The following is a 115,343-nucleotide window of genomic DNA, read 5'->3' as shown; positions in this document are numbered from 1 at the left end:
CTCAGAAAGCGTATCCAAATCATCTAATTGTTTATGATAACGCTCAATAAACTCCGGTGATGCAACGGCGACCAAGGGTTCAGTGCGCAAAGGAATGACTTCAACCGCTTTGTTCATCATTAAATTTTCGCTAATCACTAAATCAGCTTGGTTTCTCAATAAACGTTCGCAAGCACCACCCAATGATTCGGAAAGAAAGTGAAATTGCGTCCCTGGAAAGCGACCGATCCAGTCTTGTAAAAGTTTTTTAAGACTAGCCAAGGGGAAAAATACATCAATCGCAATGGTAATATCACTTTCTTGTTGTGCCTGCAATTGCTCGGCAAATTGACTGACATTATGCCAATGGCCAATCAGTGAGTTCGCACGCTGATGTAATTTAACCCCTTCCACCGTCAACACCGGGCGGTATTGCGTGCGATCGAAAAGCAGCATCCCCAACTGCTCTTCCAATCTTTTAACCGCCGCCGTAATGGCCGGCTGGCTTTTGAATAAGGCTTGGGCTGCGGCATTAAACCCCCCACGTTCAACCACCGTGACAAAAACACGCAAGGCATCAAAATCAATATCCATCAGATTTATTTATTAAGTTTATCAAAACTTAATATTATCAAATTATAAAGAAGTTCTCTAATCTGATAAGTAACTCACTCAGGGAGAAAATTATGTTCGCTATTGAAGAAACGACGGGGCAGCTGCTCCGTTTAATCATGAACCAACGACGGATTAGTGAAGATGCTGAAAAAACATGTCTCGGAGCGGGATGTGCTCTATGCAGTCAACATCCACGAGTGAAAATTCAACAGGCAATTCGCGATGAGCGCATGCTAACCTTGATTCTTCCAGGATTTCCCGCAAAGTCGGCAAACAGACAAAAAACCTTATCGGCTAAGCCTGATCGAGGCGAAATAATGGGTTTAACACAACTGAATCAGTTATGCCAAAACATGCAAAAAATTCATCAGCCAGGCGTGAAGTTAATTATTTGTTCTGATGGACGGGTATTTAATGATTTGGTATTGGTCCATGATACGGATGTGGATTTATATCAGCAGGGTATTCAAGACATTATCCACACACATCAACTGCATCATTTAACAACCTTTAACTTGGATGAGGTTTATCTCGGTCATCATTATCAAAGCATGCGTGAATTGCTCATGCTGGAGTTTGGCCAAACTTTAGCATGCCTAAAAAAACAAATCCTCGAAGAACCACATTGGCGCTATCAGTTTAATGGGATTCATCGCTTTATTATTGAAGACCAGTTTGTACTCAACCCCCAACACAGCAAGAATAAAGTGCGACAACAAGCTAAAGAAACTGCCTATGAAGTAATGCGTCGTTCCAATGCCTGGTCTGCCTTACTGGCCCAATATTTTTCCCAATCCATACGTCTATCCATTCACCCACAACCCTGTGGTTCTGAAAAAGTGGGGATTCAGTTTATCCCCTCCGGTAATCGCTGGAGCACTCCCTGGCATAATGTTTTGCTCAAAGATACTCAGGGTTGGCAATTAATCAAGCGCCATGAAGCTGAGCGTTTAGGTGCCACCTTAGATGAAGATCACTACGTTTTGGAGGCAAGCTAATGCAACCCTACATCATTCAAACGAAAGAACCACGTTGTCTCACCAGGCTTTCTTTAGAAGCCATTCTCGAGCAAGTAACAGAGCATCAAATTGTACTGTTGCGAGGTTTTCAGTCCTTAGAGCGTGATGCCTTGGTACACTATTGTCAAAGCCAAACACGTTTGCTTTCTTGGGATTTTGGCCCGGTAATGGAAATGAAGGTAGACCCTGCTCCTAAAAACTACCTATTTACTGAAGGAGATGTGCCCCTGCATTGGGATGGTGCCTTTCATCAAGAACCACGTTTCTTATTTTTTAACTGCCTGCAGGCCCCCGAGATGGGTTGTGGAGGCGAAACTGTATTTATTAATACCGAAGCCGCCTGGCAAGCTGCCAGTGCTGCCCAACAAGCAGAATGGTGCCATTACGCCCTAAACTTTCACACCGAAAAACTGGCACATTATGGAGGCTCCATTACGCGCGATCTAATCAATTATCATCCAGACACGCAACGTATTATTTTACGCTTTGCCGAACCCGTGGGTGAAGATTATTTAAACCCAGTAACAGTATGCGTCAACGGTAAAAGTGAAAGCGAATCGCTACACATTCTAAACACTTTAAGTAAGCACCTGCGCCAACCCCAATTTATGTATCAACACCAATGGCAAGCAGGTGATTTTTTAATTGCCGATAATTTTTCTTTATTACATGGACGCAATGCTTTTCAGCATCATAGTCCACGACATTTACGGAGGATTCAAATATTATGACCGCCTATACCCTCATGCAATTAAAACAGAACTCGACTCCAGAACAATTTAGTAATCATATACGCGAAATGGGAAACCTTTTTTGGTGGGCTCCTGGAAATTTCTGGGTTATTAGCTCCTATCAATTGGCAAAACAGGTGTTAATTAGTGAGGACTTTAGCTGTGATCGCAGCCCCTTCTTTATTTCCCGTATGCCGGAAATGAAGCTGTCCTTGATTACTGATTTTTTCAAGGTAGTCAGTAAAATGATGGTCATGAGTGATGCACCCGAACATACCGATAGAAGACGGATTTGCTATCATGGGTTTAGCACCAATTTTCTCCAGCAACTACAACCCTTAATTCAAGCGACTATTGAGCGCTCCCTCACTGAATTTAACGGGGAAAAAACGTTTGATTTTGTCAGCCAACTGGCACAGCAGATCCCATCGGTTACCTTGGCGGAGCTTTTCGCCATCCCAGATGCGAAACGCATGGATTTTTACCATTGGTCGAATAACATGACCCAATTTTTTGGTGGCTCCACCAGTTATCGAAATGCCGATGGCATTAAAGTGAATCAGAGTGCCCAATGCTTACATGATTATTTCGCCCAATTAATTAGCGACAGACGGCACAAGCCGGGGAATGATTTTTTGAGTATCCTGTTAGAGCATCAAGCTCATTTTGGTTTAAATGATGAAGAAATTATTTCCCAAGCCATTATGATGTTAGTTGCCGGGCAAGTCACCACCACCGACCAACTATGCAATAATCTGTTTCTCTTATTAAGTACCCCAGGCTTATGGCGTGAGATACAGCAAAATATGCATGCTCTTGATGCTTATATTGAAGAGTGTAATCGCCTTGATCCAGCAGTAACCTTTATTTTCCGGGTGGCCAAAAACGATACCATGCTTGATGGACAATTGATTGAAAAAGGCAAGGTTATTTTTATTTCCACCCATGCGATTAATCGCGATCCATACTATTTTCATCAGCCTGATACTCTTAGTCTTACGGAGAAAAAAGCGCAGCATTTTAGTTATGGCTATGGTAGCCACTTTTGTTTAGGAGCCAAGTTGGCAAGAATGGAAATGCACCATATTTTTAAAACCCTACTGGAACGTTATCCTAATTTGAGTTTAGATACGGGAAAGTCCGTGTTGAGGAAGCATCATAGTTTATCATTTTCCGGGTTTGAACAGCTTTATTTGCGAGCCTAAAAGTGCCAAAAGAAATGTCTGCAATTTATCTCTGCCTATCCGGTTACACACAGCGGCTAGTGCCAAGGGACCAGGGATTTAGCGCAAATCTCCTGGAGCCCCGGGACATACTAAACGGAGGATACCCGCAATCAGGCTACAGAGGTATAGCTATTTATTTTGGCCTGACTTGATTATCCTCTTCTTGTTCTACGTCTTCCTCGGGGCCATCATCCGGAGTAGGCCCTGGGTTGGAAGTAGGAGTGGGCATTTTAAAGTTTTTTAAGTCATCGCCAGCGATGAAATCCTTTTGCCCTGCCTTAAACTCAGAGCCATCCCCGTTATATAATTTTCCATCGCCATTTGAATAGGCCATTACTTTATTGGTGTCTTTATCCACCATAGTAAAAGGTACCCCTGCCTCTGCCTGCTCTGTACTAAAAGCTGCAACATCGTCAAAGGATTTAAAGTGCAGGGTAAGACTGCCATCCTCTTCGACTTCGGGGGGATGTTTCTTATACCAGTCGTCGTCACCAAATCGATCTTTATAAGCCTTCAATAGTGTATCAATCTGTTCGCTTTGCACCGACATCTGTTTTTTCTTCGCATTTTCTTCGGCATCTAGTTCGACGCCCAGCGTGTGCGCAATGTCAGTCCCTTCCGTTGCTAAAGGAGGAGATAAAAAAACCTCATCCTCCTGTTCAGTCGTTTTTGTCGTATTTTTATTCGAGGTCTCTTTGGGTTCTGGCATAACAGTGCTTCCTTTAAATTACATAGATTAAGATTAATTATAATCCAATTTTTTGCACTGATTGCGAGACTAATAAATTGTTTTACGCGAAGCGTTCAACAGGTTGATGGCAATAAGGGATCTTATGATGCTTGGCATAATAGTCTTGATGATACTCTTCGGCAGGCCAGAATATGTGGACCGGCAATAAACGCGTTGCTACTGGATAGCCACGCTTTTGCAGCATTTGCATTAACAGTTCCGCTTCATCTAATTGCTCTTGATTATAATAAAACACAGCACTCTGGTACTGTTGTCCAATATCAGGACCTTGCCCCGATTTCTGAGTGGGGTCATGAATTTCAAAAAAACGCTTTAATACCTGGTGATAATCCGTTTTCGCCTGATCATAAACAACCCGTACCGCTTCATAATGTCCGGTATTGCCATGACAGATTTGCTCATAACTAGGATCTAGGGTTACCCCTCCAGTATAACCAGACTCAACTTTCAATACCCCGGGAATCAGCTTTAAAAAATGCTCTACGCCCCAGAAGCATCCCCCCGCAACAATCGCTTCTTCACTATCTAAAACGCCGCTGTCGGCAACAAAATCAATTGAAGCAGAATTAACACAATGGCGTACATTGTTGTGGGTAAAGTACTCACCCGTAAATACATGCCCTAAATGTGCATCACAACGCTCACAAAGGATTTCCATGCGCCTGCCATCGCTATCAGGAACTTCCTTCACCGCTTGCACAATATTGGCATCAAAACTAGGCCAACCACAACCGGAGCTGAATTGACTTGAGCCGCGAAAAAGGGCTAAGCCACAGCGTCGGCACAAATAGGTACCTTGAGTAACGACTTGATTGTAAGCTCCAGTGTGCGGATATTCTGTGGCTTTATCACAGATTACCCGCTTCGCTAAAGGAGTTAAACTGGCAGTCTTATCAAGATAGTCACTCATCGTATTTATCGTGGTTGTGCTTGGCAGATTTTATCTGCTAAGTAACCTACGGCTCCGGCATAATATATAGAATTATTATAGTGCAAAATCATCTTATAATTAGGAAAAGCCATAAACGTAGGACCGCCATAAGGCTCAACAATGCTGGCATTTAGGTTTTGATGAGGCAATGGTTTGCCATCTTCAGTAAGCACTCCTAAAGAAGCCCATTCACTTACGGGTTTAATCGTAGTTTTACCTTCCAAAGCGCGATCAAAATTCTTCGGTAACTTCACTTGAATTGCCCACGGCTCCCCGGTTTGCCAGCCATTTTGTTTCATGTAATTTGCAATGGAAGCAAAGACATCCGGTTTACTTTTCCAGATATCACGATGACCATCACCATCATAGTCCACTGCATATCTAACCCAACTGGAAGGTAAAAATTGCGGTTGTCCGGAAGCACCAGCCCACTCCCCTTTAAAGTCAGCTAAACTAACATGGCCTTCGCTGAGAATACGTAGAGCAATGAATAATTCTTTACGGAAAAAGTCTTTACGTTTTGAATCATAGGCTAAGGTCGCCAGGGCTTTAATCACCGGGAAATTACCCATGTAGGTGCCATAACTAGTTTCCATTCCCCAGAAGGAAACAATGAAACAAGGATTAACACCATATTTTTTTGCAATGTCTTCAAGTAAAGCCTGGTTCTTTTTAAATTCTTTGCGTCCGATCACAATGCGGTAATTATCCACGCGGGTGTTGCGATACTTCATAAAAGTCAGACGATGTTCGGGCTGTGACTTTAAAAGCCCTTTAATGGCATGACTGGGTTCATGAATTCCAGCAAAAGCACTGTCAAAAACCTCCGGAGGGATGCCCTGAGCTAAGGCTTCAGTACGTACCTCTGCAACCCATTGATTCCAATTTTGCTGTTGCGCAAAGGCCATTTGTTGCATCAAAATACTTACTATTGCGACTAGCCACCACTTTCTCATAGCCCTTCCCCTTTGATTTTTCTTTTACTAAAAATGTATTCTATAAGATGACGTGATGTATGTACAAGCACACGGATGAGAATAGGGCTGTAGGGGGACCATGGCCGCAACCTACACACCCTCCGCAATTCAATCCTTATAATGCTTCCATAAAGGTAGTTAAATCTGCTTTTTCCTCTTGGGTCAGCTTTAATTGCAACACCAAGTTAAAGAACTCGACGGTATCCGCTAAAGTCAGCAAACGCCCATCATGCAGATAAGGAGGAGAATCTTTTATGCCTCGGAGTGGAAAGGTTTTAATCGGTCCATCACCAACAACCTTCATTCCGTTAACCATTTGGGGCTCATAGAAATTTTCAGTCTGTAAGTTATGCATGGTATTGTCGGTATAATAAGGTGCTGCATGACACGTAGAACATTTCGCTTTACCAAAAAAGAGCTCTTGTCCACGCATCTCCGCCGGTGTTGCTTTAGCCGGATCTAATTTTCCTTCCCAGTTTAATTTAGGTGCCGGAGGAAAATCGAGGATTGACTGGAACTCCGACATAAAATGAACTTGGCTACCGCGCTCTAAAATATTAACTCCTTTCTTAGTTGCAATAACTGGGTCCCCATCGAAATAGGCCGCTCTTTGTTCAAACTCCGTAAAATCTTCCACTGTTTTTAAGGCGCGTTGCGAACCAAATAAACGTTGTATATTTACCCCGCGTAAAGTCGGTGTATCCACGCGATGGCGCACTTCTTGTGGTCGAGCCTCGCCAGTTAAATGTGTGGCTTTATTTGTATGACCATTGGCATGGCAGTCAAAACAAGTAACCCCACGACTTGGTTTTAGCGAGCGGCGGTCTTCGGTTTGGTTAAATTGTTGTTGGGGAAAAGGAGTAACCAAGAGGCGCAAACCTTCGATTTGTTTCGGGTTCAAAATGCCATTAAATAGCTCATAATAGTTTTCGATGGTGACTAATTTCCCCTTCGATACATCCCCTAGCTCTGGATGTGTAGTTAAAAAAATCGGAGCGGGGAATGGGGGTAAAAAGTGATCGGGTATATCAAAATCTAAATCAAAGCGAGTTAAATCGCGATTCTCCTGCTTATTAATTTCATCAATAGCAAATTTAGGAAAAACCATTCCCCCTTCGGCATGGTTCGGATGGGGTAGAGGTAAGAATCCTGCAGGAAATAAGCCTTGTTTTTTAATTTCCTCAGGGCTCATTTGGGCTAATTTTTCCCAGGTCATGCCAGCGGGTAATTTAACGCGCACGCCCTCTTGTACTGCCTTACCATTAGACATTTTTGCCGTTGGCGAGGGTTTATTGCTTAAGTCATAGCGTTGTTTTAATAATTCCTGTTGCTTGTCGTTAATCGCTTGTTTTGCCGCACTCATGCGTTGCAAAATACTTTGAAAGGATTCATGAATAGCGACGGGGGCATAGCTGCTGGGAACATTATTATCAGCGTTAGGAGCCAGTGCATCTGCAGCCGGTTTATCTGCGTAGGAAACGGAAAAAATACTGCATGTTAATAGCGTCAATCCTAAAGATTTTTTTAACATAGCTAAAGTCCATTTTTATGATAAAAAGAGTTTTTTTATCATAGAATAGTTAGTTTAGAAATTCAATGTTGTCAAAAAAATACGGTGTTTGAATTTAGCGTCATTCTCGTCTTCCGTGACTAATTCCCCCAATCTACGTTTCGACACGTTTAGATTAAAGTCCTCATCAGAGCAAACAACCAGACTATTATTCACTACGTAAGGAGACGACAGGCTCTAGCTTTGAAGCGCGGCGTGCGGGGTAGAACCCAAAGAAAATGCCCGTAGCGGCTGAAACCATAAAGCCCGCCAGGGGAGGTAAAATATAAATAGTGAAATTCCAGCGGCTGAAATAAGCGACAATCCAAGTGAAAATTAATCCTAAAATCACCCCCAGAATACCTCCCACTAAAGAAAGCATCACGGACTCGGTTAAAAATAATGCTTGGATGTCGCTATTTCGTGCGCCCACCGCTTTGCGAATACCAATTTCTTTTTTTCGCTCACTTACAGAAACCAACATGACATTCATTACCCCAATGCCTCCCACTAAAAGGGAAATTCCGCCAATCACGCCAAGCAATAAGGTAAAGATATGGCCTTGGCTCTCCATACTGGCAATAATTTGTTTGGCACTGCGTGGAAATACACTCAGCTTCGGGGAAAAAGAACTAATGTATTGCTTGATATCAACAATAATTTGATCAATAGGGCTATCTGCTTTTAACTCCAATACCGCATTATTTATTTTGCTCTCCTTGCTCACCAAGCTCATTCCTGCCAATGGGATAATCACCGCTTGATTGACGTCTTCATTAAAGAAACCATTTTCCTTCCAGCGTTCGGCAATCCCAATGATGGTATAAAGAGAGTGACCTATGCGTATCTGCTTACCAATGGGATCATCAAAACTAATTTGTTTGATTTGCTGGGCTAAGCCGTCACCAATCACACAATAATGCTCAAACGTCTCCACAAAAGACACAAAATGCCCCTGCGCTAGTTTAATTTTTATAATTTTGGCCAAATGCTCATCGGCACCAATCAATGCCCCTTGCATGGTTTTTCCCTGAAAACTGAGGGGCTGAAAAGCCGTACTGTAGGGAGCAATGTCTTTAATATAAGGAATAAGCTCACCAATTCTTTGCCATTGCTCAATAGATAAGGTATCTGCATGGCCCGGCGATTTGCTTGGCTCTTTTTGATAAACAGCAACTGCCAACAGATCCGTTCCCAACGCTTTAAATTGCTCTAACGCTTTTTCGGTCGCTAGTTGGCCACAGCTAATTAAGGCAACCACGGCAGCAGTTCCCACTAAAATACCTAAAACAGCGAGAAAGGAACGTAGCTTTGCCGCCGTTAAATTAACCAAAGCCTGCTGGAAAAGACGCTTTAAGTTCATCGCGAACTCTCCGCGACTACCATTCCATCCGCCAGGGTAATTTGCCGTTGGCATAAGGAGGCAATATGTTCATCATGAGTAATCATAATGATGGTGCGACCTTGGGCGTGTAGGTTTAAAAACAAATTCATCACCTCGGTCCCAGTACGCGAGTCCAGCGCTCCTGTCGGCTCATCAGCTAAAATAACCTGGGGTTCAGTCACTAAGGCACGCGCAATGGCTACCCGCTGTTGCTGCCCCCCAGACAATTGGGTTGGACGATGATGGGCATAGCGTGCCATGCCCACATGCTCTAACGCAGCCAAAACCTTGTCGTTAATTTCTGCATTAGGAGTACCGCGATAAATTAAGGGTAGGGCAACATTTTGCAGGGCATTAAAACGAGGTAATAAATTAAATTGCTGAAAGACAAAACCAATGTGCTGATTACGGACACGTGCCAGTTCATCATCATCTAAGGCCGAAACATTACGCTCATTAAGCAAATAAGTTCCCGCATCTGCCTTATCCAATAAGCCGATGATATTCATTAAGGTTGATTTGCCGGAACCCGATGCACCGACAATGGCTAAAAGATCCCCCTCGTAAACAGTGAGAGAGACTTCTTTTAATACGGTTGAGCTGATGCCTTCAAGATGATAAGTCTTTACAATATTGCTCAGACTCATTAAAGGTTTAGCCGATACAGACTGGCTACTCATAAACCACCATATCCCCTGCCTTTAAGCCCGTTTCGACCACCACCGAATCAACTTGCGCCGCCCCCGTAGTAATCACGCGTTTTTCTAGGGCTCCTGCAGCATTTTGCACCATCACCGTACTTTGCCCTTTTTCTCGTTTAATGGCTGCAATCGGAATAATTAATTGGTTACCGCCATCCACACTCAGATCAATGGCGGCACTCATACCGACTTTAATCCAGCGTTGCTGTTCTTCGCTTAGTGATTTAACTTCTACGACTGCCGTAAAAAAGGGCAACCCATTGCTCGTATTTGAAGCTTGCGCATTGACAGCGACCAACTCCCCCTGGAGTGGATGTTTACCAAAAGCAATACCACTGATGCTGGCTTTCATTCCCGTATGAATCTGGGAAATATCAATTTCTGGCACCTCAATTTCAATACTAATCCCCGTTAAATCACCAATCAGGGCAATTACTTGGCCAGATTTAACCGAAGCGCCTACACTAATGCGCGCCGTTTTATCCTCCCCGGCTTTGGGCGGATAAAGCAACACACCACCTCGTGGGGCTTTCAAGCGGATTATATTATGCTGCGATGCCAAAATAGCTCGCACTTTCTCAAAATCTGCCAGCTTTAAAGTCGACATTTTTTTGGCATTACGCTCATCTACCTTTTCCAGCATTTCGGTAAGCTTACGTCTTGACTGCATCAGCGTAACCCGTACGGTATCCATATTGGACTTTTCACTAAGGTAATTATTTTTAGCCAATAAGCCCGAATCCCATAAATCCTGAGTCCCGACAAATTTCGCTTTAGCAATAGTATAATTGTCTTTGGCTTTCAAATAATCGGTGAGGGTCTCATTAAACTGTTTTTGTAAATCCGTAGAGTTCAAAGTTAAAATAACCTCTCCTTCTTTGACTAATTGTCCATAATGAAAATTCATGCTCTCCACGACCGCCTCCATGGGGCTAGTAACCGTACTTTCATGCAAGGGCTGAATGGTACCGGTAAAATGCAAATTTTTATGCACAGTTTGCGTTTTGACCTCAAAGCGATGGGCACTATCTGTTTTTTGCTGTTCATGGCCACCGCAAGCAGAGAGAAGAATGCTAATCAGGATTAAGGCAGCAAGGTGCCCGCGGTTTAAATAGTTTTTCATCCACCATACCTAAGTTTAATTTTCCAGTGATCCAATGTGGTTCCCAGAATGCGTTGCAATGTCGAAATTTGATTCAGGTAAGCAACTTTGGCCGTAATTAACCCTGTCTGCGCCTGAATCAATTGATTCTGCGTATTGTTTACCTCTAAGGCCGTAGCAATTCCTGCTTGTTGTTTTTTCTTTTCCAAAGCATAAGATTGTTCCGCTAACTTCACTTGCTTTTGCGCTAACTGGTAGCGTTTGGCTAAACTTCGAATGTTATTGATGATATTGGTAATGTTAGTAATCAACGCTCTTCTGGAGGCAAGCAAATTGAGCCGGTCTTTTTCCAGGCGTATTTTGGCATTAATCAACTGGCTACGCCGACTCACATCATTCAGAGGTACGGTTACCGTCAAACGGGCGGCTTCGGTGATATTGTGGCCATTATAAATCCCACGAATGCCATTACTCCTCCCTGTCACATCATTGACCGTACCACTTTGTACATTTGCGCCAAGGTCCACCTGCCAAAGCTGCTGGTTTTTGGCAATTTTATAAGCCCGCTCATCCGCACGTAAGGCCATTTTTTGTGCCAAGTAGAGCGTATTGTGCTGTAAAGCCAGTTCAATAGTTTTCTTCACATCGGGAACTACTATTTCCTCAATAACCACATCGCTGGGTACGGATAAATGAGTTTCCGGATCCAGACCGATGGCCTGCAATAATTCCTGCGTTGCATTTTGAAAATCATTTTCACCCTGCTCAACCATCAAGCTCAAGGACTCAATTTGATAAGACTGTTGGATGTTGGCCGTAGGCTCCAATTGGCCCGCGGCGATTTTCTTTTCATTAATGTCATGCGACTTTTGTGCTTCTTTCAATTGCAAGCGTTGGTTTTCTAAGGTATTACCACTCAAAATTAAAGAGCGGTACGCCATAATCACTTGGGTAATTTGATCGGAAACAGATTGGCGTAGGCTAAGCTTGTTTAACCATTCGGTATCGAGTGCATTTAATAGTGCTACTTCATTCACACTTTTACCAAAACCACGCAGTAAGGGTTGAGTAAGGGAGAAATTTAATACTGGGCTAAAATTATTATCCCCATAGACATTATTATCGATATTAAGGCTGGCTTTAGTACCTAATTTAGTACGTAAACCCAATTCTGGGCTGGCAAGAAAACTCCGTGTGGTATCCGAGCCCACCCCATTAAAACGGCTTTTTTGGATTACTCCCGAAGCACCTAAAGCATATTGCAATTCAAATTCATTATTAGCTAAACGCAATTGATAGCGCTGTACCACTCGATCCAGCTCCGCATTGCGGATGTTGGGGTTATAACGTAACGCCAGCAAAATGGCTTCGCGTAAGCTTAACTTACGCACCGCTTTTTTACGAGCAGCAGGAGAGGTCGGTAGCTCAATCCAATTTTTAAGCATAAATTCAGGCCTGGCAATGGCCTGCTCTAAGCGTTCCTCGGCTTGCTTTAGCTGTTGTTTATCCTCTGTTATGGTTAAGGCACAAACCGGTAGGCTAAGCAATGCACTCAACAAAAATAACAAGAATCGGCTCATTAACTCACTCATTCATTCTTGTTCCAAACTGCAAATCGTTGCTTATCCTGCAAACGTAGGGCAGTTAATTGTCCTCCCCAAAGACATCCAGTGTCTATGGCATAAATTTTAGGATCAGGGCATTGCCCCATGAGTGCCGCCCAATGTCCAAAAACGATATCGACATCCAGCTCTTTACGATGCGGTACTGCATACCAAGGATAAACGTCTGCGGGAGCGGCGGCAAGCGTTCCCTTATAACTCAAATTAAGCCCACCCTGGGCATCACAAAAACGCATGCGGGTAAAATAATTGGTAATCATGCGCCAACGCTCGAAACCAACGAGATCCTCAGACCAAATATCGGGTTTATTGCCATACATATGCGACAGAAAATCTTGATAATGCTGCCCCGCAAGCACCTCTTCCAGCTCTCGCGCCAATTGCCTAGCCTGGGACAAATCCCACACTGGGGCGATGCCTGCATGAACCATCACCAAATTAAACTCGGCTGCATAATATAAAATCGACTGTTTTCTTAGCCAATGCCCTAATTCTTCCCTATCCGCTGCCTGCAAAATGTCCTGAATGGTATCATCATGCCCTTTCCAGGGTTTATCACCAAAGATAGAGCCGAGTAAATGCAAGTCATGATTCCCTAAGGTAATTCGAGGCGCCAAGGGTAAGGATTTTATAAAGCGGAGTACCGCCAATGATTGTGGGCCACGATTGACCAAATCGCCAACAAACCATAAACGATCGACTTTTTCATCAAAATCAATATGTTCTAAGAGTCGTTGTAATGGGTCATAACATCCTTGGATGTCGCCAATGGCATAATCAGGCACCGTTCTTTGCTCCTGGGCTTAATGCATTACCTGTATTTTCAACGACCTGCCATTGACCTGCGGTATTTAGTTTTTGCAAATTAGAAGCTACTGACGTATTTTGCTGCTGAGTCAGTTGGGTATGATATTGCGCCTTGTTCACTAACTCCATCGCAGACATGGTTTCTACTTTACCGGATAAATGCTGCACTTTTACCGAACCGGGTAAGGCAATAGCGTACTTAGAGAATACGATACCACTTTGCATTTGCTGATTTTGCATCTGTTCAAAGCGACTCTGTACACTACCGTCAGCATTAAGACTATGTAAACCTAAAGAAAGAAAGCCGTTTTGTATGGCTTGCCAATTCTTATATTCCGGATGTTCGCGCACAAAGAGTTGGAACATTTCCTGACACATCAGCATGCCACCTGGAACCATAAATAAAGGGGCTTTATTAATCATAATGCGGCCTTCATCTAAAGATTTAATAAACCATTCTAAAAACTCCAGTCCCGCTGCCTGCTCTTTGTCTAATAGCGTCTCTGGCACACCCCCACTAAAAGTTCCAGCGCGTCCATATCGGCCAGCAGGATTGTGCATATTGCTGCGCAGCATAAACTCGGTAAAATAGCGCTGAATAGCAATCGCATCCGCGCGAATCAAAATAGCTCCTAAAGTTCCGGCAGACCGCTCATCTTCATTGAGCAAAGCAAGCCAAACAGCTAAGACTTCGCCATTTGAGGCAATCCAGGAAAACCCGCTAGCCGGCATCAACGCTCGAGCAAGCAATAAATTAATACGGCGACGCAGGTCAACCTCAGATTCTTTTTGAAACTCATAAGAATAAAACTGACCAACGGAGCCCATGCTATCTAAAAGCGGATTCCATTCGCGGAGCAACTGGCCGTTGCTATCAAATAGATTAATGCGATAATCAATAAAGAGTTTACCAATTCCTTGTAAAATCGCGGCAGAATACAAGGCATACTGCCACAACATCTGTTCTTCAGATGCCGTGCCTAATGGCTCTTGCACCATAAATTCTTGAAATAGGCTTAACGCCGCTTCAGTGCGATTTAAAGCATGATCAACCAGGCCGCCTGGTTGAGAGTAATAACTGTTCGTCGTTTCAGGTAAACTTTGGCAATAATGAACTAAATTCTCAATGAGTCGGACACATAAACTCTCATAGCGCGACATTTCAAGATGAGAAAATACCCGTATTTTCTTAAGTAATACTTGTCGTCGTTCCTCAGCCAAAAACTGACTGGCAGCTACAATGCGGGTTAAATCTTTTATAGATTTTCTTTGCATAGACAAAGAATTTTTACGCTCTCGATGAAACAAAGCCATCTCCATAATGATTAATAACTCCATACTTTAAGTTAGGTAACTACCCAGCTAAGCGAGTATTAATCTCCAATATCGTGGTGAATAATTACAAATCTTTTATTCCTTTATTGATTTTACACTAATTGGAAATAAATTTCGCTAGTTGGACATATTCAGCAACAGAAATTTGTTCTGGTCTTTTACTACCATCTATGCCCAAATCACTTAGCTGCTCCGCAGATATGATTCCTTTTAAATTATTATTCAAGGTCTTACGACGCATAGCAAAGGCACTTGCCACCAAACGTTCCAATTGCTCTACCGCAACAGCATCAAATGGAGATTCTTGATGGGGTACTAAACGAACCACCGCTGAGTCAACTTTTGGCTGGGGTTCAAAGGCTTCAGGAGGTACATCAAATAAATACTCTACATCACAATGATACTGTAGCATTACCGATAGACGTCCATAATTTTTAGTACCTGGAATAGCTGCCATACGCTCCACGACCTCTTTTTGCAGCATAAAATGCATGTCTTCAATCGATGCAGCAAAACCTAATAAACGGATTAATAATGGCGTAGAAATGTTATATGGTAAATTCCCGATAACCCGTAATCGCGAACCAAATTGAGAATAATCAACAGTTAAGGCATCGGCGGCAATTAAATGTAAGCGGCCCCCTGCTCCGGAATAATCCAACCAGTGTTTTTGTAAATCCGTATCAATTTCAACAACCGTTAATTCCTTTATCCGACGCAGCAGAGGGATGGTTAAAGCGCCCAAGCCAGGACCAATTTCCAATATATTATCTTCAGGTTGTGGATTGATAGAACCAAGGATGTCTTCAATAACGTGCAGGCTTTGTAGAAAATTTTGGCCAAAACGTTTACGTGGAATGTGCTTCACTGTAGGCACTCAAAAGAAATAAAAAGGGATTATATCCTGCTTATGGGATAGGCGCAAAATTGCGGGGAGCCAGTACAAAGTGATATTCATAATTTAATTAGCTTAGCTCTAGCATAAATCTCAATATGGGGTAAAATTCGGGCACAATGAATAAGGTTAGGATGAGTTATGGCCTATAGAAAAATGTTAAAATCAAAAATTCATCGCGCAACAGTAACTGAAGCGGATTTGGATTATGAAGGCAGTATCACTATTTCTCCAGAATTGCTGGCAGCAGCAAATATACTTCCTTATGAAGCTGTTAGTGTGTGGAATGTTACGGCAGGTACACGCTTTGAAACTTATGCAATTACCGGCGAATCTGGTTCCACGAATATTTGCGTTAATGGTGCGGCGGCACATTTGGTAACTCCTGGGGATTTAATTATTATTGCTACCTTCTCCCAGGTTTTGGAAGAAGATTGTGCGCAGGTGAACCCCACCGTAGTGTTTGTCGATCAATTTAACCGTATTCGCGAAACACGTCCCGAGCAAGCTGGGGTAAAAGCCAAAGCGTTTGCCGAAGTTTAATAATACGTGTAGCCTTGATGCCGTATCGTGTAAACAAGGCTGTGAATGCTTATGTCAACCAACATCCTGCCACATTTACTGGAACTGCGACGCCGCAGCATTTTGATTTTGCTGTGGTTTGCCCTTCTATTTACCGCATTTTTTTTCCTCGCGAATGAATTATTTCAAGTACTAGTAAGTCCTCTCTCGCATACCTTGTCAGCAACAGATGACTTAATTGCAACCCAAATTGCCTCTCCAGTATTTACCCCCTTAAAGCTTGCAGCCGATGCCGCACTGCTGTTGACCGCGCCTTATGCCCTGTTTCATCTCTGGCGTTTTGTTAGTCCAGGTCTATATCAAAAAGAACAGCGTACTCTACGTAGCGCCATGATTTTAAGCCTGCTGCTGTTTCTTGCTGGGGTGGCTTTTTGCTATTACTTAGTGCTACCATTCATGTTTCAATTTTTTATCCATGCCTTGCCTAAAGGAGTACGTTACATGCCCGATATGGCTTATGCTTTGGACTTTATTACCCGCATGCTGTTGCTCTTTGGGCTTTGCTTTCAAGTCCCCTTAGTTTGCCTGACTTTAGTACGTTTGAGCCTTATTGACGTTGATACCTTAAAAAAAATCCGCCCTTACGTCATCGTAGCGGCTTTTATTATTGGCATGTTGCTTACTCCTCCCGATGTTTTTTCGCAAATTATGCTTGCAGTGCCCCTATGCTTCCTCTATGAAGCAGGAATTGTCCTGGCAATTTATTTTGTATAAAGCTCAATGCCCTTACTCTTAGTTATACCCATCCGGTGATTTTGGCCTATAATTTGATCATGAATTGGACAAATTATTGGTGATAAAAATGAGTGATGGAAAACTTAATGAGAAAATTTCACGACTAGCACAGCAGGTTCGTAGTGCCCTTGATTATTATCAGGAGCTCGCCGAAGAGCACCGCCTGCTAAAAATCGTAATGGATAAAGCACCAAAAAAAATCAGCGCCATGAAACGACTCATTGGGATATACGATCAAAAAATAGAGGAAGCCCAAAACAATGACAAACAACTCGAAGAAGTGATTCTCGAGCAAAATAGGCTAAGTATGATCAATCAAACCAATGACTTGGCACGTCATCAAGCTGCCTGTGAAAGACTCTTGCCTGAAGTGGGCAAGAAGCTTATTGACACCAGAAGCAAACACAGTACTTTATCGCAAGAGTTAGCCACGGCAAAAAATATTTTGCAACAAAAACAGGGAGCACCCTCTACTTTATTTGCCATAGACAGAAATCAAGAACATTCATTAAATGAGGATCAAGAATTAGACCAACCTAATCGTCCAACCTAGCCGTTTCAACAGCGAAAGCTGCTTGCTAAAGCCTCACCCCCACCCCACCTATATCACGCGGCTTAGCCGCGTGCTCGAAAAGCTGATGCACCAACTCAGCTCTCTGGATTCCCCAAACCAGTTGTGGACGTCTTGCTGATGAACCCTTGAATAATTCCTTGTGGTGCCCACAAGATAAGTTGCGCTCAAGATAAATTCACTTTGACCGATATCTAATGTAGGGCGCCCAAAAAAAGGACATCAAATGAATAAAACAGCTCGCTTTAATATTGGGGATTTAGTCATTCACAAACACAGTCGTTATCGAGCAATTATTGTTGATGTGGATCCGCTGTTTCAAGCTTCAGGACGTTATAACCCTCAAGCTCCCCAACGCGAATTTACCACGCGTAATCCTTGGTATCGCTTGTTAGTCGATGACAGCAGTCAAATGACTTATGTAGAGGAATGTATGCTCGTGGAAGATACGAGTGAATTACCGATTAATAATCCGAATCTGGCAGCGTATCTGAAAGAACGAGGCGGGCAATATCATAATCTTAATGCCAAGCATTAGGGCTATAAGCTTGATTCCGCACCGAGAAATCCGCCTCGGTGCGAAGTCACCGCCTATTCAACGTAAGGTAAAAATCAGGACTGCGATGAAGCCAATAAGTGCCAAGGCTAAAATGCCCATGGTAAAAAAGCTGTTATTTAAATTTTCTCTACTGAACTGCTCGGGATTACCTTTAATAGAACGGTAAAGAATGAATAAAATCAATCCCCCTCCGATTAGCCCTAAAATTTCATAAAATGTTTGCATGAAACCACTCCTTATTTCGTTTCAAAACTAAATGCATCGGAAAATAAATACTCTGGGGATGCCCCGCGCTCCACCAAAGTATCCCGAATGCTATACACCATATCAAAAGGCCCACTGATGACAATTTGCCAATCCGCTAAATCGTGCGCGTGCCGCGATAGAACCAATGAAACTAATGGATCAGAATTCTCTTCCGAAAGCGCGGAAAAATAGCTAAAGCGATCTACATGAGCTTGCCAACTGCTGATTTTTTCATCCAGATACAAATCATTTTGCATGCGTGCTCCCCAATAAAGCTCAAAGGGCCGTTTATCTCCATTAGATAATAAGTGCTCAATCATCGCCTTTATCGGAGCAAAACCCGTTCCCCCAGCGATAAATAATATGGGGCGCTGTGCATCCAATGCCTCAATACAACAGTCCCCAAACGGTAAATTAATAGTAACACTACCGTGCTCTTTTATATGTGCAAACAGCCGTTGATTGTATGGATTATCTTGGCTGTGGCGAATATGCAATTCATAACGATGCGAGCCTAAAGGCGCATTAGCAATGGAGTAACTAAACGCTTCTGTGCCAAAAATAATTTGTAAATACTGCCCGGCATTATAATCTACGTATTTTTCAGGGGCTAACAGCAACTGCATAATGCTATCTGTCAGCGGCGTAATTTGCTCAACCCGGGCCTTGATGTTGTTTGTACTCATTCACCTAACCCCAGTAACGACCAGTAACCATTAACTTTGTCTAGTATATCTTCATCCATAACAATGGGAACACCCCACTCGCGCTGGGTTTCTCCAGGCCATTTATTGGTCGCATCCATTCCCATTTTAGAACCTAAACCCGAAACCGGTGAGGCAAAATCAAGATAGTCGATGGGAGTATTATCCACCATTACCGTATCCCGTGCGGGATCCATACGCGTAGTCATTGCCCAAATCACATCCTGCCAGCTACGTGCATCCACGTCATCATCACAGACAATAACAAATTTAGTGTACATAAATTGGCGTAGGAAAGACCATACCGCCATCATAATTCGTTTTGCATGCCCAGGATATTGCTTCTTGATGGTCACCACTGCCAAGCGATAAGAGCAGCCTTCGGGCGGTAAATAAAAATCAACAATTTCTGGAAATTGCTTTTGTAATAAAGGAATGAACACCTCATTAAGTGCCACCCCTAAAATTGCCGGCTCATCCGGTGGACGTCCGGTATAAGTACTGTGATAAATAGGCTGCTCACGATGAGTAATGCGTTCGACCGTAAAGACTGGGAAGGATTGTACTTCATTATAATAACCGGTGTGGTCACCATAAGGTCCTTCCGGGGCCTCAACTCCAGCTTCTAAATAACCTTCCAAAACAATCTCAGCACTAGCTGGAACATGTAAATCATTACCAATACAACGGGTCAAACGGGTGCGCTGCCCCCGTAATAATCCTGCAAAGGCATATTCGGATAAAGTATCGGGGATAGGCGTCACCGCGGCTAAAATCGTGGCAGGATCTGCGCCTAAGGTCACCGCTATCGGAAAACGCTCTCCAGGATAAGCTTGCTGCCATGCTTGATAATCTAAGGCACCCCCACGATGCGATAACCAACGCATAATCAATTGGTTTTTATTTAACAATTGCTGCCGATAAATACCCATATTTTCACGGGTTTGATGCGGACCTTTAGTGGTGACTAAACCCCAGGTAATAAGCGGCGCCGCATCACCAGGCCAGCAGGTTTGGATAGGTAGGCGAGTCAAATCCACCTCATCTTTTTCCCATACATGCGTTTGGCATTCAGCACCACTAACTATTTTCGGCGCCATGCTCAGTGCCTGCTTGAGTAAGGGCAATTTATTAAAGGCGTCTTTAAATCCTTTTGGCGGTTCGGGCTCTTTTAAAGCGGCTAATAATTGTCCCACTTCCCTTAAAGCACTAATACTTTCTTCACCCATACCTAAGGCAACTCGTTCTACCGTACCAAAGAGATTGGTTAAAACAGGCATCTGATGATTGGAGGTATTGGTGAAGAGTAAGGCGGGGCCGCCTGCACGTAAAACCCGATCGCTTACCGCGGTCATTTCAAGATAAGGAGAAACTGGATAGTCGATACGTTTTAATAAGTTACGTGATTCAAGTTGGCTAATAAAGTCTCTGAGGTCAGAGTATTTCATGGAAAATCCCTTGAAGCATTAAGAGGCTTTGGAAAAGGCGAATATCGTAATGGTCCACTCGCCCCGCCTTCGTCAGCCGCGAAAGAAATGAGAAGCATGATTTGCTGATGAACGCAGGAGCAAGCAGGGAAAGGGGGAGAGGGTTTGACTACATAAACCCTCAACCAAAGCCCAGCCTACATAAAATGAATTACTCTTGACGTTTCATTGCATCAAAGAATTCAGCATTGGTTTTGTGATTCTTCATGCGCTCAATCAAGAACTCAATTGCATCACATTCATCCATAGACTGGAGAATCTTGCGGAGAATCCAGGTACGTTGTAAGTCTTCTGGGCTTAACAAGAGATCTTCACGCCGAGTACCCGAACGGTTAATGTTGATCGCAGGGAATACACGACGCTCTGAAATATTACGACTCAAGTGGATTTCCATGTTACCGGTACCCTTGAATTCTTCGTAAATTACTTCGTCCATCTTCGAACCAGTATCCACCAGAGCCGTAGCAATAATAGTCAAGCTACCGCCTTCTTCGATGTTACGTGCAGCACCGTATAAACGCTTAGGTCTTTGTAATGCGTTTGCATCCACACCACCCGTTAATACTTTTCCTGAAGAAGGAATCACGGTGTTATAAGCACGAGCCAAACGAGTAATCGAGTCTAATAAAATAACTACGTCACGCTTATGCTCAACCAGGCGCTTGGCTTTCTCAATAACCATTTCCGCAACTTGGACATGGCGATTAGCGGGTTCATCAAAAGTACTGGCAACTACTTCGCCTTTTACCGAGCGTTGCATTTCAGTAACTTCCTCGGGGCGCTCATCAATTAATAAAACGATGAGGTAACATTCGGGATAATTTTTTTCTATCGAACGAGCAATATTTTGTAACATTAAGGTTTTACCGGCTTTCGGCGGAGAAACAATCAATCCACGTTGGCCACGGCCAAAAGGAGCACATAAGTCCACCACACGTGCGGTCAGATCTTCGGTACTACCATTGCCCTGCTCCATCACTAGGCGCTCGGAAGCAAATAAAGGAGTAAGGTTTTCGAAAAGAATTTTTCGCTTAGCGCTGTCAGGTGAATCGTAGTTGATTTCATCAACTTTCAGTAAAGCAAAATAACGTTCGCTGTCTTTAGGTGGACGAATTTTTCCTGAAATTGTATCACCAGAACGCAGACCAAAACGTCTGATTTGGCTGGGCGATACATAAATGTCGTCTGGACCGGCCAAATAAGAACCATCTGCAGAACGCAAGAAACCAAAACCATCAGTCAGGACTTCTAAAACACCATCACCATGGATGTCAGCTCCCTTTAAGGCGTGGGCCTTAAGAATAGCAAAAATAATTTCTTGTTTGCGCATACGGGAAGGATTTTCGACACCTATCTCTTGTGCGATATTAAAGAGATCGGCAATAGGCAATTGCTTAAGTTCGCTAAGATTCATACTTCTCACTTGATTTGTTGTTTAAGATTGGTTTTATCCGAGAAAATTTATAAGTTTATAAGTTTAAGAATGCAGCTAAGGATTCTGCTGCTTATGTAACATGACTCTATTCCAGCATGTCACATAAACAAACAGTATCACAGCTTTAAATTAAGATCCAACATTATTTTATAAAGAATAATGATTATTTAAACGTGACTTTCAACAAAAGCACTTAATTGAGACTTAGATAAATAGCCCATCTTAACCGCTTCCACTTGGCCATTTTTAAATATAATCAGTGTAGGAATGCTCATTACACCGAATTTTGCTGGAGCTTGTGGATTTTCATCAATATTGATTTTTGCAAAAGAAATATCTGCGCCATGAGTTGCAGCCACTTCTTCTAATACAGGTGTTAATGCACGGCATGGACCACACCATTCAGCCCAGAAATCAACTAATACTGGCTTATTTGCATTAATCACATCTTGATCAAAGCTTGCGTCAGTTACCGTTTTAATATGTTCACTCATGTGTAAACCTCAGTTATTTGGAATTCTTTAGGATCAAAACAAACCCTAATTCAACATATTATAGATCACCGCCCACAGCTTGCAACACACTTAATACAGTAATCGCCGCAGTTTCCGTACGCAATATCCTAGGACCTAAAGATAAAGGTTGGAATCCTTGAATACAGGCAGTACTAATTTCATCCTCGCTTAAGCCACCTTCTGGGCCAATCAATAAGCTAATGCTCGTTTGGCTAAGCGTATAATCGCGCCAGGTTTTATCAGTGCCAGGATGTAAAATTAATTTTAATTCGCCTTGCACCTCGTGCAAATACTGCCTAAGACTCAAGGGTTGATGTACGTGCGGCACCGTATTGCGGCCGGATTGTTCACAGGCGGCAATGACTATAGACTGCCACTGGTGTAACTTTTTCGCCATCCGTTCTTTATCTAATTTAACGACACAACGCTCAGTAATAATGGGGGTGATGCTGCTGACGCCGAGCTCTACCGCCTTTTGCATGACCAACTCCATCCGCTCCCCTTTAGAAATAGCTTGCGCTAAATGAATGGGCAACGGTGACTCTTTACTCACTTCGCTTATAGCATCAATTGTAACGAGCACCTGCTTTTTCTTCACTGAATGAATGGTTGCCGCAAACTCGCGATTATCACCGCAAAAAAGGCTTAAAGACTCCCCCGCTTGCATCCGCAAAACCACGCCAACGTGTTGGCTTGCTTCGGGTGATAATTCTAAAAGCTGGCCACATTGATAATCGCCAGGTTGATAAATACGAACTGTTCTCACGCTGATTCACTTCCTCAATACTTGATAATCCCCCTAAGTTAATTTATTTCCGATTTTTTACAAGAGCCACATACGGAATAATTAGACCCTGTGTTAAAATTTTCCTTTTTAATGCGAGGAATCTGAATACTATGAGCACAATACGTATCGAATCAGACAGTATGGGTGAAATTGAAGTCCCAGCGGATAAATATTGGGGTGCACAAACCGAGCGTTCGCTACACCACTTTAATATTGGTAAAGACATCATGCCACGTGAAGTGACTCATGCTTTTGGTATTTTGAAAAAAGCCGCAGCGCTTACCAATTTGGATTTAGGCAAATTAGCTCAAGATAAGGCTGATTTAATTGTAAAAGCCGCAGAGGAAGTGAGCAAAGGCTTATTGGATGCACATTTCCCCCTACATGTTTGGCAGACGGGAAGCGGTACGCAATCGAATATGAATGCCAATGAAGTTATTTCTAACCGTGCGATTGAAATGGCCGGTGGGGTAATGGGCAGCAAAGCGCCTGTTCATCCTAATGATCATGTGAACATGTCTCAGTCGTCTAATGACACATTTCCAACGGCTATGCATATTGCCGCCGCGCTGGCATTGAGCGAAAAATTAATTCCTACGGTTAAAAATCTACGTAATGCATTTGCCGCCAAAATGGATGCCTTTAAAGACATCGTGAAAATAGGCCGAACCCATTTACAAGATGCAGTACCCATCACTTTAGGCCAAGAATTCTCGGGCTATGTGGCACAACTTGATGCCTGCATCAAACGCTTAGAAGAAGTACTTCCGGAATTATATGAACTGGCAGCAGGTGGTACCGCCGTTGGTACTGGTTTGAATACCCATCCGCAGTTTGCCACTAAAGTAGCTGCGCATATCGCACAAATCACCAAACTCCCTTTTGTCAGCGCGGAAAATAAATTCGCCGCTCTAGCCTCACATGAGCCTTTAGTATTTGCCCATGGCGCGATGAAAACTTTAGCTTGTGCATTGATGAAAATAGCGAATGATATTCGTTGGTTAGCTTCTGGGCCTCGTTGCGGAATTGGCGAGCTGATTATTCCTGAAAATGAGCCAGGTTCATCGATTATGCCTGGTAAAGTAAATCCCACGCAATCGGAAGCGATGACGATGGTCTGTGCGCAAGTGTTGGGGAATGACACTGCTATTGGAATTGCCGACAGCCAAGGAAACTTTGAGCTGAACGTGTTTAAGCCGGTGATGATTTTCAACTTCCTGCACTCACTTAATTTATTAAATGATACCTGCCATTCCTTCCAGGAGTTCTGTGCTGAAGGGATTGAGCCCAATCGCCCCATGATTGATTACTACTTACATCATTCTTTGATGCTAGTTACCGCATTGAATCAGCATATTGGCTATGATAAAGCGGCTAAAATTGCAAAAACGGCGCATCAGGATAATTCTTCATTACAAGAAGCCGCGGTGAAATTGGGTTATTTGACCGCGGAGCGTTTTGCTGAGTTGGTGCGACCTGAAAAAATGATTGCTCCTGAGTAATTATTTATGTAGTTCATGGGGAACTCGCGCCCCAAACCCCTCCGTAGCCCGTATTACGATCGCGTCAAGACGGGCTACTTATTTTATCTTCATCTTTTTACAGTAAAAACCCCTTGGAATTGCTTGTCGTTCTATTGCATAGTTTCGACTTAGCAGCATACTGCTAGACCAAGGATACTAATATTAATTTAAATAGGATTTATTGATTATGGGAAAAAGCTTTACCCCTGCGGCAAAAAAGGATGATAAAAACGCGAGAAGCGCTCACAATGAGATTTATCGTGACGAAGGCAAAAAAGCAACTTTTTTTGGCAAGCACACCACTCGTTCTCAGGTGAATAAAGAATTAATTGAAGATTCTTTATTGCGGGAACCATTTGCGGATAATATGTCCTGCAAAAGTTAATTTCGCCCAAGCAAGATGTAACCCGTATGAGTACCCATAATACGAGTTACATCTATGCGGGATGATTTAATCACCACGCCACAAATTAGTCTTCATCAAATCCAAAATACTATCCCCTTGGCCGTTCATAATGGCTTTTAACATATACAAGCTAAAGCCTTTAACTTGGGCCGCCTCAATACTAGGAGGCACGATTAGTTCATTACGATGCACCACCACATCCATTACAACCGGGCCATCATAAGCAAAGGCCGTATGTAAATCATTACTTAAAGTCTGCGCACTTTCCACGCGAATCCCCTTAATGCCTACCGCCTCTGCCATCGCAGCAAAATCAGGATTTACTAAGGACGTGCCATAATCTAACATGCCACCAACATGCATCTCCATTTCAACAAACCCTAAGGCACCATTGTTAAAAATAATGACTTTAATCGGAAGTTTATGTTGGACCAAGGTTAAAATATCCCCCATTAACATGGAGAACCCACCATCACCGCACAGTGCAATCACTTGGCGATTGGGGTAACTGGCTTGCGCACCGATGGCTTGAGAAAGAGCATTCGCCATCGAGCCATGGTTAAATGAGCCAAGTAAACGTCGTTGCCCATTCATCGTTAAATAGCGTGCCGCCCATACCGTTGGCGTGCCAACATCAGCGGTAAAAACTGCATCGTCTTCCGCAATCATACTCACACAATGCGCTAAATATTGGGGATGTAAGGGGGAATCATCCGGCGTAGGTGTGGCCAGCGCATCTAAGCCTTGGCGTGCCTTAAGGTAATGGGCGCGTGCTTTATCTAAATGGCTGCTGTCCTCTTTAATCTCCAGTAAAGGGACTAAAGCTTTTAGCGTGCAGGCAACATCACCAACCGCCCCGACGGCAATATCCACGCGTTTGCCTAATTGCTCACCGTGTAAATCAATTTGAATCACCTGGGCTTTAGTTGGATAAAATTGACGGTAGGGAAAGCTAGTACCTAACAGAAGTAAGGTATCGCATGCCTCCATCGCATGGTAGCCTGAAGAAAAGCCGATAAACCCGGTCATTCCTACATCATAGGGATTATTCGGTTCAATAAACGGTTTGCCGCGCACGGTATGAATTACCGGCGCTTTGAGGGTATGGCATAGAAGCATTAATTCATCATGCGCATCTGCTGCACCAATACCACAAAAAATGCTAATATTTTTAGCCGCATTAAGGCGTTCGGCAATATCTTTTAATATCGGATCAGGAGGAATAACCTTCGGACGCAGATTAGCCATACGCGTTTTACTGGCCTCAAAACGAGCCGGTTGCAAGGCGACGTCACCCGAGATAACTAACACCGCAACATCAGATTTGGCTTTAGCCGCCTGAATGGCCATATTCAGTAAACGAGGCATTTGCTCGGCGGAATTGACAACTTCACAGAAACAACTGCACTCTTTAAATAAAATATTAGGGTGGGTTTCTTGGAAATAATCACCCCCTATCTCCGCACTCGGAATGTGTGCAGCAATTGCTAAGACCGGTACTTTGCTACGATGACAATCATAAAGTCCATTAATTAAATGCAAATTGCCTGGACCACAGCTGCCCGCGCAAACCGTCAATTCACCAGTTAATTGGGCCTCAGCTCCAGCAGCAAAAGCGCCAGCCTCTTCATGACGAACATGCACCCAGTGCATGTCTTGGTATTTTTGCAAAGCATTGGTAATCCCGTTTAACGAGTCACCGACAATTCCATAAATACGTTTGACGCCTTCATTATTTAGGGTGTCCACCAATACTTCAGCTACAGTCGTCATTGCACGCTCCTTGATACAATTTAATTGTTAGTTTAGTACAGAGGAGATATATAAGAAAATGTTAAAATTATTCGTCCGGAGTGTTTTTTGGCAAGATTGCTGACATCCCAAGGACAAACATAGGATGTCAGCGCTTAGAATAGAGCTTATTGAATTACTGGAATTTGTGGTGCTGCTTTACGTACGGGTCCAGGAGTTGCTTTTTGCGTAGGATCTTTAGAAGCATAAGATTTTTGTACTGGTTTTGCTTTAGCGGCATGATGTTGAACCGCTTTTTTATTTTGTTCCATAGGTACATAACGAGTATCTACATGATCATGACGTTGCATATCCCAGCTGCATGCGGTTAAACCGAATGTTAAAGCAGCCCCCAAGAAACCACATTTAATTAAGTTATAGTTTATCATTATTTGCTCCCTGCTTTTTTTATTAACCTATTAAATATAAGTGATAAAAATCAAAAGCACCACCCTAAATTAAGAAGATTTTGTTTTTTCCCATAACCACCCTATAATCGAAACAGATTTATCACTTACCAAAGGACTACCCTCATGATTTATCCAAACATACTCGATACCATTGGCAAAACCCCCACCGTAAAAATCAATCGCCTAGGCCACGAATTAGATTGTGAGCTTTATGCTAAGTGTGAATTCTTTAACCCCGGTGGCTCGGTCAAAGATCGAATTGGTTATGAAATGGTAGTTAATGCGGAAAAAGATGGTTTGATTAAACCAGGTGATACCTTAATTGAACCTACCTCAGGGAATACCGGTATTGGTATTGCCCTGGCGGGTGCGGTTCTAGGATATAAAGTACTCATTACCATGCCTGAGAAAATGAGCCAAGAAAAACAATCCGTACTGGAGCGTTTAGGAGCTACAATCTACCGGACGCCAACTGAAGCTGCTTATAATTCGCCAGAAAGTCACATTTCTCTGGCTAAAAAATTACAGGCACAAATTCCTAATTCCCATATTTTAGATCAATACGCTAACCCCAATAACCCTAATGCTCATTATCGTGGTACCGCTCAAGAAATCATTGATGATTTCGGTATGGACTTGCATATGGTGGTTGCCGGCGTAGGTACTGGCGGTACAATTACTGGCATCGCCAAACGTTTAAAAGAATACAATCCTGCTATTAAAATTATCGGGATTGATCCTGAAGGTTCTATTTTAGGTGGTGGTACTGAAATTAAATCCTACCACGTAGAGGGGATTGGTTATGATTTCTTCCCTGATGTATTAGATAATAAGTTAATTGATCAATACATCAAAACCAATGATGAAAACTCATTTCATACGGCCAGGCAACTTATGCGCGATGAAGGTTTATTAGTGGGCGGCTCTTCTGGTGCGGCAATGTGGGGCGCATTACAAGCAGCCAAAACCTTAAAGAAAGGACAAAAATGCTTGGTGATTTTACCAGACTCTATTCGTAACTACATGTCTAAATTTGCCAATGATGAATGGATGAAAGCGCACGGGTACCTGTAACTTGTATTAACGCAGCTCATAGAGGTGCTCCCCTGTATAAGCTGCGTTAACCCGTAATTTAATGCGCTCTAACGGCAGCCTTGGCAGGGGCATTTTCCAGATGTTCAAATAGCTGATCTTTATCCACTGCACCGGCAATCATCCAACTTGCTAAGGCATTAGTTAACAATTGTACCATGCGTTTTTCTGCGCTTACGGGAGTTGCAGTAATAACAGGATGGGTTTCTTGCTCTAAGCGCGTAATAAAACTTGCGTTATATTCTTGCATGGGAAGGAAACGAATATATAACTCTCTTAACTGCGTTGCAGTAAGTTCGCCGGCAGCCACCATGCTTAAAAAAGCATTACGTTGTTGCTCATAAGCGTGTAATAGTTCACGGTTCTCCGCAGAAATTGCCGTCATAATGTCATTCATTTTCCCTTCTTGCTCATTAGGCATTCCCGTAGGTTTCGTGCTAATCGCTAACTGGCCTACAAAGGTAAAATCAGCTTTGCGTTTTACTTCAGGATAATATTTATTGCCTTGTACTTGCAAACCAAGTGCGGGCTGTTCTTGATCGACAATAGCATCACGTCTTCTTAGTTCATGATCAGGCTCTTGAAAAGAGAGGTTAATCGCAATATTTAAACTATCTTCTAAAGCTTTTAATGCCACCGGAGGTAAGATGGTTTTAATATCCCGTAAATGACTTTTAGCCGTATCTATAGGCAAATTAGCAAAAACATCTCGATAAATCAGATTTAAATGATCTTCATATAATTTATCAATCGTTAATTGGCGTAACACATAAGCCATGCATTCAACTAATTCTGATTTGCGCGAATTACTAAGCAAGCGGGTCATACGCTCTTTGGGCGTAGTCAGATAGGCGTCATTACTCGCATGTTGAGGGAAATGCTGGTAAAAACGACCTAATATTTTTTTCAAAACAGCATCATTAATGGGCGAGTTATTTTGTAAATAATCGATTAATGCCACGGCTACCGCATGAAATTGTTCGCCCCCGACATTAATGTATTCGTATTCTTTGCCCTGGATTTGTGCATTTTCCACAGGAGCCTTAAAGAATCCACTCGTACTGCGTGCTACCATAACGCGCCCCTTAATTATCAATTTAAGTCCATTCTAATGAATCAAAATTAAGGAAATATTAACTGTACATATATCGGCCATTATTTTCAAAATAAACGATTCACTATAAAATAAACCTCAGCACCATAATTCTAGACCATTTGCTCACACTTTACCCAGTTTGACTTTGTTTAATAATAATAACCGAATTCTAAAGAGGAAAATATGGAACAATATCAGGATGATAATTGGATTCGTACCCAAGAACTGTTACAGCACTCTCGGGAATTTATCGCCTATTTTGAATTGGCGGAAGCGAAAATGGATGAATGGCGACAAGAAATTGAACGTCAGGCATTGCGTCTACAGCAACAGCAAGAATCCATAAGCCGATTAACGGACAAATCCTTAGCGCAAATTAATCAGCATCGCGATCAGCTAATCCAGCATCTTAACAAGCAATTAACTCCCTACGCCCCGGAACAATTTCAACGCATTGCGCACGAAAGTTGCGAGCTGGTAAAACAAAGCGCCAATGATGCTGTAGATAAAAGCAATAAGCTGTTGCGTAGTTTTCAACTCCGCTTTAATTTTTTTGCCGTGCTTATTACTATTTTAACGGCATTTATTGTCGTACTTTATCTCAATGGTGAACTTCCGTGGGAAATGCATCATGTAGCCAAAAATGAGCGTCAAGCCGGACGCATGTTATTACAGATATGGCCGAACTTAAGCCAAGAGGAAAAAAATAAAATGCTAACTTATATTAATCACTCCTAACTTAGGCAGCATATTCAAAGGATCTCAGATTGTTCTCCTCCACCGCAATTGCTATTTATTTAACCCTGGCCTTGGCTTTGAGCGGCCGCTATCTGCCTCGCCGCGTCAAGCAAAGACGCATCGCTCAATGGAAAAAATCATTACATATCGATGAGCATGAGCAAATTTTTCAACAATTATACCAGGATGCTCATGGTTTTTTATTATCCCAACAAGCGCGACAAAAAAATGATTCGCTTGATTATGTGTATGGAGAAATTAAATTTCTTCCCTTTCTTGCCCTTTTTTCATTAACTGAACCGGATGAGCACAGCGTATTTTATGACCTCGGCTGTGGAGTAGGCAAAGCAGTGCTCGCCTGCGCGATGGTTTATCCTATATATAAGAGTGTAGGAGTCGAAATTCTGCCGCAACTCTATTTTAATGCCTGCAAGCAAGTAGAACACTTAGCTCAATTGCCAGACTATGCGGAACACGTAAAAAAAATTGAATTTATTTTAGGTGATTTTCTTGAGGTAAATTTGGATGAAGCGACCATTATTTTTATTAATTCAACTTCATTTTTCGGTCCCACCTGGGAAAAAATTTGCGCGCGGCTGGCGCAATTGCCGCAACTAAAAACCGTTATCACAACGAGCAAAACCTTACCAGGAGAGCACTTTAAGCTCGTCCTGCAAACGCAAATTGAAATGAGCTGGGGGGTGGTTTTCGCCTATATACATGCGCGAAAAAAGAGTAAATACTAACTGTCTTGAAAACATTGAATAATTTTTTACCCGATCTATACTTATAGAACAAGGGCATTGTCCGCACCTAAATCTGTAATGGTGACAGACTTTGGAACAAGCGACAATCACGAGGTGGGTATGATTAAATCGGAGCTCATAGAACACATTGCTGCTCGAATGACGCATCTTACAGAGAAACAAGTAGCTGATGGTATTAATAAGATATTAGAATTAATGAGTGATGCACTCGTTAAAAATCAACGGATTGAAATTCGTGGCTTTGGTAGCTTTTCGCTACATTACCGTCCGCCACGTAATGCCCATAATCCGAAAACGGGGGAAAAAGTAGTGACTAAGGCGAAGTACAGCCCCCATTTTAAACCGGGTAAAGAATTACGTGAGCGGGTTGATATGTCGCGTTCACAATATGAATTACCGACCGAGGAAGAATAGGCCACAAAACACGTCATCCCGGATGAAGCGAGGGCTCCTGAATGAAGCATCCGTGCTTGCCCTATGTAGGAGCTCCTTGGACTCAGGATGACGCGCTTTTTCGACTTAGGTGCGCGGTAGTGTTACGCCCGTTTGTCCTTGGTATTTACCACCACGGTCACGGTAGGAAACAGCACAAACTTCGCTCGCCTCCAGAAACAGCATTTGGGCAACGCCTTCATGAGCATAAATTTTTGCCGGCAGGGGCGTGGTATTCGAAAACTCGAGGGTAACATGTCCTTCCCATTCAGGCTCTAGCGGAGTAACGTTCACAATAATGCCGCAACGTGCATAAGTGGATTTACCCAGGCAAATAGTCAGTACATTACGGGGAATACGGAAATACTCGACAGTACGCGCCAAAGCAAAAGAGTTTGGTGGAATAATGCATACATCAGATTCCACATCAACAAAACTATTCTCATCAAATGCTTTTGGGTCGACTATAGACGAGTTGATGTTAGTAAAAATCTTAAACTCTCTTGAACAACGTACATCATATCCATAACTGGATACGCCATAAGAAATAATTCGTCCACCAGCATTTTCACGTACTTGGTTCGACTCGAACGGAGAAATCATTCCCTGTTCAAGCGCCATTTTCTCAATCCATCTATCTGATTTTATCGACACGATGAAACCTCTTAATTTTCTCAAAAAAAGAGTTCTATCATAAAAAACCAAGAAACGAAAGGGGGAGCGACAAACCAAAGAACCGCTGGTGGAACTAATCACTATAAAAAACCATGAAACATCAAAAAACTGCAACAGTAGCATCTTTGCAGTGTGCTTATTATTTTTTCGCCATATTCGCTAAAATATCCCCCAGCTCCATCGGCATGGGAAATACAATCGTGGAATTATTGGTTCCCGCAATCGCTGCTAAAGTTTGTAAATAACGTAGCTGCATTGCCTCTGGTTGTTGAGCTAATACTTGCGATGCTTGCAATAATTTTGCTGAAGCCTGTAACTCCCCTTCTGCATGAATCACTTTAGCACGACGTTCGCGTTCCGCTTCAGCCTGTTTGGCAATTGCCCGAATCATACTTTCATCCAAATCGACATGCTTAATCTCAACATTGGACACCTTGATGCCCCAATTATCCGTTTGCGCATCGAGTATTTTTTGCACGTCACTGTTCAATCGCTCTCGCTCAGAAAGCATCTCATCCAGTTCATGTTGCCCCAAAACCGACCGCAAAGTAGTTTGTGCCAACTGGCTAGTCGCCTCATAATAATTTTCCACCTGAATAATCGCATTTTCAGGAGTGACCACCCGGAAATACAGTACTGCATTGACCCGAACGGACACATTATCCTTGGAAATCACATCCTGGCTTGGCACATCCATCACAATAGTCCGTAAATCCACCCACACCACTTGCTGAATCACGGGAATAATTAGTACCAACCCCGGGCCTTTAACCCGCCAAAAGCGCCCAAGCATAAACACCACACCACGTTCATATTCCCGGAACACCTTAACTGCGGATATGAATAGCAGTACAATGGCGGCTAATAGTACGCCTAAAAAAACGCTCATCTCATTCTCCTTGTATGCCAGTATCTTCCTCAACGTGCAACACTAATCCTGAAGAGCCCACAACAATAACCGGCCTATTTGCCGCAATAAAATGATGTGATGAAGCACTCCAAATTTCGCCACGAATAATCACCTGCCCTTTTCGATTAAGATCCCCTAACGTTTGTCCTTGACAACCAATTAAGACCTCCACACCATGACGTTGCTTTTGTTGGCGAGCTTTAATTACGCTGCCTAACACAATGATGAAAATAACAATATTCACCACAGCCATGCCCCAGATTACCGCCGAAGCAACATGGAAAGTATCCCCGGGGCTATCAATAAGCATGGCTGAACCAATAAGAAAAGCAATGGTTCCGCCAACGCCCAAAGAGCCAAAAGCCGGCAAGAAGGCCTCGGCAATAATAAAACCAATACCCACAATAATCAGTAAAAAGCCAGCATAATTCACCGGCAAAAGCTGCAAGGCATAAAAGGCAATAAGGAGAGCAATCGCTCCAATTACCCCAGGTAGAACAAACCCCGGATTAACTAACTCAAAGAAAATACCGTAGATACCCAACAGCAGCACCAAGTAAGCTACGGTGGGATTGGTAATTAAGGAGAGAAAATAGGTACGCCAATCCGGATTTATTCGTTGAATCTGGGGATTGCTCGTATCAAGCGTTATTTTTTGATTATTTTGGCTGACCACAGTCCCATTAAGCTGAATTAATAAATCCTGTTCGTCTTTGGCAATAAAGTTAATCACCTTTTGTTTTAAGGCTTCTGTTGCGGTGAGGGTTTCTGCATTTAATACCGCTTTTTGCGCAAAAACCGGATCTCGACCACGTAATTGTGCTAAGGCGCGTATAGTTGCTACTGCATCATTCGTTACTTTCTTATCCATAGTGTCCGGATGTTGTGGGCTTCCGGAAAATTCAGCACTAATATTAAGGGGACTGGCGGCACCTAATTGTGTTCCTGGTGTCATGGCAGCTACAGTTGCCGCATAGAGAATATAAGTTCCAGCGCTTGCGGCACGAGCACCTGTAGGACTTACATAAACCACAATGGGAACCTTAGAAGCTAAAAAAGCGTGTACGATGGTCCGCATCGACTCACTAAGACCTCCTGGAGTATCAAGCAGTACCAGAATTAAATCTGCATGCTGTGCCTGGTTTACATCACGCACGATGTAATCGGCCGTGGCCGGACCAACGGGGCCTTTAATGCTTAGTTCTACTATTTTTGTGGCATAAAGCGACGAAGAGTGAATAAAAATGAGGAGAAGTGTGATGATTATTTTTTTAGCTAAACTCAGATAACGCATAGCCATCCTTTATGCGAAGCATTATGTTTAAAGATAGCACAAAGAGGGAGGTGTGATTGTTTTTTAGACACTTTAGCTTGCTAGAGGACTGATATCCTCACATCACCGCGATCCCGCGGTAAGCCGCGGGAGGCAGAGAGACATCGATTAGAAATAAACGCCTATTTGTGCGGAAACAGTGTCTGCAGAGCGTCCTGTTCCTACAGTTGGCGCATTAATAACACCCGCTGGAGCATTACCATTAGCAAAATTATTTTTACCGTAATCCATATCATGTCGGTACTCAAGACTTTCAACAGTATCTTTCCAAATAGAAATGTTGTACACCCCAATGAGACGTTGGTGTGGTAAGTTCAGAGCTAAGGCATCTTTAGTCCATTGATAACCGAGACCAATCGATGAAGGACGATTAAAGCTCTTAAAGGTCACGCCAAACTCGGTTTGCAAGGCTTGCGGTCTCGCTCCACGTGCGTTAAAGCTTAAATCTTCCGCTCTAAAGGGTTGAGTAACTCCTACCCACTCGGCAGTCAAGTTAAAACGGTCAAAACCTAGGTTCCCATAAACATCCACCGCTTGGGTTTTACGAACAATTTCACTTCCATGCAATAAGGAGCCAAATCCCGCAAAGGTTCCAGGATTTGCGGCAGTATTTTGCATACCCGATGAGTCAGCGATTGAACTAATATAGCTCGCACCAATTTCCCCGGTCAGGTCACTAAAAGCAAAAGAATAACCTAGGTTAGCACCACCAACCCCTGATTTCCCTGATTGGGTGTCGCTGCGATAAATATACATTGAAGCAAAAGGTCCGCGATCCGTTTGTGATTTATATCCTAGAATAAAGGGGCGAGTCTTGGTACGTGCTAAATTCATTGTGAGCGGAGCACTAACCATCGCACTCGAGTAACGTCCAAATGGAGCATATAATTGCCCAGCAGTAAAATACAAGGGCGTTTTATCCAAGTTACCAATATTCACGAATCCCAGATTCAAGCTAAATGCCGAATTATTGATACGCGGACCGATTTCCGGAGGACTCTCATCATAAGCAATCGACATGTAGGCTTCGACGTTCTGGTTCAATGCAGCGGCTACCGCTAATTCACTGGAACCTAAAGTTAAATCGGTATTTGTTTCTCCCATGTAGGATGAGTTAACCATACCTATAGGTTCGGCTTTACCACTGATGGCAATAATTGGTCGTTCAGGAATGGGATAACCAATCTTTTTATAAGCATCATATAAACGACGACGTTGCTGCATTAAACGAATATCACGGTTAATACTGGAAATATTTACAATGTAATCCGAACCATCGAATGCAGGTCGCGATCCCAAATAGGGGGAAGTGACTACCGGGGTACCAGCAATGTAGGTCACTACACGATCATCCGCTACCAAAGCAGTAGGGTAAAAGCCGATCGATGCAGGTTTCGCTTCCGGAGCGTGAACCGTAATTGGTGAGGAATGATATTTAATTAGCTTCGCTTTTTTACGTCCTGCATGTTGATGTTTTTCACCTTGCGGAGCAGCAACCGTGGTAGAGCTCGGCGTTGCAGCAGCTCTTTGAGGACGAGCGGGTGCAACAGAGGATTTTGTTTTATGGGTTACCAGTTTTTTTTGTAAAGCAATTAATTGTGATTGCAGTTGTTGTGTTTGCTCTTGTAAACGTTCTATTTCACGTTGCAACTGTTGATCATTTTCCGCATAGAGTGGCGATGAAAAACAGACTAAAGCCAATACAAGTTTTTTAATCTTCATGCGGCTACTCCTGTTTATTATTTTTTACATCCACACAGGGTGGGGGCAGAAAGTATATCTTGTGAATTTAATGATGACTAGAGCTAAATTAAAACTTAATTGAAAAAATAATAGACAGGATAATTTTTAGAAGAGAGAGAAGGTGTATCCCGTATTAGATGAAGCCGTAATACGGGAACAATCAAGCATAGAATCCCGTATTAAATCGAGCTAATACGGGCAAAATGCCGTTGATGACTTATGCATTACCTACATACTTCAGACCAAAGTATGGACCAAAGAGTCCATAGTTCACAGTGCGAACTGGAGCAGTGGGTGATTGGAATTCTTGAGCAGCCAATGCATTGAAGTAGTTAAGTGCTTGATAACCTGCATCAATGTTTAGAGTACCTTCCCAGAAAGCATGTGCATAGTTCAAGCCAAGTTTTGCTTCTAAGCTTGGAACAATCGCTTTATTACGAGCATAAACATCCAAGAGAATAGCGTGAGCATTATCAACTACAAAACCTTCATGATAACGTGAGGTTCCAACCAGGATTGAACCCGTACCATTCGCCGTTACACTTAAGCCATTAAATAAAGCGTAAGAGTAATCAATTCCAGCAACCGGACCAATACCTTTAAAATCAGTATTATTAAATACGGAAACGGTTGACCCAAACAGAACTGGAATCAGTGGAGCGTTTAGGTAGTTAGTCGCGTTAGACTGAATGTTGGCGTATTGCATACCACCAAAGAAACGCATTTGCTTTCTGGCGCTTACATCTACATGCTGACCCAAAACGATATTGGCTTGATCGAAGTGATCGCGACTTTCATAATTTGCAGGAACTTGTACAAACCCGACAGACGGAATCGCTAAAGGAGCAAAAATATTATTGAAATCCGCTTTAGAATCCAGGTGCGTCCAATTGACGGTTATGTCATTACCTGTATTGAAGTAGAAAGAGCCCATTACACGGAAACCCCAACTCCAATCATCCCGTACATCAGCAACTTCGGAACTAACAGTAGCAGTTGTCCCGTTTGGAACGAGCTGCAGACTTTTGTGAGCGCTGTAGATAGGTTGCATGTACAGTGCATCAGCCCCTAATTCCCATTTTCTTGCCTCACAAGGAACAGTAACATTTCCAGGTGTACATACAGGCCCCATAGTACCAGCAGCAGCATAGCCACTTGCAAGCAATCCCAATACAGCAATAGTTGTCTTTTTTAGCATAAAAACTCCGTTTGAAAAAAAACCCATCAACTAATGATGGGCTTCACTAGGCTTATTTACACATTATTTGCTTGTCATTACGTCCAAGAAAATAATCATGCAAATAAACCCTAAGATCTTAATCAATTAAGAAATTAAACATTACCAACATACTTCAAGCCAAAGTACGGGCCTGAAGCACCAAAATCTGATCTTTTAGCAATTAATGCGGGGCTAACCTGTCGGTTTGGGCTAAAATAATTAAACCACATATAACCAGCATCCAAGTTAATATCACCTTGCGCCATTGCGTATGTATAGTTAGCTCCCAATTTCGCTTCTATCTCTGGAACAATCACCGTTGTAGAAAAACGAATGGGACTAACCGTAACTCCGGGAAGAATAGTTCCTGATACAGAATGGAAACCATCATCGTTAAACTTAGCAGTACCAACTAAAACAGCGGCTGCCCCCTTGGCATAAACGCCAAAGCCATTGCCAAACTCATAGGTCATATCAAGACCTGTGCGTGGGCCAAAACCATTAAACACGGAAACAACTTGGAAATTTTCGCTATCAGCAGGAGCCAAAACACCTAATCGGGTAACATCTACATCAGACGTTGGCTTGATGCGTGCAAATTGAAAACCGCCATGGAAACGCATTTTTTTATTCGCGCTAAAGTCAACAAACTGGCCTAGCTCTCCGTTCACTGCGTCCCATTTCACTTTGTCTTTGGCATAAACGTCGGTGGCAAAAAATGGCAGTGGCTCCATGAAGATAGGACGATTGGTTGAATCTAAATGGTACCAGGTTAAGGTGAAATCATTAGCGGTATTAAAGTGGTATGAACCTTCGAGCTGAAAGCCCCAGCTCCATTGCCCAGCTTGATCAAAAAATTCGTTCGAATTGCCGATGCTACGATAATAAGCAAAATCATGGTTTGACGTTGTTTGCAGGTATAGAGCTTGTCCACCGATACCCCAGGCGGTTTTAGTGCAAGGAACTGTAACATTACCCGGGGTACAAACAGGCCCCATGGTGCCAGCGAATACGGCACTGCTGCCAAAGGCAAGCACAGCCATCGCTGTTTGTTTCAAGTTTAACATGCATATCTCCACTTTCTTATTAGGGCCTGTAGCGCAAAGGCCTATTAATTTCCGTTTATTAGCTCATTCTAACTAGAAACTAGATTTCTTAGCAAGGGCATGCTATCGCTCTATAAAAGCACTGCGCCTCGCAAAATTATCCTCGATCAACTTTAGCAAAGTCAACATAATCCCCGAAATATCTTAGCGGATAATCTTTAAATATATGCTCTATATTTTAACCCAAAATAAAGACCTGAAATACTTAAATCAGTTGATCTATTTTCTGAAGTAACTGTTTGATTATTTGCTAGGTTATCCATAATATTTTGATTCCGGAATGGGTTAAAATAATTCACCCACAAATAGCCTAAATCAAAAAGAAAATCCCCTCTTTTTGTCGGATAACTGTAGTTAAGCCCGACACTGGCTTCAAGCTCGGGCACGATCGCTGAATAAGAACCACGCAGCGATGGTAAGGGTTCTGCCAAACCGGTAACACTTGATTTAATGGTCCCGACCAGCAAGGTGGTAGCCGCTTTAGCATACATAGTAAATCCATTACCTAAAATGTAATCCATATCAAAACCGGTACGTGGACCAAAGCCGTTAAATGAAGTATTGTAATGAAGACGTCTTGGGGGCGGTATGCTGTCGGCATCAAATAAATCTAGCAAATCTGCAGGGACAATAAATGCAACCCGTGCATTCATCGTATTTTTCAGCCGCGCAAATTGGAAGCCACCATGAATGCGATAATTAATATCTCGGCCAAGTTTAGCCAATTGCCCTAGCTCACCATTAACGGCATCCCATTGCGTTTTCAATGCTAAGCGCACATTCAGTGGATCAAATTCCCCTAAGGGGTTGAATTTTAAATTGCCACTGGCGCCATCCAAATGATACCAGCTTACGCTCAACTCATTACCGGTGTTAAACAAATAGGATGCCTGTAATTGATAGCCCCATCCCCATTGCCCGCCAAGGCCATTATAAATGTCATTATCTCCACGAGGATAATAGGAAAATTTTTGGTTAAAATTAGTTTGTAAATACAATGCATTAGCCGTTAGACTCCAGCCCATTTGCTGGCAGGGTACGGTTAGCGTTCCGGGAGTACATACAGGTCCCATGTTACCGGCAAAAAGCACTCCACTAGCCAAAGCGAGTACGATAAGGATCAGTCTTTTTAATACAAACACCCTGGTCTCCACGTTTATAATATATATGTATTCTCATTACTGCTTTTTTATAAACAACAAGCAGATAACTATGCATACCTTTTAAGGTCAACAGTATCCCTCATGCCAGAGAAATAAGTCAAGAAAATCAAATTGATAGTCATTTTTACAATGCACTCTTAGAGAGATTAGGATAAAGCGAATAGCACGAAAGAAAGGTGATAAAAGACAGAATAAGTCTACAAATAGGAAGAAGATAATAGTGGGATATCAGGGAGAACCCACCCCGTCAATTGAACGGGGTGGATAATGAAACTAGGCTAGTAATTAAACATTACCAACATATTTCAAACCAACATATGGGCCAGAAGCACCAAAGTCAGAAACATGGCTAGTCAAATCAACAGCAGAAACACGGTTGAACGCGTTGAAGTAGTTGAACCACATGTAACCAGCGTCTAAAGTAACATCACCTTGAGCCATAGAGTAAGTGTAGTTAGCACCTAATTTAGCTTCTAGTTCTGGGATGATTGCAGTTTTTGAACCATGGAATACAACAGCTGCATCAGGAAAATCCTGGAAGCCAGAAGTAAACTTAGTATTACCAACTAATACAGCAGCGGCTGCTTTAGCGTAAATACCAAATCCATTACCAAATACATAGTTCATGTCTAAACCAGTACGTGGACCGAATCCATTGAATTGCGTGCGGAAACCTTCAGCAGCATCAACAGTTAATGGAGCTACAACTGATGCATAAGCTGCGTTGTGCTTACCACGAGCCCATTGGAAACCACCATGGAAACGCATTTTTTTGTTCGCGCTGAAATCAACGAATTGACCTAATTCACCGTTAACAGCATCCCACTGGTGCTTAGTTGCAGCAGCAACAGTGAATGCATCACCGTCTACAGCACCGTTATAAGCAAAGCGATGAGTTCCAGTATCTAAATGATACCAAGTTAAAGTTACATCGTTACCAGTATTGAAGTGGTAAGAACCTTCTAATTGAAAACCCCAGTTCCAACGACTGTGATCGCGGAAGTTGCCGTTTACATCAGGAAGGCCAACGAATTGGTTGTTGTTAGCGATTTGCAAATCAATAGCTTGGCCACTGATGTCCCATGCAGTGCGCTCACAAGGAACAGTTACATTTCCTGGTGTGCAAACTGGGCCCATAGTACCTGCAAATGCTGCTGCACTGCTACCTAAAGCGAGTACCGCTAATGCTGTTTTTTTCAAACTAAACATGCGTAGTCTCCATATAAGTTATTATTAAGTTCCAAATTTTGTTATTAACTTACACAAAGAAGCTATTAACAAAACATGCACGCCGTTTTTTTGGCGTATGCATGAAAAGGAGAGCAGTATCTATATCGAGAGAAAATAAGTCAAGACAATTAGTTAAAAAACTAGAGTTTATAGTTATTTTTTTTAGGCTGCTGTATTTATTCGACCCAAAATGCGGATTAATAATTCATTGTGCGCGGATAATTAATTTGTGATTTTCTAAAAATCACCCCATTCCTTTAATGAGAAATGGGGTGAAAAAGTGGGAGATTAAGCAAAATGTAACATGTACAAATTAAACATTACCTACGTACTTCAAACCAACATAAGGACCAGAAGCTCCGAAGTCCAGAGTTCTTGCAGTAGTAGTAACAGAACTCACATTGCTTAATGCATTGAAGTAGTTGAACCACATGTAACCTGCATCTAATGTAATATCGCCTTGAGCCATTGAGTAAGTGTAGTTAGCACCTAATTTAGCTTCTAACTCAGGAACGATAGAAGTTTTAGAGCCGTGTAATGGATTTACCACTGTACCAAACTCAGAAGCGTATGAGTTAAACTTAGAGCTACCCACTAAGATTGCAGCTGCTGCTTTAGCATAAATACCGAAGCCATAACCTGTGAACACATAGTTCATGTCAAGACCAGTACGTGGGCCAAAACCGTTGTATTGAGTCTCACCATAAGAAGCGGTGTCAATTAAAGTACCTGGAGCACCAAAACCTACTGCGTGATCAGTTTTAACACGAGCCCATTGGAAACCACCATGGAAACGCATTTTTTTGTTCGCGCTGAAATCAACGAATTGACCTAATTCGCCATTAACAGCATCCCACTTACGACCTATGTTGGCGAAACCAGCTACATCAGCTATACCGGCAAAATCAGTAACGAATGCAAAACGGTTTCTGCTGCCATCTAAATGGTACCAAGTTAAAGTAACATCGTTACCTGTGTTAAAATGGTAAGATCCTTCTAATTGGAAGCCCCAATTCCAGCGACTGTGATCGCGGTACTGACCAGTAGCATCACCAATGAAGTAATCATTGTTATTAACGACTTGTAAATCAATGGCTTGGCCACCGATATCCCATGCAGTGCGCTCACATGGTACAGTCACATTTCCTGGAGTGCAGACAGGTCCCATTGTTCCTGCGAATACTGCACTGCTACCTAAAGCGAGTACTGCTGCTGTTGTCTTTTTCAAACTTAACATGCTAAGTCTCCGTTATATTTTTATTTTTATTAATTCTGAGTGTTTACTTGATAACTTACAATTTAAAAGTTACCAGCAGCATGCTTTCGTCGCTTTGGTTCGAAGCATGCAACACCATGAGTATGGCTTCGAAAATTAATAAAGCAAGCAAATTTGCAAAAAAAAATATAATATTTTTCATAAAGATACTTTTTTTAGGCACGGCCGCTATTTTTTAATCAGACTGACAACAACTCTCCTATTCTCAGCACGACCTGCATCTGTATCATTTCTAGCCACCGGCTTTAATGCGCCTAACCAAGTGACCGATAATTGCTCTTCCGGAACCCCTAAAGTAATTAAATAGTTTTGTACAGCCTGCGCACGGTATTGCGAGATTGCATTGTTATAGCCTTTACGACCACTTTCATCGGCATAACCAATAATACGAATCACTTTAATCTGACGATCCGCCGCGGTATAACGGGCAATTCGACGTAACTGATCCTTGTCTTGATCCGACAATTCGCGACTATCCGGAGCAAAATGAAAGACGCTTTCTCTCACCCGATCAAAACCAAAGGGTAATAGATTACTAATACATTGCTGATAGTGTGAATAAGGTGTTTGAAAGCCGCGAGGCGTCAATGCTACCGAAACATCAAAGCCTATATCCGAGCGATATTTAAATGTGGGCTCATAGCCTTGAGATAGATAGGTTAATAATTTTAAAGTTGAATCACGCTTTAGAAAGATTCCATAAGCTCCTGGGTTAATCATTAATGAGCCTACCGCATAGGTGACACCATCTGGCTTCCACATCGGAGCCCGGGCAATAAGCCGCGCTGGCAGTGGGCGAGTCACGGCATCCCATTTGCGTAACACGAAATGTGGCGGCTGAGCGGCGAATTGTTCGAAATACCCGATTCCATAATTTGGTATCGTTAGTGATAAACCACAACGGATTGGATTTCCAGTTACCTTCCAACTTTTTTCTCCTCCCATTGGCAAGGCATAATTGATTGGAGCCATTGCGAACGTTGTACTTACAGCTAGTGTGTAGCTAACTGCAACGCGTTTTACAAACGCATATCTCTTCTTACTGAATTCCATTATTAATAATCCCCATGATTGAATTCATGTTATCCTTAGATATCGACACTGTTTTAAGAATCTTTAATTATGAAATCACTAATTATCAGCCAGCCGGATGACTGGCATGTGCATTTTAGGGATAATGAGGTACTAGAACATACGGTAGCCGCCAGTGCCGCGCATTTCGCCCGTGTTTTAGTCATGCCAAACCTCAAGCCAGCCTTAACGACGTTGCCCGCAATTAGTGCTTATCGAAAGAGGATTCTCGGGGCCTTGCCCAGTGGACATGCCTTCAATCCCTACATGACCTTCTATTTAAACGAGTCGGTTAGCGCTGTGGAGTTAGAACAAGCCGCAAACACTTCCTATGTGTTGGGCGCCAAACTTTATCCTGCCGGGGCTACGACTAACTCAGAAGCAGGAGCCAAATCGCTGCGCGCGCTTTATCCTTTGCTTGAAGTAATGCAAGAGCAAAATTTAGTACTACAAATCCATGGTGAGGTAACCCATAGCGATATTTTTGAGCGTGAAGCCTTGTTCATCGAGGAGTATTTAAAACCTTTAGTCCTTAATTTCCCTAAGTTACGCATCATTTTAGAACATATTTCCACCGAAGCAGCGGTCAATTTTGTCAGCGAAGGCCCAGAAACGATTGCTGCGACCATTACCCCACATCATTTAATGTATAATCGTAACCAACTACTTGCCGGTGGTATTAGACCTCACTACTACTGCCTCCCTATTTTAAAGCATGAACGTGATCAAAAAGCCCTGCAACAGGCAGCCTGTAGCGATAATCCTAAGTTTTTTGCGGGCACGGACAGTGCCCCGCACAGTATTAACCATAAGGAAAATGCCTGTGGCTGCGCCGGAATTTATTCGGCCCCCTTTGCTCTGGCACTTTATGCCCAAGTATTTGATGAGTTAAACCAATTAACGAAACTTAATCATTTTATGAGTCATTATGGCGCTGAATTTTATCAATTACCCATCAATCAGCAGCAGGTTGAATTGATTAAATCACCGCAAGTCTTACCGAAAACAATGCCATTGGGTACAGAACAGGTTGTACCGATTGCTGCAGGTGAAACAATCCAATGGAGTATTCATGTCCCCTCTTGATAATGTATTAAGCAGTACAATGAAAGGCCGCTTTCGCGGCTTCTTACCCGTGGTGGTCGATGTGGAAACGGCGGGGATAAACCCGCAGAAAAATGCCTTGCTGGAAATGTGTGTCGTCTTGCTGACCATGGATAAACAGGGTAATTTACAACGTAGCACCAGTCACTTTGAACATATCCTACCCTTTTCTGGGGCCGAGCTGGATCAGAAATCGCTAGAATTCAACCAAATCGATCCCTTCCAGCCGCTGCGTTTTGCCTTAGATGAAAAAATCGCTTTGGAGCAGCTATTTAAACCTATTTTTAGTGCGATTAAGCAGCAACACTGCCAACGAGCGGTTTTAGTCGGTCATAACGCCTGGTTTGACTTGTTATTCGTTAAAGAGGCAGTCAAACGAACAGGACTCCAATCCCCCTTTCATGCGTTTACGTGCTTTGATACCGCCACTTTAGGTGGATTAATTTATGGACAGACCGTTTTAGCAAAAGCAGCGCAAGCAGCAGGGGTTCCATTTGACCCTAATGAAGCGCATTCGGCAATTTATGATGCAGAAAAAACCGCGGATTTGTTTTGTGAGATGACGAATACCTGGCGCAAGTTGCAACTAAATCATAAAGATAATGGTGAATAGAGAGGGAGCCCGTATTGCGCAAGGTCGTAATATGGGCATCAGTGCCACAAAACCCGTATTACGACTGCGTCAATACGGGCTGCGGCAGGCACCAATTATAGTGAGCCAGAGTGCTCAGCAAGATATTCAGCAACACCTTGTGGAGAAGCAGTCATACCTGCCTGGCCTTTTCTCCAGCCTGCAGGACAAACTTCGCCTTTTTCTTCGAAGAATTGTACCGCATCAATAGTTCTTAAGAGCTCGTCAACATTACGACCGATAGGTAAGTCATTCACCACTTGCGAACGAACCATACCTTTAGTATCGATAATAAACGCTCCACGGAACGCCACACCAGCACCTGGATGCTCAACACCATAAGCTTGGCAAATGCTATGAGTCATATCGGCAGCCATAGTGTAACGAACTGGGCCAATGCCGCCTTTTTCTACCGGAGTACTTCTATAGGCATTATGGGTAAAATGAGAATCGATAGACACGGCAACCACTTCAACATTACGGCTTTTGAATTCATCCATACGGTGGTCTAAAGCAATCAATTCAGAAGGACATACAAAAGTGAAATCTAAAGGATAGAAAAACACTAATCCATATTTGCCTTTGATGTGCTCATGCAAATTAAATTTATCGACAATCTCACCATTGCCCATCACCGCAGCTACGGTAAAATCAGGAGCTTTACGTCCGACTAGTACACTCATTCTATGATCTCCATTTGTGCGCAAGAAGGACCCTTGCGCAGATTATTATTATCGATACACTTCACCAGCTTGAACAAAAGCAAAAATCAGACCGCTTTGGCCAAGATAGTCGAAATATAATAGACGTTATACGGCAATTGCATCGCGTAGCATGGTTTCTAGCTCCCCTTGCTGGAACAATTCAGCAATAATATCAGAGCCACCAATCAATTCACCCTTCACATATAACTGAGGGAACGTTGGCCAATCAGAAACTTGAGGCAACATTTGACGAATGTCAGGATTAGCAAGAATATCTACGTAAGCAAAATCAACACCACAAGCCTCGATGCATTGAACTGCACGCGCAGAAAAACCACATTGAGGCATCTTTGGCGATCCTTTCATGTACAGCAGAATCGTATTTTCTGCGATTTGTTTTTTAATTTTTTCGATTGTATCCACCGCTCGTGTACCTTTAAATAATAAAAACGCTCATTATGGCGAAAAGCTAGCACGGCCGCAACTTATTTCATTATCCCTACCTGGACACTCTAAGTGAAAAGCAAGTACCGTCTTCAACCAATTTACTAGTAATTCATTAATAATAGGCCTGGAATCTTAAGGAAATATTAATTGAATATCATATTTGTCCTGCTACACTTAGGACACTCACAAACAAGGAGAACTTAATGACCTTTACATTACCCAAACTGCCCTATGAAATGGATGCTTTAGCACCCCATATTTCCAAAGAAACTCTTGAATATCATTATGGTAAACACCATCAGGCTTATGTGAATAACTTAAACAAGTTAATTCCTGGAACTGAATTTGAATCCATGTCTCTCGAAGAGATTATTATGAAATCCAAAGGTGGCGTATTCAATAATGCCGCACAAATTTGGAACCATACCTTCTACTGGCATTGTTTAAGTCCCAATGGCGGCGGTGAGCCCACAGGTAAACTTGCTGATGCGATCAACAAGCATTTCGGTTCCTTCAGTGCATTTAAAGAACAATTCACTCAAGCAGCAGCAACTACTTTTGGTTCGGGGTGGGCATGGCTTGCACAAGATAAAGCGGGTGATTTAAAAATTATGAGTACTAGCAATGCCGGTACACCAATGACCGAAGGCTTAACTGCACTATTAACCTGTGATGTATGGGAACATGCGTACTATATTGATTATCGCAATGCACGCCCTGATTACATCAGTGCATTTTGGTCATTAGTGAATTGGGAATTCGCCTCTGATAATATGAAGTAAGTGATGAGATAATTGCCGAGTCACTACCATTTAGATTAGGCGCTCGCAATTGTAGATTGGCTGCGAGCCCAGCATAGAATACGGCACAGGTTGTGTTTGCTGGGCCCTGCGGCAGTCCCGCCTACGATTTTAATGGACTTTAAAACGGCAAAGAGATTATAAAAAGGAAGATAGATAATGGCTTTAATTACTAGTTACAATCCCATGCCCATTACCTTTACTCACGGTGAAGGCGTTTGGCTTTATGACGATCAGGGAAAAACATATCTTGATGGCTTAAGTGGGATAGCCGTTTGTGGGCTAGGGCATGCTCATCCTGATGTGACCAAAACCATACAAGAACAAGCAACAAAACTCTTGCACACCTCGAATACCTTTCATATAAAACAACAAGAATTACTTGCAGAAAAACTAACCTCAATGGCCGGCATGGAACAAGTATTTTTTGCCAACTCAGGGGCTGAAGCCAATGAGGCTGCCATTAAATTAACGCGACTTTACGGCCATAAAAAAGGCATTGAAACCCCTTCAATCATTGTGATGGAACGTGCGTTTCATGGGCGCACAATGGCGACCTTAACCGCCTCAGGCAGTCGTAAAGTACAAGCAGGTTTTGAACCCTTAGTCCCTGGATTTATCCGCGCTCCCTTTAATGATATCGAAGCCATACACACCATTGCGGCGAATCGTGAGGATGTGGTCGCCGTGATGTTAGAACCGATTCAAGGCGAAGGCGGAATCTATGCCGCCGAAGAAAGTTATTTGCGCGCTGTAGCCAAATTATGTGAGCAGCATGATTGGATGCTTATTTTAGATGAAATCCAAACAGGAAATGGACGCACCGGGAAACTGTTTGCCTGCATGCACCATCACATTCAACCCGATATACTTACTACGGCTAAAGGCCTAGGTAATGGCGTGCCAATTGGTGCTTGCCTGATGAGTAAAAAGGCTACGGATTTATTCAAGCCAGGAAATCATGGCTCGACTTTTGGTGGTAATCCATTAGCCTGTGCTACCGCTTTAACCGTATTAGAAGTCATTGAGCGTGATAAAATTTGCGATCTAGTTACCCGCAATAGTGCCCTATTGATGGATAAGCTCATTCAAAACTTAGGTGAGCATCCACATGTTAAGGCAATTCGAGGTAAAGGCTATATGATTGGGGTAGAACTGGATAGACCAGCGATGGACATGCGGACTCTAGGTTTAGCCAATGGCATCATCTTTAATGTCACCGCAGATACGGTCGTACGCTTGTTACCGCCCCTCACCATCACCGAAGAAGAAATTGATGAATTAGTGAAACGATTAACACTGACGATCAATCAATTCACCCAGTAATTCGTTACCTGCTGGGCTGCCACAGAGCTCAGCAAAAGGCTATTTCTGCCAGTCCCCAAGGCGGGCTTTACAATCCACCCCACGGATCAAAAACACTTGAAAACGAAACAAAAACAAACAATATGTTGATTTAAAGACCACAACCATCGTAAAATACGCGTAACCTGAATCAAACACAAGCAAGGGCCTTAATGAGCAACCTATCTCCCGAAAACATAATAACAATATCAGCGTTCATTAGTAGTTATAAATACTTGAATGAAACAGAAAAAAAACTGTTCCCCCCCAAAATTAAAGAGCTGTTTGATGCCAAGATTCAATTTAAATCAACAAAAACGTTGGCTATGATTGCATCAGAAGTTATTCAAGAGTTTCTCCAGACCCCCCCCTCGTTAAAATTTCCCTGCATTAGTAAATTCATCGAAAGCGACCTTTTTCAATGCTGCAAGCTACTCAAAACAAACGAGCTATTTTCTGATGCAAATACAGTGGCCGTTTTAAGCTATCCTAAACCCCAAAAACCTTTTCCTAATGCCGATTATCAGCCCCTTTTAAATTTGCCCAAACTTAAAGAGCTTTTTAGCGCACTCTATACGCTACAACAGCACCAACTGCTCGCAGATGCAGAATGCCTTACTGCCGTAATGCGGCACGAAATGTTCCCCCTGCAAGTCGCTAAGGCATTAACCATTTTAAATAAGGCGGATTTATTAAATGCAAAAACCATGGCGATAACCACACATCCAACCAACCCGGCTGCCGCAGCGAAAATCTTAACCTTGCTCTCTCCGTTAGGTTTATTATCGGGTGAGCATGCGGAAAATAATTTTGAAAAAGTAATGAAACATCCAAGGCCTGCGAGTTTACTCCTGGATATAGAACTACTTGCTGCTGAAGATGCAAACCCACAACAGAAATTTGAAAAAATTATGTGTCCACGTGCCTATACAGCTCCCCTGCTACTTACAGGAGTACTCCAAGGTGATTTAATGTCCATTGAAATAGAAAGCCCTTTCCACACCAAAAAATCCGGGGGAGTGGTTGCCTCGATGATCCCTGGCGCACTCTAATTTGGCGTTATGTGCATCCAGGCTAGATTAGATTTGGCTTGGATTCACCTTAGTTCAGATGAAACACATTCCTTAAACTGGTGACCGAAAATAAAACTAAAAAGATAAAAAATAGTACTAATAAATGCCAGTAATAAGAAAAACAAGGACATCAAATTCGCCTGCTGAATATGGAAAATATCCCGCAGAAAATGGCTTAATGAACTACTGACCAAACACCATAAAAGAATAAATAACAGTAAGGAAATGAGGGTATTAATAAAATTTCTAATGCCATAAAAATGAGATAAGGACTCAGAGTCTACAATACTTAAAGAAAAATATTGTGCCAAGGCATAACAAACCGAACTAAAAAAACTACCCAGCCCAATGAAAAAACAACTCCAAAAATAATGATTCCCCAAAAAGGCAACCATACCCAAGTTAAAGAGCAAACCTAATGCCGCCACGTGAAAAAGAACACGGTAATTAAAACGGCTAAACAGGGAAATGGAAAATAAATTGCCCACCAGCATGCCCACTCCAGCAAAGGAAAGAATCACTCCTATTTGGGAGACGGAAAAATACAAAGAATAAAAAGGAATGATCATAATAGCTACTAAATTAAGCCACATGAAATTTAAGCTATATAAATACAAAATCGATTGCCTGCTTACATTAAGCTGAATTCCTTCGGATTGAAATTGCGACTGCAATGAAACGTTTTTCTGTAAATTCCAATGCACCGAGGACAAGAAAATACGATAAATCAAAAGAACCACAATGGAAGTAATTAATAAACTGGTAAACGATAATTGATGGAAAAAGAAACTACCAATAAGCGGCCCCACAATATATCCCAAAGTATTGGCAAGCCGGGTAGTAGCAATAACAAAGGGTAAGTCAGTATAAGCACAATAAGTGGCGGTTACTTTATCAAAAAATATAGACTCCATTGAGGCTAAAAAAGCAACACAGGCGAGAATAATGAGTAAATGATTCAGTGGCACCTTCCCTGTCAAAATAATAAGCCAAAAAGCGAGGAATAAGAGTACAATAAAATCCAAACATCCTTTTAATGCCGAAAACACATTGGTTTTTTCCAGCAACTTTGGAACGATAAAGAGCAGTACAACAGTAGGTAAATAAATTAAGGCGCCATAGAGCGGAAACTCTTCCAGCGTAATGTATTGCTGTAATAAGGTATTTAAAATAAAAAAATTAAATACCTTAAATAAAACCGTCAATAATCCATGGTTTGCCCAAATTTGGAGAAACTGCTTTTTATTCATTCGCAAATATCCCTAAGATAACTTAAGTAGGGCCTGATGATTATTATCCAACAGCGCCAGCATGGATAGGCCCTCGCGAAGCGGTGCCTCGTTCTCCAGGGAATAACAAGTTAAAACCCAAAAAATCCATTTTGCTGCAGAAATATATATATCTACATCATTAATCGCTAATGGCAATGCATAAGCCTCTCTAAAGCGTTTTGCCTCCTCCATATCTAAATACTGTTTGTCCTCTTTTTTTTGCAGAACCCAACTGGTGACCGTATCGATAAAATCAATTTCGGCGCGCATCAGGCAAAAATTTTCCCAATCAATCAGAAAATGTTCACCTGCATTATTCCAAATAACATTTTTCGGCTTTACATCGGAATGGCAAATAACTAATGAGCTATCTTGTCCTAGGCGCACAATCTCATCAAAGGTTACTCGTGTAGCGACTCCACGTAACAAATTTTTTAAAGGATTATTCAGATAGTGTAGTGCCAACTTCTCAACTAGAGTTAAGCCATGACTCATTACCAGATTTCGCCAACAACTGGCAAAGAAATAAGATTTAAGATTAAAAAAATGCTTATTATAATTAATGACTTCAGTTTGGTGTAAGGTAGAAAGTACTTGGGCAATTTGGATTTTTTGATTGAGCTCGAGATGTGAAGGTTCTTTATTTTCGCCAGGGATAAAATGCATCATGTAAAAGACAAGCTCATTATACTCCTGTACGAATGAATTATTTATTGAAATTAACCGGGGGGACGCTATTTTCTTAGTTATCTCATTGACATAGGTGGTATGCAATGTAAAAAAACTCATCAGCTCGGCTTGGTTTAAATGATAGAGCTCTTCTAACTTCTCTCTATTTATCATTTTTATGGTAGTTATTTTACCACTTTCCTCGCGAGCAAAATACAGCGCTCCTAACATGTTTTGTGATTCTTTCATGAGAACGGGATTTACAAAATGACGTTCTCTTAAAAAATTCCCCAGCATAAATTCAATCGGTTGATGCATCATCATTTCCTTTTTTATTTAAAAGTTAAAGTTATGTCGATTAATGCTAGTTCTTTAGTTTATGAAGCTCCCTCTCTATTAAAACCAACCACCCAGCACTTGCATAATTATAGACCAGACCGAGCAAAAATATTTCTCGCCCCCCTGTATGTTGAATTTAAAAACAAATATTTTTTTTGGGGACGGCAGTGCACCATAAAACTAAAAAACAAACTGGAATTGTATATTTTTTGTGCTAACTTTAAAAAGCACTACCGTTGTCATGAGAGATGAGAAAATGAGTCAAGAAGTACAAAAAACATACACCATCATCGACCTTCTAAAAAGAAATGCTCTCGATACACCTAATAAAGCTGCTTTAACGTTCCTTACTCAGAAAGAAAGCATTTCTTTATCTAACCAGGAATTACTAGAGCAAATGGAGATTTTTGCCACACGCATTCTCAAGCGTGCAGAGCCTGGATCACGCGCAATCATTTTATTAAACCCTGGCATCGATTACCTAGTCTCTTTTTTAGGATGCTTACTGGCAGGGGTTATTGCCGTTCCAGCATATCCTCCTACCAATAGCCGTCATAATATTAGATTATTATCCATTATTCACGATGCGTCGGTGCAAGTGATTATTACTTCTTCAGCAGTAGTTCATCGCCTGGATTTTAATGAGGAGAATAAGACAGAAGTGCTCATTGTCGAGGAAGAAGAAAAGACCCGTCCTTTCTTAACCCAATTTCCTACAATTTCAAGCGAGGACGTAGCCTTTCTTCAATACACCTCAGGTTCTACTGGAAATCCCAAAGGAGTGATGGTAACCCATGCCAATATCATTGCGAATGCGCACTGCATCAATGAAAAGTTAGCGCGGCGGGTAACCACGCTTTGTTCCTGGCTGCCTCCCTTCCATGATATGGGCATGATTGGCTGTACTCTGTTTCCTTTAGCCTATAATGGTCATGTGGTCAGTATGTCACCCACCGACTTTTTGAAAAACCCATTAAAATGGTTAAAAGCAATCAGTGATTTTCATGCCGAATGTACTGCAGCCCCTGACTTTGCTTACGATTTATGCGCCCGGGTAATCACCGCAGAAGAGAAAAAAGAATTGGATTTAAGTTCATGGCTTTTTGCCATTAATGGTTCTGAACCTGTCAATGCCGAGCATTTAAAACAATTCAGTGACGCATTTGCAGTATGTGGTTTTAACGCCAAGTCAGGCCATCCTGCCTATGGTATGGCCGAAACCACTTTGTTAATCTCCACCAAAGAAGTGGACACAGACACCGTGGTCTTGCGCGCTGATAAACAAGCCTTTCAAAATAACATCATCAAAGAAGTTCCAGAGGATGCAGAGCGTGTTCTTTTGGTTAGCTGTGGCACCCCATACAGCAACTACGACTTAAAAATTATTGACCCCTCCAGTTTAGACATTTTACCGATTAATAAAATTGGCGAAATTGTGGTACAAGGTGACTCTGTTACTAAGGGATATTGGAATAAGCCCCAACTGAATCAAGAAATTTTTAACTTAAGATTAAGTTCTTCAGATAAACCCTATTTACGCACCGGAGATTTAGGCTTTTTAAACCCCAACGGTGAACTTTTTATTACTGGACGTCTTAAAGATTTAATTATTATTCGTGGACAAAATCTTTATCCTCAGGATATTGAGCATTGTGTTGAAAAAAGCCATTCCTTATTAATTAAACATGGCGGTGCTGCCTTTGTTATTGAAAAGGAAAAGAGCGAGCCCGAATTAATCCTGGTTCAAGAGGTGCATCGCAGCGCGAAACACTTTGATGAAATTTTTTCCGCGATCTTAGATTGTTGCTCCCAAGAATTACCGGTATTACCTAGCGAGATTGTGTTAATCAAACAATCCTCCTTACCTCGCACCTCAAGTGGCAAAGTACAGCGTAGCGGATGTAAACAAGCATTTCTGACCAAGGAATTAAACGTCTATGCTCAATGGCAACGGAAAATGCATCAGTCAGAACCGCAGGTACCTAGCTTGGCGAATGCCCATGAAAAAAACAGCTTAACCCGATGGATGAAACAATGGTTGGCCAGCAATTTATCGCTGCAATTGGAACAAGTTGATGTGCATAAGAATTTTTCTTACTACGGGATGGATTCCGTAAGCGCCGTTCAATTTACCTCTGCTCTAGGACAGTTGATAAATCAAGAAATTAATCCTAGTTTGTTATGGTCCTTTACCACGATCGACGCATTAGCAAACCATTTGCTTCCCGAAAATCAGGCCCCTGCGCCACAAAAGGAGCAATCGCACCAGCAAAAACGTTTTGAACCCGTGGCGATAATTGGTATGAGCTGTCGCTTTCCTGGCGCCAGTAATAGCCCACAAGCGTTTTGGGAGCTATTACACAATGCGAAAGATGGAATCAGTAAAGTTCCTCTGAGTCGCTGGGATTCGGAACTCTATACAGCGCAACCGGGTGTTGCTGGCACTATAGCCACCTCTAAAGGGGGCTTTATTGATAATATTGACCAGTTTGATGCGTCTTTATTTAATATCAGTCGTCGTGAGGCTGAAGCGATGGATCCACAGCATCGTCTGTTACTGGAATTAACCTGGGAAGCACTTGAGCGTGCGGGTATTGCCCCTTTATCTTTAAATGATACGGAGGCGGCTATTTTTATTGGCATTGCTTCGAATGACTACAGCCAATTAGCTCATGATGCGGCATACCAAAATACTGATGCTTATTATGGTATAGGTAACGCTCATAGTGCCGCAGCTGGCCGCATTGCCTATTTTCTAGGCACCCATGGGGAGTCAGTTGCCGTGGATACCGCATGTTCTTCATCCTTGGTGGCAGTATTCAATGCCTGTCAGGATTTACATGAAAAAGGCTATAGTCTGGCTATCGTAGGCGGGGTAAACTGTATCCTGGACCCGTCTTTAAGTGTGAGTTTCTCTCAAGCAGGAATGTTATCACCTAATGGCAAATGCCAAGTCTTTGATGCCAAGGCGGATGGTTATGTCCGTAGTGAAGGCTGCGGGGTGCTTATCTTAAAACGCCTAACCGATGCGCAACGTGATAAAGACCCTATTTGGGCGGTGATTCAAAGTGCCGCAGTGAATAGCGATGGACACAGTAATGGCATTACGGCGCCAAGCCCTAAAGCCCAGCATGACTTAATTAGTAAAGCCATCCATGCTGCCGGGATTTCTCCGGATGCGATTGATTACATTGAAACTCATGGTACGGGTACACGCTTAGGCGATCCGATTGAATTTAATGCTCTGAAAGAAGTTTTTGCCACCGGAACCCGGCAAAAAGATCTATATATAGGTTCCGTAAAAAGCAACATCGGCCATTTGGAAGCGGCTGCAGGTATGGCAGGTCTCATCAAAACAATTTTGATGTTGCAACATCAGCAAATTCCCGCCAATTTGCATTTTGAAACCGTCAATCCGTTAATTGACTTAGCCTCTATTCCGGCGCAAATACCCACCCGCTTGCAAGCCTGGGAAACTGAACCGCAGAAACAAATACGCTATGCAGGGGTGAGCTCTTTCGGATTTACCGGAACCAACGCCCATATAATCCTTACTGGAGCTCCAACCGCAGAGGCCGAGACTGGGGCCGCCGATACTCCCAAAAGACCGGTGCATGTCCTCACCTTATCCGGACATACTCCAGAAGCATTAGCGGCACAGCAAGCGCGATTAGCCGATTTTGTGCAAGACAACGTGAATATTGAGGTAGGCAATTTATGTCATGACCTGGCTCTTAGCCGCAGTGCGTTAGATTATCGCCTCGCATTTCCCGTACAAACTCATGAAGAATTAATTGAGAAACTACGTACGACTCTGCCCACGAATAAAGTTGCGGAAATAAATAGTGCAAAAACTGCCTTTTTATTTACCGGACAAGGTTCACAATATTCTAGAATGGGCTGGGAGCTTTATAATACTCACCCTTTATTTAAACAGGAAGTCGATCGGTGCAGCGAAATATTGGCGGATTATTTGCCTGAACGACTGACCAAAGTCATGTTTGATCCCCAACAGGCATCTTTATTAAATCAAACGCACTATACGCAACCTGCTTTATTTGTTCTGCAATATGCTTTAGCGCAATTATGGATAAGCTGGGGAATTGTGCCTGCAGCTGCTATCGGCCACAGCGTGGGCGAATATGTCGCCGCGACTGTAGCCGGAGTGATGAGTTTAGCGGATGGTCTAAAACTTATTGCTGCCCGAGCCAGACTCATGCAAGCCCAGCAAGAGGGTGGCATGCTTAGCGTGAACGTGGATGAAACTCAAGCTCAAGCCTTAATGCAAGAGTTTAAAGTACAGGCACCTACCGCAATCTTAAATATTGCGGCCGTAAATAGCACGAGCCAAGTGGTATTTGCGGGTGAAAACGAAGCGATTCGCCAATTACATCAGCAATGTCAGGCACAAGAGATTCGCTCCACTGAGTTGCAAGTATCTCATGCCTTTCACTCTGAGCTGTTGCGCCCCATGATTGCGGAATTTAAGCAAATTGCCGAAACCATTGAGTACCATGCGCCTAAGCTGGTACTAATCTCCAATGTGAGCGGCAAAGAAGTTTCTGTCATCAACGCAGAGTATTGGGCCGAACATGTACTCGCGACCGTACAATTTAGTACAGGTATTAAAGAGTTAATAGCCGAAAACTACCAAACCTTTATCGAGGTGGGACCACAACCGGTTTTATTAACCTTTGCCAGACAACAGGCAAGTTCATCACAGCAGGTTTTATGGCTCGCTTCACTGAGAAGAAATCGCCCCGACTGGCAAATCTTATCCGATGCAGTCGCCCAGCTCTATGAAAATGGACATCACATTAATTGGCAGGCTTATGATGCTCCTTTTGCACTAGCTAACGCGGCAAAACAATTGCCTACTTATGCCTTCCAACATCAATCCTATTGGCTGGCCGGAGGGCATAAGGCTCCCGAAAGTAGCGCCATAAGTCGTGGGTTAAGCCAGGCGCTTTATCAGCAGGAATGGAAAGCATTAGCGACACTGCCACAGCGAAATAAACCACAGACACAGAGTGGAAAATGGTTGATTTTTGCCACTCAAGAGACAGAAAGTGAGAAGATGATCGAGCTCTTATCTAGCTATTTACCCGAGATGGTAGTAGTACATCCTGGGAGCACATTTACGCTGTCGGCAGAGAAAGCCGTACTTAATCCTGGTGAGCCCGAACAGTTTGCAAATCTGTTAAGTAAATACTCAGGAATTCAAGGGATCATCTATTTATGGGGCTTCGTTGGCACGGAGTTTTTCCAAGAACAACAAGTACAGGCGTTAACTTGTGATGATATGAATCAATTAATTAAAAACTCCTGTGCCGGTTTACTGCATTTAGTGCAAACACTCATGCAACATAAACAACAAGCCAGGTTATGGACCGTAACCCGGGGTACCACAACGGCAGCTCCGCACTCCATACCCCTCTTTTCACCCTTAGTGGGAATGGGAAAAACCTTAGTGCTGGAATACCCTGAACTGGATTATCATCATTTTGATGTGGGACAAGAAACCACTACCAAAAATACCGCCATACAATTGCAACAATTGCTTGGGCAACCTCAAGATGAAGCCATTATTGCCTATCAAAACGGTTCATTATATGTACCACGCATTACCCCAGCATTATTGCCTCCAGTCGCCAATAAAAAAGCGTTACTAAAAAATGCCTCTTACCTTATTACTGGTGGACTCGGGGGGATAGGCTCTATTTTATGTAAATGGCTGATTCAGCAAGAGGTAAATTCGATTATTTTACTGGGAAGACGTCCATTAAACGATGAAATAAGTGCGATACTTAATCCATTACGTGTTGATGGGGTCAGCATCCACTACATCCAAGCGGATGTGAGCGATTGCCAGCAACTGCGCCACGCGTTAACACAAATCCCCAATACACTACCAGTGATTAAAGGAATTTTTCATGCCGCCGGCACCTTAAGCGATGGCTTCTGGTCCCAGCTCACCTGGCAAGATTTTGAGCAAGTTTTCGCAGCAAAAGTACAAGGAGCCTGTAATTTGCATCGTCTCAGTGTGGAGCTTATCCCGGAACTAGAACAGTTTGTGATGTTTTCATCAATCAGTTCTTTATTGGGTACACCCGGACAGGCCAACTATGCAGCAGCAAATACTTTTCTCGATAATTTAGCGCATTATCGTGTACAGGCAGGATTGCCCGCACTCAGTATTAACTTTGGCCCTTGGCAGCAAGTGGGCATGACTCGTGATTTAGCACAATCCTGGTCGGCTTATGGCATTCACAACATTAGTGAAGCTTTAGGCTTAGCCGCATTAACGCAGGCGATGGCAGGGGATTTCACCCAATTAGGTTTAATGCCTAATAATATGGCTGAACAACACGCTCTTTTGCCTCGCCCCTATAAGAAATTATTGGCAGAGATCCTTGCTGAAAATCCCGAAGCCCAGGCAACAAAGCAACAAGAACAAAACCTGATTGGACGATTAAAAAGTCAACGACCAGAGCAACGAGCAACTGAATTAACGGAGTTCTTCATGCAGGAAGTTCGCAGTATTCTTCGTTTAAAAGAAAGCGACGCCTTGCCAATGAGTACCACTCTATTATCACTGGGGATGGATTCAATCCTAGGTATGGAGCTAGTACGTCAGCTGCAATCTAAATTAGCGCTGGAAAATTTAAGTATCCAATCCTTGTTGTTTGAGGACCGCTCACTGGAAAATGTAGTGCACTTTTTGAATGAAAAAATAGGTGATGCGGAGGCAGAAGCGGTCACAACTCTGCCTGGCGTAATAGCGCCACACCATTTATTACAGCTCTCGGTACAACAAACCCGCATTTGGAAACATATTCAGGAACAACCCGAAAATCCTATTTATGTAGTGACTAATAAGTTCCAACTTGAGGGGCCAGTGGATGTAGCGATTTTGCAAAAAAGCATGCAACAAGTTATCGAACGACATCCCATGCTGCGTTGCAGTTTTCATATTTCAATGGGAACCCCATTCCAATTTTGTCATGATCAGATTGATTTTAAATTGCAGTATGTCGATCTGCGTGCTTTAACCAAGGAAGAACAAACACAACAACTCAACCAATTATTGCAAGAAATAGATTCTCGCACCTTTGATGTAAGCAAAGCGGCCTTATTGGAAAGTTATTTAATTCAACAAACTGAGGAGCGCTCTATTTGGACCGTGAGTGTGAGCCATTTATTAACCGATGGCGGCAGCAGTCTGATTCTCTTTGAAGACATTCTGCATTTTTATGCTCAAAATCAAAATCGCACCAGCGAAACCTTGCCTGTGGCCACCCCATATGAAGATTTTGTTGCTTGGCAATTAACCAAGGTTGTTGATGGCACTTATGAGAAATACGTTGCATTTTGGCGCAATACCTTGCAGCACTATAATCCTCCTCTATTGCCTACGGATAGACCTATACCGCAGCAAGCTTCCGCGTTTGGGGCAAAAGAATCGATTAGGATTTCTGCAGAATTGCTTCGTAAGCTGCAAAATTTAGCCAAACAAAGTCAAGTGACGCTGCCTAATTTGCTGCTTACCGCCTATGGGTTGGTGTTGGCGCAATTTAGCCAAACCGAGCACGCTTTTGTTACGATGCTTTGTGCCGGACGAGAGACTGAAAAATATCAAACAACAATGGGTAATGTGGCAAATGAGCTACCCATGATTATCCCATCGGCTCCGACAATGAGCTTCATTGATATGGCCAAACAATTACAAAACGATTTAGTTCAGTTTTTTGAGTATCAGTACATGCAACCCGAACAAATTGCAGCACTGAATTTACCAGTCCCTGACGTATCTTTTGACTTCCAACACCTGACCATCAAGCCTGTTGATCCTGGCTTTAAACTGCAGCCACTCACTCAGAATGAGACCCGGATACCACTTTGGGGCACTAGCCCGCGCAAGCTATCATTAAAATTTAACTATGATAGAACCTTACTAACTGGATACCTTAAGTATCGAGTTGACCTATATGACCGTGAAACTATTTATCATCTGACTACGCAGTTTCTGCAGATAATTGAGGAGGTTGTCGAGAAACCTGAAAGTACATGTGGCAATTTAGCTAATTTGTGGAGCTAATTATGAGCAAGTCGTACCTAATAAAGCCCCCTTTATCAATTTTCAAGGAATATGATGTTCGCAGTAAAGTTGGCGAAGACTTAAATGAAAACACTTATTATACCTTAGGGGTGGCGATTGGCAGTGAACTACAAGAAGTTCACCGATTACATACACTCTTACTGTCTCGCGATAGCCGTGCAAGCAGCGAAGCATTTGCAGAATCCTTGATTAAAGGTTTATTAGAAAGTGGTACCCAAGTCATCGATATTGGCTGTTTACCCACACCAATATTGCATTTTGCCATGTTTGATTTGCAATGCCATTCTGGATTAATGGTTACTGCCAGCCATAATCCTGCAGATTATAATGGCTTAAAACTAACCTTGGCCGACCAGAATTATTATGGCGACAGGCTCTATGGTTTATACCAACGGATTATGGATGAACAGTTTATCTTTGATCACGAAGGACGTGGCAAGGTAGTGCAATATCCTGCGGAACAAATAATTAATAAATACATCCGTCTCGTTAAAGAACGTACCGGCCCCATTAAAAAACTACGCGTGGTAGTCGATTGTGGTAATGCGGTGGCAGGACATGTGGCCCCACAGTTATTAACCGCCTTGGGTTGTGAAATGATCCCCTTATATTGCGACGTGCAATCGAGCTTTCCCAACCATCATCCAGACCCCTCTGTAGAAGAAAATTTAACCAGCCTACGGCAAGTCGTGGTGGAACAACACGCAGACCTAGGTGTAGCCTTTGATGGTGACGGCGATCGTTTAGGTATTGTGGATAATCAAGGCTGTATTATTCCTTCAGATTATTTGCTACTGGCTTTTGCTGATGCCTTGCTGAAAAAAGAGCCCAATGCAGGTGTAGTATTTGATATTAAATGCACTCAACATTTAAATGAATACATCCTCGCCCACCAAGGACGTCCAATCATGACGCGCACTGGCATGGCACATATCATGTCGAGTATGTCAGAGCATAAAGCAGCAATCGGGGGTGAGTATTGCGGACATTTCTATTTTAACGATCGCTGGCTAAACTACGATGATGGTATTTATGCTGCTGCACGTACCCTGGAAATGTTAAGTGTCCACTTAGCCGATAGCCATAACTTTTTTGAGCAATTTCCTAAATCATTAAGTACTAGTGAATTAAAAATTGATATTGAAGAACAGCACAAAGAAGAATTCATGAAGCAATTAATTACTCATGCTCCCATGTACATAGGAGGAGAACTGGTGCAGATCGACGGACTGAGGATAAAGCATGACGATGCCTGGGGACTGGTTCGTCCCTCCAATACTGGACCTTATTTAACTCTGCGCTTTGAAGCAAAAACGTATCCTGCCATGCAAAATATTAAAGATTTGTTTGGCAAATTAATTACGGCTATTAACCCATCGTTGGTCTTACCTTTTTAATGAGGCATTATGGATAAACAAGTACTGGCACTTTTTGATTTTGATGGGACCTTAACTAGGGGCCTGCCAAGTAGGCTACTCTTTTTAAACTACTTAGCTGGTTTACCGAAAATGCTAAGTAGCCTGGCATCGAGTATTGCTTACTCAAGCACCAGGCAATCAGGAGCAGAGTGCTTAAGTTGGCATGATTATCTTGATAGCCTTATCTTAAAAGGCCGAGATCGCCAGGAGCTCGATGAGCAAGCCCTGCAGTTTATCGACCAAGTGCTGCTCAAGAAATTACGTAAAGAAGCGATGGAGCGTCTCAAGTTTCATCAGCAGCAAGGACATCGCTGTATTTTAATTAGCGGGGGCTGGGATATTTATCTCGAGCCCTTAGCCAAACAATATCAGTTTCAGCACCTAATTTGTACGGAACTGGAGTTTGATCTACGCAGTAATAAAAGCACCGGCAGGATGCGCAATAAGTATTGTATTGGCCAGCAAAAAGTAGAAGCATTTGTAAAGGAGTATGCGGCACGAGAGAGCTATGAGCTTTATGCCTATGGCGATAGCGTTCATGATAAGGCCTTACTCAATTATGCCGATCATGGTTTTTATCGATGTTTTGAGTAGTACAGAACCCTTAAAATTAAATAAAAAACTAAAGTCATTGCGAATAGGTCAACACGGCCATTAACATCATCTCCCACATAGGGAATTACGGTGAACTAAATTAAATCAATTAATTAATAACCAAGCTCGTACCGCTTCCCTGGTTTCCTCGACCACTGCCAACAATTGTTTATATAATGCTTCCAACAAAGAACTATGCCCTGCTTTATGATAGCGCTCTAAATGTTGGCAAGCTTGTACCAGTTTTTCCGCGCCACAATAGACAAAACCACTCTTAATACGATGCACTAATTTTTGCACCATTTGCCAATCGTTTTGGCGGTGTGCGGACTCAAGTTCAAGTAAATCAGCAGGAGTTTCTTTATCAATAATTGAAGTTAAAATGCTTTTAAGTAGATTAATATCCCCCCCCATATCCTCTAAGGCTCGTTGCACATTAAAAAGCTTATAGCTCTCTAAGTGAAATAAGTACTCCTCTTCGGCTGACAAATGCGAGTATCGCCCTGCCATTTTTAGCTTGGATTTCTTGGTAAGGAGCGCCGGAGCAAGCGTTTCAGCGAAATAAGTCGTTTTTATTCTCGCTAACACGTCGATGGTCATCGGTTTGGTGAATACTTCATTCATTCCAGCCTCTAAACAACTTCTTTTTATCTTGTCTTCTGAATGTGCTGTTAAACCAATGATGGGCATCGACTCTTTATGAAACGCACGTTCAAGTCCACGAATTGTTCGCGTCAACTCAATGCCCGATAAACCCGGTAATCCTAGATCAGTAATAATTAAATCAAAGCGTTGAGTTTGTGCCAGATGTAAGGCACTTTCACCATCCATCACACTCGTGAATTGATAGCCTGCAAGCTTAACTAGATTTTCTAGGGTAAATAAGGCAATTTTATTGTCTTCAACCAACAATAATTTATAAGACTCAGCCGTTACCCTAATTCCCCTACCACTCGCCAGGGTATCGCTCTCAGCTACCTGAGCAGGGCTTAGGTTAAGTTCAGACTCGGCAATGTTCAATAACAGATCAAAATAAAAAGTGGTTCCTTTGCCAAGCTCACTGCTTACCTGAATTTTCCCCCCCAGCAACTCCACATAAGATTGGGCAATATGTAAACCAACTCCATGTCCGGTATAAGTGCCTTTACTGGATGGGGTTCCCCGATAAAAACGATCAAATATTTTATCCTGTAGCTCGGCAGGTATACCAATGCCCGTATCAGCAATATGAAATCGAATCCGCGCCTGCGTTGCTGTTTGTTCGATAAGGTCTAAGGTAATTTCCACTCGCCCGGCCTGGGTGAATTTAATCGCATTGCCCAATAAGTTAAGTAAAATGCGATGAATTTTAGTCGCATCACTACTTAAACATGCGGGAATGCGTTCATCAATACGAGCCACCAAATCCAAGCCTTTAATTAAGGTCGAGGGGCGTTCTAGCTGCTCGATGTTCTGCACTAATTGCCGTAAATCAAAGACTTCCGCATGCACATCTGCCTCATTCTCATTGTCGGCTGACACGACATCTAAAATTCCATTCAGCATGGAAAGCAATTGCGTACCACTTTCACCAAGCCAATGGGCATATTGCTTTTGTGAGGCATCACTTAGATTATCCTCTAAGAGCTTGGCCATGCCGACGACGCCGGTTAAGGGAGTACGAATATCATGGCTCATATTGGCAATAAATTCCGTTTTAACTTTGTTGGCCAATTCTGAAGATACTTGCGCTTTGGTTAAATCGGTTACATCAACCGAAATCCCCGCAAGCCCCATAACCTCTCCGGCCTGATTAAAAATAGGAACCTTACTCACCAAAGTATGAATCACATCCCCTGCATCATTAACCAATTCGCCCGGCTGATTAATTACCGCTTTTCCGGTGGCAAAAATATGTTCGTCAGTGGCACGATACTCTTTCGCTAACTCCCAATCATGAAACACATCAAAATCCGTCTTGCCAATGATGTCTTCAGTCGATTGCAAATTAATGAAATTGGCGGCCATCTGATTGCAGCCAATATACTGCAAATCCCGGTTTTTCCAATAAACATAGCATGGGATTTTATTAATAATCCCATTTAAATAGTTATACACTTCACTAATGTAATAAGGCAGTGCGTATCGTTGCTTAAATTTAAAACCTAAAATCTGCTCACAAGCACTTTCCATTGATTGGAACATACGCTCCTTCTCGGTAACGTCTTTCCCCAGCAGGAAAAGTTTTTCCTCATGATCAACGCGCGCCACAAGGCATTTCCAACTAAGAAAGACCCCATTAATTTCAATCGGGTTTTGATTAATTATTTTGCCATGCTCATCTAATAGCGCGGGAAGTTTTAAAGTAGACCATAACTCAAAAAAAGACTGCTTGGCGCTATTTTGCGTTGGTGTTAAACACAAAATAGTGCCCGCTGCATCATTAAGGTAATCAATATGCAATTGTTGATTGAGGATAATAAAAGATACATTGAGTAAATCATAGGCCTTACCAAAATTTGGTATTTCTTGTCGAGTTATATTCATCTATTTATTCCCAATACTTTCTTATCTACACTCTTGATTTGTCTGGATGAGTTGAGCGAGTTGCCTAATCGTGGGCGCTGTGTACAAATGGTGTAGCGATACCGAAACCACAAAAGTTTTATTTATTTTTTCAATCAAACTTAATGCCTTGAGGGAGTAACCTCCTAACGCAAAAAAATCATCATGAATACCTACTTCCTCGATGCCTAAATTATCCTGCCATAATTGTGCCAATTGCGACTCAAGCTCATTGCTGGACACTGCATAACGAGTGCTCACATTCAAATCATGGCGCGTCATTTTCGGCTGTGGCATTGGCGCTTGCAGGGGGGATTGCAATAACATCATGCTATAGCGTTCCGGTTCATAATTAGAAATGATGACTTGAGGATGAGAACGCGCCATTGCCTGTAAAAATAATTGCTGCCCCTCTAGAGGCGAAATATCATTACCACGCCCCAAATAGTGCACATCATGCGGGCGTTGGGTTTCCACCGTCATTCCTACCTCACGCCAGCTATTCCAATTCAAACACAACATAAACGGAGTAGAAAACAGCCCCGCACCAGCAAAGGCATCCAAACTGGCATTAGCCGCACAATAATCAATTTGCCCTGGTACGCCGGTAATTGCCCCTAGGGAAGAAATTAAAACCACGAAATCCAGCGAGGCCCCGTGCAAGGCACGTGCTAAATTATAAGTACCCAGCAGCTTAGGTGCTAATACAGCATCAGCCTTGGCTTTAGTTTTTAACTGTACCAAGCCACTCCCAGCAATACCCGCCGCATGAATGACGCCATCAATGTGACCTAACTGCTGTTGGTAATAGGCAATGGCATTAGCTAAAGGTCCTTCCTGACTCACATCAGCCTGATGACAAAAAAGCTTTGCGCCCAAATCCTGCAATTGCTGTAAGCGGCTGACTTTGGCATATAAGGGATGCTGGCCATTCTGCAAAATAGCACCCCATGTTGCGGGGGCAATAACTGGACTACGGGATAAAAGAATAAATGTCGGCCGTGCGACGCTTTTGGCAATAGCCGCACATAAACTAAAAGCAACGCCACCCATACCACCCGTAACCAGGTAAATACCCTCATCTTTAAAGCGATTCTTGGTCAGTTTAGTCTTACTTTCAGTATAGGCGAGCTCCCAGCGAAAACCATGGCGGTAGGCAATAATCGGACGATGGCGTTCCCATTCATCCTGCATGCAGCTCCGCACCAGTTCATTCACTAACCGTGGACTCTCAGTGATTAATTCATCAGCCTGCAGATCAAAGACCCGATATCTTAAGGCGGGATGTTCGTGCATAATCACCCGGCAAGCCCCGATTAAACTGGCATTCGCAGGTACCATGGCTTCAGTACCGAGTGCCTGTTGCGTCCCGCGCGTTAGTAACGCACAGTGTAACGGAATTTGCTCACCAACCTGTTGCAAGTAAGCCTGGGTTAAATAAAGCAGGCTATGAAAACTAAGCGCCAATTGCTGCTCGACTTCCTCATGATGCAGCAGGGTATCTGCGTTATTATCACAAGAAGACGCATGCACCACAATCGGACGTTGTAGGCGATTCTTTAAGACTTTAAATAAACGTTCATAATGTTTTTTTTCACTCGCCTTAATACTAAAATGCGATGCGGAATGGGCCACATATTCATTAGAGAAATAAACCACGATCGGAGTTACTCCATGCGCGCGCAGGAAATCGACGAGTTGCGCTGCCAATCCTTGTTGCTCATGAATGATAATCCAACTATGTGCCGCAACCTCATCGGCATGAAGCGCTGTAGACTGTAAATAGGCGGGGTGATGCGACCAAGCCGGAACAAAGATTTGCTCCCTACTTTTCGTCCCCGACATTACATTATCTGGCTCAACCCAATAACGCTGTCGTTGAAATGCATAGGTAGGTAATGGCATACGTTGTCTTTTTTCATGCCCATGAATGCTATCCCAATCAACAGGAATACCCTGCTGCCACAAGGCACCTAAAGTCGCCATCAGCTGTTGGTAATCGCGGGCCTGCGTCGGGGGATGGGCTAAAACCTGCGCCCTAGAAATACCCGCTACCTCGCCTCCTGCTACCTCTCTAAGAAAAGCGCTTAAACTACGTCCTGGTCCTACTTCAAGAAAGAATGAACGCGCATCCGCCAGGACGGTATTTAAACCCGCACAAAAATTTACGGTTTGGCGCATATGACGATACCAATAGTCAGGATTCGTAGCATCTTCGGCAGACAACCAAGTGCCCGTAACATTCGAAATAATCGGTATCGTTGGCGCAGACAAAGAGATATTTGTCAGCATTTCTTTAAATGGTCGTTCCACAGACTCCATAAAACGACTATGAAAGGCATGACTCACCTGCAATTTTTGATAACGCGTACCTACGCTCGACAAATGCTGGGCCAACGCGCTGATTTCAGCGACCGAACCAGAGGCAACGCAATGCTTACTGGCATTATGCAAAGCCAACTCAATAGGAATAAGGTGCTGATAGGTCCTAAATTCTTCTGCGCTGCATTCAATTGCCAGCATATCGCCGCGCTCCGCACTGGCCATTAATAAGCCGCGTTCACAGACGATAATAATGGCATCGGCAAAAGAAAAAACACCGGCCAGACAAGCAGCAGCGTATTCACCAATGCTGTGGCCAATGAGGACATCGGGCTTCACGCCATAACTCATTAATAATTGAGCCAGAGCATATTCAATGATAAATAAAATTGGCTGAGCATACTGAGTTTGGTGGAGACGAACATCGTCTGGAGTGCGAATCAATTCCAACAGATCGCAATTAATGTAATTCTGGGCAAGATTTACCCCCTGCTCGACCAACACCGCAAAGAAAGGAACTTTCTCCATAAGCTCCATCGCCATACGATGATACTGTGCCCCTTGCCCGGGAAACATAAAGACGACATTGGGACAGTGTTCGGGGCATTGCACCATGGGTGTTTGGCTTAAACTGCACATTAATTCATCTATGCTTTTCCCAACCGCAAAGCGACGCCAGGAATAATCTTCGCGTCCTTTTTGCAAGGTATAAGCAACATCAGCCAAGTTAATTCCGGGAGCTTCTACGGTTAAATGATGTGCTAACCTTTCCGTATTTTGCTGGAGGGCTCGTCTATTTTTCGCCGAAAAAATAAAGAGCTGCTCTTTAATAACGACCGGAGAACTGGGTTCTTGGCTATGCTCACTTAAGATCATATGAATATTAGTACCACCGACACCAAAAGAACTAACTCCCGCATAGCGCCGACCTTCCATAGCAGGCCAATCCTGCAGTTGGGTATTGATCACAAAAGGACTGTCTTGTAAAAATAAATCGGGATTGGGCTTATGGAAACCACACAAAGGAGGAATTTGGCGATGATGTAGACATAAAGCGGTCTTAATTAACCCCGCAATTCCGGAGGTTACATCAGTATGGCCAATATTGGCTTTGACCGAACCCAAGAAACAAAATTGTCTATGTTCTGTTTGTTCACGGTAAACCGCGGTTAAAGCCCCTACCTCAACCACATCCCCTAATGCGGTAGCGGTACCATGTGCCTCAAGATAGCCTACCTCATCAGCCTTTATGTGTGCCTGCCCCAAAGCATCACGAATGCATGACATTTGCCCACGGGTACTGGGGGCCGTAAATCCTAACTTATCCGACCCATCGTTATTAACCCCTCGGCCTTTAATTACAGCATAGATGGTATCACCATCAGCAAGAGCATCGGCTAAGCGTTTTAAGATAACGACCCCAACTCCATTGGAAAAAACCGTACCATTCGCAGCAGCAGAAAAAGGACGGCAATGCCCATCTGGAGATACGATACTCCCGGGTTGATAGACATAAGCATCGGTCTGGGGCACCACAATCGATGCCGCTCCCGCCAAAGCAATATCACTGTAACCCAGAATTAAATCCTGGCATGCATGGTCTACCGTAGCTAAACCCGTAGAGCAGGAGGTATTCACATTAATACTACGGCCTTTGAGATTGAGGCGGTAGGAAATTTGTGTGCTGAGCATGCTTGCACTAGTAGCAATGCGCTGTTGTAACAGATCATGTTCCTTAGTAAACCAAGTGTTTTTTAAGAGATTCTCTTGCAAATAAGTACTGTCCGACATGCCCGCAAAAACACTAACCGCTTGCGTCGTTAATTTGTCTGGGGCAATGGCCGCATGTTCGAATGCTTCCCAAGCACACTCCAGCAAAATCCTTTGTTGCGGATCAGCAATCTGTGCATCACTCGGGTTAAAACCAAAAAAGTTGGCGTCAAACTGTTCAATGCCGCGGAGAATTCCGCGTACAGGAACAACGTGCTTTTCAGCTAGGTTGCTGGCTTGGTTTGTTAGTTGCTCTTGCTCAAATCGTTGTAAACTTTCCTTGCCTAAACATAAATTATCCCAATACTGCTGTAGCGAATTAGCTCCGGGAAAACGGCAAGACATACCTACAATGGCCACTTCATTGCTCACCACGTCTTTAATGGTTTTTACCGCGGGGATCTCGATTTGTCCCTCAAGATAACAACTTAATTTATAAATAGTGGGGTGTGAAAAAATATCCGCGACTTGCAGCTCCGATTGTAATTCTTTATTGATCTTGCTGCATGCCTCCGCAATAAGTAAGGAGCTGGCACCTAATTCAAATAAATTTTTATGAACATCAATAACTTTACGGTTTAATAAATGCTGCCAAATTTTTTTGATCGCCTCTTCAATCATGCTGGATGAAGAAGTATCCACATAGAATGACAAATCCGTATGCGGTAGGGTGTCCAACTTGGATTTATCCACCTTTCCGACCAAAGTCAGCGGTAAATCCTCCACCCTAACGTACTTGGCCGGTAACATATAAGGAGGCAACACCGTACTTAAAAAATTGCGAATCTCATCAGCGCTGACCACCGTCTCTCGCGTGGATAAAATAATATAGGCGGTAAGCATTTTGTGAGAACTACCGCCCAGTTCAACTTTAACCGCGGCCAGGCTAATGCCAGGAAAACGCATGAGTTGCGTTTCTATTTCACTCAAATGAATACGAAAACCACCAATTTTAACCTGATCATCAAAACGCTCTAGAAACAGATACTCCCCAGAAGCAAGCTGCCGTACCCGATCACCGGTTTTATATAAGCGCTGGAACGGCTCGTTCTGACAAAAAGGATTGACAATAAATTTTTCAGCATTCTGTTTGGGGGCCTTATGGTAACCGAGCGCTAAATTAATGCCACTGACATACAGTTCGCCCTCAGTCACTGGCTGTTTATTTTCGTCGAGTACGTACAGCCTTACATTATTAATGGGTGTACCAATACTAGAGAGTAAATCATCGGGCAACAGACTGTGTTCATCGATGCGCTGTCGGCAGGCATACGCCGTGGCCTCTGTAGGACCATAACCATTGATCAGGTCAATGGCTAAAGCCTGTTCTTTACGATAGGCTAAAAATTTTTTTAATAAGCCGACATTAACTTGTTCACCACCAAAAACAATGACGCGAATGGCATCCAGGGTCGCCACTGCCGATTTAATCAATTGATGAAAAAAACCAGTAGGCAAACATAAATAGCGCACCTGTTTCTCCGCAATAAACTGTTTAAGCTGCGCCGGCTCGGTGCGAATTGCATAAGGAACAATGGCTAGATTCGCCCCATTAAGTAAAGCACTCCATACCTCAAAGGGGCTGGCATCAAAGGCAAGATTGCTATACTGGGCAATGACCTCTCCAGCATGTAAACGAAAATCATTTTGTGCGCTCACCAGATTAACAACGGCTCGATGCGGAACAATAACTCCTTTAGGCCTCCCCGTAGAACCGGAAGTGTACATCATATATAAGGGCGCATCGGGCGCGATAGGGATAGCCAGGTTTTCTCGCGAAAAACTAATGGATTCTATATTCAAATTTTTGATGAGATGAACACTTGTTTTATCTTCGCCAATTAGCGAGAGGTATTGTTCATTAGTGATAACCATTTTCGGCTGAGCATCGTCTAAGAGTTCGACCAATCGGCCTGAAGGAGCCAGAGCATCTAAGGGTAGATAAGCCGCCCCTAATTTGACTATCGCCAACACGCTGACAATAAAATCGATTCCGGGCTCTAATAAGACGCCCACAAACTCACCGGCCCCCACTTGGTATTTTTTTAGGCAGTTCGCCAACTGATTCGCTTTTTGGTTGAGGGAGTTATAGCTAAGTTTCTTGTCGCGTTCACTAATAGCAAGGTACTGCGGCACCCGCTGTGCCTGTGATTCAAATAGTTCAATTATATTATGTTGGTAAGCGGCCTTAAGGTTTATCATTGAACTAACCCTTTGTATATTAATCTAAAAAACGCAAAAAAACATGCCAATCCTAATGCCGAGAAGTCCAGAATTATCTAGTATAAATGATTTAAAATTCATCAGCCATAAAAACACTTAATATTTTCTTAAGCTTTGTAGGAATAGCAACCATAATGACAAACTTAAGCGCTCTTGCCCTAAGTTAAGACCTCCTTACGAAGGTGCGAGTTTTTTTTAATAAAAATTTAGATAGTATCAACGCATTTCACCTGCGCATCATCATTAGAATAGTTTAAAAGCAGACATCATTCAGCTAATATATGACAAACTTCTCTTAGCTAAAACGATTATGCGCACGATGAGCTTTTTTGATGCCCTTATATCTGAAGTAGACAACGCGCTACGCACGGTATTGCCCCCCCACAAACGAGTCAGTACTCGAAACTCTCCAGCAGTGGAAATCGAAGACACCCCACTAAGCTTGCGAGAAAAAAAACATGTTGCCGGTTTAATGCGGGTTAATCATGCCGGAGAGGTATGTGCCCAGGCCCTTTATCAGGGACAAGCCTTAACTGCGCAATTGACACACATCAAACAACAAATGAGTGATGCTGCCGCCGAAGAAGTGGATCACCTTGCTTGGTGTGAAGAGCGCCTCTATGAATTAGGCTCTAAGCCCAGTATCTTTAACCCAATATGGTACAGTGGCTCCATTGTGCTCGGTGCCTTAGCAGGACTTGCAGGAGACAAGGTCAGTCTGGGTTTTGTTGCCGAAACCGAACGCCAAGTAACCGCTCACTTAAAACATCATTTGCAAAAATTACCGGCGCAAGATAAAAAATCGCAAGCTATACTACAACAAATGCAAACAGATGAAGAACAACACGCAACAATGGCAATAGAATCAGGGGGGATTGAACTTCCTACTCCGATTAAACGAATAATGAGCATGGTATCTAAGTTGATGACGCACAGTAGCTACCATATATAGCAACGCTAAAGACAGGAGTCGTCATTGTATATGGATCATGCCACCCAACTTACACTGTTTGTAATTTTTGTTGCATTTTGCTTTGACTTTATCAATGGTTTTCATGATGCAGCCAATTCAATAGCCACCATTGTGACGACTAAAGTGCTTAGCCCGCGGCAAGCCGTTATATGGGCTGCATTTTTTAACTTTATTGCCTTCTTGGTCTTTAATTTAACGGTAGCCAAAACAATTGGCCAAGAGCTGGTTGATCCCCAGATTATTAATACCCATGTAATTTTGGCCGCCTTGCTTGGGGCTATATTTTGGAATTTAGCCACCTGGTATTATGGCCTCCCCTCAAGCTCATCGCATGCGCTTATAGGTGGTTTGGCCGGAGCCGCCGTTGCTAAAAGTAGTTTTGCTTCATTAAAAATAGCCGGTTTCGCTAAGGTCATTGGCGGTATTTTTATTTCTCCCATGCTAGGTTTAATTGTGGGTCTACTCATTACGTACAGCGTGAAAAAACTATTCCCACGCCGACGTAAAGCCGGCATAAAAAAATGGTTTAGTGGTGCTCAATTGTGTACCTCCGCCTTGCTCAGTTTAACGCATGGTAGTAATGATGCCCAAAAAACCATGGGTATCATCGCCGTTTTGTTATTTTCCAATGCTTGGCTGGAAGGCCCCTTCTATGTTCCTTTGTGGGTAGTCATTTCCTGTCAGGCCGTAATTAGTCTAGGTACCTTGTTTGGTGGCTGGCGTATTGTCCATACTATGGGCACTAAAATTACCCGCCTTAACGCCATGAGGGGCTGTGCTGCAGAAAGTGGTGCAGCGATTACCTTATTTATCGCCACCCATTTTGGGGTACCGGTTTCCACCACCCATACCGTAACCGGAGCCATAACCGGGGTAGGGCTTACTCAAGGCTGTAAAGGTGCTCATTGGGATGTAATCCGGCGAATTTTCTTTTCCTGGTTATTAACCGTTCCTGCGGCAGGATTGTTTGCTGCGGCGTTAATATGGCTGGGGATATAGAATTTTAAGCGGCTAATAATGCCCCGAATTACCGTGGCTTTGACCGCTGTATCCAGCCTCCTACGCGCTGGATAGGAGTATCTGCATAAGCACCCTCAAAATAAGGTATTTTAATTTTCTTGCTTTTTTGCTGATTACGCTATACTTAAAAAAAGCGATTTAATCTGCATAAGTTATTTTATGTTGATTAAACCCAACAGCGCTCATGGATTTTTTTCGTATGAGGCAAGGATCACAAATGTCTAAGCCCCTTAATAAACATAATTTCACTAAAACACCGCAGTTAACATTAAGTGAACAACGAGAAATTGATAAAAAAATAGAGTTTGAAACATCACTCTCTTTTCATAGCATGGTTAAACTTGGTGCATTTGCAAATATAATAGGAGCCTTCCTTTATGTTCTGGCGCTGTATAATTCAGCTGAATCACGATTAAGCATCTATTGGTACGTCACATTAGTCGCCGCCAATTTACTCAATGTCATGTGGGGGCTTCGTTTTGAATACAATCGGATTACGTTGACAGAAATCCGTAAATGCCGCCAAGGATTCTTCTATTTGCTCATCACCATCTGTTTGATCTGGGGTAGTATCGGCATCTTATTTATGAATGGCCCCCAACAACAACTCACAACCATTATCTTTTTATCCGCCGTGTTAATTTGTTTTTCATTCTCAACAGCAATGGATTTGACCATGGGGCTTTCCAGTATTGTCTGCTTACTGGCACCCACTATTCTTTATCATATCGCATTCTCTCCAAGTGTTGCAGACAGTCATCACATCAACATGCCCATTACCGCGGCTTTTTTGATCTTGGGGCTATTCATGATCATCGCCTGCTTTATTGGCAATAAAATCATTCGCCAGGTCGTACGTCTAGGCTATGAAAATGAATTACTGATGGCAAAATTGACCAGCATGAATGCGATTCTGGAACAACGCGTAAAAGAACGTACAGAGGAACTAGAAACTTCATTAAAATTAGTTACCTACCAGGCAACCCATGACTTGTTAACCGAATTGCCAAATGAGCGTTTACTTTATGAGCAAATCCATCTCGCCACTGAAAATGCCATGAACAATCATTATAGTTTTGCAATCGCCTGCTTTTCCCTCAATGGCATGATAAAAATCAATGACAGTATTGGCCATCAAGCAGCTGCGACCATTATTCATCGCATTGCCCAACGTTTTGCACTACTCTTTGGCAAAAATAATCAATATTTCATCTCCTTATTACGCCAAGATGTCTTTGTCATCTTAATTGATGCGATTTCCGATGAACTGGATATCAGCACCAGCGTGCATGATTTTTTTGCGGTAATCAAAGACCCCGTATACGTTGCAAAGCAAGAATTGAAATTAACTGCAAGCATTGGCGTCAGCATCTTTCCACTCAATGGTCGTGATGCCGATACCTTGATCACCAACGCCGAGGCCGCACGGGTTTTAGCCGCGCAAAACGGGGGCAATAGTGTCCGCATTTACAGCACCATGATTAATGCCGATGCCACTCGCCAACTCAACATAGAAAATCAACTCTATCGTGCGATTGAGAAAAATGAATTAACCTTAAACTATCAGCCTTTTATTGATCTGGAGACCGGAGCCATCTGTGGTGCAGAAGCGCTGCTACGTTGGAAAAATCCCATCTTAGGCAAAGTATCCCCAATAGAATTTATCCCCATTGCGGAAATGAATAACATGATCATCCCCATTGGCGAGTGGGTATTGCGCACCGCCTGCCTGCAATTAAAAAAATGGCAAAAGAGCGGTTTTACCAATTTCAAAATGTCGGTGAACTTATCAGCAAGGCAATTAGCGCAACAAAATCTGGTCGAATGCATTGCCGAAATATTAGCCTCCCAAGACGTGGACCCCAAGTATCTGGAATTAGAGCTAACCGAGTCAGAAGCCTTTAAAAATGAAGCCATCCCCATTGTGAATAAATTCCGGGAAATGGGTATCTCCTTAGCTATTGACGACTTTGGCACCGGTTATTCTGAATTTAGTAATCTGAAACTATTTAAAGTAGATCAGATTAAAATTGATAAATCCTTTATTCAGGATATCGATGTCAGCGTCGATAGCCGTAATATTGTGTGTAACACCATCGCCTTAGCCAATAGTATGGAAATTAAATGCCTGGCAGAGGGGGTGGAAACCATGGAACAGGTCAACTTTTTGAAAGAAAACGGCTGCCACATCATGCAAGGATTCTATTTCAGCCACCCCCTGGAAGCTAAAGATTTTTATAAGCTATTGAAAAAATACTCGAACACGTCTCATAAGAAATTGGCGAATAGCTAAATAGTTCTGCTGAGAGCCTGCCCGAGATATCTATTATTCGCCTAGGTGAGAAAGAGCATTCCCATTACCGGATGGCTGCAAGGCTATTGATCAATTTTTACGTGTAACGCTTCTGTAGTACTTTTCCACGCTCTTTTCATAATTTCAGAATTAAAAGAAAAGCCAAAATCCCCCTGACGATTTAAAGCAATGACGCCCATTTCCCCTTTTAAACGCTGATTACGCTCGTGAACCACATGGTCGCAAGCTTGCTGCAATGGCATATTAAATTCCATCATCATCGAAATGGTATGCGCAACCACGCCGCGAATTAAGTATTCCCCCACCCCAGTACCTGAAACCGCGCAGGTCTCATTATTGGCATAACAGCCAGCCCCAATAATGCAGCTATCGCCAATACGTCCCGGAAGGCTATTGCTTACCCCACCAGTTGAAGTGCCCGCCGCAATATTGCCATACATATCTAAAGCAACTGCACCGACAGTACCGGTCAATTTTTTATTACGCCGTTCTTCCTTGCTTTCGCTTAAGAATAAACGTTGAAATGCTTCATATTGATGCGGTGTGATAAAATAAGACTTAGGCTCCAAAGGAAGCTGATAATCCGAAGCTAACTCTAATGCACCATAACCAGAAAGAAATACATGGGACGTTTTTTCCATCACCAACCGCGCAAGACTTATCGGATTTTTAACGCACTCAACCATGGATACTGCCCCAGCCTGTAGCGAACTTCCCTCCATAATGGAGGCATCCATTTCGACTTCACCGTGACAGTTTAAAGCTGCACCACAGCCGGCATTGAATAAGGGATTATCCTCCAGCACTTGCACCGCAACAACGACAGCATCTAATGCACTCCCTCGCTTTTCCAGCACCGCATAGGCTCGTTCTACCGCCAGAGATAAGCCCAGTTCAACCTCGCGCTGATTCTCACGTAAAAAGCCACTGTCTTCGCTTGCCCCACCATGTACTGCGATCGCAATCTTGTTCATAAGCTCCCTCGAACTTTATTCTTTTTCCGCAGGAATCGCCGGATTTTTCAATGCCCGATGACTAATAGAAAATTGGCAACCTTTAACTAAAAGGTGTACCTTGAGATTCTCCACAAAGACAGCCTCCCCTGCATCAACGTCAGTGATATTGGTTTGATTAATATCCCTGCCATCAATGATGACCACCATTCCCGAACCATAACATTCTGCATCAGAGCCATTTTTTATCACCAAGGCCGTATCCTCCCCCAAACCAATACCTAATTGTTCGGGGTTCATAATAATGGCGTGCGCAAGACGACTAAAACGCCCTCGCTTAATAAAATGAGTATCGATGATGCAGGATTGTAAAAAACCAAGTCCGGAACAGGTGGATAAATTACGATAAATTAAGGCTTCCGATAAACCGCCACCCATAATCATAACCGAAGACATAACCATCGCTCCGGCGCTGGTGCCGCCGATAATTACGTCACTGTCGGTATAATAACGCGCTTTAATCATATCAACTATTGGGGTTCCCCCTAAAATGGTCGATAAACGGAACTGATCACCGCCAGTAAAAAAAATGGCTCCAGCTTGCTCAACCCGTTTCAAGTACTCTTTTCCTCGCGCTTCCGCTCTTTTTTTAATTGGGAGAAAATCAATATTACCGTAACCCATATTTTGAAAAACTTGCTCATAGTCTTTTTTTACTTCATTTTGAATTTCCGATCCCGTAGTAATAATTTCGATTTTTTTATTGGATGGAGGCAATAATTCACTCAAAATTTCATAACGTCTAAATTCTTTTCTTTGCTCAGAAACATCAGGTGGAGCATCACCTTTATTTTCTGCCCCACCAATAATAAGCAATTTAGCCTTGGGTATCATCATAAGCCTCACTTTGTACATAAGCGTCTTTTACTTTTTCGCGCATGAGGCCGGTCACACGAAATACATTTTCAACAGCACAAAATATAAAGGTATCCGCACAGTTACCATCCAACACAGTTTCCAAGGCATCGACTTCATCTGAAATAATCTTAATGGTAGGCCTAGCATGTGAACGTTTAATTCCAGTTAATAACAATTCGGTAATTTCATCGTTCGTTCGCCCACGGCCATCGCCATCATGACGAATGATAATTTCATCAAACATGGAGGCAACATGACAGCCAATAACATGAAAATCCTCTGGACGACGGTCCCCTGCCATCCCAATAATGCCTATCTTTTTCTTCCGATAAATACTATCCAGATAATTTTTTAACTCTAAGAATGCTCCTTCATTATGCGCATAGTCCACTAATACATCGCAGTTATTGGGCAAATGGAAGAGGTTCATTCTGCCTGGCAAATTTTCCGGAGTGGGATGAAAATTAAATACGGTATCGCAAATCATTGCTAAAGAAAATTGACAAGCAACCCCGGCAAGCACTGCTGGCAATATATTCTGAATCATGCTCGTAGCCATTCCCTTAAAGCTTAGCGGGATTTCTTTAACTTCGGCTAAAATTTCTCGCTTATGGCCATTACGAATTACGATGTAGCCATTTTTAATATAAGCGGCTAAACCACCGGCATCACAATGCGCTTGAATCGCTGCGTTTTCCGAGAGGGCAAATAAAGCAATCTTACAATCCAACTGCGAACGCAGAGCATAAACCAAGGGGTCATCCGCATTTAAAACCGCAAAACCGCTTTTCTTGGTGCTTAGGGCAACGACGGATTTAACATTAGCTAATTCTTCCAGCGTGCTAATGCCATTGAGCCCCAAGTGATCATTGCCAATATTAGTAATAATACTGACATCACACTCGTCAAAGCCTAAACCAGAGCGCAAAATGCCACCCCGCGCGCATTCTAAAACGGCAAAATCAACACCAGGATCACGCAAGACCGCATCCGCACTTAAGGGACCGCTGCAATCCCCCTGATAAATTAATTTAGTATTTACATAAATCCCTTCGGTTGTCGTCGCCCCCGTAGCATAATTCGCGCGCTGTGCCATATGCTCAATTAAACGCACCACCGTAGTCTTTCCGTTAGTGCCAGTGACCGCAACGATAGGGATAGTTGCCTCCGCAGGTTCAGGATAAAGCATATCCAAAATAGGTTCAGCTACATTTCTTGCTTTGCCATAGGTAGGAGCCAGGTGCATACGTAAACCAGGACCAGCATTAACCTCAATAATAGCGCCGTGATTTTCATTAAGCGGTGTTTGAATGTTGGGAGAAACAATATCAATACCACAAATATCTAAATTGAGGAGTTTTGCCGCACGCTCAGCGAAAAATAAATTTTGCGGATGCACTCTGTCGGTCACATCAGTAGCCGTGCCACCCGCGCTTAAATTTGCTGTTTCCTTTAAGTAAGCAATTTGCCCAGAAGCTAAGACGCTGTGCAAACTTAGATTATGCTGAGCAAGAATTGAAAGCGTACTTTCATCAATCCTAATCTTGGTTAATGACATTTCATGTTCATCACCACGATTAGGATCCATATTCGCCACCTGAATCAATTGTTCAATGGTGGATAGGCCATCACCAACAACGAACGCCGGGGTCCGTTGGGCCACCGCAACAACCTTATGATTGACGACTAAGAAGCGATAATCATTACCAGCAATGTAGCGTTCCACGATAATTTTATCGGAAATCTCCTTCGCCAAAGCAAAACCAAAAACGGCTTTTTCGTAATCATGGATCTTAGTCGTTACTCCTCGACCATGATTGCCATCAAAAGGCTTAATCACTAGCGGATAACCTAATTGCTCAATAGCGCGAGGTAATTCACTCTCTGTTTCAATGGTAAGTCCTGGGGGTACAGGAACAAAATGCTCCTCAAGAATACGTTTGGTGAATTCTTTATCAGCAGCAATATCCACACTGATGGAACTGGTTTTAGAGGTAAGAGCGGTCCATATTTTTTGCTGATTTCGTCCATAACCCAATGTAATCAAGGAAGAATTATTATGACGCTTATAAGGAATTTTTCTTTTCCGCGCCTCATCAATAATGGCTTGCGTACTGGGACCGAATCCTTCGCTTCTTTTTATTTCTTTTAAATGAGCGAGATCCTCTGCAAAGGATGGATATTCTTTTCCCTCAGCTAGAGCACTCACCAAATTCACTGCCGCATAGGCAGCATAAAGGCCCGCTTTTTCCAACTCATAGGAGAATATAACCTCATAAACCCCATGTTTATCGGTTCCATAGGTTCTGCCAAAGCCACAATCCATACCGGCCTCACATTGCATTACCAAAGCAACATGCTCGATAACATGTCCTAGCCAGGTACCTTCTTTCATACGCTCGACAAAGCCACCTTCGTAGCCTAAGGAGCAAAAATCTTTTCTTAAACCTGGCAAATAACTAAGTAATTTATCTTTAAAACCAGGTAAACAATTTGTAGGAAGTTCTTCATATTGTTTTAAATCAAGCGTCATTACGATGAGTTGCTTACGATAGTTTGACCAGTAATTAGGGCCTCTCATTACTTGTATTTTCAAAATATTCATTATCAATTCCTTTGATAAAAAACGCCTTAGATTAGTACGCGCATTGCTGTTTTAGCGTAGGCAAAAAAATTAAAATAATCCAATATTTAATGAAAATTTTTCATGGGCTGTTTTTATTAGCAAAAAATGGGTGCATGTCTTTATTATCGAAATTCTTATCTGAAAAAGCGCATATTATACCTTTTCGCAATCGTAAAAAGATGCGCAAACAACCCCTGAGCCCGATAAGTCTCTATTAAATAATAACAAAAAAAAAATCCTGGATTCAAGGATGACTTTATTTCACAGTATTGATAGCATGACGCTATCAAAAGGGATCGTTTTTGCAAATGGAAATTGTCTATGCACAATATTGTTGCTATGCTCCAAAACCGAGCACAAAAATCTCCTGCCCATAATGCGCTTCTTTATTTAGAAGATGGCGAATATGAAACTCCATGGCTCTCCTACGGCGAGCTAGACCGACGCGCCAGAGCAATTGCCGCCTATTTACAGGCCCAAAATAGGCGCAGCTGCCGGGTGATTCTCTTCTTCCCCAGCGGCATCGAATTTACTATCGGCCTGATGGGCTGTTGGTATGCGGGAGCCATAGCGGTTCCCATTCCCTGTCCTAATAAAGTAGATGACTTGGACAAGCATCTGGCCTTGTTCCATTGCATTGCCGAGGATGCCGAAGCCACCACCGTCTTGACCACCGAAATCTATAGTCAAGCTCTGGAAGCGGTGGTAAACAAAGAAGTCCTTGTCCTAACTAGCGATATCATCAACCTAAACACCAGCAGCAATTATCAAACGCCCCCCCTTACTGACGATAGCATTGCCTATCTCCAATATACTTCCGGCTCCACTTCAGCGCCCAAAGCAGCAATTGTTACCCATGGTAATTTAAAACATAGCTTAAGCCAAACCATCAAAGCCTGGCACTACAATAATAAGAGTGTCACCCTCAATTGGGCCCCCCATACCCATGTCTATGGCTTAGTTTGTGGCCTACTGGTGCCCTTATATCATGGCAGTCCCGCAATTATCATGGCACCCGCTGTCTTTATTCAAAAACCGGTTCTTTGGCTTAAAGCCATCAGCAAATACCGTGCCTCTCATGGTGGCGGGCCTAATTTTGGTTATGATTTATGCGTCCGGGATATTAATGAGGCGGAGCTTGCTGAACTCGATTTAAAACCATGGAAAGTCGCGGTCAATGGCGGGGAAATTGTCCAGCAAAAAACGCTCAGTGCCTTCGCTAGTAAATTCCAAATCTGTGGCTTTGCCTTAACCCAGTTCGCATCGGCCTACGGTATGTCCGAAGTGACCGGAGCGATCGCGACTACCTACGAACAGATCCCCACGACTGGACAACAACAACGCGTAAGTAGTGGTAAATTATTAGCAGGCTTACATGCCATCGCTGTAGATCCTGAAAGTGGATTTCCAGTTGCAGCAGGTGACATAGGCGAAATCTGGTTATCTGGAAAATCGGTAGTCTCTGGCTACTGGCGCCGCCCCGAGGAAAACCATGCCGTATTTAAGGCACAAGTTCCTGGAGACCAACGCCATTATTTTAAAACGGGTGATTTAGGCTTTATTAGCGCCAATGAATTGTATCTGACCGGTAGATTAAAAGAAGTGATGGTGATTTACGGGAAAAAATATTATCCCTTAGACTTTGAAATCACCATCGCCGAAACTCTCAAACAATTTCAGTTGAATGTACCGCAAATCGTCTTTTCCACCGATATTGGCGGGCAAGAAAAAATTATCGTGGTACAGGAATTAGATCCCGATGGTGATCCCGCATTATGGCAAAGCATTCAAGATGCCATCCATCATGGCCTGATGCGCCAGCACGGAGTCGATGTTCATGAGGTTATCTTAACGCCTAAAGGTGCGATACCGCGAACCGGGAGTGGTAAATTACAACGGAAAAAATGCCAGCAAGCCTATGAAGCCCAAACCTTAACGAGACTGCATGGAGATAATCGTCCACAAGCCACTGTTGCGGCGCATGACGACTCCTTAAAAGCACACTTTAGCGCCTTAGTTGCCAAGATATTACAGCTTGAGTTAAGTCAAATCGATTTGTATAAACCTCTAAGCCGTTATGCTTTTGATTCCATTAATATTATCAAGCTAATCTCGCTGCTTAATGAACACTATCAATTAAACCTATCGCCCGCAACCCTTTATGAATACGCTACATTGGCCGCGTTTTATAACGAGGTTTTAGCAAATCAAACAGAAGTAACGAAGCCCTCTACCCCCCCCCCACACTCTGATGCCTGCAGCGACATTGCCATTATTGGCATGAGCGGCAGCTTCCCCAAAGCGGCCGATGTAGATACCTTATGGGAGAACTTATCCCAGGCTAAAGATTGCATCAGCGAGGTTCCGGCCTCACGCTGGGATTGGCGTAATCTCACCGTGCAATGGGGTGGTTTTATGGAAAGCGTGGATCAGTTTGATGCCAGCTTCTTTAACATTTCACCACGTGAAGCCGAATTAATTGACCCACAACAACGACTGTTTTTACAAACGGTATGGAAAACTATTGAAGACGCAGGCTATACCAGCAACGTGATTGCCGCCATAAAAACCGGCTTATTTGTCGGGGTCTTCAATCATGATTACGCGGAATTATTGCAGCAAAATGAAGTCATGGATGCCTATCTGACTACCGGAACCATGAACAGCATGATAGCTAATCGCATCTCTTACTGTTTAAATCTACGCGGCCCCAGTGAAGCGATTGATACAGCCTGCTCCAGTTCCTTAGTCGCAATTCATCAAGCGGTTAATGCCATTTTGCAAGGCGATTGCGAGTTAGCCATTGCCGGCGGGGTTAATACCCTCCTGACCCCAACCTCCTTTATTTCTGCGCATAAGGCAGGCATGCTCAGTGAGGATGGGCGATGCAAAACCTTCGACAAACAAGCGAATGGCTATGTACGTGGCGAAGGCGTAGGTGCTATTTTATTAAAAAAACTCACCACAGCTCTTGAGGATGGTGACCATATTTATGGGGTAATCAAAGGAACCGCCATTAATCACGGCGGCCAGGCCAACAGTTTAACCGCCCCCAACCCCAATGCCCAAGCAGAGGTCATTGTAGCCGCCTGCCAACGTGCGCAAGTTCCGGTTAACACCATCAATTACATCGAAACCCATGGCACCGGAACACCATTAGGCGATCCGATTGAAATCAATGGCTTAAAAAAGGCCTTCCAGCAGCTGGCCAAAGAGCAGAACCTTGCGGAACTCCCCCCTGGCTATTGTGGTTTGGGTTCGGTAAAAACCCATATTGGTCATTTGGAATCGGCTGCTGGAGTCACTGGCGTCATTAAAGTTTTACTGTCCATGCATCACGAAGAGGTGCCTGCGAACCTGCATTTGCAGGAATTAAACCCTTACATTGACATTAAAGACAGCCCTTTTTACCTTCTCGAGCAACCGATGCCCTGGCCGAAAAGACCAGAGCAAAGCCCAAGACGCGCTGGAGTGAGCTCCTTTGGCTTTGGCGGCACCAATGCGCATGTGATTTTGGAAGAAAGTCCATCCCGAAAAAATAGTACGGCAGCCATGCCTGCAGCACCGTATTTGATTACCTTATCGGCCATGACCAGCGTTGCCCTACACCAACGCATGGCCGATTTACTTAACTGGCTACAACGCCAATCTGATTTACCTTGCATGGCCGCATTAAGCTATACCTTAAATGCCGGCAGACAACATTTCGACAAGCGTTTTGCCGTTATTGTGGAGCATGTTGGGGAGCTCACCGAGTTGCTGCAATTTATTCTCTCCGACACCGATGCGACGCATAATTTATCAGTAGCCCCCCACCCAGAAGCCTTAGTCGCGTTACGTGATACCTACCTGCAAGGCAAGTCTATTGATTGGCAACAATTTTATGGCAACTATCAACAACGAATTTCCCTGCCTAGCTACCCCTTTGCGCAGGAAAGCTATTGGCTGGAGCAAAAAAGCAAAACGCGGCCAGGCATACATCCACTCATTGATGAAAATATTTCCACCCTAAATGCGCCGGCATTTAGCAAGCAATTTACCGGTAAAGAGTTTTATCTCAGTGAGCATCAAGTGCATAATGAGTCGGTTTTACCCGGGGTAGTCTGTTTGGAAATGGCGCGTGTTGCCGCCGACCTGCTCTTAGTTAATCAGGGTATAGTGACCAGTTTAAGACAAATTTTCTGGAAAAAACCCATTAAAGCCACCGATCTGGCGCAATCACTGCAAATTCATTTAACTCCAGAAATAGAGGGCATTTCCTTTGCGTTGAGTAATCCACAAAAAACTCAAGAATACGTCAGCGGTCACCTGCACTATCAGGCAGAAAAACCGCGAGCCCCGCTGGCAACTTTTGACCTGCAACAGCTGCTACTTACTTTACCTAAACAACAAAGTACCGAAGAAATTTACAGCTATTTTAAACAATCCGGCTTAGTATACGGCCCTGAGTTCCAAGTAATTCAATCACTCGATTACGATGAGACGCAATTACTCGCTAAACTAGCGCTGCCCAATGCCAAAACAGCCGCATTGGGCTTATACCCCAGCCTCTTCGATGGCATCTTCCACTGCACTCAGGCCTTACTGAAAAATCGCCAGGCCTTATATCTGCCTTTTGCTCTGGAGCAAATGGATATTTATGCCCATTTACCCGAAACCTGTTATGTCTATGCGCAGCGATGCACGGAGACATACGAAGAACAATTCCCTAACTTTGATTTGCAAGTCACGGATCATGATGGGGCTTTATTATTGGCCATTAGCGGCTTTACGCTCTGCGCTCTGGATACGCCACATCCCGCAGCGAGCTTAGGTTATTATCAACCACTCTGGCAGGAAGCTCCATTAAGAGATACGGCAACTACCACCGCGACGTCCCTCCTTATTTTAGGCAGTAATCCCGCCACCATAAAAACCATTCAAGCACAATTTACGCAAACGCAAACCAGCAGCCAACTTATTGAAAATTATCATCTGCCTAATATTAAAGGGCGAAGCGAATCCATTCCTGAATACATTTTATTGGCCCTGGAAGAACATGATGAGGCGAACTTACCCATCGCCATGATGATCCAAAAGCATTTAGCACAGACCTATTACTTGCTGAACTCTTTAATTGCAGCAGTAATCAAATTAAAACCCGAACATCAGGTGCACATTCTATGCATCAGCAAGGAAGGCTCTATTTTTGCCCGCGCCTTAGCCGGGTTAGCCAAAAGCCTGCACCGGGAACAGCCCCTAATTACTTGCCGTATTCTGGAAATGCATGATTTACAGCTGCTTACCCAAGAGCTGGAACAAGAGGCAATGCACGTGCGCTATGATCAACAAAATCGCCGTTATACCAATAGCTATGTGCCACTGCCAGCACCCAGTACGGCAACCGCAACAACAACCCTAAAACAAGCTGGGGTTTATTTAATCACTGGCGGCCTGGGGGGGCTGGGTTATTTAGTGGCGCAACATTTAGCGCTTCACCATCAAGCAAAACTGGTGGTAAGTGGACGCTCGTCTCTGAGCGAAACCCAATTAAAACAAATTGCCGACTTAGAACAACAAGGTGCCGCGGTCCTCTATGTGCAAGCAGATGTCTCACGCTCCGATGAGGCCCAAGCACTGATTCGCCAAACCAAACAACATTTTGGTGTCATCAATGGCATTATTCATGCCGCAGGCATCACTCAGGATGGTTTTATTGGCCATAAAACGATGGAAGCAATCGCCGCCGTTTTAGCACCGAAAGTCCAAGGAGCCTGCTATTTGCATGCGGCAAGCAGCAAAGAGGCGCTAGACTTTTTTGTCGTATTTTCTTCTGTCGCCGCCATCTTTGGTAATGCGGGGCAAAGTGACTATGCCTATGCGAATTGCTTTCTTGATGCATTTGCCCAAGAACGCGAACAACAACGCAGTCAGGGCCATTGTTCTGGACTTACGCTGAGTATCAATTGGCCCTTTTGGGAGGATGGCGGGATGGCCCTCGCCCCCGAATACCGACAAGAGCTAGAACGCAACTTAGGCATCGTCAGCCTGAGCAAGACGCAAGGTTTAACTGCCCTGATGCATGCCTTAGAGCATGCGCAGACCCAATGCATCGTATTACCCGGGTATCAAGGCCAATTAAGACAGGCCCTAGAACGTCATGCCCGCGTAGCCAAAACGACAGCACCATCCACCGCCAATGCGAGCCCTGGGCTGCATGCGCAAACCGAAGGCTGGTTAAAAGCATTAATCGCTGAAAGCGTAAAATTAGCGCCCGCACAATTAGATAAAGAGCAGGCATTTGAGCATTATGGGATTGATTCATTAATGATTATTCAATTGAATCAGCGTTTAGAGCAGGAATTTAGTGGCCTGCCGAAAACTTTATTCTTTGAATACCAAAACTTAGCCACCTTAACCGATTATTTTGTTAAATATCATGCACCGCAATTAGCGCTGCGCTTTAGTACAAGTAGCCCCATACCGCAAGGAAAAACCCCAAGCTCTTCGCTCACCATCCCCACCAAACGCCTGCAACTCCCACGCAACCAAAAAACAGCCAATTCGGTTACCAAAGATGATATTGCCATCATCGGCATTAGCGGCCGTTTTCCGCAAGCACAGAACCTAGCCGAATTTTGGGACAATTTACAAGCCGGCAAGGATTGTATTACGGAAATCCCGAGTGAGCGTTGGGATCTATTGCATTATTTTGCTGCCGAGAAAGACGCGTTAGGTAAAACCTACAGTAAGTGGGGTGGTTTTTTACAGGATGTCGATAAGTTCGACCCCTTATTCTTTAATATTTCCCCACGCGAAGCCGCACTGATGGACCCACAAGAGCGGCTGTTTTTAGAAACGGCATGGCAAACCATTGAAGATGCCGGCTATGCGCGCGAACAATTGGCTGGTGGCAAAGTGGGTGTCTATGTGGGGGTCATGTATGGTGAATATCAATTATTTGCCAGTGAATACCAGGACAGCCAGCACTTTGCGCCAACCAATTCGGTATTCGCCTCCATTGCCAATCGCGTCTCCTATTTCTTTGACTTTCATGGTCCCAGCATCGCCCTAGATACGATGTGCTCCTCATCACTCACCGCCATTCATTTAGCCTGCCAAAGTCTACGGGAAGGCGAGTGCCAGTTAGCGCTGGCTGGCGGAGTCAACCTTTCCTTACATCCCAACAAATATTTATTATTAAGCCACGGCAAATTTTTAGCCAGCGATGGGCATTGCCGCAGCTTTGGTGAAGGTGGTGATGGTTATGTTCCAGGCGAAGCGGTGGGTGCTGTTTTATTAAAACCATTATCCCTGGCTCTACAAGACGGTGATAACATTTATGCAGTAATTAAAGGCAGCCAACTCAATCATGGTGGCAAGACCAATGGCTATACCGTGCCTAATCCCAATGCCCAGGCAGAGTTAATTGCCGCCACCTATCAGAAAGCTAATCTTTCTCCCACTATGGTGAGCTATGTGGAAGCACATGGGACGGGAACCACTTTGGGCGATCCCATTGAAATTGCCGGCTTAAATAAAGTCTTTAAACAAGATGAGTACTCCCAGTACGCTCTTGGCTCAGTAAAAGCAAACATCGGCCACTGCGAAGCCGCTGCGGGTATTGCCGCCATAGCAAAGGTGGTACTGCAATTACATCATCAGCGCCTAGTGCCATCTATTTTGTCGACCAATTTGAATAGTAATATTGACTGGTCGAATACCCCATTTACCGTCCAGCAAAGCCTAAGCGAATGGCCCCGTCCGCCAAACGGAATACGTATCGCCGGGATTAGCTCTTTTGGTGCCGGGGGTGCCAATGCCCATGTGATTCTTGCTGAGGCGCCCCACCAAGCAAAATCAGTCGCTCCAGCAAAATCCCACTATTTGTTGACCCTATCAGCAAAAACTGAAATGGCCTTAAAACAGCGAGCCCACGATCTCAGACACTGGTTAACACAACATCCTACAGCCAATCTGCAACAGATTAGCTATACCTTAAATGCCGGTAGGAGCCATTTTGATTACCGCTGCGCGTTAGTCGCAAGTACCATTGACGAAGCCATCCAATTGTTGCAACAGCTGGATGCACCAACGCTACCAGCGCATCTATTGATGCAGCTGCAAGGGAACGTGAAAACCGAACCGAAAGTAATCAGCCATACCATAATCCCCTTACTGTTGCAGCAATTGGCCTCAGGCCAACAATATCAAGACAACCTAGTAGCCTTAGCTAAATTTTATGTTGACGGCTACACTCTCGATTGGCAGCAGGTGCATGCACAGGAAACGTTGCAAAAAATCGCCTTGCCTACTTATCCCTTTGCCAAGGAACGTTATTGGTATAGCGATACGGAGCAATTAACTGTACAAGAGATAGAGGCGCCGACCAGCCTTTATGCAGAAAGCTTCAATGAGAAAGTGCGCGCCTTTTTAATACGCCAAGTATCACAGCTACTAAACATTGCCCCTCAACGCTTAGTAGTTGAAAAAAGCCTGGGAGACTATGGCATGGATTCAGTGCACTTTATTGAATTAGCCAAACGCATTTCCAAGCACTATAAAGCAGAATTTACCCCTGCTATCTTTTACACCCACAGTAGTATCCTGGAGATTAGCCAATACCTTAGGGCACAATTTCCCGAACCGGTTACGCAAGCGCACGCACAGGTTATCTCCCCCTCGCTCACTAAGACTTATACACCTAAAGTGCCCCCCTTTCAGCCTGAAGCCAACCATGATATTGCCATTATTGGTATCCATGGCATCTTCCCCCAATCTGCCGATTTAACCAGCTTTTGGCAACACCTACTCGCAGGCCACGACCTAATTACGGAAGTGCCACAGGAGCGTTGGGACTGGCGTACTTATTATGGAGATAGCACCCAGCATCCACATAAAAGTAATTCCAAATGGGGGGGATTTATCCAGGATATGGAGCAATTTGATGCCAGCTTCTTTAATCTTTCCGCGCGTGAAGCCAACCTGATGGACCCACAACATCGCCTCTTTTTGGAAAGCGTGTGGAAAAGCATTGAAGACGCAGGCTACAATCCACTAGAACTGGGTACAGCGAAAGTGGGGGTTTTTGCTGGGGTTGAATTTAGCGAGTATCAAACCCTCATTGCCAAACAACAAAAAGAGTTCCACGGTTTTATTGCCACTGGCAACTCCCACAGCATGTTGGCTAATAGAGTTTCCTACTTCTTTAATTTCCAGGGCCCTAGTGAGGCGGTGGATACAGCCTGTTCGAGCTCCCTCGTCGCCATTCACCGTGCCGTGCAAGCAATCCGCTATGGCGAATGCGAGCTCGCCATAGCCGGGGGAGTGAGTTTAATGCTCAATCCCGATACCCTGGTGGTAACCAGCCAGTTAGGAGCACTTTCTGCTGATGGTCGCTGCAAAACCTTTGATAAATCAGCCAATGGTTATGTCAAAGGCGAAGGGGTGGGTAGCATTTTACTCAAACCCTTAGCGCAAGCCCAACAAGAGGGAGATCATATTTATGCGATAATCAAAGCCTCAGCAGTAAATCATGGCGGCAAAGCCCAATCGCTGACCGCGCCCAATGCTAAAGCGCAAAGTGAATTACTGATCAATGCCTACACCCAGGCCAATATTAGCCCGGAAACCATCAGCTATATTGAAACCCACGGTACCGGTACCGCCTTAGGCGATCCGGCAGAGATCGAAGGACTAAAACTGGCATTCGCCAGCCTGTTAGGGCCTCAAGCTAAACCATGCAGCATTGGTCTTGGCTCGGTGAAAACGAACATTGGTCATTTAGAGCCCGCTTCCGGCATCGCCGGTTTGCTGAAATTAATTCTGGCGATGACCCATGAACAATTGCCAGGCCTCTTGCACTTGCAGGAGTTAAATCCCTTTATTAATTTGGCAGATAGCCCTTTCTACATTGCCCAAGAGACTCAACGCTGGACACGCAGTCAAGATGCAACCGGTCAGGAAATACCGCTGCGCGCAGGAATTAGCTCTTTTGGTTTTGGCGGCACGAATGCCCATGTGGTGTTAGAAGAAGGGCGTCCTCATCAGCCCCCTAGAGAATTACAACAAGCGAAACCTTATTACTTGCTAACCCTCTCAGCGAAACAGGCATCCAGCTTGCAACAACAGATCAAAGCCTTAAAACAGTGGCTGGAACAACAGCAAAACCCCGTATCTTTAAGTTCATTAAGTTTTACCCTCAATCAGGGGCGTGCGCATTTCTTGCATCGCTGCGCCTTAGTAGTGGCTTCCGTTGAAGAGTTATTAGCCGCGCTAAACAGCTTAAGCAATGCAGAAATTCCTGAGTTCTGTCTATTAAATGAAGGGCAAACCTACTCCATGCAAGGTCCGGTTTTACATGAAATTTATCAAGCGACCCTCAATGCCTTGCACCCAGTAAACGACGCAAGTCAGTATCGTCATAAGTTATTTATTCTAGCGGACTTATATACGAAACATTACCCCATTGATTGGCCCATTCTCTATGCCCGGGAGCCCAAACAACGTATTGCCTCCTTACCCGCATATTCTTTTGTGAAACAACGCTATTGGTATGATTTGGAATTGCAGCCGACACCAGCGACCACCACCACCCCACCCTTGACGGTGACTAATTCAGCCGCCAGCGATGTGCATAGTTGGGCACTGAACTACTTAAAACACCTATTTGCCGAAAAACTACGTACCACCCCCGAGCTTCTCGATGCCAATGAAACCTATGAAGTTTATGGGGTTGACTCCCTCATTGGTTTGGAAATTACCAACCGCTTGGAAAAAGACTTTGGCAACCTGCCAAAAACGCTGCTGTATGAGCGCAATCGACTTAAAGATTTGGCGACTTATTTACTCAAGAAACACCACGAACGATTACTCGCTTTGGGAGCTAATGCAAGCTTAGCGGTTAATTCAGAAACTCCAGCGGTCCCCATTGTCGCAGAGATAAGAGGCTCGGTCACAAACAGCTCTCGCGACATTGCCATCATTGGCTTAAGCGGCACCTTTCCCATGGCCAGCACCATGGATGAGTTTTGGCAAAATTTAAGTTCCGGACGCGATTGCGTGGGCCAGGTGCCTAGCGAGCGTTGGGACTATAAACAATATCCCCTCGTGATTGGCGGTAAAGAGCACTACCTCCCCCATGGCGGGTTCATCCCCGATGTGGATAAATTTGACCCCTTATTCTTTAATATTTCTCCGCGTGATGCCGGGTTAATGGATCCGCAAGAGCGTTTATTTATGCAGTCGGTATGGTCCACCTTAGAGGATGCCGGTTATACCCGCGAAAAATTAAAGTACAGCACCAATAATGCGGTGGGGGTCTTTGCCGGAGTGACCTATAATTTCTACCCCTTATTTATTGCGGAAGAATGGCAGAAGGGCAATCGGGTTCCTTTAGATATTCAATCTTTTTCGATAGCCAATCGTATTTCCTACTTCCTGGACATCAATGGCCCAAGTTTTGTGGTGGATACGGCGTGTTCCTCATCCCTTGCCGCCATTCATTTAGCCTGTGAAAGCATCGTGCGCGGTGAATGCGCAATGGCCATTGCCGGGGGGGTCAATCTATCCTTACACCCCAGCAAATATCATTTCTTAGGCAGCTTTAATTTTATGTCCGAGCAGGGGCGCTGCACCAGCTTTGCCGAAGGCGGAACCGGCTATGTACCAGCAGAAGGTGTAGGCTCCGTCTTACTTAAACCCTTAGATGCCGCCTTGGCGGACAATGATACGATTTATGGGGTCATTAAAGGCAGTAGCATGAACCATGGTGGCAAAACCAGTGGCTATACGGTACCCAATCCCAATGCCCAGGCTGCGGTGATTCTGCAAGCCCTAAAAACCGCCAATATTAATCCACGTACCATTTCCTACATTGAAGCGCATGGAACCGGCACCTCCCTAGGCGACCCTATAGAGATTCGCGGCTTACAAGAAGCTTTTGAAAGCTATAGCCAAGATACGCAATATTGCGCCATTGGCTCAGTTAAATCGAATATTGGCCACTTGGAATCTGCAGCGGGAATTTCCCAATTAGCAAAAGTCTTACTGCAAATGCGCCATCAACAATTGGCCCCCAGCCTGCATGCCGAGCAATTAAATCCTTTTATCGATTTCCAAAACTCACCTTTCTACGTCCAACGTGAGCTCCAAGAATGGAAACCAGAGAATAATATGGCTCGCCGTGCCGGACTCAGCTCCTTTGGTGCAGGGGGTGCCAATGTGCATATGATTGTTGAAGAATATCAGCCGCCAAACCAGCCAACGCCAACCAGCACCGGCCCTTACCTCTTCGTACTCTCGGCCTTGAATGAAGATCGACTCCGTGCCCGGGTACAGCAAATGCGAGAGTATTTGCAAAATAATCCCCATACGGATGCAGCGATATGGCTACAGAATGCCTGTTACACCTTACAGGTAGGTCGTGAAGCGATGAGCGCACGGCTTGCGATTGTTGCCGCCAACAAAGCCGAGTTACTCGCGACCCTCACTCATTATCCACAAACTGCGACGAATATGTGGGTCAATCTGCAAGCAACTAATAGCCTGCCACCTGCCGAATTGGCGACGCTAATGCAAGAGGCTCGCCAGGCAGAATTAGCCCACCATTGGGTGGCTGGGGTTAAAATCGATTGGCAACAGCTGCATGCCTCAGAGTCTCGACGAATCGTTTCTTTGCCAACCTATCCCTTTACCAAGCGTCGTTGCTGGATCCCCACCGCTGAGATTACGACAGTCGCCCCCAAAAATCACCCTTCCACGACAGCACCCGTAATGGCAACGGCTCCGTCACTGGATACCCACGAGTGGCTCTATGCCACCCATTGGCAAAAAACGCCTCTGGCAGCAAGGCAAAACCCAAGGCTTCCGGTAGGAAAATGGTTGATCTTTAGCGATCAAGAATTAGGTTTGCTCTTGCAAGAAGAACTAGGGGGTAACTCCTGTATTTATTGTTTTGCCGGTGAGCAATACAGCCAACACAACCAACAAGTGTATTACATTAACCCGGAGCAAAAAACCGATTACCTGGGTCTATTTGCGGCTATTCATCAAGAATATGCCCACCAATTACAAGGAGTTATCTATTTAAATAGTCGTGCCACAACCGAGCCAACGCAGGACTTATTCTATTTATTTAAAGCGATGATTCAACATACTTGGGCAGCCCCATTAAGGTTTGTCCTAGTCTCTCAAAGCGCGCAACAGGTAAATGATGCCGACTGTGTCGATATAGGGCAGCATCCACTCTGGTCGATGACCCGCATTTTTGCCGCCGAACAAGCCAATTATCAGGTGCTGCTCTTAGACCTGGATGCCAAAGCCAGCCTGCGCCACAATGCGCAGAACCTGGTTAAGGAACTTGGAGTACTGCAAGCCCAGCAAAACCATATTGCCTACCGCGAACAAGAACGCTACAGCATTCGCTTTAGCCGCGAATCATTGGCCGCAGACTTACCCGCATGGACACCTCCGGTCGCCGCCTTAATTACCGGTGGCTTAGGCGCTCTAGGTTATGAAGTGGCCGAGTATGTGGTAGCACAGGGAACTCGCTTTGTTTTGCTGACTGGAGCCACCGAACTATCGACGCAAACTAGCGAAAAGAATCATTTACTGCAGCAATTGACCGCCAAGGGAATCGAGGTTAAATACGCCGCCGTGGATGTGGCGGATCAAGAGAAAATGCGCCGGCTGATCCAGGAAACCGAAAGAACCTGGCAACAGCAAATCGATGGTGTATTTCATTTAGCAGGAATCACCACGGATAATGTGCCTATAGCCGAAATGAAAGAAAGCTTGTGGCATGAGGTGCTCAAGGTTAAGATGCAGGGCGCTCTCGTTTTGCATGAGTTATTCAGGCAAGCCCCCATATCCAGCTTTGTGTTATTTTCATCGATTGCCGCTGTACCGCATTTTGGTATGGCCGGACTTAGTGCCTATGCCGTAGCCAATGAGTTTCTCAGCGGTCTGGCGCTCTATCGGCGCAGCCAGCACTTACCCGCCTTAAGTATTAACTGGGTCGCCTGGTCCGAAAAGGGCATGAGTCATCGTCATAATCATGATGCCTTTTTAGATGCGGTGGGCATGGCCTCTTTAAATATTAAAGATGGCATCAGCCTTTTGCATACGCTGCTACGCAGCAATCCGGCAGAAGTCACCGTATGTAAGCTGCAGTGGAAAAAGTTTTTCCAAGTGAATCCAAGCGCGAAACAACTGGACTTTTTCGCTGATTTTGCTGCCGAATATGCCCCAAGTCCTCAAGCCGCGGTGGTTTCGAACCTCTTTCCCGAACAAATCGCCTCCTTAGTTCTACAACTATTAGCCCAGGTTTTAGCACTGGAAATAAATGAAATCGATGCCGAAACCCCTTTTGAACAATATGGTATGGATTCCATTACCGGCATTAGTTACACCGAACAATTAGGCACCCATTTCCCGGATGTGGTCTCACCAATGGATTTGTATCGCTACCCCAACCTGCAGCAATTAAGTGAATACATCATGCACAAGGTACAGATTGCTGCCTCCGCAACACCATCCCCGACTTTGGCAGATGCACAAGAAGAGTTAAATCTGGAGCACTTGGATTATGACCAATTGAATGAACTGCTCGAAGCAGAATTAAAAGAGCTGGAGTTAGCTTATGACTGATACGACGACCTTAAAAAATGCCTTGCTCATGATCAAAAAACTGAAAAAGAAACTGCAAGAACAGCAGGAAAAGTTATTTGAGCCAATTGCCATTATTGGCATGAGCTGCCGTCTACCGCAAGCACAAAATCTTCAGGAGTTTTGGGATTTACTCACTCAGGGCAAAAACGTGATTACTCCCATCCCAGAGGAACGTTGGGAATTACTCAAAGAAACCCAGGAAAAAGCACAACATAACCCCACTCTAGCCTATTGGGGTGGTTATTTAAATGATATTGATGCCTTTGACGCCTATTTTTTTGGCATTAGCCCCCGTGAAGCCTTGCGCATGGATCCCCAACAACGCCTGCTTTTGGAAGTCGCCTATGAATCGCTGGAAGATGCCGGCTTAAGCCTGGAGCGCTTAAGTGGCTCCAATACCGGCGTTTTTTCCAGTTTATATGCCAGCCAGTTTAGTCATTTACAACAGCTCGACTCCGACATGGATGCCTTACTCATTCCCACCGGCAGCGCCATAAGCATGGGAGCTAATCGGTTATCCTACATTTTAGATTTACATGGGCCGAGTATGGTATTAGATACGGCCTGCTCTTCCTCCCTGATTGCCATACAATTAGCCTGCCTAAACTTACACGCCAAAGTCTGTGAGCAAGCCGTGGTAAGTGCAGTTAATATTAATCTCTTACCTTCAATTCATGCCGTCTTAGCGAAGGCGACTATGCTCTCCCCTACCGGCCAATGCCACACTTTTGATGCGCAAGCTGATGGCTATGTGCAAGGCGAAGGAGCGGGAGCGATTGTGTTAAAACCCTTGTCTCGCGCCTTACAGGATAAAGATAAAATCTATGCAGTCATTAGCGGCAGTGCCGTGAATCAGGATGGTAAAACCAATGGCCTTACCGCGCCTAACGGCTTACAGCAAGAACAATTACTGCGTGACGCCTATCGCCATGCACACATCGATCCCGCGCATATCTCCTATATCGAATGCCATGGTACTGGCACCTTTCTTGGTGACCCGATTGAGGTGCAAGCTTTAGGCGAGGTCATCGGTAAACAACATACCGAGCAAAAACCATGCTGGATTAGTTCTGTGAAAACCAATGTGGGGCATTTAGAGCCGGCAGCAGGGATTATCAGTATGATCAAAACGGCCCTCATTTTAAAAAATGGGGTCATCCCACCACACCTCAATTTTCAACAGGCAAACCCACACATTCCCCTGGCCAAATACCATTTATCCATTCCGCAAAAAGTGCAACCATTACCACGCTATGGAGAGGTCGCAGTGGCCGGGGTGAGCGGTTTTGGTTTTGGCGGTGCCAATGCCCATATCGTATTGCAGGAGTTGTCGTTAAGTGAGCAATTTGTACCGGCCCCAGAAATCAGCGGTCAGAATGAACTATTTACCCTTTCTGCGAAGGATACCAATGCCTTAAATGATTTAATCAGCCTATGGCAAACCTACTTAAAAAATAATGCCGGTATCCACTTAAGCCAACTGTGCTATAACTTACATGTGCGCCGCAGTCACTATCCACTGCGCCTGGCGATAATTAGTAACTCCATTACCGATTTAACGCAAAAACTTAGCACTATAAATGTAACCCATCAACTAAACATTGAGGGGGTCTTTATTAATCTGCAAGCGAAAAAACAGAGTAATGCAGTAAAAATCAGCGAATTTTCGGATTTAATCAGCTTAGCAACCAGCTATGTGCAGCAGGTAAACATCGATTGGCAAAAATATGAGCAACCGCGTTCTTATGCAGCCCTCGACTTACCGGCATATCCCTGGCAGCATAAAAAATATTGGCCACGCCTAGGTGCGATGGCTAAGCCTAAGTCAGTAGTAAGCTATCCTCTCCGCGGCAAAATGCTCGCCTCGCCGTTATCCACGCAGCAATTTGAATTTATCTTTGATCATCAAGCCCTGCCCGAAATCCAAGACTCATTTTATGTATTACATGCGGGCTATTATGTGGAAATGCTCGCCTATGCCGCCCAGCAACTGGCTCCGCAAGCACCCTTGCACATCCAGGAAATGAGTTTCTCATCCCCCCTCTTAGTACTCGCCGGGAAAACCGTATGGGTGCAGCTGATTATTGAAGCGATTAGCAATCACCAAGCCTTAACCTTTAGTTTTTATAGTAGTGACAGTCAGAAACATTGGATAAAACATGCAATGGGTACTCTGAGTCTACAGCCCCACGCAGCCGTGCCAGCCCTCAGAGATCAAGACTTACCGCATCAATACCACGGCAGTGGAGAATCTTTTTACCAACGCATTATCAACATGGGCATGCCTGCTGGCGACAGCATACGCTGGACAAAACAATTCTGGACCAAAGACCTGAAACTGCTGAGTGAGTTACGTGCCGCCAAAACGAGAGAGCGCAGCGAGCAATTTATGCTGCAGATGCATCCTGGAATTATTGATGCCTGCATTCAAACGCTTTTTTTGCTCTTACCCCCCCAATTAATGAAGCCTTATATTGCATCGCAGATAGGGCAAATCGAAGTGCATCGTCATGCGCTGCCCAAGTATATTTATACCGTTTTAAAAGAGTTACACCCCGAGGGGAAAACCATTATTGGTGATTGGTATTTATTGGATGAGCAGTATCAAGTGCTGATGAAATGCAGCGATTTATGCATGACCCAGCTCAACGATACCATGCACATCGATAAGATGATGCAGATTCAAGCACAATTTCAATGGGATGCATCCTTACCCTATGCAGAAGGTAAAACCCAACTTATCCAGTATTTATGCGAACAATTCGCCATTATTTTTGCCATGCCGATTGCTGATGTCAAGGTACAACTTTCCCTGCATGATTTAGGCATGGATTCATTGATGGCTTTAGCAGTAATTCGCGTTATCGAAGCGAGCTTAGGTCTAAATTACTCCCTACCCTTCATCATGCAAGGCCCCTCCATTCAAGAAATCGCCGAGCAAATAATGTTGGATAAAGGCATCAAAGCGCCAGCAAGACTTCCAGCAAGCAAAAACAATAACCTCTGGGTCATGAGTCACAAAATAAAACCGGAAGCGAAACTACGTCTATTTTGCTTCCCTTATGGAGGCGGGGGCGCGTCGATGTATCGCGAGTGGCAGCAAGAATTTCCTGATTTTATTGAGGTTTGTCCAATCCAGTTACCAGGGCGGGAAAACCGTATGGAAGAGCCTTCTATCACCGATATTGAGACATTGATTCCTTTACTGGCCACCCAGTTACAACCTTATTTTGATTTGCCTTTTGCCTTTTTTGGCCATAGCTTCGGCTCGCTTCTTAGTTTTGAGCTCACCCGCTATTTACGTCGCCAGCAGCTCACTCAACCGGTACATCTTTTTGCATCAGCCTATCCTGACCCGCGCCTGCCCTCTAAAAGCCTGGATAATTTGCTGCATACCTTAAAGCAAATGCAGGTGAATTTATTTGATTTAAATCAGGAGCACTTAGGGCAATTAAACGAACAACAATTAAGTACTTTAGCCACGGTATTTAAACAAAATGGCATCGTTGATTACAGTGATGAACGGATGAATAAAAGTATTATTCAAGTACTACTACCTATTTTTGTCGGCGATATGCGGATAGTAAAGAGCTATACTTATACACCTGAGCCCTCATTGCAGTTAGCCACGACGGTATTTTTCGGGCAGCAGGACACGTGGGTAAGTCCGGAAGATCATCAAGGCTGGAGCACACACTCTCTGTTAGGTTGTGAATTTAAGTCATTTAATAGTGGGCATTTGTTTATTAGAGAAAAAGAAATAAGAACGCAGGTTATCCACCACATTACTGAAGCACTATGTCATTTTAATGAAGAAACCTATGAACTAGGGACTGTTTAGCAGCGCCTATCAAATAATAAGGAAAAATTATGACGGAAATGGCTAAAGTTGTTCGCTTTCATGAAACGGGAAATGCTGAGGTATTGAAAATTGAAGAACACCCTCTTCCTCACCCCGCCCCCGGCGAAGTACGTCTCAAAGTACATGCCATCGGTTTAAATCGCGCCGAAGTGATGTTTCGTCGTGGCCGCTATTTAACCGACCCCCAACTCCCATCGAAAATTGGCTATGAAGCCTCTGGAATTGTGGAGGCCGTAGGTATGGGAGTAGATTCGGAAATGATAGGTAAAAAATTCAGTACGATTCCCTGTTTTAATATGAGCCGATATGGGGTTTATGGTGACGTCGCCATTGTACCAGCGTACGCCCTGGCCGCATATCCTGATGAGCTGTCTTTTGCTGAAGGAACCTCCATTTGGATGCAATATTTAACTGCCTATGGCGCTCTGGTCCATTATGGCAAGCTGAGCAAGGGAGACTATGTTCTCATTACCGCCGCCAGCAGTAGCGTAGGTGTTGCCGCTATTGAAACGGCCAAGGCCCAAGGAGCAATTAGCATCGCCACCACCCGTACTGCCAAGAAAGAATCCGCATTAAAAGAGCTCGGTGCAAACCATGTTATTGTCACCGATAAAGAAGATTTAGCAACGCGTGTACAGGATATTACTCAAGGCAAAGGAGCGCGTATTGTTTTCGACCCCATTGGCGGTCCCGGACTGGAACAACTTGCCGTAGCGGTGGCAAATCAAGGGACCATATTCGAATACGGAGCCTTATCTAATGAGCCCACTCCCTACCCATTATTCAATGCTTTGGCCAAAGGCTTTTCCATTCGTGGCTATACCTTATTTGAGCTAACCAGTACTCCGCACTTACTCGCCCAAGGCGTACATTATGTTTCCGAGCATTTGAAAAATAAGGTTTTTAAGCCGAAAATTGCTCGCACCTTTAAATTAGAACAAATTGTCGAAGCGCATCAATATATGGAATCGAATGAGCAAATTGGCAAAATTGTGATATTGCTTTCTTAATAAACTCACATGGAGCGTAGAATGACAAACACCCGAATCGACTTTTATAAAACATCCCCCGAAGCCCTTAAAGCAATGATGAGTGTGGAAAAATACGTAAATAGTTCCAGCTTAGATAAATTATTACTCGAACTAGTAAAACTACGTGTTTCACAAATCAATGGCTGTACCTTCTGCGTCGACATGCATTGCGCTGATGCACTTAAAGCAGGTGAGTCGCAACGACGCTTAAACACCGTTGCAGTATGGCGGGAAGCCCCCTTTTTTAGTGAGCGCGAACGAGCAGCCCTCGCCTGGGCAGAGGCAGTGACTTTATTATCAACTACGCATGTACCCGATGAGGTGTATCAAGAAATGCGCGCTCATTTTGGTGAACATGAGGCAGTGGATTTGACTATGGCCATCATCGCGATTAATGGGTGGAATCGCTTGGCGGTAAGTTTTCGCAAGCTCCCCCTAGAATAATTTGGTATTTAATCGCCACGACAATCTGATGTTTCTGAAGGCACGATTGATTGCCATTTAATATAAATCTGGTTGCAAGCAACTTACTCGTCTACACATCGTTGCCCAAGCCCTCCTGTTCTATCTCCTAGGCAGGGGGAGATGTGTCTAGGCGAAAGGCAACCAGGTCATACTATTTTCGCCTAAGCCGCTCCACTGTAGCGGGTTATTTTTATGACTACGCCAAAAGAAATTAAGAGAAAATAACTTATTTTGTCGTTAATTTTACATACTATTGGTAATTTTAGAAAACGTTAGTGGCCCTTCTGCAAACGGCTTGTTTCTCATGCAATAGCAAGTCTGCTCCCCTTAGAATGCTCGAGAAACTAAGCAAAGACGGCTATAATTTAGTTTGTACACATAATTTGTGAGCCAGGCAATGGATAAGCAAGAGAGCAAACAAAAAAAACCAAGTTTCCTGTGGAAAATAAGACCCATTAAGTTAAATAAATTTCTATTGAATAGCTTATTTATTATCGCCTTATTAATTTTAATGATGATTAGCGGTAAGTCCTATTGGCAACTTAAATCCTTAACAGAAGCCAATCGCTGGGTTTTTCACACCTACAAAGTAATCGAACAGGTTGACAGTGCTTTATATACTTTAACTGCGATGGAATCCACCCAGAGGGCTTTTCTCATTACCCAAAACAGCAATTTTTTAAAAGACGTCAAGAACTTCAAACCCATCCTGAATGAGCATTTAAATAATCTTAAAGCCCTTACCAATGATAATTCAGACCAACAACAGCGAGTACTGCTATTTAGCAAACTGGCCGAAGAGCGCGTTGCCATGCTCGCACAAATCGCCGAACTGAGAAACAAAGATGAATTTAATACGCCCGCAGGCTTGGCTACATTTTATGAAAATAATGAAGTTTCTGAGCAAGCCAAAAGCTTAGGGGGCGAAATAAAGGCCATAGAACAAGTCTTACTCAAAGCAAGGAATGATGCCTTAATGCACGGAGCTTATGCCAGTGAATTATTCATCATTTTTGGTAGCCTTTTTAGTATGATCCTGTTAATCGTACCCTTCGTGCTGGCAAATTTTGAATTAATTAATCGTAAAATTATTGAACATAAAAACCGTGATGTGCGTAATTATTTAAAACAAATTCTCGAAAGCACCAGCGATGGGATTGCCGCTTTAGATGAGGGTCATCAAGTACAAATTTTTAATGAATTGTATCAAACTCAATTTAAAAAAATATTCGAGTGCTCGCTAACTCAAGGCATGACTTTCGAACAAGCCTTTACCACGGTTCCTGAAAACAAACGCGACCTAACCCTAACCTGGCTTAACTCGCTACATTACGATAAGGAAATTACAGTTCTTGAATTTGAGCATGAAGGAAAAAAGAATATTTTTGAGTTAAGTGCCAGTCCTATTATCAATGAGCGCAATGAAATCCATGGATTAGTCCACAATATTAGCGACATTACCAATCGTGTACGCGAACATATCGAGCTTGAGGAATCTTATAAAAAACTCACTGCCAGCATTAAAGAATTAGAAATAAAAAATGAACAAATTACTCTAATGATTGATATGAGCGATATTATGCTTGCAACGAATTCATTAGAAGAATTAAGCAGTATTATGGGCAAATATGCGCAACAACTACTGACATTCTGCAGCGGCTATCTTTATGTCATGCATCCCTCAAAAAACTACTTAGAAATGGTAGGGCGCTGGGGAACTCCTACCACGCAGGAATCTATTTTTAACCCAGATCAATGCTGGGCAATCCGGCTAGGGCGCCCCCATAAAATTGTTAAATCACATCATGAATTAGTTTGCGACCACTTTCATTTTGAAGAAGACCTCATGCATACCATCATGTGCGTCCCATTAATGGCACAAAACGATATTTATGGTCTACTGTATATGGAAATTGCAAAAGAAGCGTACACCTTGAGCCATGATCAGCAGCTACTGATCACCGCCTTTGCTGAGCTCACCGCCCTGGCCTTGGCCAATGTGCGCCTACGCGATAATCTACGCCATCAATCCATACGCGATCCCTTAACCGGCTTATTTAACCGCCGTTTTCTAGAAGATGGACTCTTCAAACAAAAACTCCGCGCAAAAAGCGAAAAGAGCCCATTTGCCATCTTGATGCTTGACCTCGATCACTTTAAAAAAATTAATGATACTTTTGGCCATGATGCCGGAGACATGGCATTAAAAGAAGTGGGCTCCCTATTAGAACATGCTACACGAACCGGAGATTTAGCTTCCCGCTATGGTGGAGAAGAGTTTGTGCTCATTCTTCATGGTATAGATATAAAAAGTGCTTTAGCACGGGCAGAGCAAATACGGCTTGCAGTAACCAAGATACGCATCAAATACGGGGCTCAACCCATTGGCCCTATCAGTATTTCTATTGGCATCGCTATGTATCCAACCGACAGTGAGGATACAGAAAAGCTAATCGAATTAGCCGATAAAGCCTTATATGCGGCGAAGAAGAAAGGTCGTAATACCGTGGTTGCATTTGCCGGGGTGAAAGAGAAAAGTCATTAAGTGGCACGTGGGCTGGTAATTGCCGCACAGGATCACTAGGTATAAAAAACCTACCGGCAGCTCAGAATGCTTTTAATGGGTATCATTAAAGCCAAACAAACCTTTGATTTGATTGAAGAAGCCTTCCGCTTCTTCTTCAAAGCTTTCTAATTTTTGCATCAGGCCTAACTCTTCTTCATTGAGTTCGACACCAATTTTGCTCAAGGCCTCTTGAGGGCTGGCTTTTAATTCTTCTAAAAAGTTAGGATCATTTTTTATGGCTTCAATTACCGTCATAACCTTAGGACTTTGGCTCATTAAGCTGTTTAAATCCATGATAGTTACTCCTTGTTCTTTAAAATAGCTATAAGATTATAATTAATTATAGTTCAAAAAAAGAACAGGATTTTAATAAGAATCTTTACGCGATACTCCAATTAATCTGACCGCCAATCACCGTGGTTTGGGTATTGGTATGTCCTTTAAGTGCCGTCAATTGAGAAGCATAGTTAATCGGCATTTGCTTAAAGAAGGAATGCCCCACCCCAAAATCAAAACCTATCATTTCCGCCGCTTGGAAATGCGCACCAATTGCTGCAACCGTAGCACTCCCAATTGGATCGGCAACCCCACGGTCTTGGTCATTAGAAGGCGTATTCATAAATTGCAAGCCACCACGCAATAACCACTTATTCGTCGCCTTAAACGTTGCCCCAACAGAGTAATCAAAGCAATTATGGTAATTAAACGGAATGGTCACCGACATGGGTACCCCAAATGGGGTCTGAGTGTGCTTCATAGTGATTTTATTGAAAGTTTTCCAATTGGTGTAAAAGGCGGTAAACATTCCGGTCCAGCGTGCGTTGAAATCATGCTGTAGGCTTAACTGCGCGCGGGCAGGAAGTGCAGCATCAGTTTTTTGCGCCGAAGTGCGAAATAGTGCAGGCCCATTATTTGGAGCATAAACCGTGCTATGTCCGGTAGTATGAATAGAAATCAATGAATTATAACTAAAGCCAATCCGTGTTTGTTCGGTCATATCAAATAATGCGCCAGCATTCCAGCCATAGCCCCAACCGGTTAGATGATTTTTTAAGGTGGAATCGCCCATAAACGACAAGGGCGGACCGTATTTATTATTTAAGGTAAAGGCCAAACGCAGCGCATCAAAACCGGCACCAATCGAAAAACGCTCATTAATTTTAACCGCCATACTGGGCCCCATATCCATGCCCACCACCTGTGAGCGTGTTGCGGCATAGCGGGTAATGACATCAGGAGTGGAACCATAATTAGTTCCTAAGCCAAAGGGGGTAGTAAAATGCATGCCCGCGCTCATACGATTACTCAAGGGAGCAGTGTAATAAAAAGAGGGCATGAAGGCATTAATGCCACTATGAGCGACGCCAGACTGCACAAGCGGTGCCGGAAAGGGGAAGCCAGGTGTACGTGCGGTACCGGTGAAATTAGCCGTGCCGGTAATTCCCAAGGCATTAACAACGACCTGTTGATGTGGCAATCTCACCATTCCTGCTGGGTTAGTGTATGCCGTACTGGCATCATCTGCAGCAGTAGCCCAATCGGCATAAGCCACCCCTAAACCCGCTGAATTAACAAAAGGTAAACTAAAGTCAGAGGCCATAGCCGGGGAAGCACAGCACAATGAAGCAATGGCTAAGGGTAAATGAGATAATTGTCGCACGTTAACATCCTTTTAAACTGTTCTAACTTATTGTATCTAATCTTATTACCAGGGGCAATTGGTCGATTTTATGGATAAATAACAATCTGTTTTGAGCACATAGCCAGATTACAGTGTGACGGCTATGCCTTGTTAGTAATCCGCCGCAGCAACCCCCTTAATACCGTACCGGGGCCAATTTCCTGAAATTGCATATTAGGCTTAGCCTGCAAATATTCTATTGTTTTAGTCCATAATACCGGCTGCGCTATCTGTTGAATTAAATTACTTTTAATTACTGCAGGATGATATGGAGCCGCATCAACATTGGCGATTACCGGAATGCTGGGGGTAGCAAATTCCATATCTTGGATAAACTCTGCAAAGGCTTGTTGAGCACTCAGCATATAAAGCGAATGAAAAGCACCGCTTACGGAAAGCGGGATAAAAGAAACCTTGCTCATTCCGGTAAACAAAGGCTGCGCCCGTTGAATATCTGCCTGCGGACCTGAAATAACCATTTGCTGATAAGAATTATAATTAGCAATCTTCACTCCTGACAGTCCTTGCTCCTCAAGCAAGGAGGTTAATTCTTGGCTTGATAATCCAACTACGGCAGCCATCCCGCCACCATGCATTTGACTCATTAACTCCCCACGCTTTTTAACCAAAGCCAAGCCCGTCGCAAAGTCAAAAACCCCGGCAGCAAATAACGCATTATATTCGCCCAAACTATGCCCAATGACATAATCAGGCTTAGGTTGGCCATCCACTAATGTTTTTAAATAAGAAAAGGCGTTAACCACATAAAGTGCTGGCTGCGTATATTGGGTGTTATTCAGCTGTTGCTGGGCATCCTCCAGGCATAAAGCACGTATGGAATAACCCAGCAAAGCATCTGCTTGCGCCGTGTATTCAGGAAATTGGGCAAATAACTCCTGCCCCATTCCCTGCTTTTGCGAACCCTGTCCAGGAAACATATAAGCCAGCATTAAATCCCCCCATCTTTTAACAGCTGAATAATGCCGGCGATTTCCTCAGACATTGGTCGACAATGTTCTATCGTTGATGAATGTTGGCGAATTACTTGATAGATGGATTGCGCCTTCTTACTGGCCTTTTCAATGCCGCGCAACTCCAAGGCTTGACTGGCAGCAAGCAATAAAATGGCGGTAAGTCGTTCTAAATTAGCCACTGACTCTTGAAAATCTAAGGCAGCATGTGTTCCCAAACTATTCACATCTTGGTTATCCCCTTCAGTAGGTAAGGTATACGCTTGATGCGACTGCGCCAACTTACGATTTTGTACCGCTAAAGCGGCAGATAAAAGCTGCATGGAACGAAAACCATTATGCTTGCTGGGATTAGGCACTAGATTCACTGGTAAGTCATGATTTTTACGCGGATGCACTAAATTGGCCAGTAGAGCATGGATCCACGTTGAGGCTTGAGCAATATTCATTTTCAAAATATCACAGGCATCCGTCACATAGTACCCCATGAAATTGGCGCTATGGTGAATATTTTGTGCGCTCACATCAATAACTGGATTGTCATTGACCGAATTCATTTCATTTTCAATCCAGACAATAGCGCGTTGCAGATTTTCCTGGAATGGGCCAAAGCCTTGGGGGACTGAGCGAATGGAGTAATAGTCTTGCACCGGTTTATGGCTGTAATCGGTAGCCCGTAACTCATCTAAATCGGTTAATAACTGACTGCCTTGCCAAAAATCCACAAAAAATTGATTGATGTCGCATTCACCTACTTGCTGTTTTAATTGGTGCACCATAGGATGATAAGCACTATTAATCACCAATAAGGCTTCTAAAGTCATCGCGATCACCGCGAGCATTTGTTGGAAAAGACGCTGTAAATCATGGACAGCCAAACTAGCAATTGCCGTCATAAATGAAGTGCCATTAATCAAAGCTAACCCATCGCGCATTACCGGCTTATAGGCCTGAAGCCCCGCGAGTTGAATGGCTTGCGGGGCCATCATGATTTTACCCTCATAGCTTACCGCCACTTCTTCCCCAATTAATGCAGCTGCAATCATCGCCAAAGGAATCAAATCGCCACTAGCACCAATAGAACCATAGCAGCGTACCACCGGGGTAATTCCCGCATTAAGAAAATCTAAAAGCGTGTTAATTAATTCAGGGTGAATGCCAGAATAACCTTGAGCCAAACAATGCGCGCGCAGCATCATAGTTGCCCGCACGATCTGGGGAGATACAATGGTTCCTAAACCGCAGGATAAGGAGCGTATAATGTTTTCTTGGCGCTCATTAATCTCACTATGGTAATCCATAGCTTCTGTTTCTTTAATGGCGGTATCAATATAACGAACCTGATCGCCAAAGTTGGTATTGACGCCATAAATAGGTACGCGAGAATCAACATGAACCTTTAAAAATTGATATGCGGCATCAACTGATTGTGCCGCCGCTAATGATAAGGCAATGGAGGTCCCTTGCTGGCTTAAAAGCTGAGACGACGCAATCGTCAATCGACATCCACTGCCAATGGTAATCAACGTCTTATCCGCTTTGTCTCGGTGACTCGCATAAAGCTTATCTTCAATATGCACTGATTGGGACTGTTCCATTTCGGTACCAACTCCTGTCGTCTTTAACCAAATAGGGCTCTAGTTTGTACCCTTTTAAAGGCTTTTTCAATTAAAGATTGGAGGGTCGCTAAACGAAAAACAAAAAAACCTGCAGCCAAGCCCAAAAGGCCGAGAGTTGCAGGCAACACCCTCAAGATGACAGGCTTTTCTTGGCCAAGGCACTGTGCTTATGGCTGTAAATAAAATAAATCACTATGCCAATAGCCATCCAAATAATAAAGCGTAACACAGTAACCCACGGCAGATGAATGATTAAATACAAACAGCTACATATACCCAAAATGGGTACATAGGGCATGCCCGGCGTTTTAAAGGGCCGGGTTAATTCAGGGCGCTGATAACGTAAATACAATACGCCAATACACACGATAATAAAGGCAAATAAGGTGCCAATATTCACTAACTCAGCTAATACATCAATGGGAACAAAGGCGGATAAAGTAGCCATAATACAACCGCAGAGCAAAATAATGCGTGCAGGAGTATGATGATGTTCACTGGTGCTGGCCATTGCTTTCGGTAATAAACCATCACGTGACATCGCCAAAATAACCCGGGTTAACCCATAAAACAGGACCAACATCACCGTAGTCAATCCGGCAATCGCCCCCACGCTGATAAGCCCTGCCGCCACTTTGTAGCCCAGATGCAATAAGGCATGACTAATGGGAGAGGCTACATTTAAAGTGGAATATGGAGCAATCCCTGTAAGCAAGCCTGCCACAATGATGTATAAAACAGTACAAATCACTAAAGAACCGATGATACCGCGCGGCATATCGCGCTGTGGATTAATGGCTTCTTCCGCAGCAGTAGATACCGCATCAAACCCTATATAGGCAAAAAATATTAATGCCGCCCCATCCATTACCCCCGTCCAACCAAAAGGCAGAAAAGGTGACCAATTTTCCACCCGTAGCTCTCTAGTGGCAATGATAATAAATAAGAGAACTACTAATAATTTAACCATGACCATAATATTATTCATGCGCGAACTGGATTTTACCCCGGCAATGAGTAAAGCGGTTAAGCACGCAATGATAAAGACTGGGGGTAAATTTAAAATACCGCCAAAAGCAGGTCCCTGCAAAAGTAAAGGGGAAAGATGAATTTTAATAGCCATGAGAAAGTCATTGGCATAACTGCCCCAGCCCACCGAAACTGCGGAGACCGAAATGGCATATTCCAACAGCAAATCCCAGCCCACCATCCAGGCAATTAACTCGCCAAACCCCGCATAGGCATAACCATATGCACTGCCACAGCCGCCAATCATTGCCGCCAGTTCGGCATAAGACAGGGCGGAAAAAACGCTAGCCGCCCCCGCAAGTACATAGGAAAAAACGATTGCCGGCCCAGCCTTGGTCGCCGCAACCACGCCAGTTAAAATAAAAATCCCGGCGCCAATAATGGCCCCCACTCCAAAAAAGATGAGATCAAAGGTCGTCAAACACCTGTTTAAATGCGATTCACTCTCCAATGAACTACTAATCTCTTTTTTGCGAAACAAGTCCATGATAGTATGCATCCTGTTTTATGACTCTATTGTACATTGCATTAAGAACTATGCTTTTAATTCTAGTTGAAAGCCTGGTGATAGGTTAAAAATTAAATGAGAAAGTTAGTTATCGGCGTATTAATGCTGTTATCCTTAAATGCATTTTCTGCCGAAGAAGCAGAAAGCTGCAGCCATTGGCTCAAATTGTTTAAGCCCGTTTGTCAACGATTTCACCAAATATGGACCGAAGGTAAAACTGATCTTTACATCTCTGGATATGCTTGGCACAACCGCTATACTTATAGCCCTGAACGCATCCGTGAAAAAAAATATAATGAATTGGCATGGGGTGGTGGATTAGGCAAAGGTTTTTTTGATGAACGTGGCAACTGGCACGGTCTTTATGCTTTTGCATTTCTTGACTCGCATAAAAATGTAGAGCCGGCGATTGGCTATGCGCATTTATTTGTCGCCTCACTCAACCAAAACATTAAGGCAGGATTAGGTTATTCAGTACTCATCACCGCTCGTCCAGACATCATGCATAATATTCCATTCCCCGGCGCAGTTCCTTGGGCAGGCTTCTTTATCCATAAAGTATCTCTAAAAGCGGCTTATATTCCCGGCTCTTCAAGCAATGGTAATGTGCTTTACGTAGTAGGAACTTATACTTTTGATTAAAAGCACTTGTTTTTGCTTTTCATGATTATGTGCTATGTTTTTAAGAGTAAAACTACCAGGACACGTAAAAATGAAATCCTTTGTTGAACAAGCCCAGTTTTATGCAACTTATCATCAAAACCTCACTACACGTTATACGCATTTTGCCGGCGTGCCACTGATTGTTGTTTCTTTAATGATTTTATTAGGCTTCATCCAAATCATCATCCCAGGGGTATTCGCCAGCAATCTCGCTTGGTTCGCGACCATTGCCATTTTAGTTTACTATTTTATCTTAAATTGGCAGCTGGCCTTAGCCATTACTCCGATTTTGCTATTTTTATTATGGATAGCACAATGGTTTAGTGCCGATGGCCCAACAACTTTAGGTATTTGGGCATTCATCATTACTTTTGTTGCCGGTTGGGGATTACAGCTTTATGGTCACTACATCGAAGGTAGAAAACCTGCTTTTATGGACAATTTATCCCAACTGTTAATTGCCCCTTTATTTCTGGTTGCCGAACTGTTTTTCATGGCCGGATATATGAAATCATTGCAAGTACAGGTTTATGGTGGGGCTGTGGAAGAGAATAAGTTGTAAGGATTTGTAGCTTGGGCCACGAAGGCCCAAGCCAATGACAGCTCCTAGGCAAACTGCCGCATTCTAATTTTAAAACAGTAATGAATCTTGTGATTACGTTTGAAATCCTGATCAATGGTTTGCGCACTAATATCTTGCACTGCATACTTTTCCCGTAATTGCGGATCTAACTTAAACTGACGAAAATTAGTTGAAAAGTACAAAGTTCCATCCGGATTTAATAAGCGCATCGCCTCATTCACCAAGATTAGGTGATCACGTTGGATATCCAAAGTATCACTCATTCGCTTGGAATTAGAAAAACTGGGCGGATCTAAAAAGATCACGTCAAAACGATCGCGAGTAATTCGCAACCATTCACGACAATCGTATTGGATAAACTGATGGCGCGATAAATCCAAATGGTTTAGACGGAAATTGTCCTCCGCCCAACGCAAATAGGTATTGGATAAATCCACATTCGTCGTCTGTGCCCCAGCAAGAGCGGCCTGCACACTCGCCGTCCCGGTATAACAAAAACAATTAAGAAAACGCATACCGGGTTTTAATTTAGCAAAGCTTAAACGAATCGGGCGATGATCTAAAAATAAACCGGTATCTAAATAGTCATACAAATTGACTCTAAGTTTCGCCAGTCCTTCCGTTACTACCATAGTGTGACGGGTCTGGCTTAGCTTTTGATACTGCTCACTGCCCTTTTGCTGTTTACGCTGTTTGACCACCACCTTATCTGTGGCAACACCCAAGGCTCGGGGCACCACCTGCAACACTTCCAGGCTGCGGCGCTCAGCTTTATGCGCAGGAATGCTTGCCGGAGGAGCATACTCTTGGAGGACCGCATGGTCGTTATAAATATCAATAGCATAAGCATATTCAGGTAGGTCCGCATCATACACACGGTAGCAGGAAATATGATTTTTTTGGGCCCATTTTTGTAAATGCTTATAATTTTTTTCCAAGCGATTAAATAACATTTGTGCGCTTTCAGATAAAGTCGTGCTCAGCGCGCCTTTCAATTCATTCGCGCCGCTCATGTCGAAACAATAGAGCTTGCACTCTAAAGCACCGTTATACAAAGTATATTGCTTATTAGAACGCAAACCGATCGCTTTAGCTAAAATCGGGCTTGAGGTAATTACCGCCGCCTTCCAGCCTTGATAATGCTCATGCAAAGCTTGCCCTAACTGCTGATACACCGGTACTAATTGCGTGGTATCGCCTAAACGCTCACCGTAAGGAGGGTTACAGGCGAGTAAGCCTTTTTCTGCAGGTGCTTTAATGTGCGGCATAGTCGTCATAGTAAATTCGACTAAGGGCGCCACTCCTGCACGCTCGGCATTAGCACGAGCCAGTTCTATGGCTTTATGATCCGCATCCGTCCCTAATAATTTAATCGCTAAGGGCTTAACTTGTTGCAAAGCCTCGGAGCGTAATTTTTCCCATAAAGATTCTTGATGCTGCGCCCAGTATTGCAATGATTGATCCTGACGCAATAAGCCTGGAGCAACATGGGTTGCCATCATCGCCGCCTCGATAACTAAGGTACCTGAACCACAAAAGGGGTCATGTAAGGTATATCCCTGCGCTGCCAATTCAGGCCATTTAGCACGGATTAACAGGGCTGCCGCCACATTTTCTTTAATGGGTGCTTTCCCCGATTGGGTTCGATAACCACGTTGATGCAGGCTATATCCAGTTAAATCCAAGCTCACCGTAATTTCATCATTTTTCAAATAAGCATGAATTAAAATCTGTGGCTTTTCTTTATCAATCGAAGGACGCTCGCCTTTCATACGTCGAAAATGGTCGACGATTCCATCTTTAACGACTTGCCCACCAAACATGGTATTACGGATATGCTCCGAACTGCCATGAAACTCAATAGCCAGCGTCTTGTCTAGGGCAAAAACCGTCTGCCAATGAAAATCCGTACACAATTGATGCAGCGCTTGTTCGGTACCGCCATAGCCACTAAACAGGATGAGTTGCACCCGATTAGCAATACGTGACCATAGGCATAATTGGTAAATAACCGTGAGGCTGGCTTCACCATACACCCCTTGCGGACTAACCCGAGTTACAGCTAAGCCTAAAGCTTTTACTTCTGCCTCCAAGAGATATTCTAATCCACGGGGACAGCTGACGAATAAGGAATAATTCATAGAATGCATGACCTTAAATAGCGAAAAAGAGCTTTGGCAGCGCCGGTATTTTTTTCCTGTTGCTGATCATCAACTGCTTTTTTGATTAATTGCCTTAATTGTTGAACTTCTTCTGGATTATAGGTTTCGATAAATTCGGTTAACGCCGCCTTCCCTTCGTTAATTAAACGATCGCGCCATACTTCCACCTCATGGAATGAAGCGGTAACTGAACTTTCTTCCTCGACGATGCGCTCATAAGCCGCAAGAATTTCTTCATGATCCGCCGCGCGCATCAATTTACCAATCAACTGCGCCTGTCTTCTTTTCGCGCCATGGCTTTTAATGGCCTTCGCATCAACAATCGCTTTATAAAGATTATCTGGAAGAGGTAATAAATCCAGCTTAGCCAAGCTAAGATCGATAAACTTCACGCCTATTTTTTGTAAAAAGTCGGCGTCTCTTTTTTTCTGTGATTTACTGACTGGCTCATCCATAGTATATACTTTTTTTAATAAAATGGGTCTAATTATACTATATACCCAAGCGACTCCAAAATGCTTGTTGCGCTTGGGTAGATATAAAAGGCTATTCCGCAGCCGCGAGTGAAGCAGTAGCGCGAGCATAACGCTTGCCAGGGCGATTACGTAAATAAGTGCGGGTAACTGACTGAAGATTATAAATAAGGATGCATAAGAGCAATAAATGCAACCAGGTAACCGTTAAGTGCATGAATAAAGGAATAGTCACGAAAACTCCCAGACATCCTGCAAGGCTTAATACCAAGGTTTTCTTTAACGGAATTTTATCTTGTTGTAAAAAGACCAGTGTCGTTAGTGGCTGTTGCATGGCTCCAGCGGTGGTCATAATGGGGAAGGCAACCGCAGGAGAAACATTCATCAAAAACAAAACGCCCTGGACCATCACAAATAAACCGACACCGACTGAAGTTAAAGCACCACAAACCATCAAGGCAAAAAAGCCGAGAACTAATTTCCAGGAATAGAGCGCTGTTAATTCGCCACCGATAGGAAGCCAGCGGTACTGATGCGAAATTAATAAAAAGATGATGAGGGAAAAAGCACAGATCATGGCCATACGCACCGCCTGTTTGCTCAAACGACTCATCACAAAACCACCTAATAAACCACCAACACAGGTCCCGGCAACCAAGGTCAACAGTGTGGTCATGTCCACATCAATTAATTGCATGAAAAATAAAGATTCAATCGTTCCAGGAATTACTTGGGCACCATTATTCACCGCGGGCATTTCATCATCACGAAAAGTACCCATTAATTTGGCCAGGGCAATATTCACCGCAAAACTACCTACACCAATGGTATCCGCAATAAAAGCAATGACGCCACTTACCGTAAGCTTCAAATATTGCCCTAAGGAAAGCGGTTCTGCTGGCTGGCGATAAACTTTAACCACCATTACCCCAACACAAATTAAAGTTAGTACTAATATACCCAAGATAATCAAAAAGTTAGTCATTCCATTCCTGATTGAAAAAAGAGAAAAATAAATAAAAAGAGAGCGTTATTATACACTAATATTTGCCTAGCAGACAGCATTTAGTGCAAAAATAAGGCTAGGTGCGTTATAAAATGCCTGGCGTTGGCGCGGTAGTTCTTCCTCCCAGCGTGTCTGCGGGAGCCTGGAGGGCCACGCTAAAATACTACACCCCACAGATAAGCCACGGAGTGTAGAGAGATGAGAGAAAGAGAGGGGTGCACCTAAAGAGCACAAGCGGTGGTTGGAACCCCAACCTGACCAAATACGGTTTTCACCATATTGGTATCGACCGCTAGGTCACGTGCCCCATAAAGTACTCCACAAGCTCCTTGGGTAAAATTAGTGGTGGGTGTCCAATATTTACTGTTGGCAATCACCATCACATGATAGGCTTTTTTAATGCCTACGTTTTTCGCCATTAAATAAAAAGCCTTATTAAACACACCACTGGCCGTATGCACAATAAAACTTTGCTGGTTTTGCGGTCCAGGAATATTCTCCTGAGCAAAACTCACCACATCGTCATAGCTAATCGCGCAATAAGCTCCATTACTTTGTGCCAAATTCTTGTCCATACAATCAGCAGAGCTACCATCTGAAGAGGGATAATCCATGAAGCGCAAGGCCTTACCTAATTCTTCGCGAACAATGGTTTCACCAATTCCCCAGGTGATCACATCCGCGTCCAAATAGACTTTATTATACAATTGTGGCTGTGTTTCCAATAAATAAGCACGAGCAGCCTGACCACCCATATCAGATAAAGACTCATTCAAGGCACCTGATTGGTCATAATACTCGAGATTCGAATGCTGTTCGGTAAATCCATGAGTTACTTCATGGCCGGCTACATCCAAAGACACTAATGGATACATCTCCGCACCATCGCCAAAGGACATGGATTGTCCATCCCAAAAGGCATTATCGTAACTCGCACCAAAATGCACACGCATGACCAATTGACTCGGCGAGCCATCGGGTTTCTGCAAAGCATTTACCCCATACCAATCACGGTACATGTTCACAATAGTATGACCAAAATAATAGGCATCATTGCGAGGTGAAAAAGCACCATTGATGTGCTCTTCTTCGTTATTATTACATTGATAGCTAAACGGGGTAGAAATCATGCCCGCCCAATCCCAGGCAAAATCGAGACTAACTAATTTCACCATAGAGGATTCCATAGTACATACAGCTCCCTCTTGCTGTACTTCTAATGCAGGCAGGCCTTCTTTGCCATACCAATACTCATGAACTTTTTCATTACCACCCGGACCTGTGTCCGCAAAATTCTTAACATTATTCCATTGCTTAAGGAGCTCTCCGCTTTGCGCATCAACTAAAAAAAATGGCCAAGCAGGTTTGCCATTAGTTTCTGTGCTTTTAAAAGAAACCTGATAAACCAGCTTTAAATCCGCCTCGGTCTGCGCACGAATTTGCAACTCAATTTGCTCGGCGTGGATTGGGCTTTGCGAATTAAAATGGAGCCAGGATTTTTTAGCGATGTCGAATGCCTGTTGCTTGCTTAAAGCTGGTTGAGTATTCAGTTGAATGTGCTCTAAAAGCATTCCATTCACTTGAGCATTACTGCTGGTTAAAGCCTTTTGATTGTTGCCGGTACTAATCATCACTTGCGCGCCGACTACCGGAATGCCGTGATATAACTGTTGATAGCGGGTAATAATTTGGGAGTTGTCTTTGCTTTGGTTTACTTCTTGTAAAACAGTATTATTCGAGCTGTCTGGAGTAGCCATATTCATGGCGCGAGCGGCCATTTTTTTTGCCCCTTGCTGCAAAGGCAAATGCTTTAAATTAGTTAACGGGGCATGATATAAATTTACAGTTTCCGTTGCAAAGGCATCGGTAGCACAGCAAACCAATGTGATTCCCAGAAGGTTTTTTAACATAAATCTTCCTTACTAATTACATTTTGAACATAATGCCACAAAAAAGACCCAAACACAATTAAGGATGATGATGTTTAATATTAAATTTATTCCTCTGAGTGCAAGTTTATGTGCCCTCAGCTTGGCCTGCCATGCGGGCGCCGTTGAACGTTATATGCAGCAACAACTGGAAGCAAAGAATAGCGTCAATGCTGTGACAAATGCCCCGCAATACACCTTTCCACAACTTATTGACCATAACAACCCTCAGCAAGGTAGCTTTGCCCAACGTTATTACCTTGATGAACGTTACGCACCAGAAGCTGATGCCCCTGTCTTTTTCTACATTTGTGGTGAAGCCACATGCACCGCCAGCGCACTTAATGGGGCAATCAGGCACTATGCACAAAAATTTCATGCCAAACTCATTGCCTTAGAACATCGTTACTACGGCGCCAGTATTCCGGTGAGCAGCTTATCTGCCAACAACCTCCGCTTTTTAACGACGGAGGCCGCATTAGATGATTTGGCTTATTTTCAACGCCATATCAGCCAGCAAAAAAACTGGACCGGTAAATGGATAGCCTTTGGTGGTTCGTACCCGGGCTCGCTTTCTGCCTACTATCGTTTAAAATTCCCTTATTTAGTGGCGGGTGCTCTAGCCTCTTCGGCGCCCGTGATGGCAAAAGAAGATTTTGTTGAATATGATCAGCATGTTACGGAAGTGGTTGGCCCACACTGTGCCGAACACATGCGCGAGGTAGTGCATGCTGTAGAAGCCCGC

Annotated in this window: 81 protein-coding genes (2 of these 81 running past the window's edge); 32 read left to right on the top strand and 49 right to left on the bottom strand. The window is 43.6% G+C overall.

Features of this window, described 5'->3' with window-relative positions:
- Nucleotides 1–573 carry the 5' portion of a LysR family transcriptional regulator gene (locus tag ACD661_RS09475; RefSeq protein WP_400187620.1) on the bottom strand. It extends 321 nt beyond the left edge of the window, so only the first 573 of its 894 coding nucleotides appear in the window; the start codon lies at nucleotides 571–573; its stop codon lies beyond the left edge, outside the window.
- A gap of 92 nt (nucleotides 574–665) precedes the next feature.
- Here ACD661_RS09475 and ACD661_RS09470 point away from each other — a divergent pair, with 92 nt between their 5' ends.
- The 3 genes from ACD661_RS09470 to ACD661_RS09460 are packed head-to-tail and all read left to right on the top strand — an operon-like array spanning nucleotide 666 to nucleotide 3,549.
- Complete coding sequence (locus tag ACD661_RS09470) at nucleotides 666–1,592, top strand: L-tyrosine/L-tryptophan isonitrile synthase family protein (RefSeq protein WP_400187619.1); 927 nt, start codon at nucleotides 666–668, stop codon at nucleotides 1,590–1,592.
- On the top strand, nucleotides 1,592–2,344 hold the full coding sequence (locus ACD661_RS09465; RefSeq protein ID WP_400187618.1) for a TauD/TfdA dioxygenase family protein: 753 nt from the start codon (nucleotides 1,592–1,594) through the stop codon (nucleotides 2,342–2,344). Before ACD661_RS09470 ends, ACD661_RS09465 begins: the two co-directional genes overlap by 1 nt.
- Complete coding sequence (locus tag ACD661_RS09460; RefSeq protein ID WP_400187617.1) at nucleotides 2,341–3,549, top strand: cytochrome P450; 1,209 nt, start codon at nucleotides 2,341–2,343, stop codon at nucleotides 3,547–3,549. The genes ACD661_RS09465 and ACD661_RS09460 overlap by 4 nt, the downstream gene beginning before the upstream one ends.
- A 154-nt stretch (nucleotides 3,550–3,703) precedes the next feature.
- Here the strand turns inward: ACD661_RS09460 and ACD661_RS09455 are convergent, their stop codons facing one another.
- The 11 genes from ACD661_RS09455 to rsmA all read right to left on the bottom strand — a co-directional run bounded on the left by ACD661_RS09455 (nucleotide 3,704) and on the right by rsmA (nucleotide 15,597).
- Nucleotides 3,704–4,279: a hypothetical protein gene (locus tag ACD661_RS09455; protein WP_400187616.1), complete on the bottom strand. Its 576-nt coding sequence runs from the start codon at nucleotides 4,277–4,279 to the stop codon at nucleotides 3,704–3,706.
- Between the two features lie 82 nt (nucleotides 4,280–4,361).
- Entirely contained in the window at nucleotides 4,362–5,231 is an 870-nt protein-coding gene (locus ACD661_RS09450) for a bifunctional methionine sulfoxide reductase B/A protein (protein ID WP_400187615.1), read from the bottom strand.
- Nucleotides 5,232–5,236: 5 nt separating this feature from the next.
- Entirely contained in the window at nucleotides 5,237–6,208 is a 972-nt protein-coding gene (locus tag ACD661_RS09445) for a lytic murein transglycosylase (protein WP_400187614.1), read from the bottom strand.
- Between the two features lie 136 nt (nucleotides 6,209–6,344).
- A complete protein-coding gene (locus ACD661_RS09440) occupies nucleotides 6,345–7,760 on the bottom strand; it encodes a cytochrome B6 (RefSeq protein ID WP_400187613.1) in 1,416 nt (471 codons plus the stop codon).
- A gap of 187 nt (nucleotides 7,761–7,947) precedes the next feature.
- The gene (locus ACD661_RS09435; RefSeq protein WP_400187612.1) at nucleotides 7,948–9,141 is read right to left on the bottom strand and encodes an ABC transporter permease; all 1,194 of its coding nucleotides are present in this window, start codon (nucleotides 9,139–9,141) and stop codon (nucleotides 7,948–7,950) included.
- Nucleotides 9,138–9,842, bottom strand: coding sequence for an ABC transporter ATP-binding protein (locus tag ACD661_RS09430; protein WP_400187611.1), 705 nt, complete (start codon nucleotides 9,840–9,842; stop codon nucleotides 9,138–9,140). The genes ACD661_RS09435 and ACD661_RS09430 overlap by 4 nt, the downstream gene beginning before the upstream one ends.
- Nucleotides 9,835–10,986 carry an efflux RND transporter periplasmic adaptor subunit gene (locus ACD661_RS09425; RefSeq protein WP_400187610.1) on the bottom strand — a complete coding sequence of 384 codons (1,152 nt, stop codon included), beginning with the start codon at nucleotides 10,984–10,986 and terminating at the stop codon, nucleotides 9,835–9,837. Before ACD661_RS09425 ends, ACD661_RS09430 begins: the two co-directional genes overlap by 8 nt.
- The gene (locus ACD661_RS09420) at nucleotides 10,983–12,557 is read right to left on the bottom strand and encodes a TolC family protein (RefSeq protein ID WP_400187609.1); all 1,575 of its coding nucleotides are present in this window, start codon (nucleotides 12,555–12,557) and stop codon (nucleotides 10,983–10,985) included. Before ACD661_RS09420 ends, ACD661_RS09425 begins: the two co-directional genes overlap by 4 nt.
- On the bottom strand, nucleotides 12,554–13,372 hold the full coding sequence (locus ACD661_RS09415; protein ID WP_400187608.1) for a symmetrical bis(5'-nucleosyl)-tetraphosphatase: 819 nt from the start codon (nucleotides 13,370–13,372) through the stop codon (nucleotides 12,554–12,556). Before ACD661_RS09415 ends, ACD661_RS09420 begins: the two co-directional genes overlap by 4 nt.
- On the bottom strand, nucleotides 13,365–14,702 hold the full coding sequence (locus tag ACD661_RS09410) for a conjugal transfer nickase/helicase domain-containing protein (protein ID WP_400187607.1): 1,338 nt from the start codon (nucleotides 14,700–14,702) through the stop codon (nucleotides 13,365–13,367). The genes ACD661_RS09415 and ACD661_RS09410 overlap by 8 nt, the downstream gene beginning before the upstream one ends.
- Before the next feature lie 124 nt (nucleotides 14,703–14,826).
- On the bottom strand, nucleotides 14,827–15,597 hold the full coding sequence (gene rsmA, locus ACD661_RS09405) for a 16S rRNA (adenine(1518)-N(6)/adenine(1519)-N(6))-dimethyltransferase RsmA (RefSeq protein WP_400187606.1): 771 nt from the start codon (nucleotides 15,595–15,597) through the stop codon (nucleotides 14,827–14,829).
- Nucleotides 15,598–15,765: 168 nt separating this feature from the next.
- Here rsmA and panD point away from each other — a divergent pair, with 168 nt between their 5' ends.
- The 4 genes from panD to hspQ all read left to right on the top strand — a co-directional run bounded on the left by panD (nucleotide 15,766) and on the right by hspQ (nucleotide 18,050).
- Entirely contained in the window at nucleotides 15,766–16,167 is a 402-nt protein-coding gene (gene panD, locus ACD661_RS09400; protein ID WP_400187605.1) for an aspartate 1-decarboxylase, read from the top strand.
- A gap of 51 nt (nucleotides 16,168–16,218) precedes the next feature.
- Nucleotides 16,219–16,920: a twin-arginine translocase subunit TatC gene (gene tatC, locus ACD661_RS09395; RefSeq protein WP_400187604.1), complete on the top strand. Its 702-nt coding sequence runs from the start codon at nucleotides 16,219–16,221 to the stop codon at nucleotides 16,918–16,920.
- A gap of 88 nt (nucleotides 16,921–17,008) precedes the next feature.
- Nucleotides 17,009–17,494, top strand: a complete 486-nt coding sequence (locus ACD661_RS09390; protein ID WP_400187603.1) for a hypothetical protein — start codon at nucleotides 17,009–17,011, stop codon at nucleotides 17,492–17,494.
- A 244-nt stretch (nucleotides 17,495–17,738) separates the two neighbouring features.
- The gene (gene hspQ, locus ACD661_RS09385; protein WP_400187602.1) at nucleotides 17,739–18,050 is read left to right on the top strand and encodes a heat shock protein HspQ; all 312 of its coding nucleotides are present in this window, start codon (nucleotides 17,739–17,741) and stop codon (nucleotides 18,048–18,050) included.
- Nucleotides 18,051–18,107: 57 nt separating this feature from the next.
- Here the strand turns inward: hspQ and ACD661_RS09380 are convergent, their stop codons facing one another.
- The 6 genes from ACD661_RS09380 to ACD661_RS09355 form a co-directional block, all read right to left on the bottom strand.
- Nucleotides 18,108–18,296 carry a hypothetical protein gene (locus ACD661_RS09380; RefSeq protein ID WP_400187601.1) on the bottom strand — a complete coding sequence of 63 codons (189 nt, stop codon included), beginning with the start codon at nucleotides 18,294–18,296 and terminating at the stop codon, nucleotides 18,108–18,110.
- 11 nt (nucleotides 18,297–18,307) lie between these two features.
- A complete protein-coding gene (locus ACD661_RS09375; protein ID WP_400187600.1) occupies nucleotides 18,308–19,003 on the bottom strand; it encodes an NAD(P)H-flavin reductase in 696 nt (231 codons plus the stop codon).
- Nucleotides 19,000–20,469, bottom strand: a complete 1,470-nt coding sequence (gene ubiD, locus ACD661_RS09370) for a 4-hydroxy-3-polyprenylbenzoate decarboxylase (RefSeq protein WP_400187599.1) — start codon at nucleotides 20,467–20,469, stop codon at nucleotides 19,000–19,002. The genes ACD661_RS09375 and ubiD overlap by 4 nt, the downstream gene beginning before the upstream one ends.
- Nucleotides 20,470–20,659: 190 nt before the next feature.
- On the bottom strand, nucleotides 20,660–21,922 hold the full coding sequence (gene rho / locus ACD661_RS09365) for a transcription termination factor Rho (RefSeq protein WP_347572357.1): 1,263 nt from the start codon (nucleotides 21,920–21,922) through the stop codon (nucleotides 20,660–20,662).
- Between the two features lie 188 nt (nucleotides 21,923–22,110).
- Nucleotides 22,111–22,437: a thioredoxin gene (gene trxA / locus ACD661_RS09360; RefSeq protein WP_058534143.1), complete on the bottom strand. Its 327-nt coding sequence runs from the start codon at nucleotides 22,435–22,437 to the stop codon at nucleotides 22,111–22,113.
- Nucleotides 22,438–22,495: 58 nt separating this feature from the next.
- Entirely contained in the window at nucleotides 22,496–23,224 is a 729-nt protein-coding gene (locus ACD661_RS09355; protein WP_400187598.1) for a 16S rRNA (uracil(1498)-N(3))-methyltransferase, read from the bottom strand.
- A 131-nt stretch (nucleotides 23,225–23,355) separates the two neighbouring features.
- Here ACD661_RS09355 and fumC point away from each other — a divergent pair, with 131 nt between their 5' ends.
- Nucleotides 23,356–24,747 (top strand): class II fumarate hydratase, encoded by a 1,392-nt coding sequence (fumC, locus tag ACD661_RS09350; RefSeq protein WP_400187597.1) that lies wholly within the window; start codon nucleotides 23,356–23,358, stop codon nucleotides 24,745–24,747.
- A 208-nt stretch (nucleotides 24,748–24,955) separates the two neighbouring features.
- Nucleotides 24,956–25,153, top strand: a complete 198-nt coding sequence (locus tag ACD661_RS09345; RefSeq protein WP_400187596.1) for a hypothetical protein — start codon at nucleotides 24,956–24,958, stop codon at nucleotides 25,151–25,153.
- A gap of 66 nt (nucleotides 25,154–25,219) precedes the next feature.
- Here the strand turns inward: ACD661_RS09345 and poxB are convergent, their stop codons facing one another.
- Together poxB and ACD661_RS09335 are read right to left on the bottom strand one after the other, a co-directional pair.
- Nucleotides 25,220–26,947 (bottom strand): ubiquinone-dependent pyruvate dehydrogenase, encoded by a 1,728-nt coding sequence (poxB, locus tag ACD661_RS09340; RefSeq protein WP_400187595.1) that lies wholly within the window; start codon nucleotides 26,945–26,947, stop codon nucleotides 25,220–25,222.
- Between the two features lie 146 nt (nucleotides 26,948–27,093).
- Complete coding sequence (locus tag ACD661_RS09335) at nucleotides 27,094–27,354, bottom strand: hypothetical protein (RefSeq protein WP_400187594.1); 261 nt, start codon at nucleotides 27,352–27,354, stop codon at nucleotides 27,094–27,096.
- A gap of 144 nt (nucleotides 27,355–27,498) precedes the next feature.
- Between ACD661_RS09335 and ACD661_RS09330 the strand changes: the two genes are divergently transcribed.
- Nucleotides 27,499–28,449, top strand: a complete 951-nt coding sequence (locus tag ACD661_RS09330) for a pyridoxal-phosphate dependent enzyme (RefSeq protein ID WP_400187593.1) — start codon at nucleotides 27,499–27,501, stop codon at nucleotides 28,447–28,449.
- Between the two features lie 58 nt (nucleotides 28,450–28,507).
- On the opposite strand, the gene ACD661_RS09325 is transcribed toward ACD661_RS09330, so the two are convergent.
- The gene (locus ACD661_RS09325) at nucleotides 28,508–29,542 is read right to left on the bottom strand and encodes a hypothetical protein (protein WP_400187592.1); all 1,035 of its coding nucleotides are present in this window, start codon (nucleotides 29,540–29,542) and stop codon (nucleotides 28,508–28,510) included.
- A gap of 204 nt (nucleotides 29,543–29,746) precedes the next feature.
- Here ACD661_RS09325 and ACD661_RS09320 point away from each other — a divergent pair, with 204 nt between their 5' ends.
- The 3 genes from ACD661_RS09320 to ACD661_RS09310 all read left to right on the top strand — a co-directional run bounded on the left by ACD661_RS09320 (nucleotide 29,747) and on the right by ACD661_RS09310 (nucleotide 31,482).
- The gene (locus ACD661_RS09320) at nucleotides 29,747–30,301 is read left to right on the top strand and encodes a hypothetical protein (protein ID WP_400187591.1); all 555 of its coding nucleotides are present in this window, start codon (nucleotides 29,747–29,749) and stop codon (nucleotides 30,299–30,301) included.
- A 29-nt stretch (nucleotides 30,302–30,330) separates the two neighbouring features.
- Nucleotides 30,331–31,047 carry a class I SAM-dependent methyltransferase gene (locus ACD661_RS09315; RefSeq protein ID WP_400187590.1) on the top strand — a complete coding sequence of 239 codons (717 nt, stop codon included), beginning with the start codon at nucleotides 30,331–30,333 and terminating at the stop codon, nucleotides 31,045–31,047.
- Nucleotides 31,048–31,167: 120 nt separating this feature from the next.
- The gene (locus ACD661_RS09310) at nucleotides 31,168–31,482 is read left to right on the top strand and encodes an integration host factor subunit beta (RefSeq protein WP_400187589.1); all 315 of its coding nucleotides are present in this window, start codon (nucleotides 31,168–31,170) and stop codon (nucleotides 31,480–31,482) included.
- 105 nt (nucleotides 31,483–31,587) lie between these two features.
- On the opposite strand, the gene dcd is transcribed toward ACD661_RS09310, so the two are convergent.
- The 10 genes from dcd to ACD661_RS09260 form a co-directional block, all read right to left on the bottom strand.
- The gene (gene dcd, locus ACD661_RS09305; RefSeq protein ID WP_400187588.1) at nucleotides 31,588–32,154 is read right to left on the bottom strand and encodes a dCTP deaminase; all 567 of its coding nucleotides are present in this window, start codon (nucleotides 32,152–32,154) and stop codon (nucleotides 31,588–31,590) included.
- A gap of 160 nt (nucleotides 32,155–32,314) precedes the next feature.
- The gene (locus ACD661_RS09300; RefSeq protein ID WP_400187587.1) at nucleotides 32,315–33,064 is read right to left on the bottom strand and encodes a slipin family protein; all 750 of its coding nucleotides are present in this window, start codon (nucleotides 33,062–33,064) and stop codon (nucleotides 32,315–32,317) included.
- A 1-nt stretch (nucleotide 33,065) separates the two neighbouring features.
- Complete coding sequence (locus ACD661_RS09295; protein WP_400187586.1) at nucleotides 33,066–34,379, bottom strand: NfeD family protein; 1,314 nt, start codon at nucleotides 34,377–34,379, stop codon at nucleotides 33,066–33,068.
- A 147-nt stretch (nucleotides 34,380–34,526) separates the two neighbouring features.
- The gene (locus ACD661_RS09290) at nucleotides 34,527–36,140 is read right to left on the bottom strand and encodes an LbtU family siderophore porin (protein ID WP_400187585.1); all 1,614 of its coding nucleotides are present in this window, start codon (nucleotides 36,138–36,140) and stop codon (nucleotides 34,527–34,529) included.
- Nucleotides 36,141–36,378: 238 nt separating this feature from the next.
- Nucleotides 36,379–37,359 (bottom strand): Lpg1974 family pore-forming outer membrane protein, encoded by a 981-nt coding sequence (locus ACD661_RS09285; RefSeq protein WP_400187584.1) that lies wholly within the window; start codon nucleotides 37,357–37,359, stop codon nucleotides 36,379–36,381.
- A 134-nt stretch (nucleotides 37,360–37,493) separates the two neighbouring features.
- On the bottom strand, nucleotides 37,494–38,447 hold the full coding sequence (locus tag ACD661_RS09280) for an Lpg1974 family pore-forming outer membrane protein (protein ID WP_400187583.1): 954 nt from the start codon (nucleotides 38,445–38,447) through the stop codon (nucleotides 37,494–37,496).
- 197 nt (nucleotides 38,448–38,644) lie between these two features.
- Nucleotides 38,645–39,628: an Lpg1974 family pore-forming outer membrane protein gene (locus ACD661_RS09275; RefSeq protein ID WP_400187582.1), complete on the bottom strand. Its 984-nt coding sequence runs from the start codon at nucleotides 39,626–39,628 to the stop codon at nucleotides 38,645–38,647.
- A 306-nt stretch (nucleotides 39,629–39,934) separates the two neighbouring features.
- A complete protein-coding gene (locus ACD661_RS09270; RefSeq protein ID WP_400187581.1) occupies nucleotides 39,935–40,858 on the bottom strand; it encodes an Lpg1974 family pore-forming outer membrane protein in 924 nt (307 codons plus the stop codon).
- A gap of 334 nt (nucleotides 40,859–41,192) precedes the next feature.
- Complete coding sequence (locus ACD661_RS09265; RefSeq protein WP_400187580.1) at nucleotides 41,193–42,116, bottom strand: Lpg1974 family pore-forming outer membrane protein; 924 nt, start codon at nucleotides 42,114–42,116, stop codon at nucleotides 41,193–41,195.
- 207 nt (nucleotides 42,117–42,323) lie between these two features.
- Nucleotides 42,324–43,208 carry a flagellar protein MotY gene (locus ACD661_RS09260; protein WP_400187579.1) on the bottom strand — a complete coding sequence of 295 codons (885 nt, stop codon included), beginning with the start codon at nucleotides 43,206–43,208 and terminating at the stop codon, nucleotides 42,324–42,326.
- Between the two features lie 69 nt (nucleotides 43,209–43,277).
- Here ACD661_RS09260 and pyrC point away from each other — a divergent pair, with 69 nt between their 5' ends.
- Together pyrC and rnt are read left to right on the top strand one after the other, a co-directional pair.
- Nucleotides 43,278–44,312: a dihydroorotase gene (gene pyrC, locus ACD661_RS09255; protein ID WP_400187578.1), complete on the top strand. Its 1,035-nt coding sequence runs from the start codon at nucleotides 43,278–43,280 to the stop codon at nucleotides 44,310–44,312.
- Nucleotides 44,299–44,943 (top strand): ribonuclease T, encoded by a 645-nt coding sequence (gene rnt / locus ACD661_RS09250; RefSeq protein WP_400187577.1) that lies wholly within the window; start codon nucleotides 44,299–44,301, stop codon nucleotides 44,941–44,943. Before pyrC ends, rnt begins: the two co-directional genes overlap by 14 nt.
- A 95-nt stretch (nucleotides 44,944–45,038) precedes the next feature.
- Here the strand turns inward: rnt and ACD661_RS09245 are convergent, their stop codons facing one another.
- Nucleotides 45,039–45,644: a peroxiredoxin gene (locus tag ACD661_RS09245; protein ID WP_400187576.1), complete on the bottom strand. Its 606-nt coding sequence runs from the start codon at nucleotides 45,642–45,644 to the stop codon at nucleotides 45,039–45,041.
- A 126-nt stretch (nucleotides 45,645–45,770) separates the two neighbouring features.
- Complete coding sequence (gene grxD, locus ACD661_RS09240) at nucleotides 45,771–46,088, bottom strand: Grx4 family monothiol glutaredoxin (RefSeq protein WP_133136093.1); 318 nt, start codon at nucleotides 46,086–46,088, stop codon at nucleotides 45,771–45,773.
- Between the two features lie 227 nt (nucleotides 46,089–46,315).
- Here grxD and sodB point away from each other — a divergent pair, with 227 nt between their 5' ends.
- The 3 genes from sodB to ACD661_RS09225 all read left to right on the top strand — a co-directional run bounded on the left by sodB (nucleotide 46,316) and on the right by ACD661_RS09225 (nucleotide 49,308).
- Complete coding sequence (gene sodB / locus ACD661_RS09235; RefSeq protein ID WP_400187575.1) at nucleotides 46,316–46,894, top strand: superoxide dismutase [Fe]; 579 nt, start codon at nucleotides 46,316–46,318, stop codon at nucleotides 46,892–46,894.
- Between the two features lie 177 nt (nucleotides 46,895–47,071).
- Complete coding sequence (locus tag ACD661_RS09230) at nucleotides 47,072–48,238, top strand: aspartate aminotransferase family protein (RefSeq protein ID WP_400187574.1); 1,167 nt, start codon at nucleotides 47,072–47,074, stop codon at nucleotides 48,236–48,238.
- A gap of 191 nt (nucleotides 48,239–48,429) precedes the next feature.
- On the top strand, nucleotides 48,430–49,308 hold the full coding sequence (locus ACD661_RS09225) for a hypothetical protein (protein ID WP_400187573.1): 879 nt from the start codon (nucleotides 48,430–48,432) through the stop codon (nucleotides 49,306–49,308).
- A 44-nt stretch (nucleotides 49,309–49,352) separates the two neighbouring features.
- Here ACD661_RS09225 and ACD661_RS09220 read toward each other — a convergent pair whose 3' ends face one another.
- Entirely contained in the window at nucleotides 49,353–50,579 is a 1,227-nt protein-coding gene (locus ACD661_RS09220) for an MFS transporter (protein WP_400187572.1), read from the bottom strand.
- Nucleotides 50,580–50,591: 12 nt separating this feature from the next.
- Nucleotides 50,592–51,593, bottom strand: a complete 1,002-nt coding sequence (locus ACD661_RS09215; protein WP_400187571.1) for a phosphotransferase — start codon at nucleotides 51,591–51,593, stop codon at nucleotides 50,592–50,594.
- Nucleotides 51,594–51,864: 271 nt separating this feature from the next.
- Between ACD661_RS09215 and ACD661_RS09210 the strand changes: the two genes are divergently transcribed.
- Genes ACD661_RS09210 through ACD661_RS09200 form a run of 3 tightly spaced genes read left to right on the top strand, consistent with a single transcriptional unit; the run spans nucleotide 51,865 to nucleotide 61,739 of the window.
- Nucleotides 51,865–59,706 (top strand): SDR family NAD(P)-dependent oxidoreductase, encoded by a 7,842-nt coding sequence (locus ACD661_RS09210; RefSeq protein WP_400187570.1) that lies wholly within the window; start codon nucleotides 51,865–51,867, stop codon nucleotides 59,704–59,706.
- A gap of 2 nt (nucleotides 59,707–59,708) precedes the next feature.
- Nucleotides 59,709–61,124: a phosphomannomutase/phosphoglucomutase gene (locus ACD661_RS09205; RefSeq protein WP_400187569.1), complete on the top strand. Its 1,416-nt coding sequence runs from the start codon at nucleotides 59,709–59,711 to the stop codon at nucleotides 61,122–61,124.
- 9 nt (nucleotides 61,125–61,133) lie between these two features.
- Nucleotides 61,134–61,739, top strand: a complete 606-nt coding sequence (locus ACD661_RS09200) for an HAD family hydrolase (RefSeq protein WP_400187568.1) — start codon at nucleotides 61,134–61,136, stop codon at nucleotides 61,737–61,739.
- 105 nt (nucleotides 61,740–61,844) lie between these two features.
- Here the strand turns inward: ACD661_RS09200 and ACD661_RS09195 are convergent, their stop codons facing one another.
- Both ACD661_RS09195 and ACD661_RS09190 read right to left on the bottom strand, forming a co-directional pair.
- Entirely contained in the window at nucleotides 61,845–64,265 is a 2,421-nt protein-coding gene (locus ACD661_RS09195; protein WP_400187567.1) for an ATP-binding protein, read from the bottom strand.
- A 21-nt stretch (nucleotides 64,266–64,286) separates the two neighbouring features.
- On the bottom strand, nucleotides 64,287–70,577 hold the full coding sequence (locus ACD661_RS09190; protein ID WP_400187566.1) for an amino acid adenylation domain-containing protein: 6,291 nt from the start codon (nucleotides 70,575–70,577) through the stop codon (nucleotides 64,287–64,289).
- Between the two features lie 331 nt (nucleotides 70,578–70,908).
- On the opposite strand from ACD661_RS09190, the gene coq7 reads away from it, so the two are divergent.
- The 3 genes from coq7 (at nucleotide 70,909) to ACD661_RS09175 (ending at nucleotide 74,884) form a co-directional block, all read left to right on the top strand.
- Nucleotides 70,909–71,550, top strand: coding sequence for a 2-polyprenyl-3-methyl-6-methoxy-1,4-benzoquinone monooxygenase (gene coq7 / locus ACD661_RS09185; RefSeq protein WP_400187565.1), 642 nt, complete (start codon nucleotides 70,909–70,911; stop codon nucleotides 71,548–71,550).
- Nucleotides 71,551–71,580: 30 nt separating this feature from the next.
- Nucleotides 71,581–72,570 (top strand): inorganic phosphate transporter, encoded by a 990-nt coding sequence (locus ACD661_RS09180; RefSeq protein WP_400187564.1) that lies wholly within the window; start codon nucleotides 71,581–71,583, stop codon nucleotides 72,568–72,570.
- A gap of 238 nt (nucleotides 72,571–72,808) precedes the next feature.
- Nucleotides 72,809–74,884, top strand: a complete 2,076-nt coding sequence (locus tag ACD661_RS09175; RefSeq protein ID WP_400187563.1) for a putative bifunctional diguanylate cyclase/phosphodiesterase — start codon at nucleotides 72,809–72,811, stop codon at nucleotides 74,882–74,884.
- Nucleotides 74,885–74,967: 83 nt separating this feature from the next.
- Here the strand turns inward: ACD661_RS09175 and ACD661_RS09170 are convergent, their stop codons facing one another.
- From ACD661_RS09170 to cphA, 3 genes are read right to left on the bottom strand one after another with little or no spacing between them, the layout of a single operon-like run.
- Nucleotides 74,968–75,879, bottom strand: a complete 912-nt coding sequence (locus ACD661_RS09170) for an isoaspartyl peptidase/L-asparaginase family protein (protein ID WP_400187562.1) — start codon at nucleotides 75,877–75,879, stop codon at nucleotides 74,968–74,970.
- Nucleotides 75,880–75,894: 15 nt separating this feature from the next.
- Nucleotides 75,895–76,755 (bottom strand): cyanophycinase, encoded by an 861-nt coding sequence (locus ACD661_RS09165; RefSeq protein ID WP_400187561.1) that lies wholly within the window; start codon nucleotides 76,753–76,755, stop codon nucleotides 75,895–75,897.
- Nucleotides 76,736–79,381, bottom strand: a complete 2,646-nt coding sequence (cphA, locus tag ACD661_RS09160) for a cyanophycin synthetase (protein ID WP_400187560.1) — start codon at nucleotides 79,379–79,381, stop codon at nucleotides 76,736–76,738. The genes ACD661_RS09165 and cphA overlap by 20 nt, the downstream gene beginning before the upstream one ends.
- 342 nt (nucleotides 79,382–79,723) lie before the next feature.
- Between cphA and ACD661_RS09155 the strand changes: the two genes are divergently transcribed.
- The 5 genes from ACD661_RS09155 (at nucleotide 79,724) to ACD661_RS09135 (ending at nucleotide 101,954) form a co-directional block, all read left to right on the top strand.
- Nucleotides 79,724–94,030: an SDR family NAD(P)-dependent oxidoreductase gene (locus tag ACD661_RS09155; protein ID WP_400187559.1), complete on the top strand. Its 14,307-nt coding sequence runs from the start codon at nucleotides 79,724–79,726 to the stop codon at nucleotides 94,028–94,030.
- Entirely contained in the window at nucleotides 94,023–97,892 is a 3,870-nt protein-coding gene (locus ACD661_RS09150) for a beta-ketoacyl synthase N-terminal-like domain-containing protein (RefSeq protein WP_400187558.1), read from the top strand. Before ACD661_RS09155 ends, ACD661_RS09150 begins: the two co-directional genes overlap by 8 nt.
- Nucleotides 97,893–97,921: 29 nt before the next feature.
- On the top strand, nucleotides 97,922–98,923 hold the full coding sequence (locus ACD661_RS09145; protein WP_400187557.1) for a zinc-dependent alcohol dehydrogenase family protein: 1,002 nt from the start codon (nucleotides 97,922–97,924) through the stop codon (nucleotides 98,921–98,923).
- A gap of 21 nt (nucleotides 98,924–98,944) precedes the next feature.
- Complete coding sequence (locus tag ACD661_RS09140) at nucleotides 98,945–99,388, top strand: carboxymuconolactone decarboxylase family protein (RefSeq protein WP_400187556.1); 444 nt, start codon at nucleotides 98,945–98,947, stop codon at nucleotides 99,386–99,388.
- A gap of 418 nt (nucleotides 99,389–99,806) precedes the next feature.
- Nucleotides 99,807–101,954, top strand: a complete 2,148-nt coding sequence (locus tag ACD661_RS09135; protein ID WP_400187555.1) for a sensor domain-containing diguanylate cyclase — start codon at nucleotides 99,807–99,809, stop codon at nucleotides 101,952–101,954.
- A gap of 72 nt (nucleotides 101,955–102,026) precedes the next feature.
- Here ACD661_RS09135 and ACD661_RS09130 read toward each other — a convergent pair whose 3' ends face one another.
- The 5 genes from ACD661_RS09130 to ACD661_RS09110 form a co-directional block, all read right to left on the bottom strand.
- A complete protein-coding gene (locus ACD661_RS09130) occupies nucleotides 102,027–102,269 on the bottom strand; it encodes a hypothetical protein (protein WP_400187554.1) in 243 nt (80 codons plus the stop codon).
- A gap of 85 nt (nucleotides 102,270–102,354) precedes the next feature.
- Nucleotides 102,355–103,635 carry an OmpP1/FadL family transporter gene (locus ACD661_RS09125; RefSeq protein WP_400187553.1) on the bottom strand — a complete coding sequence of 427 codons (1,281 nt, stop codon included), beginning with the start codon at nucleotides 103,633–103,635 and terminating at the stop codon, nucleotides 102,355–102,357.
- A gap of 122 nt (nucleotides 103,636–103,757) precedes the next feature.
- Nucleotides 103,758–104,606: an ACP S-malonyltransferase gene (gene fabD / locus ACD661_RS09120; RefSeq protein ID WP_400187552.1), complete on the bottom strand. Its 849-nt coding sequence runs from the start codon at nucleotides 104,604–104,606 to the stop codon at nucleotides 103,758–103,760.
- Complete coding sequence (locus ACD661_RS09115; protein ID WP_400187551.1) at nucleotides 104,606–106,225, bottom strand: HAL/PAL/TAL family ammonia-lyase; 1,620 nt, start codon at nucleotides 106,223–106,225, stop codon at nucleotides 104,606–104,608. The genes fabD and ACD661_RS09115 overlap by 1 nt, the downstream gene beginning before the upstream one ends.
- 151 nt (nucleotides 106,226–106,376) lie before the next feature.
- Nucleotides 106,377–107,762: an amino acid permease gene (locus tag ACD661_RS09110; RefSeq protein WP_400187550.1), complete on the bottom strand. Its 1,386-nt coding sequence runs from the start codon at nucleotides 107,760–107,762 to the stop codon at nucleotides 106,377–106,379.
- Nucleotides 107,763–107,858: 96 nt separating this feature from the next.
- Between ACD661_RS09110 and pagP the strand changes: the two genes are divergently transcribed.
- Together pagP and ACD661_RS09100 are read left to right on the top strand one after the other, a co-directional pair.
- On the top strand, nucleotides 107,859–108,425 hold the full coding sequence (gene pagP / locus ACD661_RS09105) for a lipid IV(A) palmitoyltransferase PagP (protein ID WP_400187549.1): 567 nt from the start codon (nucleotides 107,859–107,861) through the stop codon (nucleotides 108,423–108,425).
- 70 nt (nucleotides 108,426–108,495) lie between these two features.
- On the top strand, nucleotides 108,496–109,008 hold the full coding sequence (locus ACD661_RS09100; RefSeq protein ID WP_400187548.1) for an Mpo1 family 2-hydroxy fatty acid dioxygenase: 513 nt from the start codon (nucleotides 108,496–108,498) through the stop codon (nucleotides 109,006–109,008).
- Nucleotides 109,009–109,052: 44 nt separating this feature from the next.
- Here the strand turns inward: ACD661_RS09100 and rlmKL are convergent, their stop codons facing one another.
- The 4 genes from rlmKL to ACD661_RS09080 form a co-directional block, all read right to left on the bottom strand.
- Nucleotides 109,053–111,170, bottom strand: coding sequence for a bifunctional 23S rRNA (guanine(2069)-N(7))-methyltransferase RlmK/23S rRNA (guanine(2445)-N(2))-methyltransferase RlmL (gene rlmKL, locus ACD661_RS09095; protein ID WP_400187547.1), 2,118 nt, complete (start codon nucleotides 111,168–111,170; stop codon nucleotides 109,053–109,055).
- Nucleotides 111,167–111,646 (bottom strand): ribosome biogenesis factor YjgA, encoded by a 480-nt coding sequence (gene yjgA, locus ACD661_RS09090; RefSeq protein WP_400187546.1) that lies wholly within the window; start codon nucleotides 111,644–111,646, stop codon nucleotides 111,167–111,169. The genes rlmKL and yjgA overlap by 4 nt, the downstream gene beginning before the upstream one ends.
- 91 nt (nucleotides 111,647–111,737) lie before the next feature.
- A complete protein-coding gene (locus ACD661_RS09085; RefSeq protein ID WP_400187545.1) occupies nucleotides 111,738–112,649 on the bottom strand; it encodes a sulfite exporter TauE/SafE family protein in 912 nt (303 codons plus the stop codon).
- A 242-nt stretch (nucleotides 112,650–112,891) separates the two neighbouring features.
- Nucleotides 112,892–114,580: a M4 family metallopeptidase gene (locus tag ACD661_RS09080; RefSeq protein WP_400187544.1), complete on the bottom strand. Its 1,689-nt coding sequence runs from the start codon at nucleotides 114,578–114,580 to the stop codon at nucleotides 112,892–112,894.
- Between the two features lie 70 nt (nucleotides 114,581–114,650).
- On the opposite strand from ACD661_RS09080, the gene ACD661_RS09075 reads away from it, so the two are divergent.
- Nucleotides 114,651–115,343 carry the 5' end (the start) of a S28 family serine protease gene (locus ACD661_RS09075; RefSeq protein WP_400187543.1) on the top strand. Its footprint extends 711 nt past the window's final position, so 693 of the gene's 1,404 nt are visible here — the first part of the coding sequence; the start codon lies at nucleotides 114,651–114,653; the stop codon falls past the right edge of the window.

The sequence above is a fragment of the Legionella lytica genome (assembly GCF_044626755.1).
GTDB classification, from domain to species: Bacteria; Pseudomonadota; Gammaproteobacteria; order Legionellales; family Legionellaceae; genus Legionella; species Legionella lytica_A.
The sequence above is the reverse complement of the archived record's forward strand: the minus strand, read 5'-3'. Positions and strand labels throughout refer to the sequence as shown.

What these genes read in the sequence shown, in the direction of transcription:
- ACD661_RS09425 (WP_400187610.1), bottom strand. Translation starts at nt 10,986, where the DNA reads ATGAAAAACTATTTAAACCGCGGGCACCTTGCTGCCTTAATCCTGATT.
- ACD661_RS09180 (WP_400187564.1), top strand. Translation starts at nt 71,581, where the DNA reads ATGGATCATGCCACCCAACTTACACTGTTTGTAATTTTTGTTGCATTT.
- ACD661_RS09330 (WP_400187593.1), top strand. Translation starts at nt 27,499, where the DNA reads ATGATTTATCCAAACATACTCGATACCATTGGCAAAACCCCCACCGTA.
- ACD661_RS09310 (WP_400187589.1), top strand. Translation starts at nt 31,168, where the DNA reads ATGATTAAATCGGAGCTCATAGAACACATTGCTGCTCGAATGACGCAT.
- ACD661_RS09210 (WP_400187570.1), top strand. Translation starts at nt 51,865, where the DNA reads ATGAGTCAAGAAGTACAAAAAACATACACCATCATCGACCTTCTAAAA.
- yjgA (WP_400187546.1), bottom strand. Translation starts at nt 111,646, where the DNA reads ATGGATGAGCCAGTCAGTAAATCACAGAAAAAAAGAGACGCCGACTTT.
- ACD661_RS09215 (WP_400187571.1), bottom strand. Translation starts at nt 51,593, where the DNA reads ATGATGATGCATCAACCGATTGAATTTATGCTGGGGAATTTTTTAAGA.
- ACD661_RS09270 (WP_400187581.1), bottom strand. Translation starts at nt 40,858, where the DNA reads ATGTTTAGTTTGAAAAAAACAGCATTAGCGGTACTCGCTTTAGGTAGC.
- ACD661_RS09265 (WP_400187580.1), bottom strand. Translation starts at nt 42,116, where the DNA reads ATGTTAAGTTTGAAAAAGACAACAGCAGCAGTACTCGCTTTAGGTAGC.
- tatC (WP_400187604.1), top strand. Translation starts at nt 16,219, where the DNA reads ATGTCAACCAACATCCTGCCACATTTACTGGAACTGCGACGCCGCAGC.
- ACD661_RS09375 (WP_400187600.1), bottom strand. Translation starts at nt 19,003, where the DNA reads ATGAGTACAAACAACATCAAGGCCCGGGTTGAGCAAATTACGCCGCTG.
- ubiD (WP_400187599.1), bottom strand. Translation starts at nt 20,469, where the DNA reads ATGAAATACTCTGACCTCAGAGACTTTATTAGCCAACTTGAATCACGT.
- rho (WP_347572357.1), bottom strand. Translation starts at nt 21,922, where the DNA reads ATGAATCTTAGCGAACTTAAGCAATTGCCTATTGCCGATCTCTTTAAT.
- pyrC (WP_400187578.1), top strand. Translation starts at nt 43,278, where the DNA reads ATGAAATCACTAATTATCAGCCAGCCGGATGACTGGCATGTGCATTTT.
- ACD661_RS09455 (WP_400187616.1), bottom strand. Translation starts at nt 4,279, where the DNA reads ATGCCAGAACCCAAAGAGACCTCGAATAAAAATACGACAAAAACGACT.
- ACD661_RS09260 (WP_400187579.1), bottom strand. Translation starts at nt 43,208, where the DNA reads ATGGAATTCAGTAAGAAGAGATATGCGTTTGTAAAACGCGTTGCAGTT.
- ACD661_RS09190 (WP_400187566.1), bottom strand. Translation starts at nt 70,577, where the DNA reads ATGATAAACCTTAAGGCCGCTTACCAACATAATATAATTGAACTATTT.
- ACD661_RS09170 (WP_400187562.1), bottom strand. Translation starts at nt 75,879, where the DNA reads ATGAACAAGATTGCGATCGCAGTACATGGTGGGGCAAGCGAAGACAGT.
- ACD661_RS09380 (WP_400187601.1), bottom strand. Translation starts at nt 18,296, where the DNA reads ATGCAAACATTTTATGAAATTTTAGGGCTAATCGGAGGGGGATTGATT.
- ACD661_RS09435 (WP_400187612.1), bottom strand. Translation starts at nt 9,141, where the DNA reads ATGAACTTAAAGCGTCTTTTCCAGCAGGCTTTGGTTAATTTAACGGCG.
- ACD661_RS09115 (WP_400187551.1), bottom strand. Translation starts at nt 106,225, where the DNA reads ATGGAACAGTCCCAATCAGTGCATATTGAAGATAAGCTTTATGCGAGT.
- ACD661_RS09140 (WP_400187556.1), top strand. Translation starts at nt 98,945, where the DNA reads ATGACAAACACCCGAATCGACTTTTATAAAACATCCCCCGAAGCCCTT.
- ACD661_RS09445 (WP_400187614.1), bottom strand. Translation starts at nt 6,208, where the DNA reads ATGAGAAAGTGGTGGCTAGTCGCAATAGTAAGTATTTTGATGCAACAA.
- ACD661_RS09195 (WP_400187567.1), bottom strand. Translation starts at nt 64,265, where the DNA reads ATGAATATAACTCGACAAGAAATACCAAATTTTGGTAAGGCCTATGAT.
- ACD661_RS09245 (WP_400187576.1), bottom strand. Translation starts at nt 45,644, where the DNA reads ATGAGTGTACTAGTCGGACGTAAAGCTCCTGATTTTACCGTAGCTGCG.
- sodB (WP_400187575.1), top strand. Translation starts at nt 46,316, where the DNA reads ATGACCTTTACATTACCCAAACTGCCCTATGAAATGGATGCTTTAGCA.
- ACD661_RS09285 (WP_400187584.1), bottom strand. Translation starts at nt 37,359, where the DNA reads ATGCTAAAAAAGACAACTATTGCTGTATTGGGATTGCTTGCAAGTGGC.
- ACD661_RS09440 (WP_400187613.1), bottom strand. Translation starts at nt 7,760, where the DNA reads ATGTTAAAAAAATCTTTAGGATTGACGCTATTAACATGCAGTATTTTT.
- ACD661_RS09345 (WP_400187596.1), top strand. Translation starts at nt 24,956, where the DNA reads ATGGGAAAAAGCTTTACCCCTGCGGCAAAAAAGGATGATAAAAACGCG.
- fabD (WP_400187552.1), bottom strand. Translation starts at nt 104,606, where the DNA reads ATGCTGGCTTATATGTTTCCTGGACAGGGTTCGCAAAAGCAGGGAATG.
- ACD661_RS09155 (WP_400187559.1), top strand. Translation starts at nt 79,724, where the DNA reads ATGCACAATATTGTTGCTATGCTCCAAAACCGAGCACAAAAATCTCCT.
- ACD661_RS09390 (WP_400187603.1), top strand. Translation starts at nt 17,009, where the DNA reads ATGAGTGATGGAAAACTTAATGAGAAAATTTCACGACTAGCACAGCAG.
- fumC (WP_400187597.1), top strand. Translation starts at nt 23,356, where the DNA reads ATGAGCACAATACGTATCGAATCAGACAGTATGGGTGAAATTGAAGTC.
- ACD661_RS09205 (WP_400187569.1), top strand. Translation starts at nt 59,709, where the DNA reads ATGAGCAAGTCGTACCTAATAAAGCCCCCTTTATCAATTTTCAAGGAA.
- ACD661_RS09470 (WP_400187619.1), top strand. Translation starts at nt 666, where the DNA reads ATGTTCGCTATTGAAGAAACGACGGGGCAGCTGCTCCGTTTAATCATG.
- ACD661_RS09460 (WP_400187617.1), top strand. Translation starts at nt 2,341, where the DNA reads ATGACCGCCTATACCCTCATGCAATTAAAACAGAACTCGACTCCAGAA.
- ACD661_RS09165 (WP_400187561.1), bottom strand. Translation starts at nt 76,755, where the DNA reads ATGATGATACCCAAGGCTAAATTGCTTATTATTGGTGGGGCAGAAAAT.
- rlmKL (WP_400187547.1), bottom strand. Translation starts at nt 111,170, where the DNA reads ATGAATTATTCCTTATTCGTCAGCTGTCCCCGTGGATTAGAATATCTC.
- cphA (WP_400187560.1), bottom strand. Translation starts at nt 79,381, where the DNA reads ATGAATATTTTGAAAATACAAGTAATGAGAGGCCCTAATTACTGGTCA.
- coq7 (WP_400187565.1), top strand. Translation starts at nt 70,909, where the DNA reads ATGCGCACGATGAGCTTTTTTGATGCCCTTATATCTGAAGTAGACAAC.
- ACD661_RS09325 (WP_400187592.1), bottom strand. Translation starts at nt 29,542, where the DNA reads ATGGTAGCACGCAGTACGAGTGGATTCTTTAAGGCTCCTGTGGAAAAT.
- ACD661_RS09430 (WP_400187611.1), bottom strand. Translation starts at nt 9,842, where the DNA reads ATGAGTAGCCAGTCTGTATCGGCTAAACCTTTAATGAGTCTGAGCAAT.
- ACD661_RS09320 (WP_400187591.1), top strand. Translation starts at nt 29,747, where the DNA reads ATGGAACAATATCAGGATGATAATTGGATTCGTACCCAAGAACTGTTA.
- ACD661_RS09110 (WP_400187550.1), bottom strand. Translation starts at nt 107,762, where the DNA reads ATGGACTTGTTTCGCAAAAAAGAGATTAGTAGTTCATTGGAGAGTGAA.
- ACD661_RS09145 (WP_400187557.1), top strand. Translation starts at nt 97,922, where the DNA reads ATGACGGAAATGGCTAAAGTTGTTCGCTTTCATGAAACGGGAAATGCT.
- ACD661_RS09130 (WP_400187554.1), bottom strand. Translation starts at nt 102,269, where the DNA reads ATGGATTTAAACAGCTTAATGAGCCAAAGTCCTAAGGTTATGACGGTA.
- ACD661_RS09300 (WP_400187587.1), bottom strand. Translation starts at nt 33,064, where the DNA reads ATGAGCGTTTTTTTAGGCGTACTATTAGCCGCCATTGTACTGCTATTC.
- rnt (WP_400187577.1), top strand. Translation starts at nt 44,299, where the DNA reads ATGTCCCCTCTTGATAATGTATTAAGCAGTACAATGAAAGGCCGCTTT.
- ACD661_RS09080 (WP_400187544.1), bottom strand. Translation starts at nt 114,580, where the DNA reads ATGTTAAAAAACCTTCTGGGAATCACATTGGTTTGCTGTGCTACCGAT.
- ACD661_RS09100 (WP_400187548.1), top strand. Translation starts at nt 108,496, where the DNA reads ATGAAATCCTTTGTTGAACAAGCCCAGTTTTATGCAACTTATCATCAA.
- panD (WP_400187605.1), top strand. Translation starts at nt 15,766, where the DNA reads ATGGCCTATAGAAAAATGTTAAAATCAAAAATTCATCGCGCAACAGTA.
- pagP (WP_400187549.1), top strand. Translation starts at nt 107,859, where the DNA reads ATGAGAAAGTTAGTTATCGGCGTATTAATGCTGTTATCCTTAAATGCA.
- ACD661_RS09230 (WP_400187574.1), top strand. Translation starts at nt 47,072, where the DNA reads ATGGCTTTAATTACTAGTTACAATCCCATGCCCATTACCTTTACTCAC.
- ACD661_RS09335 (WP_400187594.1), bottom strand. Translation starts at nt 27,354, where the DNA reads ATGATAAACTATAACTTAATTAAATGTGGTTTCTTGGGGGCTGCTTTA.
- ACD661_RS09135 (WP_400187555.1), top strand. Translation starts at nt 99,807, where the DNA reads ATGGATAAGCAAGAGAGCAAACAAAAAAAACCAAGTTTCCTGTGGAAA.
- trxA (WP_058534143.1), bottom strand. Translation starts at nt 22,437, where the DNA reads ATGAGTGAACATATTAAAACGGTAACTGACGCAAGCTTTGATCAAGAT.
- ACD661_RS09295 (WP_400187586.1), bottom strand. Translation starts at nt 34,379, where the DNA reads ATGCGTTATCTGAGTTTAGCTAAAAAAATAATCATCACACTTCTCCTC.
- ACD661_RS09280 (WP_400187583.1), bottom strand. Translation starts at nt 38,447, where the DNA reads ATGTTAAACTTGAAACAAACAGCGATGGCTGTGCTTGCCTTTGGCAGC.
- ACD661_RS09220 (WP_400187572.1), bottom strand. Translation starts at nt 50,579, where the DNA reads ATGAATAAAAAGCAGTTTCTCCAAATTTGGGCAAACCATGGATTATTG.
- ACD661_RS09465 (WP_400187618.1), top strand. Translation starts at nt 1,592, where the DNA reads ATGCAACCCTACATCATTCAAACGAAAGAACCACGTTGTCTCACCAGG.
- ACD661_RS09290 (WP_400187585.1), bottom strand. Translation starts at nt 36,140, where the DNA reads ATGAAGATTAAAAAACTTGTATTGGCTTTAGTCTGTTTTTCATCGCCA.
- hspQ (WP_400187602.1), top strand. Translation starts at nt 17,739, where the DNA reads ATGAATAAAACAGCTCGCTTTAATATTGGGGATTTAGTCATTCACAAA.
- poxB (WP_400187595.1), bottom strand. Translation starts at nt 26,947, where the DNA reads ATGACGACTGTAGCTGAAGTATTGGTGGACACCCTAAATAATGAAGGC.
- ACD661_RS09150 (WP_400187558.1), top strand. Translation starts at nt 94,023, where the DNA reads ATGACTGATACGACGACCTTAAAAAATGCCTTGCTCATGATCAAAAAA.
- ACD661_RS09085 (WP_400187545.1), bottom strand. Translation starts at nt 112,649, where the DNA reads ATGACTAACTTTTTGATTATCTTGGGTATATTAGTACTAACTTTAATT.
- ACD661_RS09175 (WP_400187563.1), top strand. Translation starts at nt 72,809, where the DNA reads ATGTCTAAGCCCCTTAATAAACATAATTTCACTAAAACACCGCAGTTA.
- ACD661_RS09225 (WP_400187573.1), top strand. Translation starts at nt 48,430, where the DNA reads ATGAGCAACCTATCTCCCGAAAACATAATAACAATATCAGCGTTCATT.
- ACD661_RS09420 (WP_400187609.1), bottom strand. Translation starts at nt 12,557, where the DNA reads ATGAGTGAGTTAATGAGCCGATTCTTGTTATTTTTGTTGAGTGCATTG.
- ACD661_RS09200 (WP_400187568.1), top strand. Translation starts at nt 61,134, where the DNA reads ATGGATAAACAAGTACTGGCACTTTTTGATTTTGATGGGACCTTAACT.
- ACD661_RS09450 (WP_400187615.1), bottom strand. Translation starts at nt 5,231, where the DNA reads ATGAGTGACTATCTTGATAAGACTGCCAGTTTAACTCCTTTAGCGAAG.